At 46.8% G+C, this 115343-nt stretch carries 80 protein-coding genes, 2 tRNA genes and 4 pseudogenes (2 of these 86 cut by a window edge); 37 read left to right on the forward strand and 49 right to left on the reverse strand.

Translation table 11 applies throughout. The features are described from left to right. A protein-coding gene (locus RDV52_RS00200) for a type IA DNA topoisomerase (protein WP_115098622.1) crosses the window boundary here: on the forward strand, window positions 1–1445 show its 3' portion. 637 nt of this gene lie to the left of the window's left edge; only the last 1445 of its 2082 coding nucleotides appear in the window; its start codon lies off the left edge, out of view; the stop codon is at window positions 1443–1445. Window positions 1446–1538: 93 nt separating this feature from the next. Continuing rightward, a complete protein-coding gene (locus tag RDV52_RS00205) occupies window positions 1539–2003 on the forward strand; it encodes a hypothetical protein (RefSeq protein ID WP_004367386.1) in 465 nt (154 codons plus the stop codon). 60 nt (window positions 2004–2063) lie between these two features. Here the strand turns inward: RDV52_RS00205 and RDV52_RS00210 are convergent. The 8 genes and pseudogenes from RDV52_RS00210 to RDV52_RS00245 form a co-directional block, all read right to left on the reverse strand. Continuing rightward, a pseudogene (locus RDV52_RS00210) lies at window positions 2064–2526 on the reverse strand (HU family DNA-binding protein). Between the two features lie 487 nt (window positions 2527–3013). Further along, window positions 3014–3931: an IS982 family transposase gene (locus RDV52_RS00215; protein WP_004367389.1), complete on the reverse strand. Its 918-nt coding sequence runs from the start codon at window positions 3929–3931 to the stop codon at window positions 3014–3016. A gap of 83 nt (window positions 3932–4014) precedes the next feature. After that, window positions 4015–5637: pseudogene (locus RDV52_RS00220) on the reverse strand (RHS repeat protein); the annotation flags it as partial. 16 nt (window positions 5638–5653) lie between these two features. Beyond that, window positions 5654–6139 (reverse strand): hypothetical protein, encoded by a 486-nt coding sequence (locus RDV52_RS00225; protein ID WP_115098624.1) that lies wholly within the window; start codon window positions 6137–6139, stop codon window positions 5654–5656. Between the two features lie 2 nt (window positions 6140–6141). Next, a pseudogene (locus tag RDV52_RS00230) lies at window positions 6142–7617 on the reverse strand (RHS repeat-associated core domain-containing protein); the annotation flags it as partial. Window positions 7618–7729: 112 nt separating this feature from the next. Beyond that, complete coding sequence (locus RDV52_RS00235; RefSeq protein ID WP_004367392.1) at window positions 7730–8164, reverse strand: hypothetical protein; 435 nt, start codon at window positions 8162–8164, stop codon at window positions 7730–7732. After that, window positions 8161–10194: an RHS repeat-associated core domain-containing protein gene (locus tag RDV52_RS00240; RefSeq protein ID WP_309149734.1), complete on the reverse strand. Its 2034-nt coding sequence runs from the start codon at window positions 10192–10194 to the stop codon at window positions 8161–8163. Before RDV52_RS00240 ends, RDV52_RS00235 begins: the two co-directional genes overlap by 4 nt. A 298-nt stretch (window positions 10195–10492) precedes the next feature. Continuing rightward, entirely contained in the window at window positions 10493–10978 is a 486-nt protein-coding gene (locus tag RDV52_RS00245; RefSeq protein WP_115098625.1) for a hypothetical protein, read from the reverse strand. Between the two features lie 108 nt (window positions 10979–11086). Here RDV52_RS00245 and RDV52_RS00250 point away from each other — a divergent pair. Next, window positions 11087–12059: pseudogene (locus RDV52_RS00250) on the forward strand (IS982 family transposase). Window positions 12060–12158: 99 nt separating this feature from the next. Here the strand turns inward: RDV52_RS00250 and RDV52_RS00255 are convergent. After that, the gene (locus RDV52_RS00255) at window positions 12159–12518 is read right to left on the reverse strand and encodes a DUF4143 domain-containing protein (RefSeq protein ID WP_223381207.1); all 360 of its coding nucleotides are present in this window, start codon (window positions 12516–12518) and stop codon (window positions 12159–12161) included. A 114-nt stretch (window positions 12519–12632) separates the two neighbouring features. Here RDV52_RS00255 and RDV52_RS00260 point away from each other — a divergent pair, with 114 nt between their 5' ends. The 3 genes from RDV52_RS00260 to RDV52_RS00270 are packed head-to-tail and all read left to right on the forward strand — an operon-like array spanning window position 12633 to window position 17532. Next, window positions 12633–13859 carry a nucleoside recognition domain-containing protein gene (locus tag RDV52_RS00260; protein WP_004367395.1) on the forward strand — a complete coding sequence of 409 codons (1227 nt, stop codon included), beginning with the start codon at window positions 12633–12635 and terminating at the stop codon, window positions 13857–13859. Between the two features lie 16 nt (window positions 13860–13875). After that, window positions 13876–15369: an oligosaccharide flippase family protein gene (locus RDV52_RS00265; protein ID WP_004367396.1), complete on the forward strand. Its 1494-nt coding sequence runs from the start codon at window positions 13876–13878 to the stop codon at window positions 15367–15369. A 39-nt stretch (window positions 15370–15408) separates the two neighbouring features. Continuing rightward, a complete protein-coding gene (locus tag RDV52_RS00270) occupies window positions 15409–17532 on the forward strand; it encodes a S46 family peptidase (RefSeq protein WP_004367397.1) in 2124 nt (707 codons plus the stop codon). A gap of 161 nt (window positions 17533–17693) precedes the next feature. On the opposite strand, the gene RDV52_RS00275 is transcribed toward RDV52_RS00270, so the two are convergent. Beyond that, complete coding sequence (locus RDV52_RS00275; protein ID WP_004367398.1) at window positions 17694–18182, reverse strand: outer membrane protein; 489 nt, start codon at window positions 18180–18182, stop codon at window positions 17694–17696. A 308-nt stretch (window positions 18183–18490) separates the two neighbouring features. Beyond that, window positions 18491–18847: a hypothetical protein gene (locus RDV52_RS00280; protein WP_004367400.1), complete on the reverse strand. Its 357-nt coding sequence runs from the start codon at window positions 18845–18847 to the stop codon at window positions 18491–18493. A 229-nt stretch (window positions 18848–19076) separates the two neighbouring features. Between RDV52_RS00280 and RDV52_RS00285 the strand changes: the two genes are divergently transcribed. After that, entirely contained in the window at window positions 19077–19589 is a 513-nt protein-coding gene (locus RDV52_RS00285; protein WP_004367404.1) for a HutD family protein, read from the forward strand. Between the two features lie 364 nt (window positions 19590–19953). Here the strand turns inward: RDV52_RS00285 and RDV52_RS00290 are convergent, their stop codons facing one another. From RDV52_RS00290 to RDV52_RS00340, 11 genes are all read right to left on the reverse strand, one after another. Next, window positions 19954–20895 carry a hypothetical protein gene (locus tag RDV52_RS00290; protein WP_004367405.1) on the reverse strand — a complete coding sequence of 314 codons (942 nt, stop codon included), beginning with the start codon at window positions 20893–20895 and terminating at the stop codon, window positions 19954–19956. 18 nt (window positions 20896–20913) lie between these two features. Continuing rightward, complete coding sequence (gene purD / locus RDV52_RS00295) at window positions 20914–22182, reverse strand: phosphoribosylamine--glycine ligase (RefSeq protein ID WP_004367407.1); 1269 nt, start codon at window positions 22180–22182, stop codon at window positions 20914–20916. A 66-nt stretch (window positions 22183–22248) separates the two neighbouring features. Next, the gene (locus tag RDV52_RS00300) at window positions 22249–24456 is read right to left on the reverse strand and encodes a S9 family peptidase (protein WP_004367409.1); all 2208 of its coding nucleotides are present in this window, start codon (window positions 24454–24456) and stop codon (window positions 22249–22251) included. Continuing rightward, on the reverse strand, window positions 24446–25939 hold the full coding sequence (locus RDV52_RS00305) for a THUMP domain-containing class I SAM-dependent RNA methyltransferase (RefSeq protein ID WP_004367411.1): 1494 nt from the start codon (window positions 25937–25939) through the stop codon (window positions 24446–24448). Before RDV52_RS00305 ends, RDV52_RS00300 begins: the two co-directional genes overlap by 11 nt. 380 nt (window positions 25940–26319) lie before the next feature. Beyond that, window positions 26320–27192, reverse strand: coding sequence for a sigma-70 family RNA polymerase sigma factor (locus tag RDV52_RS00310; RefSeq protein WP_004362440.1), 873 nt, complete (start codon window positions 27190–27192; stop codon window positions 26320–26322). Window positions 27193–27568: 376 nt separating this feature from the next. Next, the gene (locus tag RDV52_RS00315; protein WP_004367415.1) at window positions 27569–27967 is read right to left on the reverse strand and encodes a hypothetical protein; all 399 of its coding nucleotides are present in this window, start codon (window positions 27965–27967) and stop codon (window positions 27569–27571) included. 580 nt (window positions 27968–28547) lie between these two features. Continuing rightward, on the reverse strand, window positions 28548–29201 hold the full coding sequence (locus RDV52_RS00320; RefSeq protein WP_004362437.1) for a class I SAM-dependent methyltransferase: 654 nt from the start codon (window positions 29199–29201) through the stop codon (window positions 28548–28550). Window positions 29202–29546: 345 nt separating this feature from the next. After that, window positions 29547–31718, reverse strand: a complete 2172-nt coding sequence (locus RDV52_RS00325) for a cytochrome c biogenesis protein CcsA (protein WP_004367421.1) — start codon at window positions 31716–31718, stop codon at window positions 29547–29549. 84 nt (window positions 31719–31802) lie between these two features. Continuing rightward, window positions 31803–33497, reverse strand: a complete 1695-nt coding sequence (locus RDV52_RS00330; protein WP_004367422.1) for a di-heme oxidoredictase family protein — start codon at window positions 33495–33497, stop codon at window positions 31803–31805. Between the two features lie 98 nt (window positions 33498–33595). Further along, window positions 33596–34954, reverse strand: coding sequence for an imelysin family protein (locus RDV52_RS00335; protein ID WP_004367423.1), 1359 nt, complete (start codon window positions 34952–34954; stop codon window positions 33596–33598). A gap of 109 nt (window positions 34955–35063) precedes the next feature. After that, window positions 35064–36371, reverse strand: coding sequence for a hypothetical protein (locus tag RDV52_RS00340; RefSeq protein WP_004362431.1), 1308 nt, complete (start codon window positions 36369–36371; stop codon window positions 35064–35066). A 1218-nt stretch (window positions 36372–37589) separates the two neighbouring features. Between RDV52_RS00340 and RDV52_RS00345 the strand changes: the two genes are divergently transcribed. From RDV52_RS00345 to RDV52_RS00355, 3 genes are read left to right on the forward strand one after another with little or no spacing between them, the layout of a single operon-like run. Continuing rightward, window positions 37590–38312, forward strand: a complete 723-nt coding sequence (locus tag RDV52_RS00345) for an ankyrin repeat domain-containing protein (RefSeq protein WP_004367425.1) — start codon at window positions 37590–37592, stop codon at window positions 38310–38312. Between the two features lie 18 nt (window positions 38313–38330). Continuing rightward, the gene (locus RDV52_RS00350) at window positions 38331–39422 is read left to right on the forward strand and encodes a hypothetical protein (protein WP_004367426.1); all 1092 of its coding nucleotides are present in this window, start codon (window positions 38331–38333) and stop codon (window positions 39420–39422) included. 4 nt (window positions 39423–39426) lie between these two features. Further along, window positions 39427–39978, forward strand: coding sequence for a WG repeat-containing protein (locus RDV52_RS00355; RefSeq protein WP_040557195.1), 552 nt, complete (start codon window positions 39427–39429; stop codon window positions 39976–39978). Between the two features lie 379 nt (window positions 39979–40357). Here the strand turns inward: RDV52_RS00355 and RDV52_RS00360 are convergent, their stop codons facing one another. Beyond that, window positions 40358–42898 carry a C10 family peptidase gene (locus RDV52_RS00360; protein ID WP_040557288.1) on the reverse strand — a complete coding sequence of 847 codons (2541 nt, stop codon included), beginning with the start codon at window positions 42896–42898 and terminating at the stop codon, window positions 40358–40360. 135 nt (window positions 42899–43033) lie between these two features. Continuing rightward, window positions 43034–47500 carry a choice-of-anchor J domain-containing protein gene (locus tag RDV52_RS00365; RefSeq protein ID WP_004367429.1) on the reverse strand — a complete coding sequence of 1489 codons (4467 nt, stop codon included), beginning with the start codon at window positions 47498–47500 and terminating at the stop codon, window positions 43034–43036. 1013 nt (window positions 47501–48513) lie between these two features. Between RDV52_RS00365 and RDV52_RS00370 the strand changes: the two genes are divergently transcribed. From RDV52_RS00370 to RDV52_RS00390, 5 genes are all read left to right on the forward strand, one after another. Further along, window positions 48514–49701 carry a penicillin-binding transpeptidase domain-containing protein gene (locus tag RDV52_RS00370; RefSeq protein ID WP_004367430.1) on the forward strand — a complete coding sequence of 396 codons (1188 nt, stop codon included), beginning with the start codon at window positions 48514–48516 and terminating at the stop codon, window positions 49699–49701. Window positions 49702–49745: 44 nt separating this feature from the next. Next, a complete protein-coding gene (locus tag RDV52_RS00375) occupies window positions 49746–50594 on the forward strand; it encodes a patatin-like phospholipase family protein (RefSeq protein ID WP_004367431.1) in 849 nt (282 codons plus the stop codon). Between the two features lie 488 nt (window positions 50595–51082). Then, entirely contained in the window at window positions 51083–53182 is a 2100-nt protein-coding gene (gene nrdD, locus RDV52_RS00380) for an anaerobic ribonucleoside-triphosphate reductase (protein WP_004361774.1), read from the forward strand. A gap of 123 nt (window positions 53183–53305) precedes the next feature. Next, a complete protein-coding gene (nrdG, locus tag RDV52_RS00385) occupies window positions 53306–53773 on the forward strand; it encodes an anaerobic ribonucleoside-triphosphate reductase activating protein (RefSeq protein ID WP_004367432.1) in 468 nt (155 codons plus the stop codon). Between the two features lie 447 nt (window positions 53774–54220). Next, a complete protein-coding gene (locus RDV52_RS00390; protein WP_223381206.1) occupies window positions 54221–54832 on the forward strand; it encodes a hypothetical protein in 612 nt (203 codons plus the stop codon). Between the two features lie 315 nt (window positions 54833–55147). Here the strand turns inward: RDV52_RS00390 and RDV52_RS00395 are convergent, their stop codons facing one another. The 7 genes from RDV52_RS00395 to ileS all read right to left on the reverse strand — a co-directional run bounded on the left by RDV52_RS00395 (window position 55148) and on the right by ileS (window position 64693). After that, window positions 55148–56785, reverse strand: a complete 1638-nt coding sequence (locus RDV52_RS00395) for a dipeptidase (RefSeq protein ID WP_004367435.1) — start codon at window positions 56783–56785, stop codon at window positions 55148–55150. A gap of 50 nt (window positions 56786–56835) precedes the next feature. Further along, window positions 56836–58476: a M23 family metallopeptidase gene (locus RDV52_RS00400; RefSeq protein WP_004367436.1), complete on the reverse strand. Its 1641-nt coding sequence runs from the start codon at window positions 58474–58476 to the stop codon at window positions 56836–56838. Window positions 58477–58638: 162 nt separating this feature from the next. Continuing rightward, complete coding sequence (locus RDV52_RS00405; RefSeq protein WP_004367437.1) at window positions 58639–58848, reverse strand: hypothetical protein; 210 nt, start codon at window positions 58846–58848, stop codon at window positions 58639–58641. Then, entirely contained in the window at window positions 58845–59816 is a 972-nt protein-coding gene (locus RDV52_RS00410; protein WP_004367438.1) for a DUF4296 domain-containing protein, read from the reverse strand. The genes RDV52_RS00405 and RDV52_RS00410 overlap by 4 nt, the downstream gene beginning before the upstream one ends. 9 nt (window positions 59817–59825) lie before the next feature. Further along, window positions 59826–60521 carry a lipoprotein signal peptidase gene (locus tag RDV52_RS00415; RefSeq protein ID WP_004367439.1) on the reverse strand — a complete coding sequence of 232 codons (696 nt, stop codon included), beginning with the start codon at window positions 60519–60521 and terminating at the stop codon, window positions 59826–59828. A gap of 8 nt (window positions 60522–60529) precedes the next feature. Beyond that, window positions 60530–60913 (reverse strand): TraR/DksA family transcriptional regulator, encoded by a 384-nt coding sequence (locus RDV52_RS00420; protein WP_004361796.1) that lies wholly within the window; start codon window positions 60911–60913, stop codon window positions 60530–60532. A 111-nt stretch (window positions 60914–61024) separates the two neighbouring features. Beyond that, on the reverse strand, window positions 61025–64693 hold the full coding sequence (gene ileS / locus RDV52_RS00425; protein ID WP_004367440.1) for an isoleucine--tRNA ligase: 3669 nt from the start codon (window positions 64691–64693) through the stop codon (window positions 61025–61027). Between the two features lie 300 nt (window positions 64694–64993). On the opposite strand from ileS, the gene RDV52_RS00430 reads away from it, so the two are divergent. Beyond that, entirely contained in the window at window positions 64994–66577 is a 1584-nt protein-coding gene (locus RDV52_RS00430) for a PAS domain-containing protein (protein ID WP_004367441.1), read from the forward strand. A gap of 296 nt (window positions 66578–66873) precedes the next feature. Here RDV52_RS00430 and queG read toward each other — a convergent pair whose 3' ends face one another. The 5 genes from queG to RDV52_RS00455 all read right to left on the reverse strand — a co-directional run bounded on the left by queG (window position 66874) and on the right by RDV52_RS00455 (window position 73932). After that, window positions 66874–67824 carry a tRNA epoxyqueuosine(34) reductase QueG gene (gene queG / locus RDV52_RS00435; RefSeq protein WP_004367442.1) on the reverse strand — a complete coding sequence of 317 codons (951 nt, stop codon included), beginning with the start codon at window positions 67822–67824 and terminating at the stop codon, window positions 66874–66876. Further along, the gene (locus RDV52_RS00440; RefSeq protein ID WP_004367443.1) at window positions 67793–68413 is read right to left on the reverse strand and encodes a polysaccharide deacetylase family protein; all 621 of its coding nucleotides are present in this window, start codon (window positions 68411–68413) and stop codon (window positions 67793–67795) included. The genes queG and RDV52_RS00440 overlap by 32 nt, the downstream gene beginning before the upstream one ends. A 198-nt stretch (window positions 68414–68611) precedes the next feature. Next, window positions 68612–71890 (reverse strand): protein O-mannosyl-transferase family, encoded by a 3279-nt coding sequence (locus RDV52_RS00445; protein WP_004367444.1) that lies wholly within the window; start codon window positions 71888–71890, stop codon window positions 68612–68614. 304 nt (window positions 71891–72194) lie between these two features. Continuing rightward, window positions 72195–73394 (reverse strand): SGNH/GDSL hydrolase family protein, encoded by a 1200-nt coding sequence (locus tag RDV52_RS00450; RefSeq protein WP_004367445.1) that lies wholly within the window; start codon window positions 73392–73394, stop codon window positions 72195–72197. Between the two features lie 214 nt (window positions 73395–73608). Next, a complete protein-coding gene (locus RDV52_RS00455; RefSeq protein WP_004367446.1) occupies window positions 73609–73932 on the reverse strand; it encodes a hypothetical protein in 324 nt (107 codons plus the stop codon). A 759-nt stretch (window positions 73933–74691) separates the two neighbouring features. Between RDV52_RS00455 and mtgA the strand changes: the two genes are divergently transcribed. The 3 genes from mtgA to RDV52_RS00470 all read left to right on the forward strand — a co-directional run bounded on the left by mtgA (window position 74692) and on the right by RDV52_RS00470 (window position 79145). Continuing rightward, the gene (gene mtgA / locus RDV52_RS00460; RefSeq protein WP_023925170.1) at window positions 74692–75381 is read left to right on the forward strand and encodes a monofunctional biosynthetic peptidoglycan transglycosylase; all 690 of its coding nucleotides are present in this window, start codon (window positions 74692–74694) and stop codon (window positions 75379–75381) included. A gap of 24 nt (window positions 75382–75405) precedes the next feature. Then, a complete protein-coding gene (locus tag RDV52_RS00465; RefSeq protein ID WP_004367448.1) occupies window positions 75406–77841 on the forward strand; it encodes an ATP-dependent helicase in 2436 nt (811 codons plus the stop codon). Window positions 77842–77945: 104 nt separating this feature from the next. Beyond that, window positions 77946–79145 carry an aspartyl protease family protein gene (locus RDV52_RS00470; RefSeq protein WP_004367449.1) on the forward strand — a complete coding sequence of 400 codons (1200 nt, stop codon included), beginning with the start codon at window positions 77946–77948 and terminating at the stop codon, window positions 79143–79145. A 262-nt stretch (window positions 79146–79407) separates the two neighbouring features. Here the strand turns inward: RDV52_RS00470 and RDV52_RS00475 are convergent, their stop codons facing one another. Together RDV52_RS00475 and RDV52_RS00480 are read right to left on the reverse strand one after the other, a co-directional pair. Continuing rightward, window positions 79408–80961, reverse strand: a complete 1554-nt coding sequence (locus RDV52_RS00475; protein ID WP_223381220.1) for a DUF6377 domain-containing protein — start codon at window positions 80959–80961, stop codon at window positions 79408–79410. A 938-nt stretch (window positions 80962–81899) separates the two neighbouring features. Then, window positions 81900–84005, reverse strand: a complete 2106-nt coding sequence (locus RDV52_RS00480) for a prolyl oligopeptidase family serine peptidase (protein ID WP_004367453.1) — start codon at window positions 84003–84005, stop codon at window positions 81900–81902. Window positions 84006–84159: 154 nt separating this feature from the next. On the opposite strand from RDV52_RS00480, the gene RDV52_RS00485 reads away from it, so the two are divergent. After that, complete coding sequence (locus tag RDV52_RS00485) at window positions 84160–84849, forward strand: four helix bundle suffix domain-containing protein (RefSeq protein ID WP_004367454.1); 690 nt, start codon at window positions 84160–84162, stop codon at window positions 84847–84849. Window positions 84850–84966: 117 nt separating this feature from the next. Here RDV52_RS00485 and RDV52_RS00490 read toward each other — a convergent pair whose 3' ends face one another. After that, the gene (locus RDV52_RS00490) at window positions 84967–86127 is read right to left on the reverse strand and encodes a bifunctional methionine sulfoxide reductase B/A protein (RefSeq protein WP_004361817.1); all 1161 of its coding nucleotides are present in this window, start codon (window positions 86125–86127) and stop codon (window positions 84967–84969) included. 981 nt (window positions 86128–87108) lie between these two features. On the opposite strand from RDV52_RS00490, the gene RDV52_RS00495 reads away from it, so the two are divergent. From RDV52_RS00495 to RDV52_RS00520, 6 genes are all read left to right on the forward strand, one after another. Beyond that, a complete protein-coding gene (locus tag RDV52_RS00495) occupies window positions 87109–88233 on the forward strand; it encodes a PCMD domain-containing protein (RefSeq protein ID WP_004367457.1) in 1125 nt (374 codons plus the stop codon). Window positions 88234–88256: 23 nt separating this feature from the next. Then, window positions 88257–89024: a porin family protein gene (locus RDV52_RS00500; protein WP_004367458.1), complete on the forward strand. Its 768-nt coding sequence runs from the start codon at window positions 88257–88259 to the stop codon at window positions 89022–89024. 340 nt (window positions 89025–89364) lie between these two features. After that, entirely contained in the window at window positions 89365–89928 is a 564-nt protein-coding gene (locus RDV52_RS00505; protein ID WP_004367459.1) for a DKNYY domain-containing protein, read from the forward strand. 225 nt (window positions 89929–90153) lie between these two features. Next, window positions 90154–90240, forward strand: a tRNA-Ser gene (locus tag RDV52_RS00510). 31 nt (window positions 90241–90271) lie between these two features. Further along, a tRNA-Glu gene (locus RDV52_RS00515) sits at window positions 90272–90343 on the forward strand. Then, window positions 90312–90548: a hypothetical protein gene (locus tag RDV52_RS00520; protein WP_081470706.1), complete on the forward strand. Its 237-nt coding sequence runs from the start codon at window positions 90312–90314 to the stop codon at window positions 90546–90548. The genes RDV52_RS00515 and RDV52_RS00520 overlap by 32 nt, the downstream gene beginning before the upstream one ends. An 81-nt stretch (window positions 90549–90629) precedes the next feature. Here RDV52_RS00520 and nqrF read toward each other — a convergent pair whose 3' ends face one another. The 6 genes from nqrF to RDV52_RS00550 are packed head-to-tail and all read right to left on the reverse strand — an operon-like array spanning window position 90630 to window position 96480. Beyond that, window positions 90630–91898 carry an NADH:ubiquinone reductase (Na(+)-transporting) subunit F gene (gene nqrF, locus RDV52_RS00525; RefSeq protein WP_004361822.1) on the reverse strand — a complete coding sequence of 423 codons (1269 nt, stop codon included), beginning with the start codon at window positions 91896–91898 and terminating at the stop codon, window positions 90630–90632. Window positions 91899–91906: 8 nt separating this feature from the next. Continuing rightward, a complete protein-coding gene (gene nqrE, locus RDV52_RS00530) occupies window positions 91907–92533 on the reverse strand; it encodes an NADH:ubiquinone reductase (Na(+)-transporting) subunit E (protein ID WP_004361823.1) in 627 nt (208 codons plus the stop codon). A gap of 2 nt (window positions 92534–92535) precedes the next feature. Continuing rightward, entirely contained in the window at window positions 92536–93165 is a 630-nt protein-coding gene (locus RDV52_RS00535) for an NADH:ubiquinone reductase (Na(+)-transporting) subunit D (protein WP_004367460.1), read from the reverse strand. A 35-nt stretch (window positions 93166–93200) separates the two neighbouring features. Beyond that, entirely contained in the window at window positions 93201–93911 is a 711-nt protein-coding gene (nqrC, locus tag RDV52_RS00540) for an NADH:ubiquinone reductase (Na(+)-transporting) subunit C (protein WP_004361825.1), read from the reverse strand. A gap of 13 nt (window positions 93912–93924) precedes the next feature. After that, window positions 93925–95079 (reverse strand): NADH:ubiquinone reductase (Na(+)-transporting) subunit B, encoded by a 1155-nt coding sequence (locus tag RDV52_RS00545; protein WP_004367461.1) that lies wholly within the window; start codon window positions 95077–95079, stop codon window positions 93925–93927. A gap of 48 nt (window positions 95080–95127) precedes the next feature. Continuing rightward, on the reverse strand, window positions 95128–96480 hold the full coding sequence (locus RDV52_RS00550) for a Na(+)-translocating NADH-quinone reductase subunit A (protein WP_004367462.1): 1353 nt from the start codon (window positions 96478–96480) through the stop codon (window positions 95128–95130). Between the two features lie 91 nt (window positions 96481–96571). Here RDV52_RS00550 and RDV52_RS00555 point away from each other — a divergent pair, with 91 nt between their 5' ends. Beyond that, entirely contained in the window at window positions 96572–101032 is a 4461-nt protein-coding gene (locus RDV52_RS00555) for a translocation/assembly module TamB domain-containing protein (protein ID WP_004367463.1), read from the forward strand. 236 nt (window positions 101033–101268) lie between these two features. On the opposite strand, the gene RDV52_RS00560 is transcribed toward RDV52_RS00555, so the two are convergent. The 3 genes from RDV52_RS00560 to RDV52_RS00570 all read right to left on the reverse strand — a co-directional run bounded on the left by RDV52_RS00560 (window position 101269) and on the right by RDV52_RS00570 (window position 104109). Then, window positions 101269–101976: a hypothetical protein gene (locus tag RDV52_RS00560; RefSeq protein WP_004367464.1), complete on the reverse strand. Its 708-nt coding sequence runs from the start codon at window positions 101974–101976 to the stop codon at window positions 101269–101271. Next, window positions 101960–102862 (reverse strand): hypothetical protein, encoded by a 903-nt coding sequence (locus RDV52_RS00565; RefSeq protein WP_004361830.1) that lies wholly within the window; start codon window positions 102860–102862, stop codon window positions 101960–101962. The genes RDV52_RS00560 and RDV52_RS00565 overlap by 17 nt, the downstream gene beginning before the upstream one ends. Window positions 102863–103005: 143 nt before the next feature. Then, window positions 103006–104109 carry an Mrp/NBP35 family ATP-binding protein gene (locus tag RDV52_RS00570; RefSeq protein WP_004367465.1) on the reverse strand — a complete coding sequence of 368 codons (1104 nt, stop codon included), beginning with the start codon at window positions 104107–104109 and terminating at the stop codon, window positions 103006–103008. 48 nt (window positions 104110–104157) lie between these two features. On the opposite strand from RDV52_RS00570, the gene RDV52_RS00575 reads away from it, so the two are divergent. Next, window positions 104158–104673: a hypothetical protein gene (locus RDV52_RS00575; RefSeq protein ID WP_223381219.1), complete on the forward strand. Its 516-nt coding sequence runs from the start codon at window positions 104158–104160 to the stop codon at window positions 104671–104673. 28 nt (window positions 104674–104701) lie between these two features. Here RDV52_RS00575 and RDV52_RS00580 read toward each other — a convergent pair whose 3' ends face one another. Continuing rightward, window positions 104702–106543, reverse strand: a complete 1842-nt coding sequence (locus tag RDV52_RS00580; protein WP_223381218.1) for a DUF2436 domain-containing protein — start codon at window positions 106541–106543, stop codon at window positions 104702–104704. Between the two features lie 538 nt (window positions 106544–107081). Here RDV52_RS00580 and RDV52_RS00585 point away from each other — a divergent pair. The 9 genes in view from RDV52_RS00585 to RDV52_RS00625 are tightly spaced (at most 46 nt apart) and all read left to right on the forward strand, a layout consistent with a single transcriptional unit that may run on beyond the window. Further along, entirely contained in the window at window positions 107082–107432 is a 351-nt protein-coding gene (locus RDV52_RS00585; protein WP_004361835.1) for an NADH-quinone oxidoreductase subunit A, read from the forward strand. Then, window positions 107423–108295 carry an NADH-quinone oxidoreductase subunit B gene (locus tag RDV52_RS00590; RefSeq protein ID WP_004367468.1) on the forward strand — a complete coding sequence of 291 codons (873 nt, stop codon included), beginning with the start codon at window positions 107423–107425 and terminating at the stop codon, window positions 108293–108295. The genes RDV52_RS00585 and RDV52_RS00590 overlap by 10 nt, the downstream gene beginning before the upstream one ends. Before the next feature lie 18 nt (window positions 108296–108313). Continuing rightward, a complete protein-coding gene (locus tag RDV52_RS00595) occupies window positions 108314–109888 on the forward strand; it encodes an NADH-quinone oxidoreductase subunit D-related protein (RefSeq protein ID WP_004367469.1) in 1575 nt (524 codons plus the stop codon). Window positions 109889–109934: 46 nt separating this feature from the next. Then, window positions 109935–111029, forward strand: a complete 1095-nt coding sequence (nuoH, locus tag RDV52_RS00600) for an NADH-quinone oxidoreductase subunit NuoH (RefSeq protein WP_004361838.1) — start codon at window positions 109935–109937, stop codon at window positions 111027–111029. A 38-nt stretch (window positions 111030–111067) separates the two neighbouring features. Further along, window positions 111068–111601, forward strand: a complete 534-nt coding sequence (locus RDV52_RS00605; protein ID WP_004367470.1) for a NuoI/complex I 23 kDa subunit family protein — start codon at window positions 111068–111070, stop codon at window positions 111599–111601. Window positions 111602–111617: 16 nt separating this feature from the next. Beyond that, window positions 111618–112157, forward strand: coding sequence for an NADH-quinone oxidoreductase subunit J family protein (locus tag RDV52_RS00610; RefSeq protein WP_004367471.1), 540 nt, complete (start codon window positions 111618–111620; stop codon window positions 112155–112157). Beyond that, the gene (gene nuoK, locus RDV52_RS00615) at window positions 112157–112465 is read left to right on the forward strand and encodes an NADH-quinone oxidoreductase subunit NuoK (RefSeq protein WP_004361841.1); all 309 of its coding nucleotides are present in this window, start codon (window positions 112157–112159) and stop codon (window positions 112463–112465) included. The genes RDV52_RS00610 and nuoK overlap by 1 nt, the downstream gene beginning before the upstream one ends. A 9-nt stretch (window positions 112466–112474) precedes the next feature. Continuing rightward, window positions 112475–114499, forward strand: coding sequence for an NADH-quinone oxidoreductase subunit 5 family protein (locus tag RDV52_RS00620; RefSeq protein ID WP_004367472.1), 2025 nt, complete (start codon window positions 112475–112477; stop codon window positions 114497–114499). A gap of 4 nt (window positions 114500–114503) precedes the next feature. Beyond that, a protein-coding gene (locus RDV52_RS00625) for a complex I subunit 4 family protein (protein ID WP_004367473.1) crosses the window boundary here: on the forward strand, window positions 114504–115343 show its 5' portion. Its footprint extends 672 nt past the window's final position; the window shows 840 of its 1512 coding nt (coding positions 1–840); the start codon lies at window positions 114504–114506; its stop codon lies beyond the right edge, outside the window.

The raw sequence follows: 115343 nt of genomic DNA on the forward strand, positions 1-115343 counted from the left end.
GTGATTTTTCTTCCGTGCCTTATTGGAAACTCTCCGTAGAAGTAGAGAAAGAGGGCATGTCACTGAAAGCCATTGGCAGTAAAGACTATGAGAGTGAAGCAGCGGCACAGACTGCTCTCGCTACGCTCCGCAGTCAGAGCCGGCTTAAAGTAGAGTCGGTCGCAAGAAAGGCGGGACATACGTCGCCACCACTCTTGTACGACCTTACTGCCTTGCAGAAGGAAGCCAACAGACGCCACGGCTTTTCTGCAGACAAGACCCTTTCGATTGCCCAAAGCCTCTATGAGAAGAAAATCACGACCTATCCCCGCACAGGCAGCCGATACATCAGTGAGGATGTCTTTGAGGAAGTACCCGCCCTGCTTCGCAAGATAGACAAGGCGCTATCCAATCCGCTTAACCGCTATTCTGTGGACAATGCCAAAGTTACCGACCACCACGCTATTATCCCCACAGGAGAAACCCCTTCGGGCTTGTCGGTGGACGAGGCGACCATCTATCAAATGATAGTAACTCGCTTTTTAGAGGCTTTCTCTCCCGACTCAGAGGAAGAACGTATGCAGGTGAAGTTCACGGACGGCACCAATACCTTTACTTGGAAGGCGTGCCGACAAATCTCTTTGGGTTGGAAAGACGTGCAGCAAGGCGCTGACACTCAAAATGAAAATGGAAAGGAAAACGAGGAACAGACCTTATCCGCCCTGCCCAGCTTAACGGAAGGTGAAGTCCTGTCACTTCTCAATGCAGAGATTACCGAGCATAAGACCAAGCCGAAACCACTCTACACAGAAGCAACTCTGCTCTCTGCAATGGAGAACGCTGGGAAAGATGTCGAAGATGCAGAAAGCAAGAAGGCGATGGCAGAGTGCGGTATCGGCACACCTGCAACCCGTGCCAACATTATCGAAACGCTTATTCTCCGTGACTATATCCGCAGGAATAAGAAAGCTATCATACCTACCGAAAAAGGCTTGGCAGTCTATGAGATTGTCAAGGACAAGAAGATTGCCAATGCGGAGATGACTGGCAGTTGGGAACTGGCTCTTGCCGCTATCGAGGCAGGTCAGATGCCGGCGGAGAAGTTCGCGCAAGGCATTAACTCATACGTGGAAACAATCTGCAAGGAACTCCTCTCGCTTTCTTCAGAGCAGAAGTCCTATCCTGTATACCGCTGCCCAAAATGCGGACAGCAGAGTGTCGGCATTTATGCCAAGGTAGCCAAGTGCAGGCATGAAACCTATGGTTTTCACGTGTTTCGTGAAGTCTGCGGCATACTTCTCTCTGAAGATAACATCCGTGACTTGATAAGTTCTGGTCGTACGCCTATCCCTAAAGGACTGACCAGCAAGGCTGGCAAGAAATTCAATGCCCGACTTGTTCTGGGTGAAGACTACGCCACTTCCTTTGAATTTGAGAACAATAAAGGAAAACAAAAAGGGAGATAATCCCGACAGAAACAGAGAGGAACAGATATAGGTCGAGAGATATAAGTATTACCTGCCGACCTTTTTACCTCCACTTTATTAAAAGAAAACACTATGACATACAATAAAAAATCAGTCCTGCAAGCCAACACGGAAGCTATCCGTGTGGTCTTACGATTAGAAAAAGAACGCCGCGAAGCCACCGAAGCTGAGAAAAGTATCTTACGAAACTATCAGGGCTTCGGTGGCTTGAAATGTGTACTCAACCGCACGGACAATCCCGATGACATACGCTATTGGAGCAAGTCAGAGCAGAATCTCTTTGAGCCGACACAGCAGCTCAAACAGATGATTTATCGTGAAGCCGTAGATGCCAACACTGCCAAGCGGTACTGGGAAAGCATCAAGGCAAGTGTGCTGACCTCCTTCTATACCGATACTCGCATCGTTTCTGCTATCTCAGACGCACTTGCTTCCACAAATCTGCAGGTAAGACGATGTTTAGACCCATCTATGGGCATGGGTGCGCAACTTTTGAAGTTAAACAGAAAAAGGCTGCTCCAGCAATCAACTTGCTAGAGCAGCCTCTCTTTTTACTCACAAAGTTTGTAATTTCTTTCCAAGAAGCATTAGCACGCTTTACGGATGAGCCTCAGACTCAGGTTCCTTTTTCCCGTTGCCATTCCCTTCCTTCTTCTTAGCCTCCTTCTTCGCTACCTGCTCATAAGTAACATCGGTCAGCGTAAAATACTTGTTTGATGCCACCAGTCGCACCACAGGCTTTTCAATATGCACCTGTGCGGAAAGGTGTGCCAACTTCAACGGCTTTACTCTTGAAAGATGGCTTCAACGTACCGAGGTCACCAAAGTCCACGATGTCGCCATTAGCCACAATGTCGCGTGCCGTTTCAGTAGCAAGATTAAGAACTGCCGCCACTTCCTGTGGATTGAAAGTAGTAGACTTAGCCACCCGTTCGCAGAAGTTGCGGAAATCCACACGGTGTCGTCCCGTAGGCTGGGCAATCTGTACGGTTTTCTCACCCGCCTTGCCCACATTGAGCTTGCGCTCAGTCAGGATAAATTGTAAAGGCTTGTTTGCCATAGTATATACAAAGTTGGTCTGCATTGTTAGCCTTACGTGAGTTCGAGACCATAAGACCCACAAAGGAGGCTGTCATGGACAACCAACAGTAAAGATAGTAATAAAGTTTCACAAGAGCAAGAATAGACAGAAAAAAGCTTAAGAGCTTTTTAATGATTACTTAGGAACTATAAGCGGAAAGAGCATTAGAGAGAGGATGAGAGGTAAGTAAATGGAAATGAGGGTGATTTGCAGTATATCTCTATGGTTTGCATAGGTGGTAAAAGTGCAGAAAGCGCGGATTTATGCAGAAGTTCCGTTACCAAATCGTTAGTCTATTCTCCGAATGGTAACGAAGAGGCAGGATACGGTAACTGACGGAAGGCTATTCACCTGAACTCGGGATAAGTTTCTTTTTATTACTCTAATTTATTTATCCTAAAACCCATTTAGCCTCAATCGTCTTAGATTGAGGCTAATCTTTTTTATCAAAATACAAACTGTTTCTTTAGAACAAAGAAAGTTGACCGTTGTGTTGTTCTATGCAGAAATCTAAATTGACTTCAGGTTTCTTTTCAAAGAAGCTATATGCAGCCATTGCTGATAATACATTCATAGCAAAATTAAGGACACTTCTATGTCTAGAGTGGACCAATTGAGCTACATTCTTCAGTTCGTCATTAATGGTTTCAATTACAGATCTTTTTCTTAAAAGCAGTCTATCATATATTGGGATTAACTTATTTTTCATATTACTTCTTATACCTGTTACCAAGTTAATGCCATCATTGAATAATTTTTCAAATAGTCCTTTAGAGATGTATCCTTTATCGGCAAATAACTTTCCAAATACATTGTCAGTCAGCCTATTAAAGATATTTTCATTTCTATCGTCTACATTGGCTTTGGTAAGCATAAAGTTGAGAATTTCCCCTCGTTCATTACATATAAGGTGCAGTTTAAATCCAAAATACCAACCCATTGTGCTTTTGCCTCTGGTAGCATAATCCCTAAAAACCTTATTGCGGTAAATACGTTTATTATGGCAGACTGGAATACAGGTAGAGTCAATAAAGCTAATACCAATACATCTGCCAAAACAACATATTTGCAAGAACATCATCATTTCTACCGATACTCTAGCTTCAAGCTCCAAAAAACGATTATAGGATAACAGATGAGGAAACATATCTGCAAGATGCTCCTTTACAAAGAACATATAATAATGTTGAAAGTTACGATAAGAATTAAAATGGAAACAGATCATTATGGTTATGATTTCTGACTTACTCATACGCCATTTACGGCGGCGATGCTTGCACTTGGAATCATTGGGAAGCCCTATTTTATCAATTTCTGACTCAAATTCTTTGCAAAAGTCATCTGCAATACAAAAGATTTCGGTAATTTTGTCTTTGGTAATCATCGCTATATTAATTGTAAGTTATTGATATTCAACTATAAAGTTACAAAAATATAACGAGATTACCAACTTTTTGAGTATTATTCTTATCCCGAGTTCAGGTTATTAGCATATTTCTCCGCCAACGGATCCACCCCATACCACAGACTTGTGACTGAATTCAAGTATCTTGCACCATAATAGTACAAGCCTGTCTCTTCATCAAACTGTTTGCCATTGAACTTATACGGTAGGTCTTCGCTGCTGCTATGCTCGTCAACTAACAGTTCACCATACGGTAGGTAAGCATCATACTGGGTGATGTTGGCTTTTTCGTCTGTGATGTAAGACGTGCTGCCGAGGTGATCGCTGTGATAGAAGAAAGTTTCCTCTTTCGTTGTGTCGTTTGGAATATAACCATAACCAGCCTGTGGGTCATCAGGGTTGGTTGGGTCATTCCAGCTTACAGGTGGACCAGGGTTGGTATTCGGTGTGGTGTTCGGCTTCGGGGTCTGAATCCAACCCTGCGGTACATCGTGGTTGCCAAGTGTGTCAATGATAGAGTTATATCCTCGTTTTGTATTCTCCGGATCACCATACGCACCTTTCATTGTAGGTACACCAGGTGCAATGCCCTGCTCCTTATAGTACGCTTCTTTCTGTTTCTGAATCTGATTCATACGTTCAGCATAGTCCTGCTGACCAGCGGTTACGTATGAGCCGTTTCTTCCATAAACGTTGTTAAACAGACCTGTTCCTATTCTTGAAGCAACTCGTTTGTCACCAAGGAAGTAATGTTTTGTGAAGCGATTCTTGTTGATGCTGATTATCGAAGCAGGATAAAGCGTGAAGTTGTCCGTCTCGTGGAACATAATTCCTTGCGGCGCACCATTGATATACACACCCTCCATCGTACCGTAACTCTTCATGATACGTTCACCGGCAGCGTTGTAAGTATAACGGCTTGTCTTACCGTTGTCAGAGAGTACCATCAGGCGGTTGTCCTCATCCCAGTACATCTCGCGGGTAGTATTCGTCGAATCGTTCGTTACCAGCGTTGGATTGCCGTTGGCATCGTATGTGTAATGGTCGTGCCCAATCTGCGTTGGAGCCGTCGGATGGTTACTGTCCTCGTACTTATAAGCAAAGTTATAAGACTTGGCAGTTGTCGTTGAATCCACCTTCTGTACCTTAGTGAGCGGTTCACTCATCCGTCCGAACGACATTACCATATCATACGATGCACGCTTTGCCTTACCACTTGCATGAATAAGGCGGTTCAGCTCATCGTATTGATAGCTGTGCGCACTCCTTCCTCCCAGCTTCGCCTTATTGATATTCATAAGCGACGTTGGGTTGGCAGCATTTGTGATACCGAGGATATTATCCACGGCATCATAGCGATACCTGTTCTCCATCACAGCCTGACCGTCCACTGTAAGGTTCATCACCTGCAGACGTTCACGCTGCTTGTCATATGTATAGGTTGCCTCCGTGCCATTACCGAGTTTCGTATAGACCGTATGACCCTCCTTGTCGTAACCTATCCTGTCAACAATAACGCTCTGACGTCCCTGTTTATTGCTCGTCAGACGCTCAACCTGTCCAGCAGCATTGTAGTGGTAGGTCACCACTTCACCGTCAGGATAAGTCATCGTCTGCACACGGTTCCAGCTGTCGTAGGCGGCACCATAGACATAAGTCCTGATGTCCGCCACGCTCGCCATAAATGGTTTGGTAACTCTCTTAGTGTGGATAGAAACCGCCATTGTTTGGGTATATTCTTTTTATCTCATATAAACAGCCTTTAATGTCTACATATCTTCCATAATCCCCTCTGTAGTCATACTCTGTGTCTTTTTTTATTTCTATGAATTTTGAACAGTCATTTTTGTCAGGAATCGTATTTGTTCGATAGTAGCTGTTAAAGAAGCTGGGAATATCGAAAATACATTTTTTTTGTAAAGTAAAAGTGTATTTTACCCCTTTCTTTAAATGACAATTATATAGAAGCCCTCGATCAATAACATTGTGATGAATACTGTCATAAGGTAATCTAAGGTTCATTCTTATAGTATCTCCATCTGTTTTTAATATTAGCTCTTTATTTAGGAAGCTTCTATTTTGAGTTCCCTTATACTGATAACCAATATAAGTTAATGATAGTTCTTCTTGTGCTTTGCAATGACAAAGAACAAGTGACATTATTACATAAAAAATTATAGTCTTCATACTTAAAGTACTTTATTTGCAGACTTCAACTTTCCAGTAGACGACACTGTCGTTTCTTTGATTTCAACAGGTCCAATATATTGACCTGTTCCTTTTGTCGTAGAGATTGCTCCCTGCTGCAACTGGAATTTATTTCTAGAATTGTATTCGTAGATTATTGTCTGGAGACCATCCTGAGGAGGTCCCAGTGGATAATCCCTTCTTTCAGTAATGGTATTATCTCCTACAAGTTCTCCGTAAATTAGACCTTCTTTTTTTAAACTTGCTTGATGTGCAGTATTAAAATCACCGTCCACCTGAACTTCATTGAGAAAATGTCCTATTGCAGCCCCTTGTAAAGCTGTACTTGCTTTTCCTAGGGTTTTCAGGTCTGACACATCTATCTTCTTATCCGAATAACTGTCTATAAATACACCTTTGTCATCTTTTTTGTTTCCTACCAGACTAAGAGTATAAGTTTCTTTGGCATCTATACCAGACTGAATGACATTTATTAATGTCTGAGACCTGTTTCCCTTGAGATCTATATCAGTGCCTTTGTATATAAGTTTATCGTTTTCGATAGCATAATTGTTTCCAGTGGATGCATATAACATCTTGATATATTCTTCTTGAGCTTTGTTTCCAGGCAGGAAGATCTCTCTCCCATCAGTATCTATCAACTTTACAGGATTCCCTGCGCAATACACATAGCTTCCAATATTTAGATATTTCTCTGCCAACACATCCACCCCATACCAAATATTTGTTACAGGATTCAAATACCTTGCACCATAATAGTACAGACCAGTTTCCTCATCAAACTGCTTACCGTTGAACTTATACGGTAGGTCCTCACTGCTACTATGTTCGTCAACCAACAACTCACCGTATGGCAAGTAAGCATCATACTGTGTGATGTTGGCATGATCGTCTGTGATGTAAGACGTTGAACCTAAGTGGTCACTGTGATAGAAGAAGGTTTCTTCTTTTGTAGTGTCGTTTGGAATATAACCATAACCAGCCTGCGGGTCATCAGGGTTGGTTGGGTCGTTCCATGAGATGGGGGCACCGGGGTTGGTGCCTGGTGTTGTGTTAGGATGTGAAGTCTGTACCCATCCCTGCGGCACATCGTGGTTACCGAGTTCTGTGAGAACAGCATTATAACCAACACCCGTGTTCTCTGGATCACCATACGCACCCTTCTCTGTTGGTACACCAGGGGCTACACCCACCTTCTTATAGTATGTTTCTTTCTGTGTCTGGATCTGATTCATACGCTCTGCATAGTCCTGCTGACCAGCTGTTACATATGAGCCGTTACGTCCGTAAACGTTGTTAAACATACCCGTTCCTATCCTTGACGCAACTCGTTTGTCACCAAGGAAGTAATGCTTCGTAAAACGATTCTTGTTGACAGAGAGGATACTTGCAGGGTACAGCGTGAAGTTATCGGTTTCATGGAACATTATTCCCTGCGGTGCGCCATTGACATACACTCTAAAAGCTCCACTGACATAAAAGCCGTTTTATTGTACTTCTACTATATTCTTTTCCACCTTGCTTCTCTCTGCTTCGGTTACAGGATAGTAGACCTTCACCACACGTTGATTACAGAATCTCCTTAACATATATAATAATTTCATTTCCCCGATTAACAAATATGGAATCTCCTTTTTGTTCATAAGTGAAAACAGTACCATTATCAGAAAGTGATTTTTGTAGAATTATAATCCTTCTGTTTAATGGAATGTCTATATATTTTGTAAGATGCTTGTCGGATTTTAGTTCATTATTTGTATAGGATAGAATACCATCACTTCTATATATATCTACATTGTTTAATCTCCTATTTATATAATATCCTATCATTTTTACGGAATACATCTTCTCTTTATATGTTATAATCTTATCACTAACATTATAATGTAATCCTTGGAATGATTCCTTACAGTATAAAACATTGAAAGATTCATACTCTTGCTCTTTAGTTGAGCAAGAGTATAACAATATGAAAAATGCAATTAAACAATCTGTTTTTTTCATTTTATTACTACATTTTTAGTTTGCGGTATTTTATTCACATCTCTTTTCTCTATTATGACATCTATTCTATTCTTATTTGTTTTGCTTTTTCTAGATTGATTTATAATACTATCTAATATTTTATTTGTGGAATCGTTAGAAGAAGACTTGTCGCTATTTGTAATTCCGAAGCATCCTTCAGAGGCAGCATAATGATACTCCCCTTTCAGATTATATATACCACCAACATGCATCATAACCCCAGCGGCAACATCACTTTTATTTCTATACCCCATTTCAACAGAAACATTATTAGAAGTTGCATACATAACCTCAGAGCCGTGTTGTTTTAACTTCAATGCTTTAGTACCATTTCCTCTAGGATACTCTATAACTTGTGCTGTATAACGATTGTCTTCTTCTTTTTTAGGTTCATAAGCAACATTAGATAAAACCAATCTATTACCATTTCTATCACCTTTCCGCACGGTAAAGGCATCCCTTGTGACAGAGAATTCCATACGAAAGTCCTTATCCTCCGTATCACGGACTGTTACTTTATAAAGGTTTACCCTTGTAATAACGTCTCTTTCTTGTCCCGTATAACCTATAATTCTTTGCCAAGTTGTCCTACCTGTTTTTTGTTTTGTGATTGTTATAATTGGATAAGCTCCATCTGGATCTACTAGTAAGATAGGGTTATTATGACAATAGGAATACGAACTAATATCAGGATACTTTTCTGTCAAAGGATCCACCCCATACCACAGACTTGTGACTGAATTCAAGTATCTTGCACCATAGTAGTACAGACCTGTCTCTTCATCGAACTGTTTGCCATTGAACTTATATGGCATTTCCTCACTTGAGGAATGCTCGTCAACTAACAGTTCACCATATGGAAGATATGCATCATACTGTGTGATGTTGGCGTGTTCGTCTGTGATGTAAGACGTTGAGCCAAGGTGGTCACTGTGATAGAAGAATGTTTCTTCCTTTGTGGTGTCGTTTAGAATATAACCATAACCAGCCTGCGGGTCATCAGGGTTGCTCGGGTCATTCCAACTTACAGGTGGACCGGGGTTGGTATTCGATGTGGTGTTGGGGTGTGGAGTCTGAATCCAGCCCTGTGGAACATCGTGGTTGCCGAGTGTGTCAATGATAGAGTTATATCCTCGCTTTGTATTCTCTGGATCACCATACGCACCTTTCATTGTAGGTACACCAGGTGCAATGCCTTGCTGCTTATAGTATGCCTCTTTCTGCTTCTGAATCTGATTCATGCGCTCAGCATAGTCCTGCTGACCAGCGGTTACGTATGAGCCGTTTCTTCCATAAACGTTGTTAAACAGACCTGTTCCTATTCTTGAAGCAACTCGTTTGTCACCAAGGAAGTAATGTTTTGTGAAGCGATTCTTGTTGATGCTGATTATCGAAGCAGGGTAGAGCGTGAAGTTGTCCGTCTCGTGGAACGTGATTCCTTGCGGCGCACCATTGATATACACGCCCTCCATCGTACCGTAACTCTTCATGATACGTTCACCGGCAGCGTTGTAAGTATAACGACTCGTCTTGCCATTATCAGAGAGTACCATCAGGCGGTTGTCCTCATCCCAGTACATCTCGCGGGTAGTATTCGTCGAATCGTTCGTTACCAGCGTTGGATTGCCGTTGGCATCGTATGTGTAATGATCGTGTCCAATCTGCGTTGGAGCCGTCGGATGGTCGCTGTCCTCATACTTATAAGCAAAGTTATAAGACTTGGCAGTTGTCGTTGAGTCCACCTTCTGAACCTTGGTCAGCGGTTCACTCATCCGTCCGAACGACATCACCATATCATACGATGCACGCTTAGCCTTACCACTTGCATGAACAAGGCGGTTCAGCTCGTCATACTCATACGTATGCGAACTTCTTCCTCCCAGCTTCGCCCTGTTGAGTTTTGTCAGCGATGTCGGGTCGGCGGCATTCGTGATGCCGAGGATGTTATCCACGGCATCATAGCGATACCTGTTTTCCATCACAGTCTGACCATCCGCTGTAAGGTTCATCACCTGCAGACGTTCACGCTGCTTGTCATATGTATAGGTTGTCTCCGTGCCATTACCGAGCTTCGTATAGACCGTATGACCCTCCTTGTCGTAACCTATCCTGTCAACAATAACGCTCTGACGTCCCTGTTTATTGCTCGTAAGACTCTCAACCTGTCCGGCAGCATTATAATGGTAGGTCACCACTTCACCGTCAGGATAAGTCATCGTCCGCACACGGTTCCAGCTGTCATAGGTAGCACCATAGACATAAGTCCTGATATCCGCCACGCTCGCCATAAATGGTTTGGTAACTCTCTTAGTGTGGATAGAAACCGCCATTGTTTGGGTATATTCTTTTTATCTCATATAAACAGCCTTTAATGTCTACATATCTTCCATAATCCCCTCTGTAGTCATACTCTGTGTCTTTTTTTATTTCTATGAATTTTGAACAGTCATTTTTGTCAGGAATCGTATTTGTTCGATAGTAGCTGTTAAAGAAGCTGGGAATATCGAAAATACATTTTTTTTGTAAAGTAAAAGTGTATTTTACCCCTTTCTTTAAATGACAATTATATAGAAGCCCTCGATCGATAACATTGTGATGAATACTGTCATAAGGTAATCTAAGGTTCATTCTTATAGTATCTCCATCTATTTTTAATATTAGCTCTTTATTTAGGAAGCTTCTATTTTGAGTTCCCTTATACTGATAACCAATATAAGTTAATGATAGTTCTTCTTGTGCTTTGCAATGACAAAGAACAAGTGACATTATTACATAAAACATTATAGTTTTCATACTTAACGTGAGTTCGACGAATTGTAAGTGCCTATAAATTTGGTGATTAGCGAAATTTGTTGTAACTTTAAGGTGCTAACATACAAACAATTACAAACAAAAATCGCTATGATCACCGAAGACAAAGTTACTGAAATCTTTTGTATGGCAGATGACTTCTGCAAGTTTTTTGATGCAATGACAGCAAAATATACGTTAAAAGCTACTGAAAAAAGAAAATATCATCGAAATTCTACAATGTCAAAGGCTGAAGTCATGCTGATAATGATTCTTTTCCACGGCTCCGGTTATCGCTGCTTTAAACATTTCTATCTTGAAAAAGTCAAGAAATATTTCTTTGGCAAAATTCTTGTGTTATCGCTGCTTTAAACATTTCTATCTTGAAAAAGTATGCAAGCATCTTCACCATCTGTTTTCCAATGTTGTTTCTTATAACCGTTTAGTAGAATTGGAAAGGGAGGTAGCCGTACCCTTAACCTTGTTTATCAAGAAGGTCCTGTTGGGCAAATGTACGGGCATAAGCTTCGTTGACAGCACACCACTGCGTGTCTGCAAAAACCAAAGAATACATATTCACAAGGTTTTCAAAGGCATAGCTCAAAGAGGAAAATGCTCCATGGGTTGGTTCTTCGGTTTCAAGTTGCATTTGATTTGCAATGAGAAAGGAGAGCTTCTCAACTTTATGATAACGCCGGGAGATGTTGATGACCGTAAACCTTTGGAGTACAAGGCATTCATAGAATTCATCTATGGTAAGCTGGTCGGTGATAAGGGTTACATCGGCAAGAACCTCTTTCAAAGGCTTTTCGTTGACGGAATACAGCTTATTACCAAATTGAAAAGTAACATGAAAGGAGCTTTAGTGAGCGTTTCAGACAGACTTTTACTCAGAAAAAGAGCCATTATAGAAACGGTGAATGATGAACTTAAGAACATTGCACAAGTGGAACACTCCAGGCATAGATGCTTTGACAATTTCATCGTCAACTTATTAGGGGCAATTGCTGCCTATTGCCTGTTTCCAAAGAAGCCGTGCATCAATCTGCAAAGGACTATTGATACACAACTTGCATTGTTTTGAATTCATCGAACTCACGTATACTTAAGGTACTTTATTTGCAGACTTCAACTTTCCAGTAGACGACACTGACATACAAACTATTACGCAACAACGGCACTTCTAAAAATTGTTTACATGTTTAAGCCGCTCAAATCCACCTTGTAAACAAAGTTGCCAAGTTGCTTTTTCTGCAAGAACATCATCATATAAATGGGGGCGTACACAGTGTTTCCCCACCGTGTGCAGGTTATCGTTGCAGAAAACCATGGCTTCCTTCAGTCCGCATTCCCTGCAATCCATGATGTTGGCAAGGGCGCGATGCACCCCGTAATCTTTCCCCGACTTCACCTCAATGGGCAGCACTTGTCCTCCTATTTCTATCAGGAAGTCTACTTCTCCCTTCCGTTTGTTGTTATGATAATAAGGTGTAAGGTCGTGCGCAACGAGTTCTTGCGCCACCAAAAGAGATGGGACAGTCATGGAAAACACAAATTTTCGCAAAAGAAAGGCATAATTAACCGCTTGTTTTGCAAGTGTCGTTAAATTGTCGTACTTTTGTATCTTGAATATCAATTCTGTGCAGACAACAAACGTATGGTATTAAATTATATTTGGATAGCGTTTTTTCTGATTGCCTTTGCCTTCGGAATCGTAGGGCTGATAATGGGCGACACCACGCTGTTTGAGAAGATGGTGGACGCTACTTCCGATTCAGCGAAGACGGCATTCGGGGTATCGCTCGGACTAACGGGCGTACTCTCGCTGTGGCTTGGCATTATGAAGATTGGCGAAAAAGCAGGCATCGTGAACGTATTGGCACGAATGTTAAGTCCTGTTTTCACAAAACTTTTCCCCGATATTCCCAAGAATCACCCCGTCATGGGCTCTATCTTCATGAACATTGCCTCCAATATGCTGGGATTGGACAATGCAGCTACGCCGACAGGACTGAAGGCTATGGCGCAGATGCAGGAGCTTAACACAAAGAAAGACACGGCTACGAACCCCATGATAATGTTCCTGGTGCTGAACACAAGTGGACTTACCATTATTCCAACAAGCATTCTTGCAGTGCGAAGCTCATGCGGTGCTGCCCAACCAACCGATGTTTTCATTCCTATTTTGCTCGCTACAACCATTGCTACGCTGGTGGGAATAATGATAACAGCATCGTGGCAACGAATTAACATCTTCCAACCTGTGCTGTTTTTTGCCATCTTCGGAATGCTCGGTGCTGTGGGTTTAATAATCTGGGGATTGCAACAAATGCCTCAACCCACCATGGACACAGTAACGTCGGTGGTGTCTAACCTTATATTAATGTCGATTATAGTTACGTTTATCGGTGCTGGGCTGTTCCGGAAAATAAACGTTTACGATGCTTTTATAGAGGGGGCAAAAGAAGGTTTCAGCACTGCGGTACGCATTATCCCCTATTTGGTGGCAATACTTGTGGCTGTTGGCGTGTTTAGAGCATCGGGAGCAATGGACATTTGTGTAGATGGCATAAGATGGACAATGCAACAATGCAACATAGACACCACCTTTGTAGATGCTCTGCCAACCGCTATGATGAAACCACTGTCGGGAAGCGGTGCACGTGGACTTATGCTGGAGACCATGCACCACTACGGTGCCGACTCGTTCGTGGGCAGGTTGAGTTGCATATTCCAAGGCTCTACGGACACCACATTCTATATACTGGCTGTCTATTTCGGCAGCGTCAGCATACGCTACACACGCCACGCCGTGGCTTGTGGACTGTTGGCAGACCTTGCCGGCGTAATAGCGGCTATCGGAATATGCTATATTTTCTTCTAAACGAACACGAAACAGAATGGCAAACTTAAAATCTCTGGCAAAAGATACGGCTATTTACGGTCTCAGTAGCATTGCGGCACGCTTTGTAAACTACTTGTTGGTGCCCATACAAACCACCAAGTTCAATGCCGCCGGTGGTCAATACGGCATCATAACCAACGTGTATGCCTACGTGGCACTGCTGATAGTGCTGCTTACTTACGGCATGGAAACCACCTTCTTCCGCTTCATGAGCAAGGAAGGAGAGAGTCCCGAGAAGGTATATGCCACCACGCTGAAGATGGTAGGAACCACTTCGTTGCTCTTCATGGCAGTAATTCTGCTCTTCAATCAGCCCATAGCGAACCTCTTGGGATATGCCGACCACCCGGAATACATTACTATAATGTATGTTACGGTGGCGATAGATGCCTTTGCAGCCATACCTTTCGCCTATCTGCGGTGCAAGCATCGCCCCATAAAATTTGCCATATTGAAGATTTTGAACATCACGCTGAACATTGTTTTAAACCTGCTTTACCTTATTATATTGCCAAGTTTAAAGCTCAATCCGTTCGGAATATACGATGCAAACTTCACGCTCGACGTGGTTTGGGTGTTCTATATCAACCTTATTTGCACCATTATCACCTTGCTTTTGCTCTGGAAAGAACTTGCAGGCATACGCTACAGCTTCGACAAAGGCACGTGCAGGCGCATGCTTAGCTACACTTTCCCACTCCTGATAATGGGTCTGGCAGGGCAATTGAACCAGTGTGCGTCGCAAATAATATTCCCTTACGTTTACGACGGCACTGCCGAAGAGGCACGAACACAGCTCGGAATATACGGCGCATGTATCAAAATAGCCATGATAATGGTCATGATTACGCAGGCATTCCGCTACGCCTACGAGCCGTTTGTATTCGGAAAGTCGAAAGACAGGGACAATAAGGACACCTACGCCAAGGCTATGAAGTTCTACATCATATTCACTTTGCTGGCATTTCTCACCGTCATGGGCTACATGGACGTGCTCCGCCATGTGGTGGGGCGCAGCTATTGGGACGGACTGGAGATTGTTCCAATCGTGATGGCGGCTGAAATAATGTTCGGAATCTTCTTTAATCTGAGCTTTTGGTATAAGCTTACCGACCGCACGATATGGGGAGCGTACTTCTCCGGCGTGGGTGCTGTGGTGCTAATTGCCATGAACATTCTGCTCATACCAACCTTCAGCTACTGGGCTTGTGCCTGGGCAGGTTTCGTTTCGTATGCCGCGAGCATGGTCATAAGCTACTATTTCGGACAGAAATACTACCCTATCGCCTATCCGCTGCGCGACATTCTGTTCTACGTAGTGGTGGCACTGGTGCTGTTTGCAGCCATTACTGCCTCCAACAAATACTTCCCCTCGTTGCTTGCACTGGCTGGAAACACTGTAATAATACTTGTTTTTGTTGCCATTATCGTGAAACGCGACTTCCCTTTGAGCAAGCTTCCCATCGTAGGAAAACGGTTCAGAAAGTAAAAAACAACCAGAATATATTTACCATTTAGATAATTAATTATGAAAAAATCGACTTTGGTCCTTGCCGGTATGCTCGCCATGAGCACTGCTTCCAAGGCAGATGAAGGTATGTGGACGCTTTTCAATCTACCCGATGCCGTTTATACGCAGATGGTAGACTATGGTTTTTCGTTGCCTTGCGACATGCTTTACAACAACCCGAATGCCATTAGTAACTACGTAGTAAACTTCTCCGGCTTCTGTTCAGGCGTGGTCGTATCGCCCGATGGCTTGGTTTTCACCAACCACCACTGTGGCTTTGGTGCCATCAACGCCCACTCAACGGTGGAGCACGACTACATGCGCGACGGCTTCTACGCCAAGAACTTCGCCGAAGAACTGCCGAACGAGAACATGTTTGTTTCGTTCATGCGTGCCCAAGACGACATTACGGGGCGCATTGCTCCCCTTATTGCAAACAAGTCGCTGAAGGAACAGGGCACGATTATCGACTCTGTGGAGAACGTTCTGAACGATTCCATCAAGAAAATCGACAAGACTTTGCACATCGAAGTGGCTCCGTTCTACGAAGGAAACAAGTATTACGCCACCACTTATCAGGACTTTACCGACGTGCGCCTTGTATTTACAGTGCCTAAGAGTATGGGTAAGTTCGGCGGAGACACCGACAACTGGATGTGGCCGCGCCAGACTTGCGACTTCTCAGTGTTCCGAATATACGCCGATCCCAAGACTAACGGACCTGCTCCCTACTCTAAGGACAACGTGCCGTACCACCCCGAGCACTTCGCACCCGTCAGTTTGCAAGGCTATAAGGACAAAGACTTCGCCATGACCATCGGTTATCCGGGCAGCACCAACCGCTACCTCTCTTCGTATGGCATTCGGCAACGTCGCGACATAGAGAATACAGCACGCATAGAGAGCCGCGACATCAAGCTCGCTATTATGAAAAAGTACATGGATGCCGACCAAAAAGTGCGCATTCAGTACGAGTCTAAGTATGCTGGTTCTGCCAACTACTGGAAAAATTCAATGGGTATGAACAAGTGTATCGACTCCATCGGGCTTATCAGACAGAAGGCTGAATACGAAGGAAAGATAAGAAACTGGTTGGCAAAGCAGCCTAAAAAGGACGCTTCAATAGATGTAGACTTCAACAAATTGGAGCAACTCTATGCGCAAAACCGTCCTCTCATTCAGGTAACAAGCTATTGGGTAGAGTCGTTCTGGAAGACTACGGAGTTCTTTACACGTGCTACAAACGTTGGAACAAACATGCCTTTGAAAGGCTCGGCAGCCAATCCGAAGGCTCAATACGTAGAGTTTGCTGATAACAGCAACGATTGGAACTACGCATTAGACAAGGAACTGACTGCCGCAATGCTGGAAAACTATGCCAAGATGGTGCCTGCCGAATACCACCCGGCATTCTTCCAAACTGTAACAAAGAAGTTTGGAGGCAACTTCTACAAATATACCGACTGGCTTTACAAGACAAGTAAATTGCTGAAAAAGGGCGAGAAGTTCTATCCCAACGACCGTAAGAAGTTCCTGAAAGACCCTGGTGTAGTGGTAGGAGAAGAACTTATTAAGGCTTATAAAGATGTTCAGACCAAAGCACTACAGTTGTATGGAGAAATTAAGGCAGAGGAAAAGAAACTCACCGAAGCCAAAATCCAAATGGAAATGGACCTTCCACATTATAGCGATGCCAACTTCACGATGCGTCTAAGCTACGGTCAGGTAGGCGGTTATATGATTGGTGGCTTCAACAGCGGCTACTATACGACAGCCGAAAGCATTGTCAAGAAGTTTAAGCAAGCCGACAAGATTGCCGACTACAAGGCTGAACCAATCATGCTGAGCCTGCTTTCTTCTAACGATTTCGGCAAGTATGCCGACAAGACATCGGGCAAGATGCAGCTCTGTTTCCTTACGAACAACGACATTACAGGGGGCAATTCCGGTTCGCCGATGTTCAATGGAAAGGGCGAACTCATCGGTCTTGCATTCGACGGCAACTGGGACAGCCTCAGTTCCGACATCAACTTCGACCGTGAACTGGCTCGTTGCATCGGTGTAGACATTCGTTTTGTACTCTTCATGATGGACAAATGGGGACACGCCGACCGTCTGATTAAGGAAATAAACGCCAAATAAGCAAAGTCAAGACAACTATATGCAGGGCTTGAAAGCTCTGCATATAGTCAATGAGCATATACATTTAAACGAAGAAAGGTGTGGCAAACGAAAGTTCGTGCCACACCTTTTGTATTTCAACAGAGGCGAATGCGTGTCGCAAATGTCTCTATACGACAGCCTTAAAACTTATATGCCAAGCCCACACCAACTACCACCTGGTTGTAGTTGTCTATGATTTGATACTTCACTTCGGCATCTACGTTTACCTTATTTGTAAGCTCGTACTGAATGCCGGCACCGACATTGACTGCCAACCTTTCCTTCGTAGCCTTGATAGTCTCATGGTTTAACAGTTCGAGTTCAACGTTCCAGTTTGTGTAACCCAATCCCACGAGAGGATAAACCTTTGTCTTCGGGGCAATGTCGAACAGGTAATGGAGGTTCGCATTGATGTCCCACATAGACGTATAGTCTTTCTTAAAGAAGTAGTCTACGGAAGCTTCGCCTCTCAATCGGTCCGCAAGGAAGTACTGACCCTTTACTCCAATACCTGCATTTTTAATCTCTGACCCGTACGAAAGGTTTACACCTATCGCCTTTTCTCCCTTTTGTGCTGATGCTGAAATGCTCATGACGGCAGCACATACCAATACTAATAGTTTCTTCATTTTGTTGTTTGTTTATCTTGTTTTTGTGATACAGCCCATTTCATTCGCAGTTTCGACACAAAGAAAGCAGGTGAAACAAGTGGTGCTTCCTTGTTGTTGCAATGTACGAATGAGCTTCATGTTGTTTTTTTGCAAAGATAATTATAATTATTTAATATTGTATTAATTACATGAAAAAAGTGCTTTTTAGTGGTTGTTTTTCAGAAATTAATATACATTTTGGCTTAAATTAGACAGAAAAGAAACTGTGAACGGACGTTATGCCCGCTTCTCTTATGAGGCGACAGACGGATCTGTGCACGAGTGTTTCAGCTTTGTGCCTCCCATTCTTCCATTGCTTTCCGCCAGTCGGTGGCTTCTCCGCCGGCAATGGCTTCAGCATCTTGCCGAGCCTTGTCACGTTCCTTGTCGCGTGCTCGTTTCGCTTTCATGTCGGCAATGGTCTGTTCGTCGAGTATGGCAATGGCTCCACGACGTATTGCTTCGTGCAATTCTTCTTCTCCGAAAGCCTTTCCCGGCTGATTGAAATCGGAGATGTTAAACTCGTAATTTACCCGTAAATCGTGGCGCACCAGCTTCTGGCGATATCTATTCCCTGCATTTTTTAGCCGCAGAAGTTTTGCTATCGCCTTTATTTCGCTTTCCGAAAACTTGTTTCTTCCCATTCAATTATTGTTCAAAAACACCTCTAAAAAATAACGATGCCTTATATTTTCTAACCTATTAAACTGCAAATATACCATATTTTCTGTACAACTCCAAATATCGACTGTGCTTTTTCCTGTCTGTTGCGCAGCGATTATCTGCGTGAAAGGCAGACTTTTCAAAATTTAATCCATACCTTTGCAGCATTGAAACAACTACTATGGTTAAACAAAAATATACTTTTAAGACATGGAAATTATAACCCCGGCACAGTACAAGACTACCAATTGGAAGGGAGGGACTACACGACAGATATTTATTTGTCCTGCCGATGGCGACCTATCCGCCCGTCGTTTCGACCTGCGCATATCGTCTGCCATCATAGAACAGACCGAAAGCAACTTCTCCGACTTCTCCAGCTTTACACGATACATACTTCCTTTGGAGGGCGAAATAACATTGTTGAGAGACGGACGACGCATTTCGCTTTCGCACAACGAGTTGTACAGGTTTGAAGGCGACGAGTCCATAAGTTCCGAAAACACGCCGGGGGCGATAGATTTCAACATTATAGTGCGCCACGGAATTGGCATCGACGTTGCCATTATGCAAGATGTGCAGCTGACCGACGACAGGGAAACGGTGGTATTTGCACTCGACGACATCACAATAGACGGACAACATATTGATAAATACAGCACTGCAATTGTCAGTCAATCGTTCTTTTTGGAAGGGCGTGCTGCCATTGCAAGGTTCAGATAGGTTTGATGTTCCGTACAAAAGGTCTGGCAATTTGTGCCCCAACATTAAGCAACATTTAGCAATACTTTCTCTCTGCCTTCCTGGCAACACCGTCGGGAGTTCTTGAAACAGGCTCTTTTGCAATGCAAAACAGACCCTTTTACCATGTAAAAGAGCCTGTTTTGCGTTACGAAAACACATTGCAGCCATAACAAGTATTATATCAATGTGTTACAAGAATAACGCAACCGCTTTCTTACGGAACAATTTCTACAAAGCAACAATCCAAAATCGACCGTCAGAGTCTGCCCAGATTGGGAGTAAAAAGCCGATTTTGGTTTTGTATTTGCCATTAAAATGATATTCGGCAACTACTGTTCCTTGCTTAGCGCAAATAAGAAAGAAGATTGAAAACCGTTATTGCAATGGTTCCAAGAGCAAGGAATTTGAAAGTGAAATTAGTGAATTTGGTATTGGTCAATGCAAAGAAGTGGGCAATAAGGGGTGCCGTCGATGCGATGATGATGCCAAGAAGGGCATCGAAATGTTGCGGTTGCAGACATAGAAAAATAATGGAAAGCGTATTCATTTGAATGAAAAAGCTGTAAAGCATACGGGTGCGGATGCTGTCGGAATGCCTCTTATGCAGATAGTGAACAGTTCCGATGAGAGCACAAAGCAGTATCCATGCACCCGTAATGAACTGATTTGCAGAAAGCAGCCAATAGTTTGCAATGCTGCCAAAGGCAAATAGCTCACCGAAATGGCGCGATACTGTCTGCCATTCGCCTTGATAAAGTATGATGCCGAGTGCCACAAGATTTGGCAAAATCAGTCCGAAAATCGACGAAACATAGTTGCGGAAGCTTGTTGCCTGGAGGCGTGTATGCATTAATATCCAGACAACGGGGACATAATAGAGAACCTGCACCCAGACGATACTGCTAAGTCCGAGACAAAGAAAGGCGTAAAACACCCACCCTTGCGACCGTCTGTCTTGATAACAACGAAACAAACAAGTGTAAGAACCCACGATACAAAGTGCCACACTGGCTGCACGCATAGACACAAACAGGAAGGTTGCCATGGTGGTGAGTGCCATATAACAACACGACACCATACGACTGAAGATGCGTATGAGTGCATTCGTGTTGTTAAGTTCCATCATAAGAAAGGTGGAAAAGAGCATGCAAAGCAACGGAACAATAGCCAGCGAGTCGTTGATACAGACGATGACCCATACCGAAAGAGCCATGATGGTTGTCGCGGCAACCGTCCATCGGCTTTCGGAAATCCTGTTCTGCAGTCGTTTGCGCCTTATACTCATTCCTTTCCAAGCACGATTTTATAGGTCGCAACCAATATCCTTGCGGAAGTATTTGCCTGTAAACTCTATTTTTTCTGCTTCTGTGAAGCTCTTGAACAAGGCGTCGTCTTTGGTCGGACCGTATGAGGCGACTGTCAAGACCCTGCCTCCATTGGTAACAAGTTGCCCATCTTTCATTGTTGTACCATTGTGGAAGAGCACCGAAAACTCTGAACAATCGTAGTTGCTGATGGGGTATCCCTTTGTATAAGCACCTGGATAGCCACCGCTAACCAGCACAATGCTCACCACGGAACGGGCGTCCGTTTCTATTTCACAATGGTCGAGCGCACCGTTTGCAACCCCTTCGAACAAGTCTACAATGTCTGTCTTCAGGCGCAACATGACGCTTTCGGTTTCAGGGTCGCCCATTCGGCAATTGTATTCAATCACCATTGGGTCGCCATCTACGTTGATTAAACCGAAGAAAATAAAGCCTTTATAGTCTATTCCCTCTGCTTTCAGTCCTTCTACCGTTGGTTTTATAATGCGATTTTCTACTTTTTGCATCCATTCGGCAGTTGCAAAGGGCACCGGAGAGACACTTCCCATGCCGCCAGTGTTAAGTCCTGTGTCGCCCTCACCGATGCGTTTGTAGTCTTTTGCCTCCGGAAGTATCTTGTAATTCGTGCCATCTGTAAGTATGAACACCGAACATTCGATGCCTGACAGGAACTCTTCGATGACGACTTTTCCTGACGCAATGCCGAACATACCCCCGAGCATCTGCCTTAATTCGTGCTTTGCCTTGTCCAAGGTAGGCACTATCAGCACGCCTTTGCCTGCCGCCAAGCCATCGGCTTTGAGCACATAAGGAGGCTTTAAGGTATCAAGGAACTTCAATCCAGCCTCTATCGTGGTGCTGTCGAAGGTGGCGTAGGCTGCCGTAGGAATGGAATGGCGCTGCATGAAGCCCTTTGCAAAGTCCTTACTGCCTTCGAGCACGGCACCAGACTTAGACGGACCGATAACAGGAATGTGGCTTGTGCGTGCGTCTTGCCTGAAATCGTCGTATATTCCGCCCACCAATGGGTCTTCAGGACCTACCACTACCATGTCGATAGCGTTGTCTGCAGCAAAGGTTTTAAGCTTTTCGAACTCGTTTACACCTATCGCAACGTTCTCGCCACAAGCTTCTGTGCCTGCGTTACCCGGCGCAATGAATAGCTTTCCGCACTTTTTGCTTTGTGCAATCTTCCATGCCAAAGCGTGCTCGCGACCGCCACTGCCCAACAATAATATCCTCATAAGCGCCTGTCCTCCTTTATTCTGTAATGTCTTTCTTACTGTTTCGTGTTCTGTCTGTCTGATGATTTACTTCAGATAGTCTTCGAAATATTGTGTAATTCTTTCGTGCAAGTGAACACTTTGATGTCCTCTCATGTTGTGAGGCTCACCCGGATACACAAAGAAATCGGGCTGAGTGCCTGCCGCAATGCACGCCTTAATGAACGTGAGACAGTGTTGTGGCAAGACTACAGGGTCGTTTAAACCAGTAATAATCTGCAGTTTACCCTTCAATTCTTTTGCCTTTGGCAAGAGCGAAGTCTTTGCATAGCCTTCCGGATTGGTTTCCGGTGTGTCCATATAGCGTTCTCCGTACATGGCTTCGTACCACTTCCAGTCGATAACAGGACCTCCGGCAACGCCCACTTTGAAGGTTTCGGGATAGTTTGTAATGAGCGAAATCGTCATGAAACCACCGAACGACCAGCCATGAACGCCTATGCGGTCGGCATCAACAAAGGGCAATGTCTTCAGATACTTGACTCCTTGCATCTGGTCGCGCATCTCTACCTGACCGAGTTGGCGGAAAGTGGCTTGCTCGAACGCCTTTCCACGATTTTCACTTCCACGATTGTCGATGATGAAAAGCAAGTATCCTTTCTGCGCCATGTAGGTTTCCCAAGAGCGAGAACCGTAATGCCAGCTCGCATCAACGTTGTGGGCGTGTGGTCCTCCATATACATACACCACGGTAGGATACTTCTTCGATGGGTCGAAACCTACAGGCTTAACCATTCGCCAGTACAAATCGGTGGTGCCATCGTCGGCTTTCAGCGAGCCGGAACTATACTCCGGAACACTGTAACCCGCCCATGGGTCTTTCGCAGTAAGCCAGTTCTTTATAGCTGGACGCTTGGTTCCGATGGTTATTATGTCTATTTTGCGAGGCACAGCAGGCTCTGTATAGTTGTCTACAAGGTACTTTCCACCATCGCTAAGCGTTGCGTAGTGGTAGCCTTTGCCATTATCCAAGAGGGTGCGAGTACCATTCTCAACGTTCACTGCCCATGTATTGCGCTGTATGGGGCTGCATTCGTTAGACACATAGACGATGGATTTCGCCTTGTTGTTAAAGCCTAATACGTCCATAACCACCCAATTGCCCTTTGTTATCTGTTTTATTCGCTTGCCGTCTTTATTGAATAAGTAGAGATGAGCGTAGCCATCTTTCTGCGAAAGCATAACAAACTGGTTGGCATTCCATGGCAAAAAGAGGATAGGATGGGTTGGTTCGACGTACTTGGCGTCGGTTTCGCGATACAATTCGGCTATTTGCTTGCCGCTTTCAGCATTGTATGACACCAGACGACAGTCGTTCTGGTCGCGGTTTAGTTCGAACATGTAAATGGTTTTGCTGTCCGGGCTCCACTGAATGTTGGTGAAATAGCGGTCAGTAGGGTCGCCTGCATCGAGGAAAATGGTTTTCTTGGTATTAATGTCGTACACTCCTACGGTTACGTTGTGGGTCTTCTCGCCTGCCATGGGGTATTTCGTGGGTTCCGGAGTAGCTATGCGCGACTCGCCTTTTGCGGGTTTCCAGTCTACTTCCGGTATGTGAACGAGCGGATAATCGGTTACCATGCTTTGATCCATGCGGTAGAATGCCAGGCGATTTCCCGACGGACTCCAGAACAAACCGCCCTTAATGCCAAACTCGTTGCGGTGTACGGCTTCTCCATACACTATGTTTCGCGAACCATCGGTAGTAAGCTGGTTGATGTTTCCGGCTTTATCGCAAACAAACAACTGGTCTTTCAGTACGTAAGCCATAGCCCCCGACACCTTATTATATGCTTGAACCTGTGTGCCAGGCACTATTTCGATGGCGTCTTCAATCCATTTGGTCTTGAAATTGACGGTTAAAAGTTCTTTTCCAGTAGCTATTTGAACCAATGGTTGGTTGGCAGATGGAAAAGAAACTTGGTACAACGAGCGTACTGTTCTGTCGATATTACTTTTTGAAGGTATGTTATTTATGTCGTCGAGCGTGAATAATGTAGTCTCTTTCAGTGTGTTTGGGTTTACAATAGTGCACTTGTCCTTGTCTAAATGCACAATCTGGTCGCCCCACCACGTGGTGTAGCGGTTTTCTGCCCGCATGTTCTGAAAGTTTTTACCGCCGAAGTTGAGGTCTTCGAGTGTGAATTTTTTCTGTGCCATAACGTTGTCTGGCAATGCAATACCCATGGTTGCGATTGCCAATCCTGCACTTACAATTAGGTTTTTAGTCTTCATTTGGATTATATTTGTCTTTTTTACGGAACTTGCCGCCTTTGTTTCCTTTGTCGAATCGCTTGGCATCGAACTTCTTTTTGCCACGGAACGAGTTTCTGTCATCGTCGAACCGGTCATCGTTCCGGAAGTTTTTGCGTCCGCCACGCCTACCATATTCAGACCTCTTTCCGCCTATAGAGACGTTGTGTTCGAAGCTGTGGAAAGTGAAAGAACGTATATCTCCCTCTTCGTTTTCCTCGGTTTCTTCGAGGCGTTTCTTAAATTCGCGGTTCTTTTTGAAGCGATGCTTCTGTGCCATTTCGAGCTTTTCGTCCTCCGTCTTTACGATTCCGCCCTCTGCACGGAAGTTGTTCAGCTTACCATCAAACATCTGATAGCGACGGAATTCGCATTCTAACGACCCATTATATACTGGTATTTTGATGCTCGGTTTCAGCCCTATTTCACGGAAACATTCCTCCCGATACGACAGAATCCAAGCTTCGTTGCCAACGAACTGGTGCTTTAAGCGTTCGCCAATCATCTTGTATGTGCCTAAAAGATTGGGGGTCGAGATGCGTTCTCCGTATGGCGGATTCATCACAATGATGCTCTTTTGGGCTGGCTGGGTAAAGTTTTTAAAGTCTTTGTGCTCTATTGTTATATCTTTAGAGAGCCCTGCTGCCGCTACGTTTATCTTTGCAGTGTTCACTGCTTTCATCTCTATGTCGTAGCCATAGATATGGTGCTCGAACTCGCGCTCCTGCGAATCGTCGTTGTATATCATGTCGAAGAGGTCCTTATCGAAGTCTGCCCACTTCTCGAAGGCGTATTCTTTGCGGAACACGCCCGGCGATATGTTGCGTGCTATGAGGGCTGCCTCGATGGGCAAGGTGCCTGAACCGCACATTGGATCGATGAAATCGGTCTCACCTTTCCAGCCTGTCAACAAAATCATACCTGCCGCAAGTACTTCGTTCAGGGGTGCTTCCACATTTTCCTGGCGATATCCCCGACGGTGCAAAGACTCTCCACTGGAGTCGAGCGACAGGGTTGCCTTGTCTTCAGCAACGTGTATATTCAGCCTGATATCCGGGTTACTGACCGATATATTCGGTCTGACGCCTGTGTTTTCGCGGAACTGATCCACGATAGCATCTTTTACTTTATAGGTTACAAAGCGCGAGTTCTTGAACTCTTCGGAGTACACCACCGAGTCAACCGAGAATGTCTTGCCTTTCAAGATGTACTTGCTCCAATCTATTTTCTTCACTTCTTCGTACATGTCTTCGGCACTCGTAGCCCTGAAATGGGCGATTGGCTTGAGTACTCTTATGGCTGTGTGCAGCTGGAAGTTGGCGCGGTACATTGTTTCTTTATTTCCAGTGAACGACACCATGCGTCGTCCTATCTGCACGTTGTTGGCACCCAGCTGGGTGAGCTCCTGCGCCAAGACCTCCTCTAACCCCATAAAGGTCTTGGCAATGAGTTCAAAATCTTCCATTAATCTGTCTGTTAAAGCTTTTATCTGCCTACATTCCAGTGTACGTTGCGGACTGTCCGGCAAGATGTCATTTCTTGTTTATGATGTTATTTTTTCTGCTTTTTCAAAATATTCTTACGGTCATTACGTGGCTGCATCTGCCCTTTTACGCCGGCAGAAAGGTTGTAACGACTTTGCAAAGATAATGATTTTCAACGAAAAAACAAGTAAGTTGTATAAAAATATGATGGCAGCAACAGACTTTTTCAGAACAAAATTCCCCATCATCGCACTGATGATGGGGTTTGTGCCTTTTTATATTGAAGTGTATCGGCAAGTTTCAGGTGTCTTGAGACAAACGGCTTTGCTGATTATCAGTCTTGTTTCTACACCTTATTATATTAGCCAAGATACTTCATCAATACTCGTACGTTGCCGCTCAATCGTATTTTTTCGATTGCCTTTTCCCGAATCTGGCGTACACGTTCGCGTGTAAGCTGCATCTCCGTGCCTATTTCTTCCAGACCTTTTTCCTGGCAACCGATACCGAAACATTCGATTACGATTTTGCGTTCACGATCCTTCAACGTGTTCTGCAGCACCGATTTAAGATCGTCTGACATCGATTCGAAGTCTACACCACGGTCTGTTCGCGAATCATCTCCCGACGCCAACATGTCGCTCATGGAGTTATCGTCGTCGTCGCTAAACGGTGCGTCGATGCTCATGTGGTGGTTATCGGCGTTCTGACTCTGGTGAATGCGTGCCTCATCAATGCCGGTCAGCTCGGCCAACTCGTGGATTGACGGCCGGCGGTTGTGTTTTTGAATAAACTCGTTGGTTACCTGGTTTATCTTTGATATGGCTCCCACCTGGTTCAAGGGCAGGCGCACAATGCGACTTTGCTCTGCAATGGCTTGCAGAATGCTCTGTCTGATCCACCAAACTGCATATGAGATAAACTTAAATCCGCGTGTCTCGTCGAACTTTTCGGCTGCCTTTACAAGACCAATGTTGCCTTCGTCTATAAGGTCGGTGAGCGAAAGACCTTGATGCTGGTATTGTTTAGCAACGGAAACCACAAAGCGCAGGTTTGCCTTTATGAGCTTCTCTTTTGCTCGTTCGCCTTTTTTGCCGCCTTTATGAATCTCTTGAGCAAGCTCAATTTCCTCATCAACGGTAATCATTGGTTCACGTCCGATCTCCACCAAGTACTTGTCGAGTGCTTCGCTGGAACGGTTGGTAATACTTTTTGAAATCTTAAGTTGTCTCATTAGATAGAATATACCTAAATATTAAATATGGTGTTAAGTTACGTCAGGATAGACGTAATTTTGTACAAAGTTACTAAATATTTATCGAACTACAAAATTTTGGACTATAATATATTTTTTATTAACATCTCGCACCTCGTTTCTTCATCTGTTCTGTGGTATTTCCTTGCAAATGGTATGCCAAAGGTTATGTCTTGTCAGTCTTATTTTAGTCAGATTGCTTGTTTGGTTTAGACTTTGTAAAGAGTTTTCCCCGAAAGCAGACATGCGTCTATCTTTCGGGGAAATCTGTTGTGTTACAGCTACAAACATTTGTTTGCAGCTACCAATTCCTATCGAAACCAAGCTGATGCTTTGTTCTTTTGCCGTCAGTTTCTTAGCGTTTCTTCTGTGCCTTTTTGGCAGCTTCCTTTGCTTCGCACTTTACCTTAGCGTTATGCATAGCATTCTTGCAGTCCTTCTCGGCTCTCTGGCAGACGTTCTTTGTTTTGCAACAGGTCTTCTTTGCAGCCTTTTCCACTTTCGCTCCGTCGCACTTTACGGCTTTGCACGCTTTCTTAGCATCGCACTTCATTGCGCAACCTGCCCTATGTGCAGTCTTCTTTACTTTCGCTTCGTCGCACCTAAAGTCTCCTTCCATCTTCTTTCCAACAGTGCAAATCTTAGCCTTTGCAGTCGGAGTTTTCTTACAGGTGTTTGTGGTCTGAGCCTGTACTGTTGTCGCGCTTAGCGCCATTACCGCAATCAACGATAATGCAATTTTACGTATTTCCATTCTTTTTCTCTTATGAATTAAACAAAAATGTTATCCAAAACTGATATTAAGCAGTTATTGTTATCCACTTAAACCAATCTTATATCTCTGCAAATATACCCAGATTTAATTAGTTTTCCAAATGTATTGAACTTCCTTTATTTGTTTTTAACAGTTTTATAGAGGTCTTCCTGCCCTGTCTTGCCGTCAGCGTTCCGTGCCATCAACACCTTATTCTATATAGGACTGTGAACGACAGGAGTGTTTCTGCATTGCGAAAGAGCCTGTTTTACGATGCAAAACAGGCTCTTTTGCCGTGCAAAACAATGGGTTTTGAAATGCCAGAGCATAGCGATTGATTGATTGCTGTCCGATAAAACATCAAAATTACATAAACACCTATCAACCAATACAGTTGCCGAAACCATTGCAGATAAGCCGCAGCCTACTGATAGCCAATGGGTACAAGTTTCATTTCAAAACATTGCGAAATACAGGAAAGTGCCCTTTCAGCAAGCAAACTATCCTCTTCCATCTCTGGAAAAGGTGGCGAGTGGGGTCTCCGTCCACCTCGCAGGCAGTGCCGGAGCAGTCCGTTCCGTCAGTCATTCCTGACCACGACGATGCGCGAAAGCCCAAAGAGATTGCACGAATAACTCTTCACTACGTTCCAGTCGAGGTTCTCCACATAGGTCTGATAAGAGAATTTGGATTGAAATCCTATCTTCGTGGCAAACGGACTGACTATCTTTTCAAACACAGCCCACGGGGAGCGGACGCCCGAAAAGTGGTTGGCGATGATGATGAAACCGTCCTTTTTGCAGACGCGCCTCACCTCGTTGATAAGCTTAAAGGGGTCAGGGGTAACTGAATAGGTGTAGGGCAGCGTAACGCAGGTAAAGTGATTATCGGGAAACGGCAGCTGCTCGCCATTTACCTGCATCAGCGACACGGTGGCAGTGCAGTCTCTGTCCACTTTCTCTTGGGCTTTGTCGAGCATCTCCTTGGAGATATCTATGCCTGTAACTGCTACGTCCTGCGGATACATCGGCAGCATAAGCCCGGTTCCTACGCCCACTTCGAGCACGTCTTTGGTGTCAATTGCCTTCATTTCCTTGACGATTGCCCGACGCCCTTGCTGGAATACGCTACCGAAAAGCAGGTCGTAGAGCGGTGCGTAGCGTTTGTAACATTTGATGATTTTCGACTCGTTGGTGTAGTTCTCGGCTGATGTGGCAGTGCCTGGCTTTTTCATACGCTTTGTTAATGTTCTGTTATAAGTTAGGAAAATAGTCATTCAATGCGTGTGGGAAACAGCAGAGAAGTGCCGTGTATGCAGTCTTTCCTGCACTTCAATGCAACCTCTTATCTACCTTGTCGGGAGCTTCAGCCCTCTGTGCAGATAGCCCGTTCACGCCTTTCAATGCTACAAATGTAGGAAATATTTATGGAATTATCAACTTTTTTGTGATTTTTCTGCATTCTGTCGCATTTCAAGAGCAAGCGTACGGCAATCACATTGTTTATTAACAAGTTACACTTTGGATGCTGTTGTGCCTATGTGAAGTTCCCCCTTTACAGTTATCGGTTGGACGAAGAACTATGCATAGGAGTGCATACCGCCCAGAATGTAGTTCACGCCAAAGTATGTCATCAGTATGCTAAGGAATGCCAGGAACATGAAAAGGTGGTATTTGTCTGGCTTTCGGAACTGTGGCAGACTGTAAGAATGTAACGGTATGGCATAAATCATGAAGGTAATGAGCGCCCATGTCTCCTTTGGGTCCCACCCCCAGTAGTTGCCCCAGCTGATGTTTGCCCAGATGGCACCGATGAAAATGCCCAGTCCGAGCGTGGTGATGGCAGGATATAAGAAGATTTGAGATAGGGTTGTGAGCTGCGAATTTATCTGAACGATGTTCGCCTTGGTGCTTCGTCGGGTGCAGAAATACGCCACTGCACAGACAAAAGTGAGCGAAAGCAGTGCATAAGACACCATGATGATGCTGACGTGTATGCTCAGCAGCGGACTGTTGAGCACGGGCATGCGGGGCGTTATGCCGGGATCCATTTCGCCAAGATGGCTCACAAGGAGCATAAAGCCACTGGCAAGCAGTCCGAAAGTGGTCATAATCTGTAGCTTACGTGTGGTTGCAATCGACACAATCATAATAAGCCACGACAGCAGAAGCATTGTTTCGTAGCCGTTGGCAAGGGGTATGGTTCCGTTTATTATCCACCGCAACGCCAGCGTAAAGGTGAGAACGCACCACGACAGCCCCATGAGCCACGTGAAAAGGGCATATCTACGAGGACGGGCAAGAAAGAATATGGAGAGCAAGCCGAGCGTAAGATTGACGATGAAAAGCACCGTTGCAAACTGAAAACTATTGTATATGCGTTCGGCACCTATTTCTGTACGGCTCGGGACGGTAGATCCGCCATAGCGATATTGGTATTTTCGCAACTTAAAAATAAGGTCGTTGAGCATGCCAACCTTGTCTTGCACAGCCAGTTGCCCCGCTAAAGAGAGAATGGAGCGTATGTATTGCTGTTGAGCCGCAGGCATGGAACGAGGCAGCTTGTCGGTAGGTGCGAACCAATCTACACTGCCGTTGGGGGCTGTGTAGGGGAATATCTTTAGCGTTTCGCCCTGTATCAGGTTCATCAGAAGCATCATTTTGTCGTCGGTATCGAGTATCTGCTTCGCTATTTCGTCTTGTTCGCCCTGCGCATCTTGCAAGTATGGACCAAGAATATAGCCTTGCTGTGCAAACAAACTGATGGGTGCAATGTATTCGTTCAGGCGCAATTTGGTTCGCAGTTCGCTCCCTTTGATTCGCAAAATGGGTTCGCGCATCCATTCCTGACGCCAGAACAGAAAGCCAGTAAGCACCTGACAGGGAGTGAATTTCTTATAACTTGCTTTGCCATAGAGCTTTTTGGTGAAGTCGATGGCGTAGGTCTCCACCGGACAAATGCGCCCGTTGTACACTATAAGCACCTTTCCGAACTCGTCGGCTGCGGCTTTTGGCAGTGCCGTCTGTGCCTTTGCAGCAGTGCCAACCAATAAAAGCAACAGCGAGACGGTGCCTTTTACGGCATTGGTGCGGAGCAAATGGCGGAAGTTTCCCTTGGGTTCGGTGAGCATTGCCACCAAAGAGAAGAACAGAAGGGCATAGCCCGTATAGGTAACGGGTATGCCGTAAGGGTCGGAATTGACGGAAAGGTAGGAGCCTTTCATGTCATCATCGTAACTGCTTTGGCAGAGACGAACCCCATAGCCGGTGTATATGTTGTTCATGGATATATTGTGTTGAGACTTGCTTTCGTCCTTGCTGACGGTTACATTCGATGCGTAGTCCATGGCAGCCATATTGCCTGCATGGTAAGAAACACTGAATTTGTTGAGCAAAAGCGTGAAAGGAAGCTCCCCGTTTCCGCCTTCCAGGTTTGTGTAAGTGGTTGTTGCCCTGCCTTGTCGAAGGTGTATTGTTCCTCGTTTTGCCGTTAAATGGGTAAGCAAGGCACCTGCTAAAATAACGACAAACGACAGGTGCAAGAGCACAATAATGGGGCGGCGGACCTTTTGTTTTACGAAGTAGACAATGCCTAACGCCGTGCCTACAGCCCACAAAAGGCTGAACCACCATGCTCCGAAGATGTTATTCGATACGTAATCCAAGCCCGTGTATTTCCCAATAACGGTTGCAACCGCCATCACAACAATAATGAGTACGTAGATTTTTTGGAGTGTTTTCTTTATTTGCATGTGCTAAAAGATAAAGAAGAAGATGGAAATCGCTTTTCAGGACACCATCTTCCTCTCGTCATTTATGATCGAATCCAATGTTTGTTAGATAGAGCGTATGAACTTGACCACGGCATCTCTGTCGGCTTTTGGCAAGTTATAGAACTTGAAGGCAGCCTTGTATGCCTGGCTGTTCTTGCTGTATGCATGCCACATGATGGCTTCTATCTCGTTGCGGGCGCGTGCATCGTGCAGACGGTCTTCGGCTCCTGAATTGAGAAGAGATAGTCCTCGTCCCCACAAAGGCGTTGTCCGGCACCACGAACCGTGTATATCGTTCTTCATATCGAGCTTGTGCTGAATGAAGTCGGAATATGGATAGATGGTCTGATGAGCATATTTAGGCAGCTGTTTTGTGCCCAATATCTTGGAAGAACCGTGGTTGTCGGCACCTGTTGTCCACGAAGGACGGTGGCAGTGGGCACAGCCCAACTCACCCGTAAACAGTTCCTTACCACGCTGGACAGCCTTGTCGTTGAGGTTTCGGGCACGTGGAACGGCTATACCTCTGTGCCAAACCATGAACGCATGGTAGGCATCGTCGCTCATTTCGGGCTTGAAGTTGAAGTAAGGATTGTTGTAAAGGTCTACATTATCGCCCGGAGAGAGCAGGTAAGCCACTGCCTTTTTAATGCCTTCGCGCGTACCATCATTGTAGTAAGGGTGCACATACGATGATGGGTTGGCACCATGTTGCTGTATGTAGTCGATTACATTGCTGTTCTCCGACATGGCTTTTGCCCACGCTTCGGTAGAGCAAATGTGCTTGATATCAGAGCGGAGCACGTTCAATTCGTCCCATAATGCAACGTCGTTTTCCAGGCAACCATCGAGCAAATCGTAGTTGAAGCGCTTTAAGAACTTGTTTCCGAAAGCATCTTCTGCCCATGCATCAGCTTTCAAAGTCTTGGTTGCATTGTCCCAGAACTCGGGATTAAGCTCCGCAAATTTTCCCTCTTGCTTGTATTGGGCAGCCAAATCTTCGTTCGAAATGGCATCTATCAGACCGAGTCCCTGGAAGTTGCACGATGCAATAAGGCGCACTTCGTAGCCACTTGGCTTAGGATCGGTGTTGAAAGCAGTCTTTGGAATGGTTACAGAAGGATAGCGGAGACTGAACTTTTCGCCGTCGGGGAACTGCATGGGCAGTCCGCTTGGCATGGCAGCAACGTCGTGCCAGGTGATGTTAATCTGCTTTGGATCGACCGGTGGGAGGAACGGCTCCACTGCCTGAAGCATTGTAAAGGTGGTTAATTGGTCTATCGGCGTACCGTTATTGCTGCCTGGTGCGTCTGGATAGTACACTGAAACGATGTAGCCATTGCCCTTTACAGGCTCCATGTTGCTGCGACTGTGCCCGTGTGCATAGCCTCCGGAGTGGCAATATTCGCACGAACGGCGCGAAGCAATGGGTCCCCAGCCTTTGTATGGAGGCGTGCTTAGCGTGTATTTTGCACTCGCCATGAGGTCGCCTTGGTTGAAAAGGTCAGCCAATCCTTGCTGATCCACAGCGGGAGTATTGTCTTCGTAGCAGCTGGAAGAAACGTTTTCGGTTGTCCCGAGCTTGCCTCCCGGATACCATTCGTCCGCTTTAAAGTTGCCAACTGCTTGCCCTACGTATTGTGCTTCAGGCTCTTGTGGCTGGTCGGGACCGGGCGGCGTAACGTCGTCCGAGCACGCAACAAGCGAGCTTAGAGCCGTTGCAGCAAGCAGATAGCCAAGATAATTGTTGTGTTTCATAATGCTTTATTGAATTAATATACGTCTGAAAACGTAGCCTTGCCATAGGACAAGACTACGCTTTTAATATCTTTGGCAGGTGAATTCAACTTATTTGCTTATTTATCAGCCTGTTGGTTAATCCATGTTGCAGCCTCGCTGAGTGCGTCGTTGAGTGCACTTACCTTGTCAATACAGTTCTTAACTTGTGCTGCTCCAGGGTTATCGATGAAGGCTACACCACTCTTCTTTGCAGCTTCCAATGCGCCAATTGCCTCGTTGAGAGCATTGTCTAAGTCGTTGTATTTTGGATAATTGTACTTCTTTAAGAAGCTCATGATAGAGTTGTCTACAGGAGTTGAAATGATCTCTGTGCCACGAACACCATACAAAGAGTTCTTGATAGAGTAGATGTTATCCTGATAGTCTTGGAACGAACGCTTGCTGTAAGGAGACTCTATGTAGTTTGCAGCATCTTCAGATGTACCTGTTCCGGTTGCGACACGGTATGCCTGACCAAGTTTTTGGGTAGCTACTTCTTCGCAAATATTAGAACAACCGCCTACGAAAACGTTCTGTAATGCTTCGTGCCATGTTGGGAACCAGCCTTGTTCGGTGGTTGTATATCTCAGGTAATCGCGGTATGGAAGCTTCTTAGGTGATAGTCCTTGGTGGCGTGTACCATTGATAACCCACATTGCATCTGCCAATTGTTTTTGGTGAGAAAGAGGTGTTGATATTCCTAACCAGCCGTATTCCAATAGATAAGTCATATTGCGAAGGTCGCCAGACACGGCAGCTGCAAAGGCTGCTTCGTCTATGGTCTTAACCGATGTAAGTCCCGTCTCGGTTTCCTTTTCTGCATTAAAGGCTGCTATTGTACGGTTCTGACCATTGCGGAAGAGTACAAATTCCAATCCGTGGAAGCCAAGTACTGAGTCGAATTTACCATTATTGTCGTACACATACTTCGTTGGGTTCTCGCCATTGATGCCTGCAATGACCGCAGCATCGTTCAAAGCCTGCGACAACTGGCTGTGGTCGAGTGGCCAAGAGTCTATGTGTGGGTCTATTTCATTGTCGGTAGCGGCACCGTAAAGGAATGCTTCGCTCTGCTCCCAGTCGCGTCTTGCATTTTTGAAAGCGTCGCAGGCAACATCTATATCGCCTTGTGTAAGTTTGCCAGCCTTACGTTTTTGATAAAGGTTCTGGCAGGCCTGGTAGAGAATATCAGCCTTGCCTGCCAAGTCTGCATAGGTTGGTCTAACAACCGTTTCGAGATAGTTGGCTATTACTTTACCCATTTCTGTCTTCCGGGCATTTGCGCTACTGGTTTTCTCTGCCTGGTTTAACTCGGTCTGTTGTTCTTCTGTTACAAGTGGACTTGGTGTTACATCGTCGCTGCTGCTGCATGAAACGAAACCCGTTGAGAGTGTTCCTGCCAGCAAAAGCATTGCTAATTTTGTTACTTTTTTCATTGTTATCTGAATTTAAAACTTATTGTTTATGACTTATTTTGATGAATTGTTATCCCTATTTTTCTACAAACGGTATCTTTACAGAGTTGCAAACGTGGGGTTTTTCTTATTATAGGAAGAAGCCTTCGTATGCTATTCCGATGTTGATGGCTGGCTCGTCGTTGTATCCTTTCTTCAGATTTCGATAATTATACTCCGCCTTTATGGCAATCTGTGGTATTGGATAGTAGTTTATACCAGCCGCAAAAATGGTCTTGTTGGTCCACTTCTTGGTTGCGCCATGTATGTAAGAGTCGTAATGTTCAATGTGTCCGAAGAGGTAAAGACGTTGGTTGTCGGCGCGCAGCCTGTCGAATTGTGAGAAGATATCGTAGCCAAATTCAAACATCATTGCCATTGCGTGGCTGCCAAAGTTCTTTCCGTTGCCCGATTCGTAGGGCTTGACGTATTGTGTGTTAGGGTATGCCAACTTGGAAATTTCGTTTGCATTGCTTACGTAACCGTAGTCAATGTTGCCTCGTGCTATCCAGTTGAAGCGATTGAAGGTAAAGTCCAGGCTGCCAAGATAAACGTTTCCTTTTATCTTTTTCTTTGCTCCCCGTTCGCTGTCGTGTGGTACGTTGTTGTGCATGGACTGTCCGGCGTATGCGCTGACACCTATGCGAAGTCCCGGGACAGAGTAGTTGTCGATACGTGCGAGTGCCCCATACTTGTTGGCAACCTCGAATTCGAACGGACTTGACGTGCCTTTCTGAATCCAATTGGCGCGGCTGAAGTGGTAAGCGTCCAATCCTGCGACGAACTGCGCCTCGTATCTGAAGTCGCCTTTACGCCCCCAGAACGAGATACCGGTCTGGTGCCACGTGCTTGGAAGTATGGTATTTTCGCCTTCCGGTCGGTACACGGTGAAGAAGTTCAGCGGTTCATGGTGTGCGTTTACCAGTCCGAAGGGCACTACAATATGTCCTGCCCTGATGTTGAATGCACTCCCGAATGATTTCTGAAGCCAGAATTGCTCCAATTCCACCTCGCCTCCTTTCTCGGTTTCGTTCTCAAATTCTATTGCTTCATCGGCTTCGTACTCTATTGATGAGCCTGTTCCTCCGTGTTCAAACTCTATTTCTGAACCCAGACTCCAGCCTTTTCCGAAGTCGTATCCAAGGTAGATTACTGCATGGGGAATGTCGAACCGCCCATGACTGGGGTCGTCTTTATAAAGTCGCGGTGTGGTGTAACGGTTTCCGTTGTCGCTATAAAAGTTGCGCGAAAAGGCTGCTTCGCCGTATCCTCCTAAGCTAAGTCTGTTTCCTTTCACATGGTTCATTACCGAATCTGCCGCACTTACTTGTGCCGTTGCAGTGGTTGTTAAGCCGCAAAACAAGGCTCCTGCGAGCAATCTTGTAGTTATCCTGTTCATAAAATAGCTTTGTGTTATTAATGTAAACTAATATAATTGAATGCAAAATTAAGTGTTTTTCTCTTTCATCGCAATACCTAAATATTATGTATTTTTAGATAAAAAAGATTTATTTTTGCGCAAAAATACCTACATTAGGGTATATGTTCTATTTGTTTTAGTGTTTAAAATGTCCTTGTATGGCTATTTTACTTTGTAAACATCATCTAAAATGGGGAGCGGATGCTATGTTTCTATTTAACGAAATGGGGGCAAAGTTGATGCTATTACAATGAATTGTGATACAATTTAAGGAGGTATACTCTCTGGTTAGAAGTGTGCTATATATATAATAAGGTGTAATCTGCAATGCAAAAGTATGCTTTTTGTTTTTTATATGTTATGTTGTTACAAATAGTTCGCAACGCATTTCGTGGGCGAACGTGAATATTTCACAGAATATTTGCCATATTATTCCAATCCTTTAGCAGCGTTATGGCAGACCGTTAGCAGCCTTAGGGGACCGATTTATTGCGCCCGCATATCCGTATATATCCACAAAATGACGAATAGAAACGCGTTTGCGATGAAATGAATACACGTATTTGATAATGGGGAAATACGGATTTGACAATGTAAGGATACGGGCACGATGAATCGGTCCCCTACGCCTGGGGTGAGACGTGGTGCATTTTGTGAATGTTCGTTGGGTGTTTTTGTGGTGTTCGTTGATGTTTTGCGGAATGTTCGCAACCTGTTCATTCAGTGTATGTTACATATCCGCAGAACAAAAGTATGGTTTTTGGCGTGCAAAAGTATGGTTTTTGGTGTACAAAAAGGGGGTTTTTACAACGCAAAAAGGGGGTTTTTGAAAGAGCATATAGGTATATTGGGTGTGTGAAATGTTCTAACGAGCTATGTGATAGATTGCTATGTACAACCCTTGACGGTGTTTTTGTTTGTAGAAAGGGTAGGAACAAATGGATACAGAGAGCCTAAAACGACTGTTAATTTCACAAAAAAGTGACTGAAAATGGTGGGTGTATAAAGTTATTTTTATAACTTTGTTTCCAACAGTCGTTGTTGTTTGCCAAACTTCTTTACTCGTTCGCAACTGCCGAATCAAGCATATTGTGGACAAGGAATCCCCGAAAGAAAAAACCGAAACGTATAACCAATGAATATAAAACAGCAAGGAAGTAGGCAGCAGACAACCTGATGATATAAGCAAATGCAACTATGGAAAGATTCAGAAGCCTAATTTTGTGCATCATACTGGTAGCCTTCGCTACGGCAAACTATGCACAACCCATTAGAAAAAAACGGCCAACAGTGCGCAAAACTGTAATGCACAAAAATTATTATGCACTGGCAATAAAGGCAATAAAGGTAAACAATCTTGCCGAACTAGATGCTAACATTAAGCATATTGGCAACATCGACTCGCTGATAGCTGCAGACAATTATCACGCTTATACACTTTTGGGGTATGCATTACTGTATAAAAACAAGACTGCTACACAGAAACTTATTGAAAGAAAGGCTGATATTGGCTGTGTTTGCTCTGACGATGTGTTTACGTATGATGCACTTTATATGGCTATAAACAACGCCGATATGAATCTTGTAAGGCAGTTGTTGGCATTAGGAACCAACCCTAACCAGCCTTATAACGAAGATGGGCTATGCCCATTGATGATGTGTTGCAACTTGAACAACGTTCCAATGGCATCTCTTTTATTAGAAAACGGTGCAAAAGCTGATGGCGTAGGCAATCTCGGAGGCGATAATGTAAGTTTTCCTTTAATGGTTGCGGTAGAAAAGAAGAATATAAATATGGTACAATTGCTGCTGAAACACGGGGCAAAACGAAATGTAAAGAACAATACAGGGCAAACTCCTATCTCGATTGCACGTAGCCAAAAGTCGGCAAAAATTGTAAGACTATTGGAGAAAAGGTAACGCACCCCCACAGCAAATATGCTTGACAGCAACATAATAGAACAACTTAAGCAACATAACAGTATGACGAAAAAAATGGTTTATATATTGGTTGGTCTCCTTTTCTTTGTAGGTTGCCGCCAAACTAACGCAAACTTAGCATCAACAAAAGCAGTGCAACGCAATGGCAAAGCAAAAAGTCTGTTGCAGGAGAAAAGCGATACGAAAGAGCAGAAAAATAACAATGCCACCACAAACTGGGACGCTATCCATGCAAAATATGCAGCCAAGAAATACAAAACGGAGGACAGCTGGGAACTTGCGTGGTATAAAGACTACACGGGAGACTCGGATAGCAGTCCCATTGATGAACTGAAAAGCATGAAAATAAAGCTTTTCGGCGACTCAACCCTTTACTTAAACGGCAAGAAACTGAAGGTTTGCCGCACCGTACGCGACCCTTTCATGTATCAACGCGATGCCCTTTACTATCCTTCTCTCACAAAATACTTTGCCAATTTAGGCATCAACATTGTCAAATCTGTCCCCGTTCTGCTTCTGCAATCCACTATGAAAGACGTTTACAGCGACATGCTGGAATACATTTACACGGGCAAGTATCTTGCATTATACTGCAGAGGATATGTCGGAGTATACAAGTACATCAGGCGAAAAGACCAAGGGCTGCCTTCTCCAACCGCACATTTAGTATATACAGATGCCGATTTGTATAAAGATATTGATAAGGAAATGAGCAGCAAACACGCCCAGCAATACAACATACGTGCATATAAAAGTAAACTGAAGGTGCTTGCTGGCGACCGCATAGAGGAAATGAAAAGTGGCGGTGGGTTCGACTTTGTGAAGCTACCCAGCTATAAAGGCTTCCCAATATTCGTCTGTCTAAACTATAACGAGGACGATGAATTCCTTATATTCACCTATCGAAACAACTCTATAAATATCGATAACTGCATCAACGTCTTAGCCTTCAGCTCTTACAACAACGAAAAAGAAAGCTTTGCAATATTCTCTGACGGAACCATATACGTAAAAACAGTAGACGAAAAGGGAAGTCATATAACCGTTTATCGCATCAACAACGAAGGCGACTTCTATAAACTGAATTAAAAGAATGGAGCAAAAGTACAGCAAAATAAGCTTTCCGAACAGACGCCTCGGTCTTGTCTTAATCACCGTCGCGCTGTTTTTTGCAGGTTGTGTCCACACAGACAGCAGGCTTTTCGTGGTGGAAAAGAACGACTTATATGGCTATGTAAATGCAAAGGGCGATACCGTTGTAGACTGCAAGTACCTATTCAGCTACACGGATACTATCGTCCGGATAGGCTTCGTGGGCGATAAGGACGGAAAAATCAGGTGCATCGACAATAAAGGGAAGATGCTCTTCTACGTGTTCAACTTCGATAACGGACCGGATTATCCTACTGAAGGCTGCTTCAGAATTATGGACAGGAACGGACTTTTCGGCTTTGCCGACACCCTTGGCAACGTGGTTATAAAGCCTAAATACAAGTTTGCATGTCCCTTCGAAGGCGGAAAGGCAAAAGTAACCAATACGGGAAAGATGGTTACGGAACCTTCTTGCAACGATGGTCATTGGTATTGGGCATCGGACGACTGGTTCTTCATCTCGCACAAAGGCAAGAAACTGCCTTCGCGTTAAGCCCTTAAAACAACCAAAAATCCCCAGAGGCTCAGGCTTCCTAAGCTCCCAGAGACACTCACAACACTTGGAATTCCAGGTACAAACAGTCTCCCCAAAAACCTATAACCTCCAAAAACAAAAAAGCTACGGCTTCTGGCAGAACCAGAGGCCGTAGCTATTATTTGCTGTGCGAGCTTAGAAGAGGACGCCCCTACACTTGCAACGAACTGCAAGGAGGGGTAATAATACACACGTCCAGAGTCCTCTTCTTCGTCTCGTACAGTTAATTTATTTCATCGTAGCCATAAATTCACTTCGCCATTTTCTTTTATTTACCTTGCAATAGCTAAGAATTTACTTCGCCACTTACTTCAGTTTACTTCGTGAAAGCCGCAGTTTACTTCACTACAACCTTCTTCTTGTTCACTACATACACGCCTGGAGGAAGCGTAGAAAGAGTGGCAGTAGTGCCCACCTTCGTGCCCGATACAGAGTAAACAGGCTGCGGAGTGCCTTCAAGGGTTGCATCGGCGTGCTCTATTCCGTCTGCAGTGGCAATGGTAAGCTTACCCTTTTTGTAGGTAAATCTGTAGTTCTGAGCCTCTCCCCCACTTATTATAATGTCGTATTCGCCTACCGGACTGCTCTCGGTGGCAGTGGTTGTGGCAACTGGAAGTTTGGTAAGCACCTGCTCGGTCTCGCCATTTGCAAAGCCTCTATAGCGAAGTACGAACTCCGGATTAGGCTTTCCTTCCTGGCGTGTAACGTCATTGGTGCTGACAGTAAGCATTGCCTTGTCTACCGTCAGCGTACCTCCTACAAGCTGAACTGTCTTGTCTGCGATGGTACCATAGTCTATATGGATTTCGTATTTGCCAACAGGCGACTTCTCGTTGGCTTCGCAAGTAACTTTTGGTTTGCCCTCTAAATACTCGCCACGAATGCTGTATCCGAAGTTCGGATTAGGCTCTCCGTATTCGCGAATGGTATTGCGCACCGTTACAATGCTGCCGAACTCTTTGATGTTTCTAACGGGAAGACCAGCCCATCCGCGGTATGCTTTCTTCATATCGATGGGTACTCGCAAGATGATACTGTTGGTTGGACTGCTTAGAAGTGGGTCTTTTCCCAGCATTGGAGGCTGTTTTGCAAATGTCTTTATAAGGCTCAAGCTGTGGCAACCAGCCATGCTCTCTTTGCCTAACTTAGTGATTGAGGCTGGCAAGACAATACGTTTAAGTCCTATGCAGCCTGCAAGCGCATAGTCGTGAATGGCGGTCATGCCTTCAGGAACCACAAGGTCTTTTAACATTCCTGGTACAGCACTAATGATTTCGTTGCGGTTTTTGCTCAAGAACAGTCCATCGTTGTAAACAAAATTGTCGCCTCCGTTAGCCGGAATGTTCTCTATTGTTGCCAAAGCACGGCAGAATGCGAACGTGCCATCGGAGATTGTCTTCAGTCCATCGGGCAGAACGAGCTTGCGTAAGCTATTGCAATTGTAGAAGACACGCTCCGGAAGGTTGTCGTCAGAGGTGGTCAGGTTACCGTCTTTCAGGTATGCTCCACCACCACTTACTATCTTTGCGCCTTTAAGATTGAGCATATAGAGCGACCCTTGTGTGAATTTTCCCTCGTAATCGCGGCCTGCCATCTCGCGGATAACACGGAAATCGGCTCCGTTTATTTCTCCTGTCAATGTAAGTTCACCTATGTTTCCGCGCATGTCAGCAGGAATGCTGTCAGCCAAAACGCCAGCTTCAGGCAAACGGACGGTGCGGTTTGTCAGGTTCTTGACCGTTCCGTGCACACCTCTTACTATGTCTTGGTCGGCAGTAAAAGAATACATTGTGCCCGGATTAAGCAGGTCTATCTTGTAGTAACCGTTCACTTCGCCGTTCCAACCCCAGTTCACGCTCACCAAGCCGTCCTTGTTATAGCCATCTAAAACAAAGGCGTGTCCGGCGTCTTGTCCCATTGACCCTGGACTGACACCGCCGTAAATGAGTGGGTGTCCGTTCGATAATTCTCCGAAAACAATGTCCATCCATTCATTAGAAGAATAGTCTGCACGAACCAAATGTTCTGCTTCTGAAAATCCGAAGTAGGTGCGTAAGCCTTCGGCACAGTCTTTCATGAAAGCTCCACTGCCCTCGTTCGGCCCGCCATATTGCATTTCCGATGCTACACCACAGTGCAACATAAGTGTAGCAACGGCGTTAGCCTCTTGGTCTGTATAGTTTCCGCTGTAGTCGTCTTTCATGTTTGCCCAGTCGTAAACGGTGTTTCCGAAGTTCGCTTCGATTGCATCTCCATTGGTATCGTTGGCTGGATAGTACAGAGTATGCGAGCCAATGCCTCGCAACGGGTATTTAAAATAGTTCAGCACCTGTGCCGTTGCCGTTGCCACACACCCTGTAAGCAATCGTCCTTTTGCCGTGTTGGGCAGCAATTTGTTGTACGGCATCTGCTGTCCCCAGGTCGTTGTAAGCATCGTTGGCATCTCTGCCTTATGCTTGGCGGGGTCCGGCTTTATTACAGTGAGTGGTGTATTGGTTTTTACAGCCTTGGTTATTACCTCGTCTATCGCCTTCAGCCACCAGTTGAAACCGGGGTTGTCGCTTTGTGTATAGTCCGATTCTGATACGCCAAGCAATTCGGGTGCGAGGTCATCTGCCGAGATAACGGCAAATCCGCCGTGGGTATATCCAAATATGGAATAGGCTTTTGTATGCTTTAACTCGCGTAACTGTCCTGCATTTCGGGCTGCGCTGCTTGCAGGAGCATTTGTTTTGTTGGAGTTTAAAGTGGTTTGTAGGTTTATTGCACGCGCTGCAGTTTTCTTCATATCGGCTTTTGCGCGTGGCTTAGCTCCCGCTGTCAAAGGCAGAAGCATGAGTAGCGCAAAGGCTACGAATAGGTTTTGTTTAACGTTCATATATATATTTTTTTTAAAATGAATATCCGATGGGGAAACGAACAGCATTTGCTGCTCGTTTTTTCCATTACCCATGGTATTGAGAAGTGTCGGTGTCTCCGACTTATAAGAACGAAGACACCGACAAAAAATTGTCTATTCTACTACTACTTTCTTGTTTCCTACAACATATACGCCCTTGCGCAGACCACGAAGAGTGGTTGTCTGGCGACGCACAAGCTTGCCGTCGATGGAGTAGACATCTACCGGTTTGCCGTCCATGACAACGTTGTCGATCCCCGTAGGAATACTGACTTCAGCAGGAGCAGACTCCGTTCCATCGGCATAAATGGCTGTTACGGCATAGCGATTATTGTTTCCTGCGTTGTTGTCTACGTAGTAGAACTGTGTTGCAGCTACCTTATCGATGCGCTCTCCTGCACGATAGATACCGTAATACGTGGGTACAGGCATCGCCTTGGTGAAGGTTACGTCGTCGATACCGAACATAAGACCTGTCTGCGGAGTCTTCTGATGGATTGCAAAGTAGGTTGTACCTGCAGGCACGCTGACGGTTATCTTCTCCCATTCGCCCGATATGGCTTGTCGGTTCTTGAGCACGACGTTGGTGAAATCGGCAATCTCATTTCCTGTTTTCGAGCAAAGCACGTCGTAATCCTCAATATAGGCAACGTTGTTCACCATCATATTATGCGCATAGAACGAGATAGTTTGTGCCTGACCGGAGAGTTTCGGACTGATAATCCAGTTGTCGCTGTTCACGTAAGCCTGTCCGGTGGCATCGAGTTCGTATGGAACGGCAGCGTATTGCTTGCCCGAGAACGGCAGCAACCACGGATTAAGACGTGGCACATCTTCGCCCAAGACATAGGGATTGAAGATGATATAGGCAAACTGCGTGAACTGGTTGGGATACCAAAGGTCGTCGAAGAAACCGCCTGCATAGCCTTTGTTGCCATCTGTCAAAGTCCAATCGCCGAACTCCGTAGACCATGCGTCGTAGCGTTCGAAGTCTTCTGTTACGGTTTTTGGCTCTGTATCAGGAGTTTTCCATATAAGCGATACCTTCGATTGTTCTCTTACTCCACGCAAATCCCGAACCTTTGGCTTTTCAGAATCTTCGAGTCTGATGGTAAGTTCGGCTTTGTTGTCAGTGTTGTCCAAGTCCCTGTCGTATTCAACTTCTGCCTCAACTTTCATCTCTTTCGCCTCTGCAATGATGGCAGATGTAGGAACATCGAAAGTCAGCGTGCGATTGCTGAATGATGCAAGTGCCTCTGTTTGCGTGGAATTTGCTATTTCTTTGTCCCCAGACTTTATGCGTACAGTAAATTCTTCTGCCTCTTTCTCGCCTATGTTCTCTACTTTTACGTTCAGTTTGGCATTCCGTCCCTTGATAACTTTGCCTGTTCCAGACACGGTAACAGCCAGATTGTGTCGCTGAACCTCCATGACGCGAATGTTATCGACGAAGATTGGTGCACGATTATTGCCGCTGATGGCTTTGAAACCAACGAATATGTAGCGTTCGTTCTCAAATCCGTTCAATGGCAGAACTTCGGTTTGCCATGGCGTTTGTTCATTTATCTTAGAGAAATCAATAGTCTTCAGTTCAGTGCGTGTACCGTCAGGACGTTGCACAAACACAACGAGCTTGGTGTCAGGGAGGTCCTTACGCCCGTAGTTGAATATCAATTTCGGATTGGTAGTACCGAGGAGTGAAATCTTTCCTGTACCTAAGACGCTCCCATCGCCCGCATGTGCCGGTTCGAAACAGAGTGCACCGCCGTCGTTATCGCAAGCTATGCCACGTCTAATCTTCCACGATGTGCCCTTTGTTTCAGCCAACCAGACCAGTGAAGAGAGCGATGCATTGGCAAAACTCTCCCTGAATGGGACGTTGTAAGCCTTACCGGCAACCAGTCGAGTCGTTGAGATAGCGCCGCTGCCTCGTTGGTTCTGCGCCGATACACCCCAATAAACGAAGTGTTGTTGTTCGCCATCGTTGAGGTTGATGGACGTTACATCGAAGTTGGTTTTATCCTTGAGCGATGCCAAAGTGTCGGCAGGTTCCTTGGCGTTCTTCATTGCGATGACGTTATAGGTAACCTCTTCGGGGAAGACAACGCCACCGTTGGCTCCGACCGTAGAAATCCTGTCCCATGACAGAGCTGCCATCGTGCTCTTGTCCAATGCCTTCAAACCGGTTGGTGCAGCAGGCATATCGGGTCCGACAAAGGCTTTCGCCACAGCTTCGCGTCCTGCTCCTGCCGTGTTATAGGCTACCACCTTATATATATGTGTGCCTTTCGCAACCTTGTTGTCCTGATAGCTCACCTTCTCACCGCTTGTCAGATGCTTCATTACGCCGAGTTTAACATCGTCGCGATATATCACTGCCGAATCCAGCTGTGCAGCAAGTGCATTGCCGCCAATGGTTCTTGTGGGCAGCGTAAAGTTTAATGTGGCTTTCTCTGCACCTGTTTGATCTACGGTTACGCTGAAATTGGTAGGCGCATCGGGTGCTGTAAAGAGCGAGCCGAGTGCCAATTGGAAGTTTCGGACATAGAAACGCCATTGTGCATAAGGGCTTCGGTCGTGAATTGCCAAGCGGTATGTGCCGTCCTTCGGTACCCTGATTTCGTAAGAGAACTTCGTCTGTGTCTTCGGAACAACTATCGGCTGACTCACTTTCGTATAGGTTGCAGGGTTGTATCCTTCGCCACAAGCAATCTCCATCACCTCCTTGTACTCTGCGGCAAGTACATTGTATGCCTCGAACGAAACGGTATAGAGCCGGTCGGCTTTCAGTTCAAACGGTGGAGACACGAGCCAGTCGTCTGCTGCACCCTTAGGGTTATAGCCCGATTGTGCGCGTCCCTTAAAGTCATCTGCCAATCCCCACTCCCATGTCTGGCTGTCGTCGTTGGCGTCTATTGCGGTAAAGTTGTTGAAAGACTCCTCGTCGTAGAAACTTTCCTTGAACGGTGGCGTAAGCGCATTGCCGATAACTATTCCATTAGAAACAATGCCTTTGCCCTCACGGTTGCCTGCCTTCGGTGTAACAACAAAGCTATACTTCTTCAATTCGGTGGCTGCGAACGCTACGGAAAGGCTTGTGCCTGCAACATCGGTCTGCACTTGCGCGCCGTCAGGCATTCGTTTCACGTCGTATTTCACGTCGCCTACATATCCTCCGTGCTGCCCTTGCGTTACGGCAGTCCATGTTACGACAGCCGTTGTACCGTCGTAGCTGAACTTCACCCGCTCTATGTCGGCAGGAATATCGTAGCCAACCCATGCTTTATATCTGGTCTTGGGCGACGAGCCTGCACCGTTGGCAGTGGTAACAAGGAACTTTGTGTCGCCCCCCGGTACGGTAACTTCGTCATCTACCTTCGAACCTGCCACTGCAACGCCTTTCTTCACAGTGTCGTTGTTGGCTACAACATAGTACGTAAGGTTGCCCGTGAGAGGCTCACCGTTTATCTTCTTGCTTGGCGCAGTGAACCGTATGCGCCCCGTAGTATTGCCTTTATCGAACACGAACTTGAGGTCTTCGATGCGTGCAGGAGCTTCGGGAGCTGCCGTATTCGCAGGAATAGTCAGTGCCAGCACCTGCGTTTCGGCAGGCATATCGCCAATTTTGTTGGCACGACCCGTAGCAAGGTCTACATTATAGAGCACCGACTTGCCCTCCTGGTCTATGCTTGCCCAGTAGAATGTATTGGTTTTCTGGTCTATTTCGCCACTCTGCTGGTAATAATTGCCATACGAATCCTTCACGGTAACGCCGGTCGGACCGATAAGTGTCTCCTTTCCATCGGCAGTATTGACAGAGTACAGGTTGCCATCGAGTGCTATTCCATAGAGCGTTCCCTCCTTGCTGATGCCGAGAGCCACATACTGACGCTCCGCCCAACCGATGAACTCACGCTTCATTTTGGCATAGTCGATGACTCCCCATTGCAGGTTCGTGCCGCTTTCGTCCCAGAACACGCCGTAGATTTTGCCTGTATTGCGGTCTTGTGCCGTTTCCATGGCGCACAGCGACAGCCCGTCTTCGCCCAAATTGTCGTCAGACAGCTGTTCCCACGTGTCTATATCGTAGGTGTAATGATGTACTATGACCCGACCTTCCGAGTATGCCAAAAGGTCCAAATACATTGCATGGAACACGTCGCCAACGATTCCACTACCCGAATTAACCTCCATGTAGTTCATAAGACCCAACGCATTCACCTGAATGGGGGCAGTTGTGCCCACCGAATACATTCCGTAGGCAGCCGAACCCACCTTCCAGCCATCTTGGTGAATGACGTTTCCCCACAGAACGGTGCCTGCAGGGGCTTTCAGTATGGGTGCGCCGAAGGGCTTTTGCAATGGTGTGCCCACAGCCTGCAGCAGTGGACTATCTGTGTTCAGGAGCGAACCGACAGGCATGTTCAGCGTTGAACCCAGCACCAAACCACCTCGCCTGCCCGACAATACATTCCGCAATTTACTCTCACGCTGGCTGTTGCTCTGTGCCATCAGTCCCGACGGCAGACACAGCAAAAGTGCTAATATCCCAGCAAACATAAAGTTAGTTCTCTTTTTCATAAGCAATAAATTTAGTATTTGTATGCCACTGCAATGATGACGAACAAGGTTTCAATCGCCTCGTGCCTGCAAACGGCTGCCCGACCTTACCTCTCCTACCACCTTGTGTGTGGCGTTGGCAGTACGCACAAGGTAGTTGTCTTTCGTCAAAGCCACGTGCCGACCTGCCTGAAGATTACTCTTTTCTTTCAGATTACTGACTGCTACGTTCCCCTTTCCTGTGCCTTATATATAATAAGGTGTAAGGCAACGGCTGTTCTTTTATCTTTCTTTATTTGTCTTAAAAATCTATTAAGTTTTGCAAAAATAAAGATATTATTTCAACTATACAAATGAAAAAGAGAAAAATCGTGATATTTTTCGACATTCCATAAATCTGCCACACAACGGAAAGGAGTAATTGTCTGTAGATGAATTGTTTGCAATGTGGACACGGAATGCCATAATCTCTTGAATGATGCGGAATGGTTGCCTACACACAACACCCGAACAATCGCTTTGTTTTCGTCTATCCAAATGAGCAAGAGCAAGTGTCTCTGCCTATTTAGCCCAATAATACGTTTCCCTTAAATCGTGTCAAAACTTTTCATAAACGCAAGTGTTATATAACGTTTTCATAATCAAGGCATTACAAAACCTATTGTTTCGTAATGCAAAACAATGGGTTTTGCACGGTAAAAAAGCCTGTCTTGCCTTCCAAAACAGGCTCTTTTGCATTGCCAAAACGGTTACATCAGAAAGATGCCGAGCGTCCCACCCTGCCTATAATGCCGAATATCCCCATGTCCTCCTATAACCCCTGCCCCACAAAGCACCTTGCTTGCCGACTCTCTCACCTCCTCCTCCCTCCTGCAACGCCCGTCTTTCCTTGCTCTCCACGGTAGCCTTATCCCATCAGCAGCATGTATCGTTCTCGTAAAATAAGGTAAAAAACGTCAATTCGGATACGCCAATAGCATCGAAAATCCAATCTTTTAGCTACCTTTGCATACCTAAATCTGAAATTAAAGAAGATGAAAAAATACATTATTGGGGCACTTTGCATGCTCGCTACAGCCACAGCCATGGCGCAAGAATACCACGGCGAGATGGAGCGGCTGTACCCCGACAAACCGAAAACAACCAAAAAAACGGCTAAGAAAAATACAACGACTGAGAAGAAAACAACGACTGACGAGAAGAAACCTGCTGCCACAACCGCAACAGAGGCTTCTACAACGCTGCTGCCCGACCTGCAACAGTTAGCCAGCGAACTGCTGAAGGGGCACAAAGGCAGCATTGTGGCTATCCGACCGAGCACGGGAGAGGTGATTTGCCTGGCTACCAACTCGCCCGATGGTCCTGACACCGACTTGGCGATTGCCACGGCATACGCCCCGGGTTCTACGTTCAAAACGGCACAGGCACTGACTTTCCTGTCGGAAGGCACGCTGAAACCCGAAACAAAAATGGCTTGCTACGGTGCTTTCCGAGAAGAAAACATCAAGGTGAAGTGCCACAAACACAGCTCGCCACTTATGCTTCGGGCTGCTCTCGCCACTTCGTGCAACACCTATTTCCTGAAGTCTTTCGAAAACATGATAGGCAACAAGGCGAAGTACGGCACCTATTCGGCAGCCATAGACAAATGGTATAGCTACATGACGAGCATGGGATTAGGCGGTCCGCTCGGCATCGACATGCCGGGAGAGAAAGGCGGCTTGGTGCCCAACTCGGCGTATTTGGCTCGTCGATACCGCATTGGCTGGCGTCCGCTCACCATCATCTGGACAGGAATGGGGCAAGGCGACATTACCGCAACGCCGCTTCAGCTCTGCAACTTGGCAGCTACCATTGCCAACCGTGGCTATTTCTATACGCCACACATTCACCCGAACACGGCAGAACACCCTCTGCCGAAACGCTTTACGGAGCGCAGACAAACGCTGGCAAGCCCTAATGCCTATCCGCCCGTCATAGATGGCATGCGCTTTGCCGTGGCGTGGGGAACCGCCCGCGACATAAACACAAAGGAATATGTCATCTGTGGAAAAACAGGAACGGTGGAGAACCAAGGCAAAGACCATTCGGCTTTCATAGCATTCGCACCTATGAACAATCCGAAAATTGCCATTGCGGTGTTCATAGAGAACGCCGGCTTCGGGGCAGACGTGGCTGCTCCCATCGCCGCACAAGTTATAAGAAAGGCACTGAAAAGGTAGACTGCAGCGCACGAAGCGCAGTTCCGCAAAACTAAATAATCGTTATGAAGACAGGATTGGTATTGGAGGGGGGCGCAATGCGTGGCTTGTTCACGGCTGGCGTAATCGACGTCCTGATGGAAAACAACATTCAGTTCAGCGGTGCCGTGGGCGTTTCGGCAGGCGCTGCCTTCGGTTGCAACTACAAATCGGGGCAGATAGGGCGCGTCATACGCTACAGCAAACGCTTCGCAAACGACTGGCGTTACGCCTCGTTGCGGTCGCTTATTACCACGGGCGACTACTTTGGGGCTGAATATGCCTACCATTTCATACCGAACAAGCTCGATGTCGTAGACTTCGAAGCATTCCGCAACAACCCGATGGAATTCTGGGCAGTAGCCACAAACGTGGGTTCGGGAGAGGCGGTGTACCGCCAACTGAAAACGTTAGACCATGAAGAATTAGAATTCGTGCGTGCTTCGGCATCAATGCCATTGGCTTCTAAAATAGTGAAACTTAACGGACAACGCCTCTTGGACGGAGGTGTGGCAGACTCCATTCCGCTTGCCTTCTTCCAAAAGCAGGGCTACGAGCGCAATGTGGTGGTGCTGACACAACCCAAAGGCTACAAAAAGCAACCTAACAAGCTGATGCCGCTGATGCATTTGCAGCTGCACCACCACCCCAGAATGTTGAAAGCACTGGCAGAACGCCACATGATGTACAACAGACAGCTCGACTTGGTACAACAAGCCGAACTGCAAGGCAACGCATTCGTGCTCCGACCACAAACGGGACTTACCATTGGACACACATCGCACAACCCCGAAAAAATGCAGGAAACCTACGAACACGGTCGCAAGGTGGCAACGGAAGAACTGCCAGAACTAAAACTTTTCTTGACAAAATAAACGCTCGTCAGGGGCATTTGGGAGCTTTAGGAATTATAGCGACACAAAGAACACCCTATTTTTTTAGGAATACAGGAGCACCATGGATATTATTTTTCATAGAAACACCTATACAGGGAAAACACAAAAGAGCGCTTCTTTTTAGACAACTTTATCTTCATCATTTCACGAAAAGTTTTCCAAAACAGAAAACTTCCATCACTTTCAAAACACAATACATTTTCTTTTTATTCTAAATAAGCAAAGAACAGTAGCTTTAAAGTAGATTTATATTATACTGATAATCATGATGTTACAAGTAAAGACCTATATAGGCTACTAAAAAGACAGAAAATTTTATCTGTAAAAAGTGCTTGTTATTTGTTTTCTTTTATCTATCTTTGCATCGGATAAAGTTTACCAAAAAAATTAATCCGGTAACCAGAAAGAACAACAAAACAACTCAACCAATAACGTTTAAAAACGTATAGACATACTGAAAAGATAAAATGAGAAATTTCACAATTACAAAACGCGACGGCTCCAAAGACCGTTTCTCACTCGACAAGATTATGAATGCCATCATAAAGGCATTCGACAGTGTAGGCGAACCCACCGACCTTGGTACAGTCTCAAAGGTTCTTGCGAACATAAAGGTTCACGACGACATCAAGGTAGAGGACATTCAGAACCAAGTGGAAGAGGCTCTGATGAAGGAAGGACACTACCAAGTGGCTAAAAGCTTCATTGTTTACCGGCACCAACACACCGAAGACAGGGAAGTATTGGAGAAGATGCGCTTCCTGACAGACTACTGTCATGCCGAGAATGCAGCCACCGGCTCGAAGTTCGACGCCAATGCCAACGTGGAAAACAAGAACATTGCCACCCTCATAGGCGAGCTTCCAAAGCAAGGTTTCATCAGATTGAACCGCCGATTGCTGACCGACCGCATCAAGAAGATGTACGGAAAGGAACTCTCCGACGAGTATCTGCACTTGCTGACACACCACTTTATATATAAGAACGACGAGACAAACCTTGCCAACTACTGCGCTTCCATCACCATGTACCCATGGCTTATTGGCGGAACAACGTCGATTGGAGGCAACTCTACCGCCCCCACCAACCTGAAAAGCTTCTGCGGCGGCTTCATCAACATGGTGTTCATGGTATCGAGTATGCTCGCCGGTGCATGTGCAACACCCGAATTCCTGATGTACATGAACTACTTCATACAGCAGGAATACGGCAAGGACTACTGGCAACACCCCGACAAGGTGGTGGACTTGAGCCTGAAACAGCGCACCATCGACAAGATTATCACCGACTTCTTCGAGCAGATTGTCTACTCGCTCAACCAACCAACGGGTGCCCGAAACTATCAGGCTGTGTTCTGGAACATATCTTACTACGACAAGTTCTACTTCGAATCGCTCTTCGGAAACTTCTTTTTCCCGGACGGTTCGCAGCCCGACTGGGAAGGCGTATCGTGGTTGCAGAAACGCTTTATGAAGTGGTTTAACCAAGAACGCACCAAGGCTGTGCTCACCTTCCCTGTGGAAACGATGGCTCTGCTCTCTGAAAACGGCGAATGCCGCGACACCGAATGGGCTGACTTTGCAGCACAGATGTATGCCGAGGGGCACAGTTTCTTCACCTACATGAGCGACAATGCCGACTCGCTAAGCTCGTGCTGCCGTCTCCGTAACGAAATTCAGGACAACGGTTTCTCATACACTTTGGGGGCCGGAGGAGTGTCTACGGGTTCGAAGAGCGTGCTCACCATCAACCTGAACCGCTGCGTACAGTACGCTGTAAACAAGAAGATGGACTACAAGGAGTATCTGTCGCACGTCATCGACCTGTGCCACAAGGTGCAGTTGGCATACAACGAAAACCTGAAAGACCTGCTGCGCCACCACATGCTGCCGCTCTTCGATGCCGGATACATCAACATCGACCGACAGTATCTGACCATTGGCATCAACGGACTGGTAGAATCGGCAGAGTTCATGGGCTTGGACATTACGCCAAACGACAAATATAAGGAATACGTGCAGGGCGTCTTAGGACTCATAGAGACCTACAACAAGCAGTATCGCACGAAGGAAGCCATGTTCAACTGCGAGATGATACCTGCCGAAAACGTAGGTGTGAAGCATGCAAAGTGGGACAAAGCCGACGGATATTTCGTACCGCGCGACTGCTACAACAGCTATTTCTATCGCGTAGAAGACAATTCGCTCACCATTCTCGACAAGTTCCGCCTGCACGGCGCGCCCTACATAGAACACCTTACGGGCGGTTCGGCACTGCACATGAACCTTGACGAGCACCTGTCGCAGGCGCAATACCGCCAGCTAATGCGTGTGGCTGCCGAAGAAGGGTGCAACTACTTCACATTCAATATACCGAACACGGTGTGCAACGAGTGCGGACACATCGACAAGCGCAACCTGAAAGAGTGCCCACACTGCCATTCTACGAATGTAGATTACCTTACACGCGTCATCGGTTACATGAAACGTGTAAGCAACTTCTCGGCTGCCCGTCAGGTGGAAGCAGGCAAACGATACTACGCTACAAAAGAAAAATATACAGTTTAGGTTCTCAAGCGTGAGAATGTTGGAGGACGTCTGATTCTTAACTCCAACAATTTTATATTTTCGTTTATAGGGTGTGCATACTGCGTTGAGTAGTGTGCACACAATTTTAACCCCAGATTTGTAATGCTTAAATACATAAATACCGATATTGTTTTCCAGGAATTCCCCAACGAAGTTACGTTGGCTATCAATCTTTCCAACTGTCCCTGTCGCTGTCCGGGCTGCCATAGCACCTTCCTTTGGAAAGATGTGGGCGACCCTTTAACGGCAGAAGCAATAGAAAAGATGCTGAACGAAGATGGCGAACGCATCACGTGTATAGGCTTTATGGGGGGCGACAGCGACCCGGAGGCAATCAACCAACTGGCTATTTACATAAAAACGCACCACAAAAACATAAAAGTGGGCTGGTACACAGGGCGTACCACGCTATCTCCCGACATTCAATTGCCCCACTTCGACTACATTAAGGTGGGACCATACATACGCCATCTGGGTGGATTGGACAGCCGACGCACCAACCAACGTATGTATAAGGTTCTGGAAAACAACCAGCTACACGACATAACAAGCTTGTTCTGGAAAAAATAAAGTTGCCAAAAAATAACGTAGAATAAAGGATATATGGCTCTATCTTTCCTAAAAACTATAGAAAAACCAGATGATTTAAGAAAGATAGAATGCCTTTTAAGCCACATAACGACAAACAAAAAACTATGTAAAAAGAATACCATTAAAACACAAACAAGTTGTTTACATATATCTTTTTTTATCCAAATATTTTCAGTAAGTTTGCATTTAGGTATCAAAGCAACGCTATTTTGCAAAACTGTTGCCCATTTAGCGTGCGCTCTTGCCTACCTTTAAACACCTCGTATAAATGCTTGGTTCTGCCTGATATTCACCGCTTTCACCACCCCAAACATAGAAAAAGGCGAACCACAACAGGCTTTAAACCTTCGTTTGCAGGCGTAAAGAAATAATAATAGTATGGGTTTTAACTACACAATAATAATATATATAATTATTTTATCGGGATTGGTATATGCTATTTTTATAGCCATCTATTTCGAAGCAAAGCTTTCTCATCAAACCAATAAAGCCAAAGCGAACATTCTTACAGGCATTTTCATCTCCATTTATACACTAACCGGATTGTCGTCCTTACTATCTTCGCTCTCCAATAGTATGATTATTCGGTATGGATTTCCAACTCTTTTTGCAGCCGAACAGTTAGTTGGAATCATCTTTCTCCTACAATATTTCCGAGAAACAAGGCGTTGGCTGAACAAAAATACCAATGCCGTAACACTTATTTTTAAGAAAAACAGGTCGGCTATTCAGCCAAAACGAATTGTCATAGATGCCATAGACGGTGTGCCAAATGGCAAAGGCATAATCCATTGGATATACAAAAAGTGCCTCATATCGCCGGGAACACACCAGTTTAAGCTTAGAGTAATAGCAAATAAAAAGGGAAGATCGTATGGCGAAGACGAATTTTTATCGTACGAAACACAAGTCACACTACTTCCAGGTGGCAAATACTACATAGAAGAAGACTTAGAACAGCAGTGCATTAACATTACTCCGCTGTTCCACATAAAGGTAGAATATAGCGACGTTGAACCCCAAAACAAAGCAAAATAGACATCTAACCACTCGCAAAAGCAATGCCTAATTAGCACCGAACAAACAATATAACAATAGGAAGAAGACGATATAAGAATACATTCACAACCCATTTCGTGGGTAAACGTAAATTTTCTACGGAATGTTCATTGCCTTGTTAGCAGCCCACAAGCAGCCATAGGGGCAGATTTATTGTGCCCACGTATCCGTACACACCCACAAAATGACGAACGAATATGCGTATGCGATGAAATGATACCCCCAAAGGAGACAAAAAAGCAGTCCAAATGCTACTTTGGAACTGCTCTCTTTGTAAATAAAAAAAATATTATTTTATTCTGCCGGCACCTCAAATTTGTCGCCGGTTTGTTCTATCAGTGCCTTGCGAGCGGCTTGGCTCATGCCCGGACGAGACGGACGTGCACCCCAACCGGTGGCAGTACGTTCGAACTTACCGTCCTTTTCGGGTTTCACTGCCATATCGTTGAACTTCACAATCAGGTAGGTTGCAAGTTGCTTCCACTCGTCCATCATTTCATTACTCTTGGCTATTGAGTAGTCGTTCAGGAACTTAACGGCAGCGTCTCTGTCGGTCCTGTACAGTGCTTCCGCTTCTGCTTCTACTCTGGCTTGATTGTCTGCATAGCCTTTTTCCAACTTGTCGCGCACGGCTTTCAGTGCCGGGAACATCTGAGAGTAGCGTGGATAAACCATGTTTGCTACCCAGTTGCATACCCAGAATGCGTTCTTGTCGGAGAAAGTAACGGCATCTGCCCCCGGAGTATTGAAGCATTCGGCACGCTCAACGTTGCTGCAATAGATTGGAACATAGGCTGCCATGTTGCCATCGTCGTTGGCAAACCAGATGATGCCGCCTATTTCGCGTGGCAACCATGTGCGCAACTGGCATACGTATGAGAATGCGCTCTGCTGTGTAGAGGCAGGACGCTCGGTGAAATATTTCTTTCCGTTGTAGTCGAATGTCAGTGGCGTGGGACGATAAGGCATTTCCCAAAGTCCCTGACCGCAGTCGTTGAGTGTGCTCAAGGCTGTTCCTTCGTAGTGGTCGCGCATGCTCATCTCCATGTCGGCGAGGGTTAGCTTGCGGTCTGGAGCTATCCAAAGGGGCATGTCCTTGGCATTCTTGTCCTTGCCAAGTGCCCAAGGCAAGTATTCAGACATGTCTTTAAAGTGGTTGAAGAAGCTCCATACACGTGCATCGCAGTAGCGGCGACCGCCGAAATCGGGTGCTGCATAAACCATTTTCCAGTTAAAGTCCTTGTCTTTTCCGCTGAACCAACCTTTTTCACGGGCAAATTTGATGCAGTTTTTAGATTTCATTACATCGGTGTTGTAGGTAGAGAACTGTCCGATACGAGCCTGGTTGGCGTGTCCGGAAATCATTCCGTCGGGAATGCGCACGGCAACCCATACCACCTTTTGCTTCTTGTCGCCACCGCAACCCATCATTTCGAGAATCCAGACCTCGTTCGGGTCGGCAATGGTAAAGCTTTCGCCGCTTGACTGATAACCATATTTCTCAACCAAATCGGTCATGATTTTGATGGCTTCGCGGGCTGTCTTGGAACGCTGCAAGCCAAGATACATGAGCGAACCATAGTCGATAAGTCCTGTATTATCTACCATTTCCTTGCGTCCGCCGTAGGTTGTCTCACCAATGCTGACCTGATATTCGTTAATATTTCCTATTACATTATAGGTTTCGGGAGCCTCATCGATGAAGCCGTGGCTTTCGCCTGAGTCGTAATCAACGATTTCGCGCTTGGTGCCTTTTGCGTGTTTGCCGGCAGCATAGTGGCAGAGTTTGCCGAACATACCATAGTCATCGGCACTGTAGGTAACGAACACCGAACCGTCGGTAGTAGCTCCTCGTGTTGCAATAAAGTTTGTGCAAGCCTCCGCCGATGCGAATGAACAGAGAGCAAGCACTGCTAAAAGTAGTTTTTTCATAATTATGTAGGTTTTAAAAAATTAGAGTTTCACATTATTTATATAAGGGTTTAATAAGTGAGTTTCGTTGTGTAGGTAGCTACATTCTGGCGTCTGTCTGTGGCAACGATACGCAACGTGTGTTGCGTTTTCGTGGATAGAACAGGCGTTTTGCGCAGGTCGCAGAAGATGATGGAGCGGTCTTTACCCTGTTCGAACAGCACAAACTTGTTGTCGATATAGGCTTCGTAGCTCTTCACGCCGGTACCTGTGTCGGACAAATGGAAAGCCAATGATGACGGAACTCCCGATGTTTGTCGAATGGCAGGCGGTGTATTGTCGTGCGCAACGTAGTAAACCAGCCCCAAGTCGCGTATGTTTCCCTGCACCCAACCGTCCTTATAAGTTCCGCCACAGTACATTGGCGGAGCACCGGCAGCACTTCCTCGGGCAATGGCTGCCATGTATAGCTTCGAAGGATTGGCTGTTGGAGAGGTTACTCGTATCTTCAAATCGGTGTAGCCGAGCAGCGGTAACGACAAGGGAGCGAAGCGATAGCCTGCCGAAAGGGCTTTCCCAAGAGGTGTCTGCTGCGGTTGAAGCAGACAGTTGCGTGCCAACAACGAACCTTTAACATGTAACAAAGCTGCTCCGAAAGGCACGTTGTTGTTGCGATTTACAAGCAATGCATTAGCACCACCAATGGGTTGTGCAGGCTGAATGGCTTGCGGTGTGCCCAAAACATAGATGTCTTTCACGGTTTTATTGCCATAATAATCTCTGAAAACGTATTGCAGGTGGTATTCGCGCGACTGGTTGAAGTCGATGATGCCCCTTGCAGCGGTCGTCTTAATGAACGGAAGACGGTTGCCGGGTTCGAGGAACGACTTCAGATACCACGTCCGACGGCTGGCAAAATGCTCGTAGTCGCCCCACACGTTCACCATTCTGTTGCATCGTTGGGGTATGTTGTCCACATTGCTTTTGTAGATAAGCTTGCCATCGCAGTACAGTTCGGTATGGCGAACACCATAGTTGTTGTACACGCTGTCCATGTGGTCGTAAGCCCATGTGCCGAATCCTACCTTGCCCCAGGCACGGTATCGGGTGTTGCCAAAGGAATAAATACGACTTTCCTGTGTGTTCTGGAAGACGCCTTTGCCTGCCTGCGGATAGCTTTTGAAAGAATAAGCGGTGGGTGATTCGGTATCGGGTACGATGTGTGAAAGCCAATTCAGTGGGTCCATAAGATTTCCAGTGGCCGTCTGGTGCATCTCCAAATGGAGATGCGGACCTTGCGATGCACCGGTATTTCCGCTGAGCGCAACGAACTGTCCCTTGCTTACGGGAATTTCGCCGGGTCGGAAATGTACATCGCCATTGTAGCTATGGTGTGCATATTGCCAGCGTTCCACAGCTGCCTGCACCTGTGGAGCAAAGCGGTTGAGGTGTACATAGAAGCTGGAATAGCCGTTGGGGTGTGCGATGACGAGTGCTTTCCCGAAGCCATATTCGCCCACGATGGCACGAGAGACGTATCCGTCGGCGATGGAATAGATGCCGAAGTTTACCCCACGTTCGGTTTTTACATCTATTCCGCCGTGGAAATGGTTGGGTCGGGGCTCTCCAAAGTTCCCTGCAAGCTGTACATGTATGTGCACAGGGGAACCAAACGAGAGTGCTGCAAGCAATAAACTAACGAAGAGTTGCATTTGCTTTATATTGTTTTTTGTTTCTTTTTATTCGTTTAAAGTCGCTAAGGAACACTCGGAAACCTATTAGGTACTATGCAAAATAGTATTTATAGGAACAATAGGGAACCTAAAAAACTATCCCCCATAGTGCCTCCCCAAAACCTAAATGCCCTAAAGCGGCTACCTTTCGGCAAGCAATTGCCCATCTTTATAGGCTCGAAGCCCGCCTTGACGCCCTTGGACAACAACCTCGCCGCCTATCCATTCCGTCATGGAAAGCTCCTCCGTAAGCTGGAAAAAACGTTCGACCCTGTCTCCAACTATTTCTATTACAGCAGGTTCTATACGTTCTTTCTCACAGATAACTGCGTTTACGGCTATCCTTCTCATCGTGTCGGAGGCATCGGAAGACCTCTTTTGTGCATTGCTTCCTGCACTGCGCGGTCGTCGGCAATAACCGGTCGGTCAGCATCGGAAGTTGTTTTGCCCTGGTCTTTATGCACCGGTTCACCTCCAACATTACGTATCGGGTACGTATTATTGGTTGAATCGGCAGCTGCTGCAGGCGTTTGCTTCTGCTCGTGCATGCGTATCAGCTTGATATTGGTAATTGCCAAGAGTCGGAAAGTGGTTGAACGCTCTTGCGGTTGCGGCATAAAGAAGTAGCCACGCACCCGCTTTATGCCCACATGCCCTGCGTCCCGGATAGGCACAGCCTCGTGTCCTTCGCTGAAGAAGCGTGCTGTTTCGGTTGCAATACTGTCGTTTCCGAACGTTACGGTAAACACTGCCATGCCCTCGCGTGTACCATCTTGCACGATGAAAAGCGGGTCGAACTCGAGCGTCAGCAGGTCTCCCTTATGGAAAGCAGTATCTGTTTTAACCTCAAAATAATGGTAGTTGTAAGGCGGTTGTGGCATTAATATCATTGCTTTTGCCCTGTTCCACACATTAGCAGTATCGCCTTTGAGCGAAGCATCGCCGTATTGACTGAAGTCGGAAGCCGATATACCTTGCGCTTGTGCTTCCTTTTTCAGTCGTTCGTCTATATTTTCGTAAATCTTTTTCAACCGTTCGGTGTGCCGCATATAGTATTTCAGCGAACTTTCGAACTTTGTTTCGTCTATTCCGTAGCGTTCAAACACAGCCAACTTGTAGGCTTCTTGTTCTGTTGGATTGGCATTTTTAACCGCTGCCATCGACATTGCTACGTGGTAATCGTACAACAAATCCTCCATTTCTCCGGGCTGAATGTAGTCGGAAGGCACGGTAGGCTTACACGAAACCAGCACGAAAGCGAGCAGAACCCATAGTTTTGCCCACGCAACTTGTACTGTGCTGTGTTTCTGTGTGTACATTATTGTAGTTTATTCTTCGCTGTTTTCGGTTGTACTTGTTGTTCTTTCGGCTATGTCGTCGGTCGTTTCCGTTGTCGGCGGCATAGTTTTCGTGTTGTTGAAGTCGCCCCGAAAGAAAAGGAAAAGCACAACCACACCCACCGAGATGCAGGCATCGGCAAAGTTGAAGATTGCCGAAAAGAAAGTAAAATCCTCGCCTCCCCACACCGGAAGCCACTCGGGGAAGGTGCCGTGGAAGAGCGGAAACGAGAACATATCTACCACGTTGCCCATCAATACAGAGGCATAGCCTTCGCCCCACGGTACCAAATGGGCTGGCGGAAGATTGGTATAATAGGGGTGCGACGCCGTGAAGATTTCGCCATAGAAGAGCGAATCCAAGATGTTTCCGGCTGCTCCGGCGTATATCATGCTCAATACGATGATGTAACCCATGCGTGCTCCCTCTTTAATACGCTTGTAAATGTACCACGTCAGCGCACCTACGGCAACTATCCGGAACAGGCTCAGAAAGAGTTTGCTGCCTATTTCCATTCCGAAAGCCATGCCACGGTTTTCTATAAACGATATGCGAAACCAGTTGAACACGACGATTTCCTCGCCGATATTCATATTCAGCTTCACCCATACCTTTATTATCTGGTCAATCAGCAGTAACAAAACGATGGTTGTTACTGCGATTGTGCATTTCCCTTTGTTGCTCATTTCAACCTTTAATGGTCTTTATTGGCTTGCTTCGATGCCACGCTGAGGGTTGCATGCGGCACTATGCGGAGGCGTTCCTTGGGAATTAGCTCTCCCGTAATGCGGTCTATGCCGTACGTCTTGTTGTCTATGCGCACCAATGCAGCCTGTAAGCTTTGTATAAACTTCTGCTGTCGCTGTGCCATTTGCACCAACTCCTCCTTGGTTTGGTTTGTACTGCCTTCTTCCAGAGCCTTGTAGGTAGGCGAAGTGTCGTTTACGTCGTTGGTGTTTTTATTCATCAAGACCTTCATTGTCTCTTCGTAGTCCGACTTAACAACCTCTAATCGTTGGTTAATGATAGCGCGAAACTCCTCGAGTTCCTCATCGCTGTAACGCTTCTTTCCTTCCATAGTTTTTAGTTTAATAGTATCTCACTTGGATTTATCTGTTCTCTATATATGTAATAAGGTGTACTGCACCGTGATGGAAGAGCGTCCAGCCACCACGTGCAGTATCCTTCTCTATGCTTTTTGCACAAGTATTTTGAGTTTAAAGTCGTCGAACTCCACTTCCGTCCCATCGTTTTCGGCTACCAGAATATTGTTTGCCAACACCTGATTTTTTATAAATTCGCCAAAGGAATCGATGGCAGCGACTGCTTCTTCGTTCGGTTGTACGGTAACGATGATACGGTCTGTTATTTCAAAACCGGTTTCCTTGCGGAGGTTCTGAATACGGTTGATAAGTTCGCGCGCCATTCCTTCCCGCTTCAGTTCGTCGGTAAGGTCTACTTCGAGTGCTACGGTGAGGTTGCCTTCGTTGCTTACAAGCCAGCCCGGCATGTCCTCCGAGATTATCTCTACATCGGCTACGTCTACACTGACAGGCTCGCCTTGCAGGTCGAAAGTATAATTTCCGCTCTGCTCGAACTGTGCTATTTCGTCTTGGCTCAGGCTATTCATCTTTGCTGCAACGTCTTTCATGAGTTTGCCGTACTTCTTTCCCATGACACGGAAGTTGCACTTTACCTTCTTCACGAGTATGCCCTGACCTTCCACAAAGTTGAGTTCCTTCACATTAACTTCGTGTTTTATGAGGTCTGCCATGGCTGTAATGCGCTGTCGTTGCGTGTCGTCGATGGCTGGAATCATGATTTGTGCAAGTGGCTGGCGCACTTTAATGTTCACCTTACGGCGCAAAGCCAGCACCATGGAGGTGATGCGCTGAGCCATGTCCATGCGTGCTTCGAGGTCGGTGTCTATGTCTGCCATGTTCGCAACGACCCATTTGTCAAGGTGTACGCTCTCTTTCTTCCCCCCAAGGTCGTGATAGAGCTGGTCAGCATAGAACGGAGCGAACGGTGCGAGCAGCTTTGCCACCGTCATAAGGCAGGTGTACAGCGCATCGTAAGCACTGCATTTGTTGCCGCTCATCTCCTTTCCCCAGAAGCGTTTACGGTTCAGACGCACGTACCAGTTGCTCAAATCGTCGTTCACAAAGCTGTCTATCAGTCGTCCGGCACGGGTTGGGTCGAACGATTGCAGCTCTTTCGTAACCTTCTTCACCAACGAATTGAGCTTTGAAATTATCCAACGGTCTATCTCTGTTGCGTCTTCCGTCAGCACGGCAGCCCCTTCTGCGGGTGCCTCGTAGTTGTCTACGTTGGCATAAAGGGCAAAGAAGCTGTACGTATTATATAATGTGCCGAAGAATTTGCGGCGGCATTCGTCCACGCCTTCGGGGTCGAACTTCAGGTTATCCCACGGTTCGCTGTTGGTCATCATGTAGAAACGCACCGGGTCGGCACCGTATTTCTCCATCATTTCGAACGGATTGGTAACGTTGCCTACGCGCTTGCTCATCTTGTTTCCCTTTGCATCGAGCACGAGTCCGGTAGAAATTACGTTCTTAAACGCAACCGAATCGAACACCATTGTGGCGATTGCGTGGAGCGTGAAGAACCAACCGCGTGTCTGGTCTACCCCTTCGTTGATGAAGTCGGCAGGATAGAAAGCTGGTGGAACGGCTGTTCCGCTGTATGTAGAATGTACAAGTTGCTTGCGATATTCCGCCTCCGTCAGTCTTGTTTTTGCCAAACCTTCCTTGTTTATCTCGCCTTCGAACGGATAGTGGAGCTGTGCATACGGCATGGAACCGCTGTCGAACCACACGTCAATGAGGTCGTCCTCACGCCTCATCGGCTCTCCTGCATCGCTTACGAGTACGATGTCGTCCACGTAAGGGCGGTGCAGGTCGATGCGGTCGTAGTTTTCCTGACTGTAATCGCCCACGACGAAACCGCGTTCCTTAAGCGGATTGCTCTTCATAACGCCTGCACTGACGGCTTTTTCAATCTCGTTGTAGAGCTCTTCGACCGATCCGATGCACTTTTCGTTGCGGTTTGAGTCGCGCCAGATGGGCAACGGCGTACCCCAGAAGCGCGAACGGCTCAAGTTCCAGTCGTTCAGGTTCTCCAACCAGTTGCCAAAACGTCCCGTACCGGTTGATTCCGGTTGCCAGTTAATGGTCTTGTTGAGTTCCACCATACGTGCTTTGGCAGCGGTGTCCTTGATAAACCAGCTGTCGAGCGGATAGTAAAGAATAGGCTTATCGGTACGCCAGCAGTGCGGATAGTTGTGTGTATGTTTCTGAATATTGAAGGCTTCGCCAGCCATTTTCATCTCCATACACATCACGATGTTAAGGTCTTCCGCCTTTTCCGATGCTTTCTTGTCCCACACGCCATCAGGATTGAAACGTGAGTCGTAGGCATTCTTCACGTAGTCGCCGGCGTGTTTGCCGTAAGCCTCCTTGTTTACACAGGCTTCGATAAAGTTCTTGTCGAGTTCGTTTAAGGTGTAATACTTGCCTTGCAAGTCCACCATGGGTCGTGTTTCTCCCTTTTTTGAAATGAGGTAGAGTGCCGGAATGCTGGCATCTCGTGCTACTTTGGCGTCGTCAGCACCGAAAGTAGGTGCTATGTGCACGATACCTGTACCGTCTTCGGTGGTAACGTAGTCGCCAAGAATAATGCGGAAGGCTTCGGTTTCCATCTCTACGAATGCGTCTCTGCCGTCTTCGCTTTGGAATACCTTATCTTTGTGCGCCTCGGCGTAGTTGTTTACGAATGCGGGAGCAAGTTCTCCGATGCGTTCAACGGGCTTAACCCATTTCATGAGCTGCTCGTAGTGAATGCCTTCTAAGTCGGTTCCCATTACCTTTCCTACGATACGGTAGGGCAAAACCTTATCGGCTGGTTCGTAGGCAGGCATTTCGCCTTCCTTCACTTCGCCTTCGGGCTTGAAGTAAGCCGCCACTCGGGTAGATGCCAGTACCACTGTTGCCTTGTCGGCAGTGTATGGATTGTAGGTTTCAACTACCACATATTCTATCTTCGGACCCACACAGAGTGCCGTGTTCGATGGCAATGTCCATGGCGTAGTGGTCCAAGCAATGAACGATGGCTTGCCCCAAGCGTTGGTCTTGATGCCTTGCTTCCGGCAGAAAGCAGCCCAATCGGTTTCCACGATGGTGAAGTGCACCGTTGCAGTGGTATCTTTCACATCGCGATAGCAGCCGGGCTGGTTCAGCTCGTGGCTCGAAAGTCCCGTGCCTGCAGCCGGCGAATAGGGCTGAATGGTGTAGCCTTTGTAGAGCAAACCCTTGTTGTAGAGCTGCTTCAACAGCCACCAAAGCGTTTCTATATATTTGTTGTCGTAGGTGATGTAAGGGTGGTCGAGGTCTACAAAGTAGCCCATATCCTCGGTAAGCTTACGCCATTCGGCTGTAAACTTCATCACGTTCTCACGACATTTATGGTTGTATTCTTCGGTAGAAATGTATTTTTCCGACGCCTTGTTGTCGATGTCTTTCTTCGTAATGCCCAGTTCTTTCTCCACGCTGAGTTCCACAGGCAGTCCGTGTGTGTCCCAGCCAGCCTTGCGGTGTACCTGAAAGCCCTGCATTGTCTTGTATCTGTTGAAGGTATCTTTAATGGCACGTGCCAGCACATGGTGTATTCCGGGGTGCCCGTTTGCAGAGGGGGGACCCTCGAAGAAGACGAATTGCGGTGCACCCGCGCGCTCGTCGATGCTCTTATGGAAGATGCCGTGCTGCTTCCATTCTTCCAACACGTCCTTGTTGGTACGTACCAAGTTCAATCCGGTATGTTCGGCGAATTTCTTAGACATATTTATCTTTTTCTTTTACCTGTTTTCTTTAAGGTTGCAAATGTACGAAATATATTTTGATTATGGCGGGAAAATAACGAAAAAAGACGGGCAAAGAATTTGAAAGCATGTATTCGGCATATTAATAAAGGTACGGACAACTATTTAGAATTATATTATAATTAATAGGGGAATAGAGTTCGGAACTATCTGTCTGCCTATATGTTTAACTTATTTTAATGCGGTGAAAGCACAAATGTTACCTTTCTCTTTTATAAATAGGTGCTATCTTTGTAGCGGTAACAATAAAAACGAATTGCAATGGAGAACAAAATGAAGGCGAATTTGCCTAAGATAGACCAAGAGAAGTTAGACAAAATCTTCGAAATAGAAGACTTGTACGAAAGCGGAAAGATGTCGCTCGAAGAGGCACGGAAGCTGTTTGCCGAAAAGGTTGGCAAAATAAGACCGTACCATATAGCCCTTATAGAACAGACGATGACCGAGGAGGACGACCACGAGTGCATTCGCGTGAACATGACGAAGACGCTGCAGCTGCTCGATGGCTTCATGGACTACTCGCGACCGGACCTTCCCGACGACCACCCCATTACGCATTACTACCGTGAGAACGACGAGATGCGGAAGCTGCTGCTGTCGGCTGAAGACCTGATTCAGTACCCCGTAATCAAGAACCAATGGCTGGAACTATACGACAAGATTAGTCAATATCCGCTGCACTATAAGCGGAAACAGAACCAGCTCTACCCCGTGCTGGAACAAAAGGGCTTCACGCGCCCGACCACCGTGATGTGGACCTTCGACGACTTGGTGCGCGACATCATCAGAGAATCGGCTGCATTGCTCGCCGAAGACAAGGAAGAGGAATTCATTGCCAAGCAACGGGAACTCATAGACTATGCCCGCGACCTGATGCACAAGGAGGAAGTGATTCTCTATCCTACGTCGATGGCACTGATAAACGAACATGAATTTGAGGAAATGAAGGAGGGAGACCAGGAGATTGGCTTCGCTTTCTTCAGCGTGGAACATAAGCCCAAGACATCGGCAACGGCTACGCAACAGCCTGCAGGCGACGGTTTTGCACACGACTTGCAGGCGCTTCTGTCCAAATATGGCTACGGAATGGCACCCGAAAACAAGCTCGACGTAACTACCGGAAAACTTACTTTGGAGCAAATAAACCTGATTTACCAGCATCTTCCGTTCGATATTTCGTTCGTAGACGAGAACGAACTGGTGTGTTTCTACTCTGATACAGACCACCGTATCTTCCCCAGGAGCAAGAACGTAATAGGTCGCGAGGTGATGAATTGCCACCCGAAGAAGAGCGCACACATTGTTCGCGAAGTGGTAGACAAGCTCAGAAGCGGCGAACAAGACAAGGCGGAGTTCTGGATTAACAAGCCCGGCGTGTTCCTGTACATTACTTACGTGGCAGTGAGAGATGCACAGGGACGCTTCAGAGGTGTACTCGAAGTGATGCAAGACTGTACGCACATTCGTGAATTGGAGGGCAGTCAGACGCTGCTTACATGGGCGAACCATGGCAAAGAACCTGCCGGCAAGGGAACAGAAACGCCTGCAGAGAACAAAGAGAACTCCGACAAAACCGAGACGGAGGGGGCAAACGAAGCGATTACGGAGATTACGGAGGACACGAAACTGAAGGATTTGCTAAGGCAACACCCCTTCCTGAAGAAGCGTTTAGCCGAGATTACGCCCTCGTTCCGCATGCTGCAGACTCCTTTGGGCAAGCTCGTTGCATCGCGCGCAACCATAAAAATGATGAGCGAAAAAAGTGGTTTAGCCATCGAAAGAATAATCAATGGCATAACCGATATTATTAAAGACGAAGCACAAAAACAGAAAGCGAACAAGTAGAATGCACATGGCTCCGTCTGCCGAAACATCGGTCAGACGGAGTGTGCACATTGTCCCGGTTTGTAAAACAGGCTCTTTTGGAAAGCAAAACAGGCTCTTTTGGGAGGCAAGACAGGCGTTTTTGCAATGCCAATCCCACTGTTTCGCCATGCACTGATAATGAATGAGTTACATGAAGTCTATTCTTGTGAAAACACTTACACTTTTCTTAGGTGTCAGAAATATAACGGACGCAAGGCAGCCGGGAATGTAGGAGTGGCATTCATCGCATTCCTGACAGCCACGACAAGCAAAAATCAGGTTTTGTCCTTGGCGGAAATGTTCCGCTTCAGACCGTCGAACTTGGCACGTTTCACTGCCGAACCCTTGAAAAGGGCACGATATTGCTCGACGGTAAGGTTGTGCCAATCGGCTTTCGTCATGGCAAGCAGCTCGGACTTGGGCTGAAACTCGGGCGTAGTATTGGGCGTTGCAAACTTGTTCCATGGGCAGGCGGTCTGACAGCGGTCGCACCCATAGATGGTTGAACCCATGCTCTGTTTGGCTTGTTCGGAGAGTTCGCCACGGTTTTCGATGAGCTGATAGGACAGACAACGCTCGCTGTCGAAATTAAAGTCATCGGTTATTGCACAGGTCGGACAGGCTTCTATGCAACGGCGGCACTTGCCACAGCGGCTCGGCATGGGGCTGTCGTAGCTGTCGAACTCGAAAGGCAGGAAGATTTCGCCGAGAAAAAACATCGAACCGGCATGGGGAATGATGAGCTGATGGTTCTTTCCTATCCACCCTAAACCTGCCCGCTGCGCCCAATAGCGTTCCAAAACGGGAGCTGTATCTACAAAAACACGTATCTCTCCGGTGGGTTCTTCATGGTTATTGGTGTGAAAGTTGTTGATGATAATGGCAGCAAGCTGTCGTAGTTTCGCCTTCATCACATCGTGATAGTCCTGCCCGTAGGCGTAGGCAGCCAGCTGATACTCGGTTTCGGGCATGGTCTTGGCAGGTGCATAGTTCATGGCGAGCGACACGATGGACTTCGTTCCGGGCACGAGCAAGCAGGGATTGAGCCGCTTTTCGGTGTAGTTCGCCATGTAGTCCATCGTGGCTTGGCTGCCTTTGCTTATCCAACGGCGCACGGCAGCAGCCGTTTCGGCATCTACCGGTGCTGCAGGTACAACGCCACAAGCAAAAAAGCCGAGACTTTCTGCCTCGGCTTTAATCTCCTTCCTTGAATATTTTAAACTCATATCCTTCGTGTTTCAGCCACTCCAAAGCATGCGGCAAGGCGTAATGAAGCTTGTCGATGCTCTTCAACGAATCGTGAAACGTAATGATAGACCCATTGCGTGCGTACCTGCGGACGTTGCGGAGAACGTCGTGTCCCGTAAGCCATTTGGAGTAATCGCGGGTTACAAGGTCCCACATAACCACCCTGTACCTCCGTTTCACCCACCGATAGACACTATGGCGGAGCCACCCATGCGGCGGACGGAAGAACTTTGACTTGATAAGGGCGTTGGCTTCGGTTACGTCAACGGCATAGGTAAGGGTGAAATGCTTGAACGAACCCAGGTGATGATAGGTGTGGTTGCCCACCAGATGCCCCCTGCGCACCACTTCTTCGTAGAGTTCAGGATACTTCCTTACGTTGTCGCCAACCACAAAGAAGGTTGCTTTCGCACCATATTTGTCGAGCGTGTCGAGTATGAAAGGCGTTGCTTCGGGTATCGGACCGTCGTCGAATGTGAGGTAGACGGCATGTTCGTCGGGCGACATTCGCCACAAAGCGTGTGGGTAAAGCCATCGCAACCAGCGTGCAGATTGTTCTATAAACATAAGTAAATGTGTACTCGTTGTGCCATATAACAGCAGTTTGAAAATATTGTTTTTATGTGGCTGATCGAGAATAACCTATCTCTATCCTATCCGTAACCGCATATAAACAACTGGAAATAAGTACTGTTGCAGTTCTGTTGTGTATCAAAGCCTGTGCTAAAAAACGTAGAGGCGGACAAAAATCCGCCTCTTTTACGCTTATTGCATCTTGCCTCCGCGTGTCTCGTAGGCTTTCAACATACCCAAAAATTCGTTGTTATGTGCTGCAGCCCAGCGTGGATTGTTCTGCTCGTTTGCACGAATATACTGATACAATATCTGCAAGTGCATTGCACAAGAACTCATATTCATATTGAATGTACGTTCAGGAAGACTGAGATAATAGCGAATGTATTGTGCAGAAGTCTTCCACATGTCGTTGTACATAGCCTCTGCCTTAGCCTTCTTTCCTAACATATAGTAGGCATCAGCCATTATCGGACCACCCTTTACATACGAGAACGAAAGCGGAATATTATAGGTTGGCAACACTTTTTCGGCTTTTTCGAGCACCTTCAGTGCCTTGTCTTTCTTGCCTTCCAGTATCAAATTCATTGCCAGCTGCGCCATTTCGCGACGGTGTGTGTAGCACATTCGTATCACAGTTTCGTCGAGATAGACTCCCTTTGTGGCTACTCCACCCCATCGGAACTTGTTCATCATCACGTTATAAGTCTTCTCCGAGTCGAAGCTGCCGCCCTTTCGTGTGTTGAAAGGAGTGATGCGGTTCAGCAATCCTTCCTGTATGAAGTTGTCGCCAAGGTTCATGAAGTTGTCGCTACCTACGGTAACAGCCACGTAAAGCGGGCGTGTCCAGTTGCAGTTGGCAATCATTTCGAGCATCATGATGTCGTTCTTCAACAGTCCTTCCTTACCTGCGAGCGAGATAACCATACGGTCTGGAATGCTGTCGGCAGGCATCATCATGCCACTTCGGCGCACTGCTGCCTTGTCGATGGTCATATATAAGGTGTCAGTAGGTATGCGGTGGAACTGCGGATCCTTGGCGCGCACCCAATATTTCAGCACGTTCTTCAGTTCGAACGGGTCTTCGCCAAACTGTTTCCGAGCCTGTTCGGGGTTCTCTTTATACATCTCCTGAACTTGCTGTTTAAGGTTTGGTTCAATCGGAACGTACTCGTTTGTGCCACTTATATAGTCGAGACGGTTCCACCTGATAGGCACACTTGGCGATGTGTAGGCAGGTCGGCGCATCTGGTCGATGTACCAGTCGGTCTGCAAGTATGACAGGTTGCAGACGCGAGTATCGGTGCGCACGCCCTCAACATCTTGGTTGTACCACAGCGGGAAGGTATCGTTGTCGCCGTTGGTGAATACGATTGGATTGCCCTTTTCCTGCATGGAGTTCAGGTAGTTCTGTCCAAAGTCGCGGCAAGTGTAGCGATTTGAGCGGTCGTGATCGTCCCAAGTCTGCGATGCCATCTGTATCGGAACGATGATAGAGGCTGCCGATGCGATGGCAGCAGCAGTTGTTCCGGAGAGTTTCAGCTTCTTCAGCCAGTCGTAAATGGCAAGCACTCCGAGTCCGCACCATATTGCGTAAGCATAGAAAGAGCCTGCATACGCATAGTCGCGCTCACGCGGTTGCCCCGGCGTTTGGTTCAGATAGATGACGATGGCAAGCCCCGTCATGAAGAAAAGGAAGAACACTACCCAGAACTGTTGTATGCCTCTGCGACCTCTCCATGCCTGCCAGAACAGACCGAACAGACCGAGCAAGAGTGGCAGACAGTAGAAAACGTTGTGCCCCTTGTTGGCTTTCAGCTCGTCGGGCAGCAGGTCCTGGTCGCCATAGAGCATGTTGTCGATGAACGAAATACCCGTAATCCAGTTGCCGTGTTCGGGTTCTCCGAAGCTTGGCAAGTCGTTCTGGCGTCCGGCAAAGTTCCAAAGGAAGTATCGCCAGTACATAAAGTTGCACTGATAAGACAGGAAGAAGCGCATGTTCTCCATCTGTGTGGGCATCTTCACGCCGTCTACGTCGTGTCCTTCAATGCCTCCCATAATCTGTTCGTAGTCCTGTGCGTGTGCATTGTCCCACATACGAGGGAAGAACATGTTCTGTTCGAACACCTGCGAAGTCTTGTTCCGCACAAGGAAATAAGCGTCCGGCTCGTTTGGCGATGCCTTTTCCTTGCGTTCGTAAACAGGTTTCCCCTTCTTGATTTCGTAGTGTCTGCCGTCTTCTGCCACCTTTGGCTGGCTGGTATAAGCCTGTCCGTAGAGCTTAGGAGAGTCCTCATACTGGTCGCGTGCAAGGTAACTGCCGAGCGTGAAGATGTCTTCCGGCGAGTTCTGATCCATTGGAGGGTTCGCCGTCGAGCGTATTACGATTTCGGCATACGATGCGTATCCGATTATCATCATGAGCATACAGAGCAGCGCGGTGTTCTTCATGCGAGCCGAAACGAGCAGTTCCTTGCCACGTTTCATATTCAGCACGAAGTAGAAAACCGTAAGAATGACGACTCCGACGATGAATGCCGACCACCCGTAGCCTACGAATGGAATACCAATCAGTGCGAAAGCTATCAGGAAAGCAATGTTCTGTCGGCGCAGATTGCTGTCCTTGTACGTCTCGGCAATTGCCCAAATGAAGCTGCCGATGAGCAGCAAGATGTAGAGAATGGTACCCGTGTTGAAAGGCATACCGAGCGTATTGGTAAACAGAAGCTCGAAAAATCCCCCCACAGTAATAATGCCCGGCACCACGCCCCAGAGCACTGCGGCTACCAAAACGATAGATATTGCGAGCGCAACGAGCGACCCTTTGAGGTCCGCATTGGGCACACGCTTGTAGTAATAAACCAGAACAATGGCAGGAATACATAGCAAGTTGAGCAAATGGACGCCGATGGAAAGACCCGTCATGTAGGCTATCAGCACCAGCCAGCGGTCGGCATGCGGCTTGTCGGCATTGTCTTCCCACTTCAATATGAGCCAGAACACCACCGCGGTGAATGCCGACGAATAGGCATAAACTTCGCCTTCGACAGCCGAGAACCAGAAAGTGTCGCTGAAAGTGTATATCAATGCGCCCACCATGGCTGCCCCTTCGATGGCTATGAGCTTGCCCATCGAGATGTCTTCGCCGTCGCGCACGATGAGCTTACGGGCGAGATGGGAGATTGTCCAGAACAAAAACATGATGCAAGTTGCCGACAACAGTGCGCTCATAGTGTTCACCATGCGTGCCACTTGGGTCGCATCGCTTGCAAAATGCGAGAAAAGATTGGCTGTAAGGGCAAAGAACGGTGCCCCGGGAGGGTGCCCTACTTCAAGCTTATAGCCTGTTGTTATGAACTCGGGACAGTCCCAGAAACTTGCCGTTGGTTCTATTGTGGAACAGTAAACAAAGGCGGCTATCAGGAAAGCGAGCCACCCCAGCGTGTTGTCCACTAATCTAAACTTCTTCATTTATTATATATATAATAATGTGTAAATCGGTTTTTACTACTCGTAAGCCTACTTATTCAAAGTAGAATGCAAAGGTAATGCTTTTTTCCTGTTACCTTTTAAAGGCTGTATAAAAATAAGTTAAAGGCAGGTTTTTAAAGTTATCGCCGATGTCTTTTTGTCTTTTAATCGAACGGAGGCTGCCTTCTTGTTGAAAGGACATGGCAGAACATACAAATAAAAGACAAGGCAACGATGCCACGTTCACCCTCTGCAGGGGCATGTCTCATGGCATTCCTGACAATCACGGACAACAAACGGACGCCTAATTAGTGCCCAGCTCGTGTGCCAAAACCTTTGCGGCGTGCTCGCCCATCGCCTTGTATCCTTCAGGGTTAGGGTGCAGCCAGTCGCCACTTTGCCATTCCTTGCGCAGCTGTCCGGGCTTTTGTGGATTGCGCATGACGGCATCGAAGTCGATAAAGCCGTCGGTCTCGTGTGTCGTCCTTATCCATTCGTTCACGGTCTGGCGTGCCTTCTCGCGTGCCTTGGTGTAATAACCTTTACACCCTTTAAACGGAGTTATCGTGCCCATATACACTTTCAGTCCTCGCGCATGCGCCTTTTGGGTCATTTCCCGATAGGCTTCTATCAGCTGACGTGCCGTTTCTGCGGGATTCTTTGAAGTGCCAATATCGTTGATTGCCTCGAATATGATAACCGAGCGCAGTCCGTTCTGTCCAAGAATATCGCGGTCGAAGCGTTCCCGTCCGGGTGTTCCCAAGCCTACAGACAGTATGCGGTTGTCGCCAATGCCGAGGTTCAGCACGCCCGTTCCAGCTTTTCCGGGTGTGTTGATGGCCGCCGAAAAGATGTCGGTCCAGCGGTCTTGTGCATTGTCGATACTCGCTTTTCCGTCGGTAATGCTGTTTCCGAGAATGGCAATTGCCGATGCGTTGGTGCCAAGCACTTCTATTCCGGCTATGTTAAACCAGTGTTTTTCGCGGAAAGCGGTGCTGAAACTGGTATTGCCGTCGGCTTTTCCTTTCAGAATGTAGGTGGTTGTGCGCGACCCCATGTGCACGGTGGGCAGCTTGGGTGCCTTCAGGTAGTTGATGGTAATGGCTATTCGCTCCAATGGTTGCAGTCTGAAGCGTAGGGAATCGGAGTACACTGCCTTTCCAGCAGGCAGGGTAACGCCGTCTCTGCCGTTGAATTTAAGATACCTAACCGTTTCTTTGTCTATGTCGTACTCGTTTTCTGCCCGTGCAACATACACGCTTTCCATCTCCACAGGTTCGTCTGACAGCTCGTTGCTCAGCTTCAGTCGGATTGTGTTTCCGCCGATGCTCACCTTTACAATTTGCCTTACTGCCCTGTCGTCCAGCTGGTTGTTGTAGGGCATGAACCTTTTATCGACGGTTTGCGGGGCGCAAGTCCATGTGCCCACCCAGCGTTCTTGCTGTGCGAATGTGGCAATGCCGGAAAGCAGCAGCAGTGCCGTCATAAAGCTACGTATATACATTATTCTAAACAGTTTATTCGTCTTGTCGCCACAAAGTTACGAAATTATTTCAAGAAAGTGCGCTGCATGCACCACCAAAAGCAGCCCTCCACAGAACGACAGGTGCTCCGTGCCAGCCCGATGCCTACGGAAAAGGGAGTACAAATCCCTTGCACTCCCTAAACTCATTATAAAATACTTCTAATGAATAATTTTAAAAAACAACTTTATTAAATCAAAATGTCTCTTTCCCATATATGGAGGGGGTAGCGGGAATGCCCGTGTTGCATTCCACTGCCCAGCCGGTCATGGCCTTGCTACCTCCCCTCCGCCTGACAATGCAGAGGCCTCGGGATAGCTGGTTAGGCTCAGCTGACAGGCATGCACCGCTGACTGAACATGTGGGTTGTATGGTCGTGGCTGTCCGACAGGCTTGCTTGCCCATGCAAGCAGGGGCAGCAGCGACGGCAACCAGACTTGCCGCAACCTTTCCCGATGTGCCTGCAGCAAATGGGTACGCACCCTGTTTAGGCGCAGCGTGCATTGCACTATCGGTCATTTCTGCTATTTTCTTTTTTTACTATTAAGTTAATACAGCAAATTTAAATAAAAATAATGATACTGCCAAATATTTTTCACAGAATTTTCATGCTTTTTTCATCTTTCTTCAGGAATTGTATCAGTTTGTAACCTTTTTGTCTTTACGATACGTTAAAAATGCTTTCACTTCCTGACTTGCAAACGATTGCATATGAAAATATGCGAAAAGTTGATACTTTCTATAGGTTATTCCGCCACGTGTGTGTACCTTTGCACGCAGAGAACCCCAATATAGGGATTCAGTGATTAGGTAAATAGGTTTTTTTCATGATAATTATTAACAGGTTATTTTTGTTCGATGAAGAGGTAAAAGTAAATGAAACATTTTGAATACTTCATGTAAATAGTTTTTCATAGGTATAAATTCAGATTATATTTTTGGTTCAACGGGGCTCGTAGGCTGTGAAGCAAGCGAGCTCTTTTTGTGTATATGGCTGTGGCTGCTCTGCCAGGGCACTGTGCAAGACGGTCTGTCTGGCTGTGCAAAAGAGCCTGTTTTGCATGGTAAAACAGTGCCTTTTACCGTGCAAAAGGCACTGTTTTGTTTTTCAAGGGCGTGGGGGCTGTTGCCTTCCATGGTGCTCCGTGGGTTCCATTACGCCTACGGGCAACTGCCAGTTTCAGGGTTTAGGGTGCACACTTTCCGTGCGCATACGTACACAAACAAGGCGAAGTTTTCTTGTTTGGCAGCCATCTTTTTCGTAACTTTGTGCTTCGTATGGTAAAGAAAGTCATTAAATTTGCAAAATGGATAGCCGGTTTGCTGTTCGTTTCCTCTATATTGAGCGTGGTGGCATACCGCTTCATACCTGTCTATTTCACGCCCCTGATGTTTTCGCGCTGCTTCGAACAGATTGTGAACGGAGAGAAAATAAAGTTGTATCACCACTGGATTTCGTTAGAAGAAATGCCCCCATCAATGCCCGTTGCCGTAATGGCGAGCGAAGACCAGCGCTTTCTTACGCACCACGGCTTTGACTACAAGGCGATAGAACAGGCGGCGAAAAGCAACCTGAATGGCGGAAAGAAGCTGCGCGGTGGCTCTACCATTTCGCAACAAACGGCAAAGAACGTGTTCCTGTGGCAGGGACGGTCGTGGCTGCGCAAGGGATTGGAAGCGTACTTCACTTTCCTTATCGAGACTTTCTGGAGCAAACAGCGCATCATGGAGGTGTATCTCAACTCCATAGAGATGGGCGACGGCATCTACGGAGTGCAGGCTTGTGCAGAGAAAAACTTCGATGTGGACGCACGAAACCTTACCCGTTCGGACTGCGCACTGATTGCTGCGACGCTGCCCAATCCCCGCCGCTTCTCGTCGAAAGCACCGGGACCGTACATGCGCAAGCGGCTAAGGCAGATTGAAACACAGATGAAGCACATACCGGCATTCCCGTCAGACAAATAGAAAAGAGGACTACAGACTACTGAAATGCAAGAGAAAACAGAAAAAAAGATAAAGGAACTGCTCGCCCAACTGAACGAAAGCCAGCGCGAAGCAGTGGAATATTGCAACGGACCATCGTTGGTTGTGGCAGGCGCAGGCTCGGGAAAGACACGCGTCCTGACTTATAAGATTGCCTATCTGATAATGTACGGCGTGCTGCCTTACCGCATTCTTGCGCTCACTTTCACCAACAAGGCAGCGCGGGAAATGAAGGAACGCATCGGAAATTTAGTCGATAAAGACCTTGCCGACCGTCTTTACATGGGCACGTTCCACTCGGTTTTCTCCCGCATTCTCCGTGCAGAGGCACAGCGCATAGGCTACAACAGCAACTTTACCATATACGACGAAACCGATTCGAGGTCGCTCCTGAAGTCGATTATCAAGACTTTGGGACTGAGCGACAAGGACTACAAGCCGTCCACGGTGCACAGCATCATATCGATGGCGAAGAACCAGCTCGTCGGTGCCGATGCTTTTGCTGTCAGCAATGGCGGACAGAGTGGCTTAAAAGGGGCAAAACTGAAAGCCGTTTCGCAAATCTATGCTGCCTATCAGGCTCGTTGCAGGCAGGCAAACGCCATGGATTTCGATGATTTGCTGGTGAACACGTTCCGCCTTTTCAACGAAAATGCCGACATTCGCAACAAGTATGCCGAGCGCTTCCAGTATATTCTGGTAGACGAATACCAGGACACGAACTTCGTGCAAGTGGCTATCGTGAAACTCCTGACAGCCAAGCACCAGCGCATTTGCGTGGTGGGCGACGACTACCAGAGCATCTATTCGTTCCGGGGAGCGAGCATCGACAACATCTTGGACTACCAAAAGAAGTTCGACAACGTACAGGTTTTCAAGCTGGAACGCAACTATCGGTCTACCCGGAAGATAGTGGAAGCTGCAAACTCGCTCATGAAACACAACGCCCGACAGATACCGAAAGACGTTTATTCGGAGGAAAGCGAAGGGGCAAAAATAAGCTACCGACCTTGCTACAGCGACAAAGAAGAAGCCATGGTGGTGGTGAAAGAGATTAAAAAGCTAAAGCGTTCGCAATCGTTTGGCTATGACGGCTTTGCCATTCTCTACCGAACCAACGCACAAAGCCGCAGCTTTGAGGACGAATTACGCAAGTCGGCTATTCCCTATAAGATATTTGGCGGACTGTCGTTCTATCAGCGCAAGGAGATAAAAGACATCATAGCCTACTTCCGTCTGGTGGCTAACCCGAACGACGAAGAAGCCTTCAAGCGCATCATAAACTATCCGGCACGAGGCATCGGAGGCACTACGCTGATGAAAATAATAGACTGTGCCAGTGCCAACGAAGCCAGTCTGTGGGACGTTATAGGCAACGCTGCACGCTACAATTTGGACATTAACAAGGGAACGGCGGCGAAACTAACGGCGTTCGTCGAGCTAATCAATGGCTTTATCCGCGATTTGGCTATGTCAGACGCCTACACCTTGGGGGCGAAAATAATAAAAGAAAGTGGCATCTGGGCGGATTTGGCACAGGGAACAGCCCCCGACGACGTGGCACGACGCGAGAACCTGGAGGAGCTTCTGGCAGGAATGCAAGCCTTTGTGGACGAAAGAAGAGAGGAAGGACGGGCAGACGAAACCTTCCTGACCGACTTTCTGCAAGAGGTGGCGCTCTATTCCGACTTGGACAAGGCGGACGATGGCAGCCCCAAAGTGTCGCTCATGACTATCCATGCCGCCAAAGGCTTGGAGTTTCCGGTGGTGTTTGTCGTTGGCTTGGAAGAGAATATATTTCCTAACGCAATGGCTGCCGGCTCGCGAAAGGAGCTTGAAGAGGAACGCCGACTGCTCTATGTGGCAATAACAAGGGCAGAACGGTTCTGCTATCTCACCAATGCGAAGAACCGCTACCACTTCGGCACGATGCAATTCAACAATCCCAGCCGCTTCCTGAAGGACATAGACCCTGCCTATATAGACACAGAGGGCGAACCCTATAGTGGCAGTGGCAACCGAATGCCGTGGGACGAACCTGCCAGAAGCAGCCGATGGCAGAACGCAAACCCCGTGGCAAGTCAGTTTAAAGCCGACCCCCGACCGAAAATAACGTCTCCACGGACTCCTGAACGTGCCGCAGATCCATTGTCGGAACGCACGAAACAGCGACTGATAAGCGAGGGCGGAAACTTCAGAAAGCTGTCGGCAGCCCTCTCAAACGGTGGCAGACAATCTGCAGCACCCTCCCGGACAACCGCTCCGGACGCAGTTTCAGGGAATGGACTTACAGTTGGCGCGACCATTGAACACCAGCGTTTCGGCATCGGCGTAGTAGAAGCAATGGAAGGAACAGGCGAGAACGCAAAAGCAACCGTAACGTTCCGCAATGCAGGAACGAAACAGTTGCTTCTGAAGTTTGCCAAATATAAAATATTGTAGGCTGGTTCCGGAATTATCTTTGTAACGTGGATCCGACATAAGAACCCACGTTACATTTAATCAAATTTGCGTATCTTTGTACACAATCATTAAGTTTGAGACTGATGTCATACATAAAACAGCTCTTTTGTACCTTGATTCTGATTGCCACCATAGCCACAAATGGTATGGCTTTCGGTAATGAAAAGGATTACCTTTCCTTTGATGTGAAGGAAAAGAACTTCGTTGATACAATTCCAATTGTCTATAGGTATGGTCAGATCTTGATGCCTGTAACCATCGAAGGTAGGGCATACAATTTTCTGTTGGATACAGGTGCCGGGTTAGGACTTATCAATCTACCAACAGATATTAAATTTAACGAAAGCCAGAAGAGTATTTCGTTCAGCGATGCCAACAGCCAGTCGCTCGTTCGAAAGACGGTTACATTGCCTGAATTAAAGATTGGAAACCTCACCTTACGCAATTATCCCTGTGTCATCTCCAAGACTCCATTCTCATGTGCCAATGATGGAATAATAGGTTTCAACCTTATTCGCAAGGGGATTATCATAAAGATAGACCTTCGCGCAGGTCATATTATCCTCACTGACAAGAAGAAATTCTTTAAGAATGAGCCAGGATACAAATCCAAATATATATGTACCGATGTGCCAATCGTGCAATTCGCGACTTCTTATGGCAAGTCTCGTGAATTAGCTGTATTCGATACAGGCTATAATCAGATGTTTTCAATAAACCTGCGAGAGGTTTATGATTTGTGGGCAAATCCTAATATCAATAAAGAAGCTGTAGAATTCTCAGCACAGACAGTGTGGACAGGAATGGGATCTTCGGGTTCAATCTCTGTAAGTGGTACAGTTGAAAACGAAGAACACTTTATGAACTTGAAGCATCTCAATACTTTTGGTGTTTCATTCGACTCTGTTCCATGTACTGCGAGTCCAAACTTTTGCAACATTGGAGGTAAATTGCTTAAATATGGAACAATGATTATTGATAACAATACGCATCGTATGATCTTTCAACCTTATACCAACAGCAATCATATAGATGTCAATGAACGTGTTCAGAACTTTACAGTTTCATTGAGAGATAACACCCTTTTCGTTTCAAAGATTAATGAAGCATCAGACGAGTACGCCCAAGGATTGCGTGTCAATGATGCCATTACCGAAGTGGAAGGCATTGCTGTTTCCAATTATTGTGATTTAATAGAAGCAGTAGCAGATATCAAACGTTCTTATTTTGTAAAATTCAGAGGAACCGATGGAAAGGAAAAGCAGGTTCTAATAACTAAGTAAATCAGACAGCAGTATAGCTATTGCATAACCGTCTGATGTATAGTGCATTATAGCTCCCACCGTCTTACACGGCAAAACAGCCCCTTTTACACGGCAAAAACAGGCCTTTTGCAGTGCAAAACAGCCTGTTTCAGAACACAAAACCATATTTTAAGCTTTTCGTTGGAATTATCCTTACAAATCGGAAATCATTTCAAGGCTGGTTCTAAAAATGGTTTTCGCCTCCTGCCTGCACCTGTTTGATGCTCCAAAAAGGTAGCCTCTACCCTATCCTTTTTACTGCACTTTCAAACGAGCCGTGGTCGAACGCACGTGCCTTCAGCTTGGAACGATAAGTATAAACGGTGGTCAGGCTGGCTCGGAGGATAGACGAGATACGGACATTGTCGCTGATACCCAGCCTGATAAGAGCCAGAATGCGCAGTTCGGTGGTAAGACGCTCGTCGCCTTTCGGAACTATCTGTGCGTCTTTGCGCAGCAACAAGTTCACTTCTGCAACGAAATTAGGAAATATATTCAGGAAAGCTGTATCGAAATTGATATAGTATTCGTGCGTGGCAATCTGTGTAAAAGAATTGTTTTTCAGTTCCGTATAGAGTTCTTCCATACGTTTTTCGCGTGCCAGACGGTTGTAAATCTTCCGCTTGGCTTCAGCTTGGTCTATTAAATTCGATGCCAATTCCAGGAAGCGGGCAATGTATTCTTCCTTGATATTATTGGCTTCGCAAAGCTGTGCATTCACTTTGCTAAGGTCTTCCACGGCTTTGTTCAGCTGCTTGTTCATCAAAACCATTTGTGCATGCGTCTTTCGGTAGCGTCGAAGATACCTCCAAATGAAGAAGACCGCCACGACGAGGGCGATGGCAACGACACTTACGGCAAGCAGGAGCCCGAAGATGTGCATGCGCTGGGCACGCTGCTGTACGCTGTAAGCCGAGAAGATGCGGGGCAAGATGTACGCATTCTGGACGTTGCGCAGGCGTGTGCCATAGAAATTGGCATCTTCTATCGAGATGTTCAGACAGTTATAAGCCCGCTCTATGTCGCCTTGCTCGAACAGTACAGCCGCCAAAAGGCGCATGGAGTTGTTCTCCTTGGACGACGAACAGATGTCGCTCATTGCGCTTTGCACAAGATAAGCGTGCTGTTGCCGGGTATTCCCAAGCTTGGAATAAAGTTCCGACAGGTCGAAACAGATCATTGCGTATTCGTGATCGTCCTTCTTCCATCGCTTCAGGTAGTTTTTCAGTATGTCGATGGCTTTCTGCGTGTGTCCCCTCTTGCTCAGTTCGGCTGCCTCTGCACGCACATACGCATACGTATCCTTATACGGACTGGACAGGATAAGCCTTCTGAAGTGTTCTGCCCGAGCCTCGTACGAAGCGTGCAACTGGGTTCCTGCAGTGTATTCGGACATCAACGACATCAGCAGATACCATTCGTCGTAGAACTCCTGGAGCAATCTGTCGTCGAGAACCGACACATTTATGCTGTCCAACAAGTCGCGCGATTTATCAAAAAGTGCTGCCAGCGTATGCACATGCACCTTTTTAAGTTGCGCTTCAGCCAACCATTTCGCATCGTTCATACGCTTTGCGTAGAGAATGGTACGGTCGGCGTAAGCCAAAGCCGAGTCGAACCGGAAAGATTCGTACTCTTCGTAGAGCTGCATACATATTTCGTAGCGTTGCCTGTCGGTAAGATGTGGAGTAGAAAGGCGTTGGCGTATGTCGCCTATCCGTGCCAGCTTCTTGTCGGTTATGGCTTTGCTTTGTTCTATAAGACGGTCCAACGCATCGTATTCAGCGGTTGCCATTACGGCAGAGCTATGCAATAATGCGAAGAAAAGAAGTAGACACCAACACAGAAACGTGGCTTTGTTTTTTTGGAGGTCTTTTTGTTTCATTCTATAATAACCGTAATTCGGATATACAAAGGTAGACAGAATTATTGGAAAGTACAAATTTTGACATGAAAAAAGTGTACCATGAAAGCATCATACCCCTGGTACACTTCACGTTTAGTTACGTTTTGATTGAGAGCGTTCACTCTTGCACCTATTCTGCAAGGTCTCAATTCCTTGTTTCCTGAAACATCTTTTCTACCATTAAATGTTATTTCATCACATTGCCTCACGGCAGCTCTTTTGTTAAATCTGTTGCAAAGATAAGCAATAAAATCGGTGTTGCAATGCGTTGCAAACATAAATCTAAGTCGCCATATAGCCTATAAAAATCATATATCACTTATTTTCAGATATTTATATATATTAATAGAGATTTCACATGGTTGAAAAATCTAAACTAATTCGCAATATAGAAAGCGCGGAACGAAACAAATTGGGGTATAGCAGAACAAGAATAACCGTAAAAACAAAGAGTGGAAACAACATAGAAAGATGGTATTTCCTTCTGCAAAAAACATATATCATGTCCATTCCAAGCCAGGAAAAGCATCTGCTCTGGCGCATTTCGTGCCACGATTGTTCTTCCGTAATCTAATAAATATCATACGCCTAAAAACGGCCATCATGCTTCCGCAATGCAATAGAGGCTCTTTTACAACGCAAAACAGGCTCTTTTACCGTGCAAAAGAGCCTGTTTTGATTTATAGGGGTGTGGAGATTTTCTGGAGCATGGGTATCATAGAGTCATGGTTTCCCCATGACGCCAAGTGTCTTAGGCGTCATGGAAGGGGCTGTTTGCACCCAGGCTCCATAGGCTTCCTATGGTTTCTATGCGTCCGAAGTCCCGTTTATTTAAACTTCATGCCCAAGTTCCACATAATAAAGCTGTAGATGTCGGCTTGTTCCTCTAATTGCTTGGCAAGCGGTTTGCCGCCTCCGTGCCCTGCCTTGCTGTCGATGCGAATGAGAACGGGGGCTGTTCCGCCCTGGCATTCCTGCAATGTCGCAGCGAACTTGAACGAGTGTGCAGGTACAACACGGTCGTCGTGGTCGGCTGTGGTTACGAGTGTTGCAGGGTAGCTGACGCCTTTCTTCAGGTTGTGCAGCGGCGAATAAGAATACAAGTATTCGAACATCTCCTTGCTGTCTTCGCTCGTACCGTAGTCGGGAGCCCAGTTCCAGCCGATGGTAAACTTGTGGTAGCGCAGCATATCCATTACGCCCACTTGCGGAATGCACACCTTAAACAGGTCGGGACGCTGTGTCATGCAGGCACCAACGAGCAATCCGCCGTTGCTGCCGCCCATGATGGCGATGTGGTCCTTGCTCGTGAAGCTGTTGGTAACAAGCCATTCGGCAGCCGAAATAAAGTCGTCGAACACGTTTTGCTTCTGCATCTTCGTGCCTGCAACGTGCCATTCCTCGCCGTATTCGCTTCCGCCACGAAGGTTTACCTGCACGTAGATGCCGCCATTCTCAAGGAATGGTATGCGCATAGACGAGAAATTGGGGGACAGAGAGATGTTAAAGCCACCGTATCCGTAGATTAATACGGGGTTCTTGCCGTTGTGTTTCAGTCCTTTACGGTAGGTAAGGAACATTGGAACGTGCGTTCCGTCCTTGCTGATGAAGAACACTTGCTCGGTGGTGTACTTGCCAAGGTCGAACTTAACCTTGGGTTCGGTGTAGACGGTGCTCTTGTTCTGTGCCATGTCGTACTGGTAGATGGTGCCCGGAACGGTGAACGATGCAAAGCTGTAGAAGCATTCCTTTTGTCCACGTTCGCCGCTGAAGCCGGCTCTTCCAACCGTCGGCAGCTTTATTTCGTTGAGTTCCTTGCCTTCTAAAGAGTAGACATAAAGGTGCGTAGAGGCATCTTGGCTGTAGGTAAGCACGAGCTTGTCGTCGGCAAACTGGACGTCTTCGAGCACGCCTTTGCTTTCTCCGATGAGTTCTTTCCAGTCTTTGAAGCCCGGCTTATGTATGTCGGCAACCATTACCCTGCCCCGTGGTGCCCCGTCGTTGGTAAGCAAGTAGATGTTGTCGCCGACGGTTTCGATGGGGCTGTACTGCAAATCCATGTTGGAAGTCATCTGTATGAACTGTGCATCGGGCACACGAAGGTCTCGCACGTACAGGTTCATTCCCGAGCCTGCACCGCTTTCGTGGAGGAACATCATGGTCTCTTCCTTGTTCAGCGATACCGAATAGAAGCGCAAGGGGTGGGCCGGGTTCTGGTAGAACAACACGTCCTGCCCCTGTGGCGCGCCTATTTTGTGGTAGTAAACCTTGTGTACCTCGTTCTTCGAGCTATACTCCTTACCCTTCTCGGGGGCATCGTAGGCACTGTAGTAGAAGCCGTTGCCACACCATTGCGCACCTCCGAACTTCGCCCATTTTATGTGGTCGGACAGCAGTTCGCCCGTCGCCACGTCCTTAACGTATATTTCTTGCCAGTCGCTGCCGCTGCGCGAGATGACGTAAGCCATGTATCTGCCATCTTTAGAGAAGCTTATTCCTTGCAGAGCCACGGTGCCGTCGGTGCTCAACTTGTTCGGATCGAGAAACTCGTGGAGTGCTCCTCCGAGTTCGTCCATCTGGTAGAGGACGCTCTGGTTCTGCAGTCCGTTGTTCTTAAACACATACCATTTGCCGTTCTTTTTGAAGGGAGCGCCTACCTTTTCGTAGTCTGCCACCTCCTTTAACCGCTTCAGAAGTTTGCCACGGAAGGGTATCTTTGCCAAGTATTCGTTGGTTATCTTGTTCTCGGCAGCCACCCATTCTGCCGTTTCTTTGCTTCTGTCGGCTTCCAAGGGACGGAAGGGGTCGGGTATTTTTACCCCGAAGTAGGTGTCCACCGTACCATCTTTGGGTGCGTTAGGGTAAATTTTCTTTTGTGCCGTCATTGTTGTTGCGGTCAGCGCAAGTGCCGACAATACTATAAAATGTTTCATTCTGTATAATAGGTTTATGTTATTTCGCCGATTTGAATGGCACAAAGATACTAATATTTTTCTTATTCTGAACGGCTATTGCCAAACTTTTGACTTACAGTTTCGCCGTACAAACTTTAATAACTACCTTTGCAGAACATACGTTACAAGTACTATGAACAGACAAAAAGATGAGACACAACCTTCGAAGGAAAACATTTTGCGGCAGAGCGTCCCTTACACTGAACTGTTTTTCTACCAAAAGGCAGATGCCATATACCGGCTGACTTACATTTTTTGTCAGCGTTTTCTGCCCAAATATGGCGACCGCACAGTAGACCAAATGGTACAGGCAGCCCGTTCGGGTAAGCAAAATATCGTGGAAGGAATAGAAGATGGCAACACATCGACGGAGATGGAGCTTAAGCTTCTCAATGTTTCGCGCAGCTCATTGCAGGAGTTACGCGAAGACTACAACGACTTTTTACACACGCGCGGTCTTGCTCGCTGGACATCGGAACACCATCGTTACGATGCAATGCTTGGCTTTTGCAAGCGTCATAACAAGGCAGAAGATTATCTTTCGTATGCCAACAGGTGGACGGCAGAGGAATTTTGCAACACGTTGCTCACACTTTGCCACATCACAGACAAGATGATGTGCAACTATCTTGCCCGTTTGGAGAAGCAGTTTGTAGAGCAAGGCGGCATCAAAGAACGCATGCACGCTGCCCGTACAGGCTACAGAAAGGAACAAGACGAGCTGTTGAAAAGGCTACAGACAGAGAACATACAGCTGAAAGAAGAAGTGAAGAGGTTGCAAGCGGAAGTGAAAAGGCTACAAGAAAGGTTGGCGCAGCGGTAGCGCAACGCCCCTTGAAGCTTGCAGGGATAGTAGGAATGCCAGTTTTCCTAGTATCCCTAGGGTTCCTAGGAATACTAGGAACCCTACAAAAGCTTATGCCCATAAGAAAGCTAACCCCTACTTCTCCCTCGCTTTCCTTGCATATTCGAACAGCGAAGAGGGCAGGTGGCAATATCCGCCGGGGTTCTTGTCGAGATAGTCCTGGTGGTATTCTTCCGCCCGATAGAAGTTTTTCAGGGGCAGGAGTTCCACTTCGAGCGGCACGGAGTGCTTGCGTGCTTCGGCATCGAACACCTTTTTAATAACAGCACGGTCGGCTGGGTCGGTGTAATACACGCCAGTCCTGTACTGCGAACCACGGTCGTTGCCCTGCTTGTTGTAGCTTGTGGGGTCGATAGAGGCAAAGTACAGCTTTACAAGGAAGCTCAGCGACACCACCGTAGGGTCGTACTTGATGTGCACAGCCTCGGCAAAGCCGGTGCCGTCGGTGCACACTTCCTTGTAGGTAGGGTTCTTTGTGTGCCCGTTGGCATAGCCCACTTCGGTAGACAGCACGCCCTTCACCTGCTTTATGTAGTGCTCCGTACCCCAGAAACAGCCGCCTGCCACGTATATTTCCTTTTCTTTCCTCACCAATTTGGTATAGTCTCCGTAGCCTTCCTTCTCCATTTGGTCGAGCGGAACGAAGCGCAGCGATGCACTGTTTATGCAGTAGCGCAGCCCACCCCGGTCTGCCGGACCGTCGTCGAACACGTGTCCAAGGTGCGCATTGCCCGTCTTGCTCCTTACTTCGGTGCGCTGCATGCCGTGCGAATTGTCGGATTTCTCCACCAAGAGTTGCTTGTCTATAGGCTTGGAGAAGGCTGGCCAGCCGCACCCCGAATCGTATTTGTCGGTGGACGAGAACAGCGGTTCGCCCGTGGTAATGTCTACATAGATGCCCGGGCGGAACTCCTTGTCGTACTCGTTGGTGTACGGACGTTCGGTTGCAGCCTGCTGCGTAACGGCGTATTGCTCGGCTGTGAGCTGGCGACGCAACGTTTCGTCGCTGGGTCGCGTAAATGTTTTCTCTGTCATTTTTGTTGTTTTAATAGTTGTATCGTTGTCTTCATGGGTGGCTGACGGTGCACGGTGGGTGCACGATGTACCTGCTGAAGCGAACAGCAAAACCCACAACGAAGTCAGCAAACAGCTCACTCGCAGTGTGGGCAGCATGTTTCTAAACTTGTTCAGAAGCAGCAAAGCCATTGTTGCCATAGTGTTTTTGTTTTGTATCATAGTTCATCAGCATTTTTGTTTTGTGCTCGCTAAATTACTAAAAAGTATCCATTCGGTTGCATTCCGTTCGTTTTATTTAACTAAAATAATTACAATATGCCTTCCATGCGGTTTCTTTGCCTGCCTGCAACAGGCATTCCTGACATTCCGTTGAATTTAAAATGACTTTTAAAAAAGTGAAAGAAAAACGAAAAGATAAAAGATTTGTTTGCCCCATTCAATAAATACGACTATATTTGCAGATGCATATTTTCTATCAACAGGCACGGTCCGACTTTGCGAAAAAGTCAGGGTTCCATTATGCAAAAAGCTTTCACAACCTGCTTTTTTGGCTTGCCAACATGGCGAAGACCGTTGCCTCTATACCAACCAACAGGCGTATTGGTTTAAGACAAAATAGGTTTAGATTTGGTTTTTAAAGTATAGATGTTCCATTCTGGTGCATTGCGATGCCATAAAAGAATGGTTATAGTTTTCATTACATACCGATCGGGAGGTTAGTATGTTTTCATTGACGATATAAAATAAAGGAAATTATGTAGATGGACGAAGGCTAACCGTGAGGTCGGCTTTCGTTTTTTCATGGCATTCGTGTGCAGAACATTCCACGGAGAAACAGAGGTGGTTGTCCCCAAGAGCCTGTCTTGCGCATCAAAACAGTGCCTTTTACACATCAAAACAGGCTCTTTTACACTGCAAAAGGGTGGGTTTTGCAGCGCAAAAACGGCTCTTCTGTATAGTATTGGCAATGAGATAGTTGCAATATACGACTTTTCGTTGAGAATATTTATATATTTCTCACCCAGTCTGTACGTTCCTACAAGATGATGGTTTTGCGTTTCGTGCACTGCATTTTCGCTATTTCTGATAGATTTGTGCGTGCTCATCATTCTGTGGTGAATAATCTAAAAAGGTGTAAAAAACTATCTTTTTAAATATTTTTTTATAACTTTGCACACAGAAAATTTTTCTTATAAGAATATGAAACACATGAAAATATTGTTGCAAAACATGCTTTGCCTGCTGCTCGTGCTGTCGTTTGCATCGTGCATCAAGGACGAAGCACCCAACCAGGAAGCCGACATCGTGGCAGCAAAGGCGGGCAGCGAAGGTCTGCTGATACGCGAACCGCTGATTACGAACAACGAAGTGAAGTTCTTTGTCAATGGTGGCAACGACCTCACCCACCTGGCACCACAGTTCGAACTTACGCCGGGAGCCACCATCGAGCCTGTCAGCGGAACCGTGCGCAACTTCCTGACGCCCCAGACCTACACCGTTACGTCGCAAGATGGGCAGTGGAAGAAACAATACAAGGTGTCGTTCGTCAGCAACGACGTGGCTACCGAATACCACTTCGAGAACATGCGGTGGTACAAAGCCAAACGACAGTGGGACGACAAGGAGGAAAGCAGCTTCTTCCACATATTCTACGAGCTGCCTGCACCGAAAGACACGATGGACTGGGGCAGCGGAAACGCAGGCTTCCTGATAACCAACCAGGACGCAAAAGCCGAGGAATATCCTACCAGTCAGGCAGATGGCGGAGTCGTGGGCAAGTGCGCCAAGCTGCAGACAGTAAGCACTGGCAGCTTCGGAAAGATGGTCAATGCGCCCATTGCAGCAGGCAACTTGTTTACGGGTTCGTTCCAGATAGACATTGCAAATCCAGCCAAATCGACACGGTTCGGGCTGCCTTTCCGCAAAATCCCTACCCGACTGGCAGGCTACTACAAGTATAAGGCAGGACCATCGTACACCGACAAGAACAGCAAAGTGGTGGAAGGAAAGCACGACGACTTTGCCATCTATGCCGTTCTCTACGAAGTTACACCGCAAGTGCCCTATCTCGACGGAACAAACTCGCTTTCGAGCGACAACATCGTGCTGAAAGCCGAACTTGAAAACCGCAAGGAAACGAATGCGTGGACGCATTTCGCCATAGACTTCAAAGCCGTAGACGGACGCAAAATAGACGCCAAGAAGCTGGCAGAGGGCAAATACAACCTTGCCATCATCATGTCGTCGAGCAAGGACGGTGCCGTTTTCAACGGTGCAGTGGGCAGTACGCTCTATGTAGACGAAATGGAACTCTACTACAAATAAACCCTAAATCTACCGACAAAGAAATGAAAACAATAAATATTATTGCGAAAGTTGCAACATCAACTCTGCTTTTCTGCATAGCCGTAACCGCCTTGGCACAACAGGAAACCCCATCTGACTGGGAGTTTGAAGTAAAGGCTGGCGTCAATATAGGAGGGGCTTCGCCACTGTCTATGCCACGCGAAATAAGAAAAATCGACAGTTATAGTCCGCGACTGAATGCATCTATCGAGGGCGTAGCTACCAAATGGCTCGGCACAGACCACAGATGGGGCGTATCGGCAGGACTGAAATTTGAACAAAAGGGTATGATAACGGGCGCAACCACAAAGGGTTACAGCATGGAAATCATCAACGACGGCGAACGTGTGTCGGGCTTTTGGACGGGCTATGTGAAGACACGGTACAACAGTACCTTCCTTTCCGTTCCCGTGATGGCCAACTATCGCTTCTGCCAGAAGTGGAAAGTGCGCGCCGGACTGTTCGCTTCGTTCCGCCTGGACGGCGAATTTAACGGACAAGTCAGCGACGGTTATTTGCGGGAAGGCACTCCAGTGGGCGAAAAACTTGTCTATGAAGGCGGCAAGACAGCTCCTTACGACTTTTCATCGCACCTCAATCACTTTCATTGGGGCATACAAATAGGTGGTACGTGGCAGGCTTTCAGCCACCTGACACTTAATGCCGACCTTACGTGGGCAGTGAAAGACATATTCGAAAGCAACTTTAAAACCATTACTTTCAATATGTATCCCATCTATCTGAACCTTGGTTTTGGCTACAAATTCTGAACTTTTAGAATACAAGACAGCAGCTGTCTAAACATATCCACGAATATTCCACAGGGCATAAAGGTCGATTTGCCGTGCCATCACGCCGGCGAAACGTCATTGCAGCGTATGGTTGCAACGACGCAGGGCGTAATCTATCACGTTCCTAACCACAAAGAGACACCACAAAAATGCCAAAAAGAACATGAGCAACGGGATAAATCACGCCTCTACAACGAATGTTTTCCGTTTTCCCTACAATCATTTAGGACTTTCCCGATGGCAGTCTCACATTTTACCATTACCTTTGCCCTATCGTAAAACAAACCCCTACGGGCATAAAACATGAAAGGAAAAATCTATGAAACAGAAGAAATCAAACCGCCTACGCTGCAGCGCACTCTTGCTTTTCGCTGCTTTCACACTTGCAGCAAACGCACAAGCACCACAGAAAAATACCAAACTCTATTCGCTTAACCGCAACGGTGTGTACTACCAAAGACAGCCAATTGTAGACGCCGACTACCGCTCGTTCGTCGATTTAGGCTTCGGTTACGCCAAAGATCGCTATAACGTGTACTACTTGGGGCGCATTCTTCCGTATGTAGACCCTATGACTTTCGGACTTAAAATAGCTCAGCCCTATCCGGGCGACTATCCAACAGACGAAGACTGGTACGAATCCGATGACGGCTACTACCGCTATCGCATAACATCGAACGCCGTTCTGTTTCGTGGAAAGAAGATAAGCGACTCGCCACGGAGCTTCAAAGACCTTGGCTGGGGCTACGGAAAAGACGCTTTCGACGTGTATTATATGGGACGAAAAATAGAAGGCGCATTCACAAGCACCTTTAAAGTGCTCGAAGATGGCTATGCCGAAGACTCGTTCGAAACATATTACAAGGGCAAGAAAGTAAAGTAAAAGATTTCCAAGAGGCATGGTTTCCCATAGGATTCATAGATGCTCTATTTCTCCCAGAATACCCATGGCTCCAATAAAGAGACACAACTGTCCTGCATAAATAACCCAGGTGGGCACCATTTCATGAAAAAACCTACCAGAAAATTTGTGCGGACAGAAAATAAATAGTACCTTTGCACCGCATTTGAAAGAATGTTTGGCAACTCGAAATATCGAGCCCTGACTGGAAGGATGGGTGAGTGGCTGAAACCACCAGTTTGCTAAACTGACGTGCGGGTTACCGTACCGGGGGTTCGAATCCCCCTCCTTCCGCACCTAATTTAAGGTTTGTTTGCTACAATGGGGTCGGTTCATCTAACGGTTAGGATACAAGATTCTCAATCTTGGCATACGAGTTCGATTCTCGTACCGACTACAAAGAAGTCTGTAAACAGATGTTTACAGACTTCTTTGTAGCCATTAAGTTTCTTAAAGTCTGCTTCTTAAGTCTTCATAAGTTCTCGGAGCACTTGCAGAATGCCTTCTTACAGGATACCTATCCTACTTGGTATAACGATAAAATGCCCTTACGTCCAGTACACTCCGATGGCAAATGCCCTGCTAAACAAACAACCCTATAACACAAAAAAACGCCTACACATCACGTGCAGGCGCAAATAAGAAACTAAATTTACTGAAATGTACGTCTTGACAACGTTTATTTATCCGAAATCGTCGAAGCGAATGGCATCTTTCTCCACGCCAAGACTGTCCAAATAGTCGGTAACGGTCTTTATAAGCATGGGAGGTCCGCAGAGATAATACTCACAATCTTCAGGCGCTTCGTGGTTTTTCAAGTAAGTGTCGCATATACAGTTCACTGCAAAACCCTGATAATACTTCACTCCTTCGGCATCTGCCACAGGGTCGGGACGGTCGAGCGAGAGGTGCATATGGAAGTTTGGATATTCCTTTTCGAGCTTCCAGAAGTCGTCAAGGAAGAATGCTTCGCTTAGCGAACGGGCACCATAGAAGAAGTGCATCTCCCTGTCGCGAGTGTGCAACGTGCACAACATGTGCATAATCTGGCTACGCAACGGAGCCATACCGGCACCACCACCAATCCAAATCATCTCCTTTCCCGATGTAAAGTTGGGGGCAAACTCTCCGTAAGGACCGCTCATCATTACCTTATCGCCCGGTTTTAAGCTGAAAATGTATGATGACCCGATACCCGAAGGTACATTCTGGAAACCTACTTGTGGGCGAGGCAGGAACGGAGGAGTGGCAATACGCACGGTAAGCGTAATGATGTCGCCCTCTGCAGGATAGTTTGCCATGGAGTAGGCACGCACCGTGTCTTCAGGATTGCTGGCTTTCAGCGAGAACAAATTGAACTTTTCCCATGTTGGGAGGTATTCTTTGCCAATGAGTTCCTTATCGAAATCCTTATCGTAGTCTATGCAATCGTACTTCGGAATACGTATCTGTGCATACGAACCCGGCACAAAGTCCATGTGTTCGCCCGGGGGTAGCGCCACCTTAAACTCTTTGATGAACGATGAAACATTCGAGTTGGAGATAACAGTGCACTCCCATTCCTTAACGCCCAGTACAGCTTCAGGCACTTTTATGGAAAGATCGCCTTTCACTTTTGCCTGACAACCAAGACGCCAATGGTTCTTTATCTCTTTACGAGTGAAGTGCGGACGTTCCGAATCGAGTATTTCGCCACCACCTTCGAGTACCTGGCACTTGCACTGACCGCAGCTTCCCTTACCTCCGCACGCCGAAGGCAGATGCACGTCGTTCTCGTTCAGTGTTGCCAAAATGGTGCCGCCTTGTTCCACTTCCAATTCTTTCTCGCCGTTAATAGTTATCTTAACCTTTCCGCTCGGGCTTAGATACTTCTTCGCAACAAGTAGAAGAACAACCAAGAAAAGTATTGTAACCAAGAAAACAGCAATGCTGTATAATATAAACTCTGCCATTTTGTATTCTATATTTTAAGTCCAGAGAAGCACATCATAGCCAAAGCCATGAGCCCCACGGTGATAAACGTAATGCCAAGCCCTTGCAAAGGCTTTGGAACATCGGAATATTCCATCTTCTCTCGTATGGCTCCCATCAGCACGATGGCAAGGCACCAGCCTATACCGGAACCGAGTCCATAGACGAGGGCGTCCCAGACGGAACCTATATACTGCGAACTTGAAGGGTCGAGACCTATGCGTTGCTGCATAAAAAGGCTTGCGCCCATTATCGCACAGTTCACTGCGATGAGCGGAAGGAATATTCCCAACGCGCCATATAGCGATGGCGAGTAGCGTTCTACAGCCATTTCGACTATCTGCACGATGCCCGCAATAACGGCAATGAAAAGAATAAAGCTAAGATAAGAGAGGTCCACACCTTCTATTAAGCAGTCGGGTCCGAGCACTTTCGTTTGCAGAAGATAGTTAACAGGCACGGTAACGACCAGCACAAAGGTAACGGCGGCACCGAGCCCGAACGATGTCTTGACGTTTTTAGATACGGCTAAGAACGAACACATTCCAAGGAAGAATGCGAAAATCATATTGTCCACGAAGATGGACCTGAAGAATAAGCTTACTAAATGTTCCATAATTATTTCCCTTCTTCTTTATAGAAAAATGCTCGATGAGCCCATATTACACAACCAAGAAGTATCAACGCCATGGCAGGCATAGCCATCATGCCGTTGTCTACATAGCCCATATCGTACAAACTCTGCGGAATAACTTTGAAACCGAGCAGACTTCCACGTCCGAAAAACTCGCGGACAGCTCCTACCAACACAAGAATGAGCGCATAACCTAATCCGTTTCCTATTCCATCGAGGAAGCTCGGCCATGGTCTGTTCGTCATTGCGAACGCCTCTAAACGTCCCATCAGGATACAGTTGGTAATGATAAGCCCCACGTAAACCGACAGCTGGACACTGACATCGTAGGCAAACGCCTTCAATATCTGACTGACAATGGTAACCAATGCCGCCACGACAACAAGCTGGACGATAATGCGAATGCGGTTAGGAATGGTTTTTCTGATAATCGAAATAATCACGTTCGAGAAGCCAGTAATAATGGTTACCGCCAGTCCCATGACTATTGAAGGCTTCAATTGAGAGGTTACAGCCAATGCCGAACATATACCTAACACTTGAACAAGTATTGGATTGTCGAGGTTTAGTGGGTTTATGAAAACCTCTCTATTTTGTTTTGAGAACAAACTCATAATCTTTTTGTTTTATATTAATTTATTTCTCAATGTTACTTTGCAGTCAGAAAATTAAGGTATGGGGCAAGTCCACCCTTCTCGTTGTGGAACATTTCCGACACGCCATTGCTTGTCAGAGTAGCTCCCGTAACGGCATCTACCTGGCAGTTCGGCTGTTCCACCTTCTTTGTTACACTGAAAATAATATGCTGTTTCTGTGCATCTAAGATGTTTTTCCCCTTGAATTTATCTTGCCAAGCCTTGTTATCCTTTATCTCTGCACCCAGTCCTGCAGTCTCGCTCTCATGGTTAAAGTACACACCAAAGATGGTTGTCTTGTCCCCATTCAGGGCTATGAAACCATTAATGGGTCCCCAAAGTCCGTTTCCATAGACCGGAACAACATACTTATCCTGTCCATCTACCTTGCAGCGGAACAGTGCCAACCTGCCTTCCTTGGCATCTTTACTGTCCAATTTAAAGCCGGCTTTCACTCCACCTCGCTCTCCTTGCTGCACAACCTTGCCAGTTTCATTGATGATATCATCGGAAAGAATAATCTTGTGCCACAGTTTCTGCGCCGTTCCGTTGGTCATATCGCGGTCCTGATTGAGTGCAAAAAGAATCTGCTTCTGGTGGTCTAACCGCACGTTGGCGTCTTGCAAAGCTTTCAATGCCTGGGAAACAAACGCCAGCAAGAATGCCACAACAAGCACAAGAACCACAGAATAGATGATTGTATACGAATTGCTATTAGTCTTCATCGGTCTTCTCTCCTTACATTTTAGCACGTTTAGCACGCTTGTTTATATTAGATTGAACCACACAATAGTCTATTAGAGGAGCGCACATATTGCCAAAGAGTATGGCAAGCATCATTCCTTCTGGATAACCACGGTTCAATACACGAATAATAACTGCCATAGCACCTATTAAGAAGCCATAAATCCATTTGCCTTGCTCTGTTCTTGCAGAGGTAACAGGGTCGGTTGCCATGAAGACAGCACCGAAACAGAAGCCTCCCAACACGACATGTTCGTACCATTGGAGTGGACTTGCACCTGCAGAATGGAAGATTAAAGCCATGACAATGCCGCCTGCGAAGACGCTGAGCATGGTTTTCCAGCTTGCAATGTTCGTCCAAATCAAGATGATTGCACCGATTGCGATTGCGATAACCGACGTTTCGCCCACCGAACCCGGCATTAATCCGACCACCATATCGCTCAACGACGTGTTCATGGCAGTTCCTTGAGCAATCTCTCCTAACGGTGTTGCCATGGTAAAGCCGTCTGGCAGCGTATAACCAAGACCACAAATCTGGTCGGTAGCAGCCCAAACCTTATCTCCCGTCATGCTTCCGGGATAAGAAAAGAACAGGAATGCACGTGCAGCAAGCGCCACATTAAAGGTATTCATGCCCGTTCCGCCAAATATTTCCTTTGTGAATATCACGGCAAAAGCCACTGCCAAAGCCAGCATCCAAAGCGGTAACGTGATGGGAATGATAAGCGGAATAAGGATACCACTTACCAAATAACCCTCCTGAATTTCCTCTCCTTTCCACTGTGCCCAGGCAAATTCGATGCCCAGCCCCACGATGTAAGATACTAAAATCTTGGGTAGCAGCATTAAAGCACCATACAGAAACATATCCATGCAGGTTGTTTCTGCCAGCTTCCCTGCAGCTGATGCATTCTGATAGCCTATATTATACATGCCAAACAGCATTGCCGGAATCAGCGAAATTACCACAATGCTCATTATCCGCTTCGAATCGATGGCGTCATGAATAGACGTTCCACTCTTCGAAGTTTCGTTTGGGACATACAAGAAGGTGTCCAAGCCATCATAGATACTCTTGAAAGCGTGCAGCTTTCCGCCTTTCTCGAATTGCGGGCGCACCTTGTCAAGCCAATTTCTTAAGCTCATATTGTATCTCTTAAAGTTTTTAAATCTCTATTATAATATAAGGTGTACTTACGCATTCTCCTTCCGTAGCGTGTTCAGACCATTGCGTACAATCTGCTGTAATGGTTGCTTCGAACTGTCAACGAATTCCGCCAAGGCGAAGTCTTCGGGGCTTACTTCGTATATTCCCAGTTCTTCCTGCTTGTCGATGTTGCCCGTTATAATCGCCTTGATAAGGTATTCGCCATATATATCCATCGGCAACACGGAATCATACTCGCCACTCATGATGATATTACGCCTTCCGCCTTTGATGCGCGCATCGAGATTGTATTCCTTTTTCTTGCCAAAGAGCCAGCTGAAATAGCTTCGCGAGGTTGAGAACTGGTCGAGACGGGGCATTATCCAGCCTGCAAACTCGTTCACATTGTCGCCTTCCGGCATTGCCACAACCTCCGATGTGTGTGCACCCAGGAAGGTATTGTCGTCTGCTATGGTGCCTGTCAGTGGGTTTCCGTTCAGAATACGCACGTGGTCTGTGTCGGTTAGTCGTCCTGCAACAATGTCCCTAATGGGCGTTCCCACCAAGACTTTCACATACGAAGGGTCTTTCACCTTGCTGCCTGCTACGGCAACAACCCGTGTCAGGTCTACCTTTCCGGTCAGGAAGAGCTTTCCGAAGAAGATAACGGCAGTTGGGTCTACCGTCCAAACCACCTCTCCTTTGTTCACAGGAGACAGGTGATTGACTTGCACCCCTACGTTTCCAGCCGGACAAGGTCCGTCGAATACGGTAAGTTCAACGTTCTCTGCATTCGTCAGAGCCTCGCTTTCCTGCTGTGCACCAATAGATAAATAAACCTTTGCAAGCTTGGACAGTGCGGTTAATCCGGTCTGAAAGGCTTTCTCTTGCCCTTTCAGTTCATATTCAAAGTTGCCTTCCAGCGGCTTGTCTCTTAGTGCAGAGACGAATATTGCCTTTGGTTTCGTGTCGGGAGTGGTAGACACTGCGTAGGGCAACTGGTTGATATAGCCAAACAGCCCGGCTTCCAAAAGTGCCTTCTTCACGCCTTCTCCATCGATTGTCTGCACGTCTTTCGCACCGAAATCGGCAAATATCTGTTCGCCGTCAGGCTCTATACTTACATACAAGACCTTTCTGCGATCTCCTCGCTCTATCGATTTTACAACACCACTGACAGGAGAGGCAAAGCCAACTTCCTCCGAATTTTTGTTCACGAACAGCGTATCTCCCACCTTGACATGGTCGCCTGGCTTCACTTTAAGCCTCGGAATGATTCCTACAAAATCGTCCGGGACAAGCCCATACAGCTTCGATGGTTCTTGTGGCATGGTCTTTTCCTTGGCACGTCCTTTTAGTCTTAGGTCCAAACCCTTACGCAATCTTATCTGTTTTGTCATAAACTTGAATAATGAAAACGTCTCTAATTGAGTGTGCAAATATACTTATTTTTAATCAGTTTAGAAAACTTTTCGCTTCATTAATTTCACCATGCAACAGAAAAATAGTAGTTTTGCACTTGCTTTGAAGATATTGAAGACGCTTATTCGCTGGGGTGTATGGACGGCAATCGGACTATACTTGCTTATAATTATACTGTTACACCTTCCTTCCGTGCAACGTTTCGTGGGTGCGCAGGTGGCTGATGCGCTTGCCAAAAAGTTGGGAACAAAGGTCAGGATAGAGCGTGTAGACTTAGGTTTCCTTAACCATTTCATAGTAGACGGATTGGTTATAGACGACCAGAACGGCAGGCAAATGGCAAAAGCTTCGCGTGTTGCGGCTCAAGTAGACTTGCTTTCGCTTGTCAATGGGGACAAGGTGCGCATTTCGTCGGCACAGATTTTCGGACTGAATGCACAGCTCTATCGTGCCACGCCAGACGCCAAGGCTAACTTCCAGTTCGTTATCGACTCGCTGAAATCGCGCGACACAACCCACCAGACGCCTTTGGATCTTCGCATTCAGAGCCTCATCATAAGGCACGGAAATGTGCGCTACGACCTTCTTTCGGCTCCTGCTACTCCCAACAGACTTAATTTCAACCACCTCAACGTAAGCAACATATCGGCTCATATCAACTTGAATACGCTTACGGACAACCGTACTGACATCAACGTTCGCAACCTTTCATTTGCCGAAGCCTCGGGATTAGATGTGCGCAACCTGCGCTTACACCTGAAAGCCAACAAGCAACTGGCAGAAATATCCAACCTTCTTGTCCAGCTGCCTCAATCCAAAATCAATGTCCCTGCCTACAAAGTGCGTTTCAATGATAAGTCCAAAAACTTCAATTTTGCCACGGCTCACCATCTGCTGCGCATCGAAAAATCGTATCTCACTCCCTCCGACATTGCTTGTTTGTTGCCTTCCTTGCAAACATTCAACCAAAAACTGTATCTCAACACGAATGTTTCGGGAACGGCTAACCAACTGAAAATTAAAATGCTTGCACTGCGTTATGGCAACAACGAGGCTGCCATGACTTGTAAGGGCGGGCTTGCCCGGCTCACCACACAGCCGGCTTGGAACTTCAACGCCATGTCTGTTCTGCTGAAAGGCAAACTCCTTCAGCACATTAACAATGCCTTTCAGCTAAAACTTCCTGCCGAGGTTTCGCGTTTGGGCGACGTCCGTTTCAGGGGGGAAGTACGGGGAGCGCAAAACTATCACCACGCCAAGGGTACGCTCATGCTTGCCCATGGCAATGCCGACATAGACTTCCTGCTGCGTGGAAAGACTATTAACGCCGAACTGCATACACCGCATTTCACGCTCGGAAATATTCTTACCTCTTCTCAACTCGGCACTATTGCAGCCGACATCAAGGTGGAAGCCTCTTCCAATTTGCGCCACATCAACGCCAAAGGCATTGTTCCCCGTCTCGATTATAACGGATATAGCTATCGGAACATTGCCGTAAATGGCAATTATACCAACGATACGTTCAGCGGAAAAGCGTCCATCAACGACCTCAACGGCAAGCTTGCCATTGATGGAACGGTGGGAAACATTCGCCACTTCATAGAGAAAAAAGGAACGTTAATGGTGAATGCACGCATCGATGCCGACCGTCTTAACTTGCATAACATGCACATTACCGATGCCCTGGGCGACCGGACGCTTTCGTTCCAGACCACCTTGGCAGGCAGCGGAGCATCGGTAAACGACCTGATAGGCAAACTTACGCTCGACAATTTTGTCATGCAAGAAAGCAACAGCCATCGTTTCAAGTTGGACCATTTGGAACTTAAAGCTGCCAACAGGCTCATGGGCAGGTCGGTGGACCTTCTGTCTGACTTTGGAACGCTGTCGGTTTCCGGTCGTTTCAACTATACTTCCATGGTGCAAAGCGTGCGAAATGTGGTGGGCATCTACCTTCCTGCGCTCACGGGCACGCCTCAACAATGGGGCAAAACCACGGGTAACAATGTGTTCCACATAGAAGCCGACATAACGAACACGCAACTTTTGCACGAACTGACAGGACTCCAGGTGGGGCTTTCGCCCTCTCTTCGGGTGTTTGGCGACGTCAACGAGGCGCACAAAACGGTGGCTCTCAACGTTTCCGCACCACGTGCCGACTATTCGGGATACCACTTCGAAAACCTTTCCTTGGCACTTTCTACGCACAACAATGCACTGAACATCGGTCTGAAAGGCGAATGGATAGATGGCGCCGGACGCCGTTTAGCATTGCAGACCATAGCCACCGCAAAGCACAACGAACTGAACACGCTTTCGTCGTTCAATGCTTTTGCACAGAAAACACTTAGAGGACAGATTGATTGTTCTGCCCAATTCGAACGCCAAAATGGTAAATTAGCTACGCATCTGCACTTTGCACCGTCCAAAATACGCATCGACACGATAGACTTGCAGGTACAACCGTCGGAACTTACCTATGTCCAGAACAATTTAAACATAAAGCACTTCGAACTATCCAACAAGGAACAACACATCATCATAAACGGACTGACATCGGGAAACCCAGCCGATTCGCTCACCGTACAGCTCAAAGACATTGACGTTCCGTACATTTTGGACATCGTAAACTTCCATAGCGTGGCGTTCAATGGGCTTGCTTCGGGCAGGGTTGTGCTGAAATCGGTTTTCAACCACCCACGCGCAAGTGCCAATCTGATTGTCAAACAGTTCCAATTCGAGCGGGGCGACATGGGCACACTCTATGCACAGGCGGACTATTCGAACGCTGAAGGGCGCATAAACATAAGCGCCGAAGCCATAGACGAGGGGGCATCGACCAACATTGAAGGCTATATCAACTTGCGACATGGCTATATCAACCTTCCCATCTATGCACACGACACGCGCCTGACCTTCATGAAGAAGTTCTGCGGCAGCTTCATGGACGACATAAAGCTGCGTGGAAACGGCTGGGTGAAGGTGGTTGGTTCACTCTCCGGCGTCAATCTCGAAGGCGACATGCTGGCTTCCGGCTCGGTACGCATAAAGCCTTTGGGCACCACCTACACCGTGCAAGACGGCAGGGTAACGCTTGTTCCAAACGAAATCAGCCTCAACCACATAGTCATCACCGACCCCGAGGGACACAAAGGTGTGATTACGGGCGGACTGCACCATCGGGCTTTGCGACGCCTGACGTTCGACATTGACGTACAAACCAAGAATTTACTTACCTACAACTTTGCCCGCAGGGCATCGTCGGGCACTTTCTGGGGGCGCATATACGGTACGGGCAAGTGCGAAATAATCGGTCGCAACAACGAAATCACGATGAATGTCGATGTAACGCCGAACCGAAACTCGTTCATAACCTACAATGCGGCAAAGAACGCAATAGACGAAAACTCCTTCATACGTTGGCGCGACATGACGCCAGACTCGTTACAGCCTACTCTGAAACAAGATACTGCGTGGCTGAAACGACCTGCCAAAGATGAATATAACACAAACTTAGCCAGCGACTTGCACATCAACTTCCATCTGAACACCACTCCCGACTTTACAATGAAGGTGCTTATGGACGAGAACACAGGCGATAATATCACCCTGAATGGCTCGGGCGTGCTTCGCGCCACCTATTATAATAAAGGTGCTTTCCAGCTCTTCGGCAACTACAATGTGGAGCGTGGAGCCTACAATCTTACCATTCAGAACGTCATAAAACGACAATTCACATTCAGCGAAGGCTCGCTCATAGCCTTCGGCGGCGACCCCTACGCTGCAACATTAAAGCTGAAAGGGCACTACACACTGAATTCCGTACCACTCTCCGACCTGCAAATGGGCAGCTCGTTCCGCACCAGCAACACCAAGGTAGACTGCCTGTTGGACATCAACGGTACGCCCGAAGCACCCTCGATAACCTTCGGGCTGAACCTGCCGGAGCTTTCTTCCGACGCAAGACAGATGGTGCTGTCGGTATTGAACTCCGAGCAAGACCTCAACCAGCAGGTGTTGTATCTGTTGGCAGTGGGTCGTTTCTACCCTCAAACAGCCAACAATGCCGGACAGCGCGACCCTAACCAGTCGGGGCAAGCCTCGCTCGTAATGCAGAGTATCTTGTCGGGAACGCTCTCGCAACAAATAAACACCGTGCTGTCCAACGTCATAAAGGACAACCATTGGAACTTTGGCGCAAACATAGCCACCGGAAACGATGGCTTCAGCAATGCCGAATACGAAGGCATACTGTCGGGCAGCCTGCTCAACAACCGCCTGCTTATCAACGGCGAGTTTGGCTATCGCGACAACGTTGCCACCAACACATCGGCTTTCATCGGAGACTTCGACATAAAATACCTGCTCCTGCCCAACGGAAACATAGCCCTGAACTTCTACAACAGAGCCAACGACCGCTACTTTACACGCAACTCTCTGAACACACAGGGTATTGGCGTGATAATGAAAAAAGACTTCACCAACCTCCGCGAACTGTTCCACTGGAGAAAGAAAAAGAAGAAATAAAGCGGCAAAAACGGCAGTGTAGCAGTAAAAATATTGTTTTTATTTACTCCCATAAAGAGCATAGTATTTCTAGAAAATATAGTATTCCTATACTCCCTAAATACTTTGAATTTTCAAGCAATTTTCCACTGCATTCCAAAACCTACCCTTTTGCGTTTCAAAAGAGCCTGTTTTGCATCGTAAAACAGGCTCTTTTGAAATGCAGGACAACCTTGCTTGTCTTTCGGTATATATATTTATTCGAAATCGTCGGTGCGGTAGCACTTTAGCCTATAATACGAAAGGGTTAATGCCAACACGCCCATTGCGAGGAGAAAGACGATTACTTCCCACGAAGTATCTTCCATTCCACCATACCAGAACACGGCTCGTGGAATAAAGATTAAGCTTATAATAATAACAATAGCAAGTATTAGCAAACCCGCAAAGAACGAAAGGAAGGGGAAATAGACTGACACGGCAAAGAAAAACGACATGATAAAGAAAACGAAGGGCAACGTATAGCTTCCTGGGAATGGTTCCAAGCCTACTTCCCACGGTGCCGGCTGATGCGTCGGTGTAGCAACAAAAATATCGAGCAGATGGGTTACAAACAAGAAAAAGAAGAATGGCAAAAGCACAAAAATTATCCAACGCACCACCCATTCGCCCCAAACAGGCACGCGCAACACTGGTATTTCGTATTTACGACTCATACCAAACGAAGCTGCAATGCAGCAAACAAGTATAAATAGTGGGTAGATTACATATATAACCGAGCCGCCTCCGCCGTTTCCGGTGGGCGAACCAAAGCCACGAAATGCAGCGGTTACCATCTCTAACAATACCATTGGTATAATAATAGCTATTGCTGTGTTGCGTCTTTTCTTCTTTGTTGCAGCCCATAAGGCTCTTGCGTAAGCTACTATATTTACATGTGCACGTCTATTACAATTTCTTTCCATAAGGCTTTGCTATTTTTATCATTGGTTCGGTGTCGTATCCGAATGTTATATCTCCTCGTTTCTTTTCTGACACTTCTATTGTTTTATACGACTCGCGTGTGAAAAACGGCAGGTTTCCCTTACCTGTCAGCAGCAGCGTATCTACCTTGCACTGTTCGTCGTAGTAGTCTGTTTCGCCGTCAAGGTCTATGCGCATGTTCCTGATATGGGCTTTTCCAAGATCCATTTTGTAGGTAACCCACTGTGTCCAGAACTCGCCTAACTCCGTTTTGCCATAGAAACGAAGGAAGGTATTGTAGGCAGCTGTGAAGTAGAGCGACGGTAAATGTGCATCAATCAGATAGAAACAGAATCCCGGACTATCGGTTCTGATGGCACAGAAGTCTTTCATCACCGTCATGTAAACAAAGATAGTGTAGGTGTCTTCCTGCTCTACCATATCTATAAGTCGGTCGTTAGAGCTGTTTGTTTTCCAGCCCGTAAGCAATTGTTCATCGAAATTGGTGTAAGTATGAATCAGCCTATGCTTCCTGGTGTCAAGTACCTCTCCATCTTGAGTAGCCTTTCCGTAGAGTACATCGCCATTTTTTGTTATCTGCACCAAATCTTTTGGATATTTAATACAGCATTTGTTAGGGTCGTCAGTAAACGATATTGCCACAACAAACGAAACATCTGGCATATCGCGAAACCACAATTCTTTTGTACCAGTAATACGACTGATGGTGTAATTGTCTACATCAACGTTTACACGTTTGGCTTCCGTTTCTGCCATTTCGTAGTCAAAGGGAGGCGGTCCTTGCGGTGCATTATTGCCAATAACCACCATTCCAAGAATGAGTAGTACTATATAGGCAACTCCAAAAATGTTCGAGGTTGTTTTCATATTGTTTCTATTTATAAGTTATAGCAGTCTCAAGCGTTATAAGAAACCCATGTGGTGCACTGCATCAACGGTCTGGCATGCCATGAAAAGCAACAGGGACACAGTCAGTTTCTCGTCAGACTGCCCCCCTGTTTCTCTATTTCCTATTCGTTTTTCACACCCACTTTCTTCGTCGGAGCCTGCTCCTTGTTGCGCCGGTTCACCACCGTTACCACGGCTTGGGCAAGGTTTATGAATGCCTGCCCGGTGATGCTGTCGATGTTTACTGCCGAAGGTTCGCCCTTGTCTCCGTTCTCGCAGATGCTTTGCACGAGCGGAATCTGTGCCAAAAGTGGGCAGTTCATTTCCTTAGCCAATTGTTTTGCGCCCTCTTTGCCGAATATGTAGTATTTGTTGTTGGGCAATTCGGCTGGTGTAAAGTACGCCATGTTCTCCACCAAGCCCAGTATGGGCACGTTTACTTTGTCGTTCCGGTACATGTCTATCCCCTTACGGGCATCGGCAAGCGCCACTTTCTGCGGCGTGGAAACGATTACTGCACCCGTGATAGCCAAGGTTTGCAGCAGCGTAAGGTGTATGTCGCTCGTTCCGGGCGGCGTATCGAGAATGAAATAGTCCAACTCTCCCCAGTCGGCGTCGGCAATCAGCTGCTTCAAAGCATTGCAAGCCATGCTGCCGCGCCACAGTGTAGCGGTGTCGGGATTGACGAAAAAGCCGATGGAAAGCAGCTTTACGCCATACTTTTCTATGGGTTCTATGAGCTGTCTGCCGTCTTTTTCTATGGCGTAGGGGCGTTCTTGCTCCACTCCAAACATCTTTGGCATGCTGGGACCGAACACGTCCGTGTCCAACAAACCCACTTTATAGCCCAATCGTGCCAGAGCTATGGCAAGATTGGCAGACACCGTGCTCTTGCCTACCCCACCCTTTCCGGAGCTGACGGCGATGATGTTCTTCACCTGTGGCAGCAGTTTTCCTACCTCGGGGCGCGGTGTAGACTTGTATTCGGTCTTTATTTCAACCTCCACGTCCTTGCCCACGGAGTAGTGTATCTGCGCTTCGGCAGCCTTGACAGTAGACTTCAGGAAAGGGTCGGTGTCTCTGGGGAACACCAAAGTGAAGCTAACCTTGTTTCCATCAATGCGTATATCGTCGGCAAGCATGTCGCTTTCTATGATGTTTTTCTTTGTTCCGGGGTACATCACCTGCTCCAAGGCTTTGGTAATGAGTTTTGGATATAATTCCATATTCGTCTGTTTATGTTGTATAGTGCCTGCAAAGATACAGAAAAAAAGTTGAAGTTGCAAGCCACCACGAACAAGATTGCTGTTGTGGCAGGGTTAATCTTTCAGCCCGATGCCTTGTGCCTGCGTTGCGGAATGGCAGGAAAGCGCAAGCCATACAAAGGCAGGCACACTGTAACCGGGGGCTGTCCTCGTTGCCAAACAACGCCCTTGCGCAGCTTGTTGTGGGGCAGGACACTGCAAAAGAGCCTGTTTTACGGCTCAAAACAGGCTCTTTTGCAGTGTAAAACAATGGGTTTTGCAGCTCCAAGACGTGCGTTTCGTATCTTTCTGACAATGAGATGGTTGCACAATCTGGAAATTTACGGAATATGTTTACGGATTTTTCATGTCGCAGCCATCAGTCCGCTTGCCTGTTACTTTACATTCATTACATTGCTTCCTGCAATCTTTTATCTGTCTGTTGCCATCTTGGCTGCCATTCATTCTCGGCGTAGTTCGCTACGTTTTCGAGTGAATGACAGTCCAATCCGGCTAACAATGAAACAAAATACACCGAAGTTCTAATGTCGATTTGGGGCTAAAAGGCACGTCGCTATGGCTTTACAACCTTTCTTCCGTTAACGATATAGACACCTTTTGGCAGGTTCTTGAATTCGCCCGACAGGCGTACTCCGCTAACAGAGTATATGCTTTGTGGGACAGTAGGCTCGGCTGTAGCTGCAGAAATGCCCGTAGGGTCTTTCTTAATGGTTACCTTCGTCTTCACAGGGTCGCCATTCAGCACGATGCCATGCTTGGCTGGGTCGAACGTTGCGCCCTCTGGTTGAACTACATTACACCCTATGAGCGTGAGCGAAGCGAAGTCGCTGACAGAGCCATACTGCGTTCCTATAGCCGTAACGTCGGCGTTCTTGATGGTAAGATGTTCCTTCTCGCCTCCGTCACCTGCTATTCCGTACACCGTGCTCTCGGCATTCACGGTGCAATTGTCAATCGTGAGGTCGGTCTGATTGGCATAGATGGCACAGTCTTTCAGACTTTTCGCATTGAGCGTCCCACCGCCTGTAATGGTGAGCGGAGCTGTAAAGCTGAGTACAACATACTCCGTTGTAAGATTGTTGTTGCCAACCAGCTTTATGGTAAGCCCGTCGGAGTGCGACACCACCGCATTGATAGTACCGGCGACAGATACATCTTGGAAAGTAAGAACGTTGGTTGCAGGGTCGTAAAGAATGATTCCGCTGACGTTGTCGAGCTTGGAAAGTGTTTTATAATTGGCAGAAGTAACGCGTGTGCCAGCCACTTCGATGTCGTAGTAGGTAAGTTCCTGCGCCTTGATAACCACCTCGTCCTTTACCAATTGTCCGTTCAATGCTACGCCAGCAAGACTTGCGTCGAAGCAAGCACCCTTAGGCTGCACAATGGAACAGCCGTTGAGCGAGAGCGTCTGTATGCCGCACATACTGGCGTAGGTGTTTCCTTTTGCCCTGACCGAAGCGTTGTTGATGGTGATTTCGGCTCCTGCGAGTTCGTTTCCGACAGAGCCTTTGCTTTCAATTCCGCAGTTATCGATGGTCAGCGAGGTGTTGGGCGCAACGTAGAGCCCGAAGTTCTTGCCCGTGAGTTCCATCTTTCCACCGCCCGTAATGGTACAATTCCCCTTTTCAATGTTAAGCGCATGTCCGTCGGTAGAGGCGAGTGTGTTTGTTCCTTCCATGCGAATGGTGAGGTCGTTCATCGATGTTTTAATGGCTTCGTCGGTTCCGTACACGTTGATGGTGGCGTCGTAGAGACTTAAAACCTTCGTTGAGGGGTCGTAAAGCACTATGCCCTTGGTGTGTGGAAGGTCGTTGCAGTTGTCGGAAGTAACCTGCGTGCCAGCCACCCACAGCTGGTAGGTTTCTATTTTTCCATCTTCCGTAATCAGGAGCTTTGCCCCATCGTTGTTCACATCGTGCACTATGTGCATCGTAAAGCGGTAGGTCTTGCCCGCTTCAAACTTGTAATCGTTGCCCCGTGTGGGTCCGTCGGCATCGCCGGCAATCCATATCTTGGTGCCAGCCTGTGGGGCTGCAATACAGAAATCGTATATTCCGGCAGGTATTTCTATGCTTTCCTCGCCATCTACCACCATGTGCTTCGGTGTGGTAGAGGGGTCGGCACCGACAGGAATGGTATATTCGAAACCGTTGTATAGGTCGGCTGGCGGATTGTTGTTGTCCCAAATCGGTCCTTCTACGGGTATTTTGTCGCCGTAAAGGTTGTGGTCGGCATCGAGCAACAGCTGGTATCCGCTGCCGTCTCCCCACACATCGTGTGCTTCAAGAATAATTTTTGCCGTACCTTGCGCCCAAGAATGGACAGGCATTGCAAGCATAGTAATGAACAAGACGGCTATTGCCGCAAACATTTTTCTACGTAGTTTTAGTTCCATAATCGTAAAATCTCCCTGTTTTACTCTCTTTTCAGAGCAACGCCGTATCGGAGATGAGGGCGTAGTGTTAGGTTGATGGGAATATATTTCTTGCTGAATGAATATTTTTTCTGCACGTTTCGTGAAGTGCACTTCATTAAAAATGTAACTATGTAATGGCACAAAGATAGTGCTTTTACAATTAAATAACAAATATTCAGTAAGTTTTTTCGTGGCATTTTTGCAACAATTACAAGGTTGCGACACACTTTCTGTAGATGCAATCTTCCATTTTTGGAGACACATTGGCAGGAATTGCCATAAAAGACTTGTCTTTTTGCCATTACGCCGTGTGCATTTCGCTTGCAAAACCAAGTTTGTGTAGACCGCAATAAAACATCTTTAAAACTATCGTTTGCAAAGTAGGCTTTACAAAAGAGACTCTTTTTTTTAATCTTTTCTTGCAACATTAATAATTATTTTCGTATCTTTGCAATCGCTTTAAGATATCTTATACATTAACAATTAGATGTAATAATATTATAGCTATATAGAATTTATGTATTTTACACTTTTAATCACCGTCTTCATAACGGCAGCCTTCTTGGTCGTTGCAGCCTATGTTACTGCAAAGCTATTGGGTCCCCGTTCTTACAATCCGACGAAAGGTGAACCTTACGAGTGTGGTATTCCTACCTACGGCACGTCTTGGTTGCCGATGCACGTGGGCTACTACCTGTTCGCTATCCTTTTTTTGATGTTCGATGTTGAGACTGTTTTCCTCTACCCATGGGCGGTAGTGGTGAAAACTTACGGCGTTCTGGCATTGGCAACGATAGGATTTTTTATGTTGGTGTTGGTTTTTGGCTTGGCTTACGCTTGGCGGAAAGGAGCGCTTGAATGGAAATAAGGAAACCGAAAATTAAGGCTATGCCTTACGAAGAGTGGAAAGACAACGACACTCTGGAGAAGATGGCAGACGACCTGAACGACGGAGGTACAAACCTTGTGCTGGGAAATCTCGACCAACTTATAAACTGGGGGCGCAGCAACTCGCTGTGGTCGCTTACGTTTGCTACCTCTTGCTGTGGCATTGAGTTCATGGCTGTAGGCTGTGCACGGTACGATTTCTCACGGTTTGGGTTCGAAGTAACACGTAACTCGCCACGTCAGGCAGACTTAATTATGTGCGCCGGCACCATAACGAACAAGATGGCACCTGCCCTGAAACGTCTGTACGACCAGATGGCAGAGCCAAAATACGTAATAGCAGTGGGCGGATGCGCCATTTCGGGCGGTCCTTTCAAGGACAGCTACCACGTGATGCGCGGCATCGACGAGATTATTCCGGTGGACGTTTACATTCCCGGCTGTCCCCCACGCCCCGAAGCCATCATCTACGGAATGATGCAATTGCAACGAAAAGTGAAGATTGAGAAGTTCTTTGGCGGTGCCAACCACAAGCAGACAGCTGCAGAAAGCAAGCTCGGAGTAAGTAACGAAGAGCTTATCTTTGAAGAAAAACTTGGCATTTCAGCCGAGGAAATCAAGGAAAAGCGCGAAACTGCATGGGAAGAGAAACACAAACCGGCTCCGAAAACTGCACGCCCAGCCGCTGCAAAGCCGGCTGCCGCAGCACCAAAGAAGGAAACCATCGTTGTAGACAAGCCTGTAACGAAAGAAGATGTGGAGAAGTTAGGCAAGGAATTGGACAAGCTCGACAAAGCAACACCTGAACAACAGCCTACCGAAAACAATACAGCAGCTAACTAATAAATAAGGTACGGAAAAATGAAATTAGAAAACAAAGAGTTTGGTTTTGAGCGTTTTGCCGACGAAATGGCGAAACTGAGAAAGGAACAGCATTTCGACTACCTTGTAACAATCGTTGGAGAAGACTTCGGAACAGACGAAGGTCTTGGCTGTATCTATATACTCGAAAATACGCAAACACACGAACGCTGCTCGGTTAAGCAGCTTGCGAAACAGGTAGAACAGGATTACGTGATACCATCAGTATATAAACTGTGGGCAGACGCCGACCTGCTGGAACGTGAAGTCTACGATTTCTTCGGCATAAAGTTCCTCGGACACCCCGACATGCGACGCCTTTTCTTAAGGAACGACTTCGTGGGCTATCCGCTTCGCAAGGACTATGACATGGATCCGGCGAAGAATATGTACACCACGAAAGACGATATCGAAGTGGATACAACTACGGAATGGAACCTGAATGCCGACGGACGACTGACCGCAACCACGCATCGGCTCTTCACAAACGACCAGTTCGTGGTGAACATCGGTCCGCAACACCCTTCAACACACGGTGTATTGCGACTTCAGACGGTGCTCGACGGTGAGAAAGTAGAACACATCTACCCACATCTCGGCTACATTCATCGTGGCATAGAGAAGATGTGCGAGTCTTATACTTATCCGCAGACATTGGCTTTGACCGACCGCATGAACTATCTTTCGGCGATGATGCACCGCCATGCATTGGTTGGCGTCATAGAAGAAGCCATGGGCATAGAGCTGTCGGAACGCATTCTGTACATTCGTACCATCATGGACGAGTTGCAACGCATAGACAACCACTTGCTCTACACATCGTGCTGCGCACAGGACTTAGGTGCTCTTACAGCCATGCTCTACGGTATGCGCGACCGCGAACACGTGTTGAACGTGATGGAAGAAACTACGGGTGGACGACTGATTCAGAACTATTATAGAATAGGTGGACTGCAAGACGACATCGACCCGAACTTTGTGGAGAACACAAAGAAGCTCTGCAAGTATCTGAGACCGATGATTCAAGAATATCTCGACGTCTTCGGCGACAACGTCATCACACACCAGCGTTTCGTAGGCATAGGTCCGATGGACGAAGAAGAGTGTATCAGCTATGGCGTAACAGGTCCTGCCGGTCGTGCAAGCGGCTGGCACAACGACGTTCGCAAGCATCACCCATACACCGTTTACGACAAAGTGGACTTCGAAGAGGTGGTTATGACGGGCGGAGACTCTATGGATCGCTACTATTGCCACATTAAAGAGATGTATCAGAGCCTCAACATCATTGAGCAACTCATCGACAACATTCCTGAGGGAGACTTCTATATCAAGCAAAAGCCTGTGATTAAGGTTCCGGAAGGTCAGTGGTACTTCTCTGTAGAGGGCGCAAGCGGCGAGTTTGGTGCCTATCTCGACTCACGAGGAGACAAGAGTCCGTACCGATTGAAGTTCCGTCCGATGGGTTTAACCTTGGTGGGGGCAATGGACAAGATGCTGAAAGGTCAGAAAGTAGCCGACCTTGTAACAACCGGTGCAGCCCTCGACTTCGTCATTCCCGACATCGACCGCTAAGAGAGAAACGATATATAAGTAATGAATTAAGAAATAAATCATATACATGTTCGATTTTAGTATAGTAACAAGATGGTTCGACGAGCTGCTAAGACAAACCTTGGGGCTCGGCAATTTCAGCACCATTCTTATAGAGTGCGTGCTCGTAGGCTTGGCAATCATCATTGGTTATGCCGTGCTCGCCATCATTCTTATTTTCATGGAACGTAAGGTTTGTGCTTATTTCCAGTGCCGTATCGGACCCGTCCGTGTGGGCTGGTGGGGTACGCTGCAGGTGTTTGCAGACGTGTTGAAGATGCTTATCAAGGAGATTTTCACCGTAGACAAAGCCGACAAGCTGCTTTACTACCTTGCACCTTTTCTTGTAATAGCTGCTTCTATCGGTACTTTCTCGTTCCTTCCATGGAACAAGGGCGCAGCAGTGCTCGACTTCAACGTCGGAATATTCCTTGTAACAGCCATCAGTTCCATCGGCGTGCTGGGCATTTTCATCGCTGGCTGGGCAAGTAACAACAAGTACTCTGTCCTCTCTGCCATGCGTGCAGCAGTCCAAATGATTTCTTACGAACTCTCATTGGGCATCTGCCTTATCTCAGCCGTGGTACTTACGCGTACCATGCAGATATCTGGCATCGTTGAAGCACAGACCGGTCCATGGCAATGGCTCATCTTCCAAGGGCACATTCCTGCCCTGTTAGGCTTCATCGTGTTCTGTATTGCAGGTAACGCAGAGGCAAACCGTGGTCCGTTCGACCTTGCCGAAGCTGAAAGTGAGCTTACTGCCGGATACCACACAGAGTATAGTGGTATGGGATTTGGCTTCTACTATTTGGCAGAATACCTCAATCTCTTTGTTATTTCAGGTCTTGCCGCAACGGTTTTCCTTGGCGGTTGGGCACCTATTAATATAGGTATAGAAGGCTTCGACAACCTTATGAACCTCATTCCGGGTATCGTCTGGTTCCTTGGAAAGACCTTTGTAGTAGTATTTCTTCTTATGTGGATACGCTGGACATTCCCCCGTTTGCGTGTAGACCAGATACTGAAGCTCGAGTGGAAATACCTTATGCCGCTCAGTTTGGTTATCTTGGTGCTCATGACAGTGTGCGTAGCATTCGGCTGGACATTCAAAATCGCATAACAAGATAATCTAAAGTAAATTAAGAATTCATTATTCTAATGGAAAAAAAGGAATCATATTTCGGTGAAATAGGGAGTGCTTTCAAGACATTGGCGACTGGTTTGAAGACCACAATGAAGGAATACTTCACGCCAAAGTCTACCGAGCAGTATCCAGAAAACCGCAAAACAACGCTGCACGTGGCTCCACGGCACCGCGGACGCTTGGTTTTTAAGCGAGACGAAAGCGAGAACTATAAGTGCGTAGCCTGCCTTATGTGCGAGAAAGCATGTCCAAACGGTACTATTCGCATAACGAGCGAAATGCAACAAGACCCTGAAACAGGTAGAAAGAAGCGTGCATTGCTCGACTATCAATACGATTTGGGCGACTGTATGTTCTGCCAATTGTGTGTAAATGCCTGCAATTTCGATGCCATCAAGTTTACAAACGACTTTGAGAATGCAGTTTTCGACCGTTCAAAACTCGTCCTACATCTGAACGAAGAGGTTTATAAGGGCGGCTCATTGCCTAACCTTGTAGACGGCGGAGCCGACTGGGAAGTAGGAACTTTCAACACTAAAAAGAAATAAAAGAGGAGATAAAGTTATGGCTAATTTAATTGTTTTTGCAGTTTTAGCAGTAGTAATACTCGCCTCAGCAGTATTCTGCGTGTCTACAAAGCGCATCATGCGTGCTGCAACGGCACTGCTTTTCGTGCTCTTTGGCGTAGCAGGGCTTTATTTCCTGCTTGACTATACATTCCTTGGTGCAGCCCAAATAAGTATCTATGCAGGCGGTATCACGGTAATGTACGTGTTCGCTATCCAGTTGGTAAGCAAGCGAACGCTTCAGGGTTTGTCTGAAAGATGGCTCGGAAAGCGTACCATTCTTGCTGCCTTAATTGCGCTTGTAGGACTTGCTACGGTATTAGGCGTGTTCCTGAAGAACAAGATTTTCAGCGAATTAGCATCTGCCAACACTGCCGATACGGAGGTTTCAATGCAAGTTATAGGCAAAAAACTTATGAGCGCAGACAAGTATGGCTATGTATTGCCGTTCGAATTCATTTCTGTTTTCTTGCTGGCGTGCATCATCGGAGGTTTGGTTATTTTGAATAAACAGAAGAAAGAGGAGGTAAAAGAATAATGATACCAGTAGAATATTTCTTTGTCCTTAGTGGCTTATTGTTCTTTATAGGAGTCTTTGGCTTTGTTACTCGTCGCAATTTGGTAGCGATGCTCATCTCCATAGAGTTAGTTCTCAATAGCGTAGACCTAAATTTTGCGGCTTTCAACCGTCTGCTTTATCCCGATGGATACGAAGGTATGTTCTTCACTATCTTCTCTATTGGCGTGAGTGCAGCCGAGTCTGCCGTTGCGTTAGCTATTATTATTAATGTTTACCGACACCTGCACAGCGATCAGGTGAACAGTATTGAAAATATGAAATTATAAAAAAGAACTATGTTTGATTACGCATTTTTGATACTTCTTCTACCTTTTCTGAGCGCAATCGTATTAGGATTGGCAGGTATGAAGATGCCTAAACCGGTGGCAGGTATCATCGGCACATGTATTGTGGGCGTGCTTTTTGTCTTGAGTCTCTACACGGCTTACCAGTATTTCTTCTACACTGGCGAATATACCGCTATGGGACAGACCTTCCATGTCGTAGATGGTCGCTTGGCAAGTGGCGTTTATCCCACTGTAACCGTCTTCAATCTAACATGGTTGAAGTTCTCCGAGTTATTGACATTTAATATTGGTTTCCGTCTAAGTCCCATCAGTGTGATGATGCTTATCGTCATTACCACGGTCAGCTTCATGGTCCATATCTATTCGTTTGGCTATATGGCGGAACGCGACAAGAACTATAAGTTCGAGGAATACGAGCACGGTTTCCAACGTTTCTATGCATATCTGTCGTTGTTTACAATGTCAATGTTAGGTCTTGTGGTAGCAACCAACGTGTTCCAGATGTATCTTTTCTGGGAGTTGGTGGGTGTTTGCTCTTATTTGCTCATTGGTTTCTACTATCCAAAGCACACTGCCGTGCATGCAAGCAAGAAGGCTTTCATTGTTACTCGCTTTGCCGATTTGTTCTTTTTAATAGGTATTCTGTTCTTCAGTTTCTATGTAAAGACGTTCAATTTCGACCTTTCGGCAGACGGTGCCCTATCTACTCAATTGCACAACTTGGCTTCCGACCCTGTAACAGCGTGGGCTATACCAACAGCACTGTTCCTAATGTTCATCGGTGGTGCGGGTAAATCGGCTATGTTCCCCCTTCATATCTGGCTTCCAGATGCCATGGAGGGTCCAACACCGGTGTCAGCGCTTATCCATGCTGCCACCATGGTGGTTGCGGGTGTGTTCCAAGTAGCAAGTTTATTCCCCATTTATATTAAGTATGGTGCTATCGAGCAACTCCACTGGATTGCTTACATTGCAGCGTTTACGGCTTTCTATGCAGCAGCCGTAGCATGTTGTCAGCGCGATATAAAGCGTGGTTTAGCCTTTTCAACCATTTCTCAGATTGCCTACATGCTCGTTGCGCTCGGCGTTTGCTATGCCATCGACAACGAGGAAGGCGGTTTGGGCTACATGGCTTCCATGTTCCACCTGTTCACTCACGCCATGTTCAAGGCGTTGCTGTTCCTCTGTTCCGGTGCCATCATCGTTATCATTGGCAGCAACTTCAAGGAATATATGGGCGGATTGCACAAGTATATGCCGATAACAAATGCCTGCTTCCTCGTTGGTTGTATCGCCATCAGCGGTGTTTGGCCGTTCGCCGGTTTCTTCTCCAAGGACGAAATCGTCAGTGCCTGCTTCCAATTCTCACCCGCTTTAGGCTGGTTCATGACCTTGGTTTCGGGTATGACGGCTTTCTATATGTTCCGTTTGTACTACGTTATCTTCTGGGGCAAGTCCTATTACGAGGAAGATCCGGAGAACAGACGCCGCCCGAAGGAAGTTCCTTTCGTTATGTGGGGTCCGTTGGTGTTCCTCTCTATCATTTCAATATTTGCCGGTTGGATTCCTTTCGGGCACTTTGTTTCAGCTACGGGACAGAGCGCCGACATTCACTTGCAGCACTTCCAGTTCTCAAGTGTAGCTTGGTTCAGCCTCTTGGCAGCAGCCATCGGCATTGCGCTTGCTACGTGGATGTATATGCCCAAGAGCAATCCTGTGCCCGACATGCTTGCGAAACGTATGCCGAAACTCCACAAGGCAGCTCTCAACAGATTCTATATTGACGACGCCTGGCAGTTCTTTACCCACAAGATTGTTTTCCGTTGCTTCTCCATTCCAATCGCTTGGTTCGACCGTCATGTCATTGATGGCACTTTCAATTTCCTTGCTTGGGGAACTCAGGAGGCTGGCGAGAGCATTCGTCCATGGCAGAGTGGCGACGTCCGCCAGTATGCAATATGGTTCATTACAGGAACTGTGGCTTTAACATTAGTAATACTTTGCTTGATATAAAGAGATGAGTTGGATTTTAACAATATTTGTAATAATCCCCGTACTGATGCTTTGCGGCCTCTGGGTTGCTAAGAACGACAATCAGGTACGCGGCGTGATGGTAGCAGGAGCCTCTGCCTTGTTGATTGGTGCTATATGGCTCACCGTCTATTTTGTACAACAACGTGCTGCAGGAAATACCGATACAATGCTATTGGCAGACTCTGTTACGTGGTTCAAACCGCTGAACATAGCCTTTGCAGTGGGCGTTGACGGCATTTCTGTGGTAATGATTTTGCTTTCAGCAATCATTGTTTTCACGGGCACATTTGCCAGTTGGCAACTCGAACCAATGAAGAAGGAGTACTTCCTTTGGTTCGTCTTGCTCTCGTCAGGTGTCTTCGGTTTCTTTATTTCAACCGATATGTTCACCATGTTCATGTTCTACGAGGTGGCATTGATACCTATGTACCTTCTCATTGGAGTATGGGGAACAGGTGCAAAAGAGTACTCTGCCATGAAACTTACCCTTATGCTGATGGGTGGTTCGGGCTTGCTCATCTTCGGTTTCCTCGGTATCTACTACTTCAGTGGTGGTTCTACGATGGACGTTATCGAACTTGCGAAGATGCACGCTATGTCGAAGACGGCTCAAAACGTCTTCTTCCCATTCGTGTTCATAGGCTTTGGCGTTCTCGGAGCGTTGTTCCCATTCCACACATGGTCGCCCGACGGACATGCTTCTGCCCCTACGGCAGTGTCAATGCTCCATGCCGGTGTATTGATGAAATTGGGAGGCTACGGCTGTTTGCGCATTGCCATGTACATAATGCCTGATGCTTTAGAGATGTGGGCACCTGTATTC

It is taken from the genome of Prevotella nigrescens, assembly GCF_031191185.1.
GTDB lineage: Bacteria > Bacteroidota > Bacteroidia > Bacteroidales > Bacteroidaceae > Prevotella > Prevotella nigrescens.

What these genes read in the sequence shown, in the direction of transcription:
- RDV52_RS00205 (WP_004367386.1), top strand. Translation starts at nt 1,539, where the DNA reads ATGACATACAATAAAAAATCAGTCCTGCAAGCCAACACGGAAGCTATC.
- RDV52_RS00215 (WP_004367389.1), bottom strand. Translation starts at nt 3,931, where the DNA reads ATGATTACCAAAGACAAAATTACCGAAATCTTTTGTATTGCAGATGAC.
- RDV52_RS00225 (WP_115098624.1), bottom strand. Translation starts at nt 6,139, where the DNA reads ATGAAGACTATAATTTTTTATGTAATAATGTCACTTGTTCTTTGTCAT.
- RDV52_RS00235 (WP_004367392.1), bottom strand. Translation starts at nt 8,164, where the DNA reads ATGAAAAAAACAGATTGTTTAATTGCATTTTTCATATTGTTATACTCT.
- RDV52_RS00240 (WP_309149734.1), bottom strand. Translation starts at nt 10,194, where the DNA reads ATGAACCTTACAGCGGATGGTCAGACTGTGATGGAAAACAGGTATCGC.
- RDV52_RS00245 (WP_115098625.1), bottom strand. Translation starts at nt 10,978, where the DNA reads ATGAAAACTATAATGTTTTATGTAATAATGTCACTTGTTCTTTGTCAT.
- RDV52_RS00255 (WP_223381207.1), bottom strand. Translation starts at nt 12,518, where the DNA reads ATGACTGTCCCATCTCTTTTGGTGGCGCAAGAACTCGTTGCGCACGAC.
- RDV52_RS00260 (WP_004367395.1), top strand. Translation starts at nt 12,633, where the DNA reads ATGGTATTAAATTATATTTGGATAGCGTTTTTTCTGATTGCCTTTGCC.
- RDV52_RS00265 (WP_004367396.1), top strand. Translation starts at nt 13,876, where the DNA reads ATGGCAAACTTAAAATCTCTGGCAAAAGATACGGCTATTTACGGTCTC.
- RDV52_RS00270 (WP_004367397.1), top strand. Translation starts at nt 15,409, where the DNA reads ATGAAAAAATCGACTTTGGTCCTTGCCGGTATGCTCGCCATGAGCACT.
- RDV52_RS00275 (WP_004367398.1), bottom strand. Translation starts at nt 18,182, where the DNA reads ATGAAGAAACTATTAGTATTGGTATGTGCTGCCGTCATGAGCATTTCA.
- RDV52_RS00280 (WP_004367400.1), bottom strand. Translation starts at nt 18,847, where the DNA reads ATGGGAAGAAACAAGTTTTCGGAAAGCGAAATAAAGGCGATAGCAAAA.
- RDV52_RS00285 (WP_004367404.1), top strand. Translation starts at nt 19,077, where the DNA reads ATGGAAATTATAACCCCGGCACAGTACAAGACTACCAATTGGAAGGGA.
- RDV52_RS00290 (WP_004367405.1), bottom strand. Translation starts at nt 20,895, where the DNA reads ATGAGTATAAGGCGCAAACGACTGCAGAACAGGATTTCCGAAAGCCGA.
- purD (WP_004367407.1), bottom strand. Translation starts at nt 22,182, where the DNA reads ATGAGGATATTATTGTTGGGCAGTGGCGGTCGCGAGCACGCTTTGGCA.
- RDV52_RS00300 (WP_004367409.1), bottom strand. Translation starts at nt 24,456, where the DNA reads ATGAAGACTAAAAACCTAATTGTAAGTGCAGGATTGGCAATCGCAACC.
- RDV52_RS00305 (WP_004367411.1), bottom strand. Translation starts at nt 25,939, where the DNA reads ATGGAAGATTTTGAACTCATTGCCAAGACCTTTATGGGGTTAGAGGAG.
- RDV52_RS00310 (WP_004362440.1), bottom strand. Translation starts at nt 27,192, where the DNA reads ATGAGACAACTTAAGATTTCAAAAAGTATTACCAACCGTTCCAGCGAA.
- RDV52_RS00315 (WP_004367415.1), bottom strand. Translation starts at nt 27,967, where the DNA reads ATGGAAATACGTAAAATTGCATTATCGTTGATTGCGGTAATGGCGCTA.
- RDV52_RS00320 (WP_004362437.1), bottom strand. Translation starts at nt 29,201, where the DNA reads ATGAAAAAGCCAGGCACTGCCACATCAGCCGAGAACTACACCAACGAG.
- RDV52_RS00325 (WP_004367421.1), bottom strand. Translation starts at nt 31,718, where the DNA reads ATGCAAATAAAGAAAACACTCCAAAAAATCTACGTACTCATTATTGTT.
- RDV52_RS00330 (WP_004367422.1), bottom strand. Translation starts at nt 33,497, where the DNA reads ATGAAACACAACAATTATCTTGGCTATCTGCTTGCTGCAACGGCTCTA.
- RDV52_RS00335 (WP_004367423.1), bottom strand. Translation starts at nt 34,954, where the DNA reads ATGAAAAAAGTAACAAAATTAGCAATGCTTTTGCTGGCAGGAACACTC.
- RDV52_RS00340 (WP_004362431.1), bottom strand. Translation starts at nt 36,371, where the DNA reads ATGAACAGGATAACTACAAGATTGCTCGCAGGAGCCTTGTTTTGCGGC.
- RDV52_RS00345 (WP_004367425.1), top strand. Translation starts at nt 37,590, where the DNA reads ATGGAAAGATTCAGAAGCCTAATTTTGTGCATCATACTGGTAGCCTTC.
- RDV52_RS00350 (WP_004367426.1), top strand. Translation starts at nt 38,331, where the DNA reads ATGCTTGACAGCAACATAATAGAACAACTTAAGCAACATAACAGTATG.
- RDV52_RS00355 (WP_040557195.1), top strand. Translation starts at nt 39,427, where the DNA reads ATGGAGCAAAAGTACAGCAAAATAAGCTTTCCGAACAGACGCCTCGGT.
- RDV52_RS00360 (WP_040557288.1), bottom strand. Translation starts at nt 42,898, where the DNA reads ATGAACGTTAAACAAAACCTATTCGTAGCCTTTGCGCTACTCATGCTT.
- RDV52_RS00365 (WP_004367429.1), bottom strand. Translation starts at nt 47,500, where the DNA reads ATGAAAAAGAGAACTAACTTTATGTTTGCTGGGATATTAGCACTTTTG.
- RDV52_RS00370 (WP_004367430.1), top strand. Translation starts at nt 48,514, where the DNA reads ATGAAAAAATACATTATTGGGGCACTTTGCATGCTCGCTACAGCCACA.
- RDV52_RS00375 (WP_004367431.1), top strand. Translation starts at nt 49,746, where the DNA reads ATGAAGACAGGATTGGTATTGGAGGGGGGCGCAATGCGTGGCTTGTTC.
- nrdD (WP_004361774.1), top strand. Translation starts at nt 51,083, where the DNA reads ATGAGAAATTTCACAATTACAAAACGCGACGGCTCCAAAGACCGTTTC.
- nrdG (WP_004367432.1), top strand. Translation starts at nt 53,306, where the DNA reads ATGCTTAAATACATAAATACCGATATTGTTTTCCAGGAATTCCCCAAC.
- RDV52_RS00395 (WP_004367435.1), bottom strand. Translation starts at nt 56,785, where the DNA reads ATGAAAAAACTACTTTTAGCAGTGCTTGCTCTCTGTTCATTCGCATCG.
- RDV52_RS00400 (WP_004367436.1), bottom strand. Translation starts at nt 58,476, where the DNA reads ATGCAACTCTTCGTTAGTTTATTGCTTGCAGCACTCTCGTTTGGTTCC.
- RDV52_RS00405 (WP_004367437.1), bottom strand. Translation starts at nt 58,848, where the DNA reads ATGAGAAGGATAGCCGTAAACGCAGTTATCTGTGAGAAAGAACGTATA.
- RDV52_RS00410 (WP_004367438.1), bottom strand. Translation starts at nt 59,816, where the DNA reads ATGTACACACAGAAACACAGCACAGTACAAGTTGCGTGGGCAAAACTA.
- RDV52_RS00415 (WP_004367439.1), bottom strand. Translation starts at nt 60,521, where the DNA reads ATGAGCAACAAAGGGAAATGCACAATCGCAGTAACAACCATCGTTTTG.
- RDV52_RS00420 (WP_004361796.1), bottom strand. Translation starts at nt 60,913, where the DNA reads ATGGAAGGAAAGAAGCGTTACAGCGATGAGGAACTCGAGGAGTTTCGC.
- ileS (WP_004367440.1), bottom strand. Translation starts at nt 64,693, where the DNA reads ATGTCTAAGAAATTCGCCGAACATACCGGATTGAACTTGGTACGTACC.
- RDV52_RS00430 (WP_004367441.1), top strand. Translation starts at nt 64,994, where the DNA reads ATGGAGAACAAAATGAAGGCGAATTTGCCTAAGATAGACCAAGAGAAG.
- queG (WP_004367442.1), bottom strand. Translation starts at nt 67,824, where the DNA reads ATGAGTTTAAAATATTCAAGGAAGGAGATTAAAGCCGAGGCAGAAAGT.
- RDV52_RS00440 (WP_004367443.1), bottom strand. Translation starts at nt 68,413, where the DNA reads ATGTTTATAGAACAATCTGCACGCTGGTTGCGATGGCTTTACCCACAC.
- RDV52_RS00445 (WP_004367444.1), bottom strand. Translation starts at nt 71,890, where the DNA reads ATGAAGAAGTTTAGATTAGTGGACAACACGCTGGGGTGGCTCGCTTTC.
- RDV52_RS00450 (WP_004367445.1), bottom strand. Translation starts at nt 73,394, where the DNA reads ATGTATATACGTAGCTTTATGACGGCACTGCTGCTGCTTTCCGGCATT.
- RDV52_RS00455 (WP_004367446.1), bottom strand. Translation starts at nt 73,932, where the DNA reads ATGACCGATAGTGCAATGCACGCTGCGCCTAAACAGGGTGCGTACCCA.
- mtgA (WP_023925170.1), top strand. Translation starts at nt 74,692, where the DNA reads ATGGTAAAGAAAGTCATTAAATTTGCAAAATGGATAGCCGGTTTGCTG.
- RDV52_RS00465 (WP_004367448.1), top strand. Translation starts at nt 75,406, where the DNA reads ATGCAAGAGAAAACAGAAAAAAAGATAAAGGAACTGCTCGCCCAACTG.
- RDV52_RS00470 (WP_004367449.1), top strand. Translation starts at nt 77,946, where the DNA reads ATGTCATACATAAAACAGCTCTTTTGTACCTTGATTCTGATTGCCACC.
- RDV52_RS00475 (WP_223381220.1), bottom strand. Translation starts at nt 80,961, where the DNA reads ATGGCAACCGCTGAATACGATGCGTTGGACCGTCTTATAGAACAAAGC.
- RDV52_RS00480 (WP_004367453.1), bottom strand. Translation starts at nt 84,005, where the DNA reads ATGAAACATTTTATAGTATTGTCGGCACTTGCGCTGACCGCAACAACA.
- RDV52_RS00485 (WP_004367454.1), top strand. Translation starts at nt 84,160, where the DNA reads ATGAACAGACAAAAAGATGAGACACAACCTTCGAAGGAAAACATTTTG.
- RDV52_RS00490 (WP_004361817.1), bottom strand. Translation starts at nt 86,127, where the DNA reads ATGATACAAAACAAAAACACTATGGCAACAATGGCTTTGCTGCTTCTG.
- RDV52_RS00495 (WP_004367457.1), top strand. Translation starts at nt 87,109, where the DNA reads ATGAAACACATGAAAATATTGTTGCAAAACATGCTTTGCCTGCTGCTC.
- RDV52_RS00500 (WP_004367458.1), top strand. Translation starts at nt 88,257, where the DNA reads ATGAAAACAATAAATATTATTGCGAAAGTTGCAACATCAACTCTGCTT.
- RDV52_RS00505 (WP_004367459.1), top strand. Translation starts at nt 89,365, where the DNA reads ATGAAACAGAAGAAATCAAACCGCCTACGCTGCAGCGCACTCTTGCTT.
- nqrF (WP_004361822.1), bottom strand. Translation starts at nt 91,898, where the DNA reads ATGGCAGAGTTTATATTATACAGCATTGCTGTTTTCTTGGTTACAATA.
- nqrE (WP_004361823.1), bottom strand. Translation starts at nt 92,533, where the DNA reads ATGGAACATTTAGTAAGCTTATTCTTCAGGTCCATCTTCGTGGACAAT.
- RDV52_RS00535 (WP_004367460.1), bottom strand. Translation starts at nt 93,165, where the DNA reads ATGAGTTTGTTCTCAAAACAAAATAGAGAGGTTTTCATAAACCCACTA.
- nqrC (WP_004361825.1), bottom strand. Translation starts at nt 93,911, where the DNA reads ATGAAGACTAATAGCAATTCGTATACAATCATCTATTCTGTGGTTCTT.
- RDV52_RS00545 (WP_004367461.1), bottom strand. Translation starts at nt 95,079, where the DNA reads ATGAGCTTAAGAAATTGGCTTGACAAGGTGCGCCCGCAATTCGAGAAA.
- RDV52_RS00550 (WP_004367462.1), bottom strand. Translation starts at nt 96,480, where the DNA reads ATGACAAAACAGATAAGATTGCGTAAGGGTTTGGACCTAAGACTAAAA.
- RDV52_RS00555 (WP_004367463.1), top strand. Translation starts at nt 96,572, where the DNA reads ATGCAACAGAAAAATAGTAGTTTTGCACTTGCTTTGAAGATATTGAAG.
- RDV52_RS00560 (WP_004367464.1), bottom strand. Translation starts at nt 101,976, where the DNA reads ATGGAAAGAAATTGTAATAGACGTGCACATGTAAATATAGTAGCTTAC.
- RDV52_RS00565 (WP_004361830.1), bottom strand. Translation starts at nt 102,862, where the DNA reads ATGAAAACAACCTCGAACATTTTTGGAGTTGCCTATATAGTACTACTC.
- RDV52_RS00570 (WP_004367465.1), bottom strand. Translation starts at nt 104,109, where the DNA reads ATGGAATTATATCCAAAACTCATTACCAAAGCCTTGGAGCAGGTGATG.
- RDV52_RS00580 (WP_223381218.1), bottom strand. Translation starts at nt 106,543, where the DNA reads ATGGAACTAAAACTACGTAGAAAAATGTTTGCGGCAATAGCCGTCTTG.
- RDV52_RS00585 (WP_004361835.1), top strand. Translation starts at nt 107,082, where the DNA reads ATGTATTTTACACTTTTAATCACCGTCTTCATAACGGCAGCCTTCTTG.
- RDV52_RS00590 (WP_004367468.1), top strand. Translation starts at nt 107,423, where the DNA reads ATGGAAATAAGGAAACCGAAAATTAAGGCTATGCCTTACGAAGAGTGG.
- RDV52_RS00595 (WP_004367469.1), top strand. Translation starts at nt 108,314, where the DNA reads ATGAAATTAGAAAACAAAGAGTTTGGTTTTGAGCGTTTTGCCGACGAA.
- nuoH (WP_004361838.1), top strand. Translation starts at nt 109,935, where the DNA reads ATGTTCGATTTTAGTATAGTAACAAGATGGTTCGACGAGCTGCTAAGA.
- RDV52_RS00605 (WP_004367470.1), top strand. Translation starts at nt 111,068, where the DNA reads ATGGAAAAAAAGGAATCATATTTCGGTGAAATAGGGAGTGCTTTCAAG.
- RDV52_RS00610 (WP_004367471.1), top strand. Translation starts at nt 111,618, where the DNA reads ATGGCTAATTTAATTGTTTTTGCAGTTTTAGCAGTAGTAATACTCGCC.
- nuoK (WP_004361841.1), top strand. Translation starts at nt 112,157, where the DNA reads ATGATACCAGTAGAATATTTCTTTGTCCTTAGTGGCTTATTGTTCTTT.
- RDV52_RS00620 (WP_004367472.1), top strand. Translation starts at nt 112,475, where the DNA reads ATGTTTGATTACGCATTTTTGATACTTCTTCTACCTTTTCTGAGCGCA.